Here is a 115,343-nt window from a genome sequence, read left to right as displayed (position 1 = left end):
ACCTGCTGGATCTGCACATTGGAATAACGGCCCATTACATCTTCTTCAAGCTGGCGCTGCTGTTCGTTATCCATAATCCCGAACTGCATGATAACTCTGCTTCCGGCCTGCCTGACATCCGTGATAGGATAAGAAGAATACATATTTTCAAGTACAGCAGGAGATTCGGTAGTTTCTAACGAAATCTGGGTACCGCCCTGAAATTCCATTCCCAGGATTAATGGCGACCCGCTGCTTACAAAAGAAACTAGCAGTACTACTAAAGAAAGTGCAAGTACTGCAAGGGGGAATGCCAGCAACTGGCGATTATCGTGACTTTTCACGAAATTATCTAAAAATTCGGTCAAACCTGTTGCCATAATTAAATACTCCGGATGAATGCGTCTATTTTTTCTTGAATCTATCCGAGTTTTTTTGCCGGACCTGGAGTCCAGAAAACGTTCAAATTTAGAACACGGAAGTACCATATATCAGCCGGGAACATCCGGGCTATGAGCCCGGAACGCACCTGATAACCTCGATTATAAGTCCTCTTTGAGCTTTCTTCAAAGTCAGGTTCCGAAAAGAAATAACCGCATTCTTTATAGTGTAAATAAGTTTATTTTCTTCAGTTCTATATTCTATAGATTATATTAATTATTCCTCGAAAAACAATTCTTTCCCTATATAGCGTTAATTCATTCATTTAAAATTTATTGTCAGAAGTGATACAAGTTCTAACGTTATAACTATATATACCATTTACTCTTCATTAAAAATAATGACAGAAAGACCTTCTCTTGATGAGTATTTTCTTGAAATAGCCTACGTGGTGGGAAAGAGAGCGACCTGCCTCCGGAACAATGTGGGGGCAGTAATTGTACGGGATAAACGTATTCTTTCAACCGGTTATAATGGAGCCCCAAGCGGCATGGAACACTGCCTTGATGTAGGATGTATCCGGGAACTTGAAAAAATTCCCTCAGGCACGCGGCACGAGAAATGCAGGGCAGTACATGCAGAGCAGAACGCCATTATCCAGGCTGCACTTCACGGGGTAAGTATTGCCGGAGCAACTATTTACTGTACGCATCAACCGTGTATCCTGTGTGCTAAAATGATTATAAACTCAAACATCAAAAGGGTAGTATATTCGATACCTTATCCTGACACCGATTCACTTATTTACTTCAGAAGCGCAGGCGTGGAAGTGGAATATATTCCTTTTGAGATAAATTGAATACCTGGCGAGCTATATTGTAAGTACGGAAGAGGGGTAAGAGGTGAAGCAATGCCCGAAGAACTAAAAGCCAGAACACTGAAAGTAGAAGATCTGATCAAATACCAGGAAGGGTCGGTTGTAAGCAGGGAAATTATCCGTAAAGACACGGGAACTGTGACTGTATTTGCCTTTGACAAAGGGGAAGGATTAAGCGAACATACTGCACCTTTCGATGCCATGGTTCAGGTAATAGACGGGAAGGCAGAGATCATTATTTCCGGGAATAAAAACGTTCTTGAGAGAGGGGACATGATAATAATGCCTGCCAGTGAACCCCATGCTCTCAATGCCCTTGAAAGGTTCAAAATGATTCTGACAATGATTCGCTCGTAACTGATCTATGTGCAATATATTCTCTTCTAATTTTTACTTTTAAACCTTAAATCCCGAGGTTTACCTCTAACCCGGTCATATTTTTAATCCAATATGTTTTTAACATTAATCCAATATGTTTTTAACATTAATCCAATATGTTTTTAACATTAATCCAATATGTTTTTAACATTAATCCAATAATGTTTTTAACATTTTTTCCATCTCATTTCTTATTTCTCAAGCACCGAAGACCCTGTTTAATGACATCCATGTTTTCAGGGCGGTATGACTCTTTTATAGATGTATTCCCTTCACAGTAGTAATCAAGCCCGCGGATGATTACAACCGGGATTCCACCTGCTCCTTCTCCCATTAAAAGATTGGCAGCACCTGCAAGTTCGTCAGCAATTGCCTGCTCTGTGATTTCCAGGACTTTGCCGAAAAGGTCCTTTTCCCCTATCCAGCGTTTTACAGGTTTTATATTATAAATTCCGATGGCAACTCCAGTCTGCCCGATCTTGAAAGCTCTTCCGTTTGTGTCCGTAATAATAACGCTTAACTTTTTCCCGCTAAGCTTTTCAAGTTCCTTTCCGATTTTTAAGGCACTTGCATCCGGGTTTTCAGGGGGGTACAGTAAAAACCCGTTCTCAATATTAGACTCGTCAATTCCTGCATTAACACAGGTGTGCCCTGCGAGAGTCGTCACAAGCATAAAAGGTGTCTCGACAAAGACTTCCCTGCTCTTTGAAAGGACCGCCTGTATAAAACGAGGATCTTTTCCTGTCCGGGCTGCAATTTCAAGAGCTTCTTCTCCAGGGGTGATATCTTCGAGCCTGAAAATTTCCCCTTCGGCTTTTGCAACAATGGTTGATGCAATAATTATAATGTCTCTGTACTGAAGTCCAATTTTCTCACAGATGATGGAGGGCAGGTTGTCTCCTTCATGTATGAGAGGGATTTTTTCTACGGCAATTGCTTCGAATTTCAAAGGATTCCCTCAAATAATTTAAAATGATAAAATATTGAGCGGGCTGGTTTACAGAGTTACAAAAACCCATAAATGAATAATTTAGACCAGTAAAGGCAGTAACCATAAATAAGACCACCGATATACTGGATTTTGCGGCGATGATGAAAGTTACCCCGGCTGAGCAAAAGATGATGAGAACAATTTCCTGATGCCGCACTTTTTACTTTAATTTCTTCATTTGTTTTTTTCGCATATCATGTTTTTGGAGTATCATGTTTTTGGAGTATCATGTTTTTGGAGTATCATGTTTTTGGAGTATCATGTTTTTGGAGTATCATGTTTTTGGAGTATCATGTTTTTGGAGTATCATGTTTTTGGATTATTATGTTTTTCGGTTATTGGCATCCTCCAGATAATATTCAATTTTTTTTCAATTTAATAAATTTTTATCTTCAGGAGTATAATTAAAAATTTATATCTAGCTTGCAGACCATTTTCTTAAGGGGTGTTAATCATTAGTCAGTACGAACTGAGTGAACTCATACAAAAAATCAAAGAAAAAAGCCCTTTTGAATTTAAAGAAAACCAGCGAAGCAGGCTTCGTGCCTTAAAAATTATCGTAAGCAAACTGTACTACTCTCTGGACTATAAAAATGAGCCGCAGTCAAGCCGGGAAAAGGTAACTCAAATGCTTCTTTATCACGGGCAGTTCAACAAGGAAGAGATCGACGAAACTTTCAGAATGTCTTCCAGAAGAACCACAGATTATTCCATTGAATTCCTGAAGCATCACCCGGAAATGGCAAGAATTGAGGCTCGAAAGAGTAAAGAGTTTCCTGATGAAGATGAGGAAATAAAAAACGAAGAGTTAGAAAAACCTGTAGAAACAAAATATGTTTTCCCGCGCTACACATGATTACATTTAAATTTTTAAAAATAAATAGAATATGGAAAAGATGAATCAGAGAAAACAGTTTAAAAGAAAACAGAAAAACCAGCCGAAAAATCTCTGACAAAATGATAGGAAATAAGCAGACTGAAATGCGAACCGGTAAAACAAAAAAGATGGAATGAAAAGACTGCTAAACAAAGTGCAGTCTCTCTCATTTAGCTACTTCACTTAATATTTTGTTTCATTCATTGATTGGAATCTGTTCCTTTACATTCATTGATTAGAATTTATTTCCTTCTCCGAAAAGCTCACTCAATCTCTATCTTCTTTTTCGGCTCTTCAATTTTCGCTTTCGGCAACATTATAGTCAGGACTCCATTGTCCATTTTTGCACAGGCTCCTTCTTCCCTGACACTGGAAGGCAGGCGGACAGCACGGTAAAATTGTGTATATGCTCTCTCCCTGCGCAGGTACCCTTCTCCTTCGGATTCCTTTTCCTTGCCGGATTTTGCGCTGATCTCAAGCATATCCTCTTTGAGGTTAATTTCTACGTCCTCTTTATTAATTCCCGGCAGGTCTGTAGTAACCAGAAGCTTGTCGTCTTCTTCCTTTATGTCAATGGCAGGAGTGTATACTTTTCCGCCACCCCATTCTTCCATAGGCATGAAGTCTTCAAACAGCTGGTTCAGGCGTTCCTGTGTTCTTTTAATCTCTTCAAAAGGATCCCAGCGTGCGGGTCCTGAAAATGATCTTTTAGCAGGCCATCTCATCTTTTATTCCCCCTTAAGTAAAAAAATTATGTAGATATAGTTGTGCTATTTTGAATATATTGAGAAAGGATATATAAGTTTTCTCAGGTAATTTCACAAAAATGTACTTAAAAAAGGAATCCCAAATGAATAAAATGTGCAAAATGAAAAAAATCCCGGGAAACCCGGTTAAGAGGGATTTCAGGAGAAAACTAAAAGGTTCCGGGTCTGAAACTTATATAAAGCAATATAAAGACCTGGTAAGAGAGAACCTTGCAAAGAACATAAAGATTCTGATAACAGAGAATATTATAAAAATCTGGTAACAGAAAAACTTATAAAGAGCCTGAAAAAATTTAGCTCTTTATAAGAATTTCTATGAGTTCTGAAGCTTTTACGAGCCCCATAGAGCCATTTTTAACTGATTCTTCATCAAAGGCTTCTACATTGTCCGTTTCTGGTTTATCAGTTCTGTAGATAGCAAACGGAATAGGGTCTCGTGTATGGGTCTTTACTGATATAGGGGTGGGATGGTCAGGAAGTACAAGGATTGTAAAAGGCTCATCTGAGTTTTCTGCGTATTCAAGGATAGGGGCAACTATGCGGCTGTCAAAATCCTCAACTGCCTTCAACTTTTTCTCAATGCTGCCTTCGTGCCCTGCCTCATCAGGAGCCTCGACATGCACGAAAACAAGATCTCTGGTTTTCAATGCTTCAATAGCTGCTCTGACCTTCCCCTCATAATTGGTATCCAGGTAACCGGTTGCTCCGTGGACTTCAATTACATCCAGCCCGGCATAAATCCCGATTCCCTTAAGCAAATCCACTGCGGAAATGACAGCTCCTTTTTTCCCATAAAGTTCCTTAAAAGCCGTGAACTTCGGGGCGTAGCCCTGTCCCCAGACCCAGATAGAGTTTGCAGGGTTTTTTCCCTCATCTACCCGTTTCAGGTTAACAGGATGCAGTTCCAGAACAACCTTGGATGCTTCAATAAGCTCTGAGAAAAACTCCCCGTCTTTTCCTCTGGGCAGATATTTATCTATTTTCTCTCCTGTAATATCGTGCGGAGGTGTGCATTCCGTTTCTGCCCCCAGGTTATTCCCGGCAACGATAAGGTGCCTGTAACTTATTCCCGGATAAAACCTGATGTTCTCCGTACTGAGTTCGTAATCAAGAGTATCAATCAAAATCTCTGCTTCATCGCTACTGATATGCCCTGCACTGTAGTCTTTTATCATCCCGTGCTCTGTGGTAATAAGATTGCACCTGAAAGCCACATCGTCCGCTGCAAGAGCTACTCCCATACTCGCAGCTTCCAGAGGAGCCCTTCCTGAGTAATAGGTTGCCGGGTCGTATCCCAGAATTGACATATTTGCAACGTCGCTTCCTGGAGGAAAACTATCAGGTACGGTCTTTGCAAGCCCGGCTCTCCCGCGCGCTGCAATGGAATCCATAGCAGGTGTTCGGGCTGCCTGTAGAATAGTCCTGTTACCCAGTTTCTCTATAGGGTAATCCGCCATTCCGTCTCCTATAAGTATGGCATATTTCATTGCTTCACCTTTTTCCAACTGCTTTAGCCATTTCTTCTTGCGGATAAAATATATCACTTTCTACCAGATACCTGAATAATATTTTTTTGGCACCTGCCAGCAAGCTTTTTCTGCTGATCCTAATGTTTCAATTCCTATACCCATTTTACACAAACATTATAATATAGTATCCATATCCTATACACGACACGCTCTCAGAGTAAAATATATTAAGTGGCAGGAGAGCCAGAACATAATCTTCTTTACATGCAGGATAATTTATAAAAAGCAACCTGCAGACGTAACAGTGTATATTTCAGGGCTAAAATAATGCTAGCCAGGATTTAGCCGTAAATTCTGATCACAATGGTCAGATTAATTAAGATCCAGAACACTAAGGATAACATAGTAGAAAAAATTAAAATGTAAGATACCCGACTTAATGCTAAAACGTGATCCGATCATGAAAATAGTAATGAAATTTGGAGGAACTTCCGTTGGGGACGGAAAAAAGATCCGTCATGTTGCCCATCTTCTCAAAAAATACAATGAAGAGGGCAACCAGATTGTGGTGGTAACCTCGGCACTCGGTGGAGTAACCGATAGGCTTCTGGAAAATGCTCGCCTTGCCTCAACAAAGGGCAAGGTTTCGCTTGTCAAAGAATTTAAAACAGAACTTACAAACAAACACCACGAAGCCGTGAGGGACGCCATTGAAGACCCCAATGTCGCAAAAGATGTCCTCCACATCCTTGACCTCAGGATTGACGAGCTTGAAAAAGCCCTGATCGGTATCTGCTATCTGGGTGAACTTACAAACAGGTCAATCGATTATATTTCTTCGTACGGAGAACGTCTGGCGGCTCCAATAATTTCAGGCGCTGTCCGATCCCTGGGGATCCCATCAATCGAATACACCGGGGGAGAGGCAGGGATTTTAACCACATCGGATTACGGAAACGCCCGTCCTCTTGAAAAGACATACGAGCTCGTATCAAAAAGGCTTGGGTGCAGGCTTGATTCTCATATCCTTGTGGTCACAGGCTTCATAGGGGAAAATGAAGACGGGATAATTACCACCCTTGGAAGAAGCGGGTCTGATTTCTCAGCTTCCATACTTGGAGCAGCCCTGAAAGCTGACGAGATCTGGCTCTGGAAAGAAGTTAACGGGATCATGACAACGGACCCGAGAATCGTTCCCGAAGCAAAGACCATCCCGCAGATCTCATATGCAGAAGCCATGGAACTCTCTTATTTCGGAGCAAACGTTCTGCACCCGCGTACTATTGAACCGGCAATGCGCGAACACATTCCCGTAAGGGTCAAAAACACCTTTGATCCGGAGTTCCCCGGTACACTGGTAGTATCTGAGAAGTTCCAGTGCAAGCATGTTGTAAAGGCAGTGAGCCTGATCAAAAATGTAGCCCTTATTAACATCTCAGGCGCGGAAATGGCAGGGACAATCGGGACTGTAGCAAGGCTCTTTACCGCTCTTGCAAGGGCAGGGGTAAATATTGTTATGATCAGCCAGGGGTCCTCAGAGTCCAACCTATCTTTCGTTGTCAGTGAGGCTCATGTGGAACCTGCGTTAAAAGCTCTTCATGCAGAATTCAACCGTGAAATCATAAAGGAAATTACTTCGGACAAAAATGTATGTGTGGTTGCGGTTGTTGGTGCCGGGATGGCAGGAACTCCCGGAGTGGCAAAAAGGGTATTCGGAGCACTTGGGAATTCAATGATTAATATTATTATGATTAGTCAGGGCTCTTCCCAGTATAATATCTCTTTCGTTGTCAGGGAAGATGACGCATTTGCCGCAGTCAAGACACTGCACGACGAATTCGAACTTTATAATGGAAATGGAATTGAAAAAAAGCTGTAAAGCTTGCAGGAATGGTCACAGAATGAGTGAAAAGCACTTAACATACGCGGATTCGGGCGTGGATATTAAAGAGGAAGAAAAAACTGTCAAAACCCTTATCGACAAATTAAGTTATGTTCGAAAAGGTATAGGAGCCCCACTTACAGGAATAGGGCACTATGCAGGGCTTCTCGACTTCGGAGAGTATGCCCTGGCAATGACAACTGACGGAGTCGGCTCAAAAGTACTTATTGCTAATGAGATGCAGCGCTGGAACACCGTCGGAATAGACTGCATCGCAATGAATGTTAACGACCTTCTTGCAATAGGGGCCGAACCTGTAGCCTTTGTGGACTATCTTGCCCTGGAGAAGCATGAAGAAGGCTTTGCCGAACAGATCGGAGAGGGACTGCTGAAAGGAGCCGAAATCTCCAGGATGTCCATTGTAGGCGGAGAGACCGCTACTCTTCCCGATATAATTAAAGGTTTTGACCTGGCAGGCACCTGTCTCGGATACCTTAAAAAAGAGGATATTATCGAAGGAGGAAGGGTCCGGGTAGGCGACGTAATTGTCGGCATCCCGAGTACAGGCGTCCACAGTAACGGTTACACCCTTGTGAGAAAAATCATACAGGAATCCGGGTACTACTATCACGACCCCTGCCCCTATGACAGTTCAAAAACCATAGGAGATGACCTTCTTGAGCCCACGAGGATCTATATTGAAGTCCTTGATGTCCTTAAAGCGTGTGAAGTCCACGGGCTTGCTCACATAACCGGAAGCGGGCTTTTGAAACTGAGAAGGGTTACAAAACTCGGTTTTGATTTCTACGATCCTCTGGAACCCCAGGAGATTTTCAAATTCCTGCAGAAAGAAGGCGGAGTCGATGACCTTGAGATGTACAGGACCTTCAATATGGGAATGGGCTTTTTGATCATCCTGCCGGAAAAAGATGCCGCAAAAGCTGCAGAAATAACAGGTGGAAAAATCGTAGGCAAAATCGTGGAAAGCGGGATCAGGGTTAAAGACCTGGTAATAGAGTAAAAATGTAAAACTTAATCCTGTATCAACTTAGAGGGAAAGAAAAGAAAAATGCTCTTTTCCCCTACGTTGAAATCTTTTCTGCTTCTCTGCTGTGATAGCCCAATTTTTTAATCCGGAAAGGAGTGACTTCTGGACGGCTTCTTACAAGAACGGCTTCTTATTATTGCGGTTATTTTAAACTTATTTTTTCCACATATTAAGATAGCTGGCCGAGGATGCGCCTGAGCTTTCAGAAGCCTTTGGCTTCTTTATTGGACCTGTTCCCTTTTCCTTTTCTGCATCTCTGAGCCTATTAATCTCCTTTATGCTGTCGTCGTTCTCTATGCTCAGGACAAAGGATCCGTGACAGGGTTTAGTGTACGGAAAAATCAGGGCATTTCCCTTCGCTCCCATAGCAATGGGCGGTACTCCTATTATGTAGTAGTCCTTGAATATCTTGTAGCCCGGGGACACATAGTAGACTTCATCCGAGTTTTTCTCAATATACTCTCTTGCTTCTTTGAAGCTTATCCTGTCCAGGAGGATTGTATATTTCATCTGTTCAATACAACTCATCTGGCTATTTCCCCCATTATTTTATCCAGTTTGTTTTTAAGTCGAACAGGATTGTGAACATCCTGTGTAACTATTTTCTCACAATCGAACTCTATAGTTTGAGCTAATTCCTCAGCGTGCCTTCCAAAGACGATTGAATACATTCTGACCTGAGAAATAGCGCTTACCGTCGCTGCATAAGTCACTCCTGAATCATTATGCATGAAGGCAAAGCATATGTCAAAATCCGCTCTTTTTTCAATAATGTCTTCCAGAGTTTTATCAAGGTCTACCAGCTTTTTTGCATAATACCCGTCAGAATCAGAAATTTTCAAAAGCTTGGTTGCGGCATTTGTTCCGGCAACGGTGACATCGAATCCTGACTGGGTAAGCTTATGAGAAAGATACAGGGCAATACTGGTTTGAATCGGGACCTCTGGACATCCCATCATGAGGAGAACTTTTACGCCGGTCATAACATTTCCTCTCTGAGATATTTTGTCTGTAAGAATGGCTTATTGGTTAATCCTGAATTTCAACCTTTGCAATTGAGATTCACAGAAGCTATTGAAAAAACGGAAACATTCAGGCCAACCATTTATTTTCAGGTCTACTTTTCAAGCAACAAAATCAAGCTGTTTACTGTTCTCATGTTATCATTAATTAAATATAAAAATTGTCGGACCCGTTTTGATAGAGATCTCGAATTCTCTCCAATGTCAATAAATAAGGAATTCACAGAATTCTCTATTTTATTTTCAGAATTCTATATTCTCTATTTTCATTGTAACTATTCAGGGTATAGTTAACGGCGCTCTCTTGAGCGCCGCTATAATACCCTCCAAAACAGGTAATCCGTTCTTTCTAATTGTAGAGATGTAAGCTCTAATTCTGCAGAAAGCTTCCGCTCCTTGTATAGTTCTGAAAGTTCCTGATATTTTCTGCTGTAATTTCATCATCCTGATATCTCTTTCTGCTTGATTATTCTCAAACGGAACTTTCAAATCTGTCAGGAATCTCAGAATATTTTCTTTGTGTTCTATAAACCTATCTAGCAGATTCCTTGCTTTTGTTTTTGGATTTTTTCCACGTTTTCCTTTCTTTTCAGGATTTAGAGATTGTGGATTTTCTTCAATTCCTTTAATTATGATAGCATCGAACCTTTCTTCCAATGCTTTAATTTGCTCAAAATCCAGTTCTTTGACTTGATCCTTGCATTCGTCGGTATACTTTTTCATCTCAGTGAGCAATTCATTCATTTCTTTAGCCCACTGCTGTTTATAGTTCTCTTCAATTCCAGTAAGTTCTCTCTGTAAATGAGCATTACAGAGAGCATGATCACAGTCATAAACGTTGTAAGGTTTCCATCCGTCGTGAACTGCTACTCCCTTAAACTCCGGAAGAATACCCATAGCGTCTATTGCTTCTGCTCCTCTTTTTGAGTGAGGTAAATAACAGGTGTATTTCTCATTAGAAGCTACATGAAGCCAGTGTCGTTTTCCTTCGATCTTCATACCAGTTTCATCAAAATGGACAACATGAGAAATCATTAATTTCTCTCGAATAATGTTTTCAAAACACTCTAAATTCTGGAAACATTCTTTTTCTGCTCTAATTATCGTAGCAGGACAGATTTTTATTCCCATTATGTCCTCAAAAAATTCGGAAATTCTTTCATAGGGGATAAAATGGTGATTTTTACAGTAAATAGCTGAAGCTAAAATATTTGGACCATACTGAACTGGATATTTAACTGATTCAGGAAAAACAGCTTTATTTATTTTTCCACAGTAAGGGCAGGTCTTTATCTGACTTTTGTGTTCTGTAACAATCAGATTTACAGGAGGAATATCAAAGACCTGTCTTTTCTCATAGGCTTCAACTTCAACATTCTCAAGAGTATGGCCACATTCTTTGCAGCAACTCAAAGAATGTTCTATTACCTACTCAGGATGATCAACCATTTCAAGAGTTGTTCCTGGATGACCATCTTGACCTCCAGGTTTTTTGCCACTCTTTTTACGGAGACTCTTGGGGTTAGGTTTCTCCTTGATAAAAAAATCAGTAGAAGGAGGGCGACTGCTGTTACGACTGTTTTGGTTTAAACGAGATTCTAATACCTTTACACGTTCTTCGAGTTCAGCAATACGAATAGATTGTTCTTCTATGATAGTCTCAAGCCTCTGGATTACAGAAATTACAGCTTCAGGACCAGCGTCATAAATGATAAGAATCTCTTCACGTGTAAGCATAATAACGAAAGGAAATAGGATTCAATTTATATGCAATTTTTCCTCGAAAAGAGGAAAAATTGTAGCCTTTCAAAGGCTCTACCTGAATAGTTACTTTTCATTTTCTAAATGTTATATTCTCTATTTTCATTTTCTAAATGTTATATTCTATATATCATATCTTCGTAATTTTAATTGGTGGATTAACTGGAGGTCACCTGAGGCAGTAATATCTACCGGAATTTTCCGGATTACTTGAAAAACATAAAAGGTACAAAAATGGTGTGTTTAAGCGAATATGACTTTGACATTCTTCTAAAGAACGCCACTCTGAAAGAGTGTGAAACCCTTATTAAGGAACGTTCGGAGGAAGTATATCTCGTACCCGGTGGGTACGCAGTAAAAGGTATTATCCTTATGGGTGCAACTGTTCCTGTTGGTTTTTCAGGAAATGACATTATATTTCAATTTATAAAGCCCTGTTTCGGCCTGTTTGTTATCAGGCTGAGAAATGAAGCAGAAGTAATTAGGAGACTTAGAGACCAATATAAAAAAGATAAAAATGTAAAAAAGATAAAATAATCTCATAAACCTGCTCTTATCTATTGTTTAAATTTTAACTTTTCCGGTACATTCAGTCCTGCACTTGAAGAACCCGGCTGCAGGCAGTTCGTGAATTGTGGTCGCAACAATCATGCCTTCTCCGATTTCTTTCACAGCCATTATGGGCCTGCCTCTTTCGTCTTCAAGAACAACCCGGGCATCGGTTTCTGAAAAATAGCCATCGCATCCTGCAGGAGGAATAATGTTTTCAATAAGTTTCTGAGCTTCGTGCTCACCTACAGGACGGGGTGTACATGGGTTTTCTTCCATCACATATTTTAGAGAGAAAGGAAGCCATTCATATTCGTAATCGGGCACAAGAGGACTGAAGATTAGAAGGGTCCCACCTTTTGCCACGAACTTTTCAAGGGAGCGTTTGCCGCGTTCAAGCCCGACTCCTGTTTTTGTGTACTGTTTATTTGCAAAACCTGTAGGCAGGACAAGAATTTTACAGGCAGGCAGATAAGGAGTTCCAAGTGACGTTGAGAGTGCACGGCTGCATTCAAGCCCATACTCTATGAAGAGTTTTTCAAAAAGAAGAGGGCAGTCCCAGAGAATAATTACATCACTCATAAAAAAGGATAGTGAACTCCCACATATGAATTTATCCATGTGAACAAAGATTCAGGGAGTAAGAGAAGGTTCGGATGATATCAGCCGGGATTCGGGAATACGAATGTTATTCAGGTTTTTTCCGAACTCAAAAACTATCATGTGAGGGCTGGAAGTGACTGTGAAAGGATGCCCAATGCATTTGAAAATATTTGAATAGTAGCAAATAACACGTTCACAAACTTTACTGTCGCAATAGTCGTGAATTAATCTTACATATTCGCTGCCTTTCTCGGTGCAGACTTCGATTTCGGTTCCTATATTGTCGGTGAGGTAAAGAGCTTTGAAAATCATTATGTGCTCTGAAAGGGTGAAAGCCTCAGGGGGTTTGCCTGTAAATAACTCAAATTCTCTTGCAATATCGTCAACTGAAGGGAGATCTCCGGAAACAAAAGCTTCAAAAACTTTCTTATTCATGCTGAGCCGCTGGTAGTTTTGCTCCCTATAGATTTTGATAAGATTTTTCCAGAATTCGGGTCTTTTCCGGATTTCCTTAAAAGTGCTCTCCATCGGTCCGAAGTATTCTTCAAGCCCTTTAGGAATTTTCTCATAGTCAAGAAACTCAAATCGCCTGAGATAGACCTTGGTCACGTTTGACCTGCTAAATAAACCCTGTATATCGAGCTTCATCTGTTTTGCAAGAAAGAGAGAAAGGCTGTGGGCAATTACTCCCCTGAAACAGGGATTGCCATTTGAAAGAGTGAGGATTACAGATTCCGGTTCAGGGCTTCCGGTGCACTCTGCATCGACTTTAATTTTCCAACCCAGTCTATTATTCAGTACGTTTACATAATCAATAAAATCAGGGATCTTTTTAATAGTATACGGGTTTATTAACTCGTATACAGTTGATTCTTCAATAAGCAAACCTGAAGTTTTCCTGATAAACCATTCAAGCATTGTATGATGGATGAGCAGGAATTCTTCCTCTTCAATCATTCTGTTGCGGGATTCTGCACCCCTTGAAGCCTGGTTTGAGTCTTTAGAGTTTTGATCTCCTTTTTCCCCATTTTTTTCATCAATAAGCTGACAGGCAGTTTCTATAGAGTCCCTTATTGCTGCACTCAAATTTCCATTATTTTTGTCCAGAAAGGGCTTTAATTTATCTATATAACACTGGTCAATTGAGATATTTTTTCGGACTATCAAAAGGACATCCTCTTTTCCCTTTTTGGAGTTGAAGGAGATTCGAATTTTCCTCGCTCGCCTCACTATTTGATATTTATGAATCAGTACTAGATAGTAGTTATTACTTATTAATTTTTTTGTTGGAGCATTGAACGGAATATTTATATTTAGTAATTTGAGACAAAAATAAATGAAAACTAAAAACAGATTCATGAAAAACGAATATAAAAAAAGAGACAAACTGTAAAGAGCCGCATTTACATCAATAATTTATTTTTATATTTATTATGTTTGAAAAAATAGAGAAAATAAAGTACCGGTAATAACAGTTGTGGGAAGATAAATTAGCAGGTATCAATAATAACAGCCGCGGGAAAATGAATTAACAGGCAACGACAATAACATTTTATATAAGATAAATTAAGAGGAATCTGCAAACTCAATAATAATCAGATTTGATATTGACCTGATCTCAAATGTGCAGCCTGCCATTTTGAATAATTTAGAGAAAAACTCTGTAAGTTTTTCAATAGCAGTTTCTTCGGAAAATTGATGCCTGATTTTTATACTTATTTTTCCCCTCTCAACTGTCCGCTCAAGATCATTTGCCAGCTGGGTGACGGTAATTAATCTTTTGCAAATTGCAAGTAATTCATAAAGTGGAATTTCCCTGATGGGTTTGCCTGCAGATGCCTCAATAAAATTTGTCACATCCGGGATGCCTCCAGAGAGGAATGTCTCAAAGACGTCCTTGTTAAGGTTTACACGCTGATACCTCTGCAACCTGTATCTTTCCACCAAAGAATTCCAGAAATCTGGCTTGCTCCTGATTTCTTTAAAAGTATAGTCAAGAGTCCCGAAATTTTTTCTAATACCCGGGGGGACATCCGTGTAAGACCTGTGTTCCTTGAGGAAAATGCGAATTGAATTGGATTTCCTGTGGACAAAAGGAACATCAAGGTTCAAATGGCGGCCGATAAATATGGAAATTGCCTCAGCAAGGTATGCTCTCAAACTGGGATCCCCGTTCTCAATTACTATGACCTCGGTGTTGTCTTCCCAGATACTGGAGTAAGCTTCAACCTCCCACCCCATATTCTGACTGCGTATATTAAGATACTCAAGAAGGTCCGGGACATTCTTGATCTGATAAGGATTGAAAATCTCACTTACCAGCTCGTCATCTACAAGTATCCCATCGGTATTTTCGATAAGCCACCTGAATGAGAGCTGACTGACGAGTATGCATTCCCCGCTCTCGATCAGATTATTGCGAATTTCAGGATACTTTGTGGAGTTCTGTGTAAAATATTCCAGGGCATCTTCTACAGACTCATGGCCCTGAAGAGCAGCATCCGCGAACTCTATTACATCCCTGATTGCAGCACTCAGGTTCCCATTATTTTTTTCCAGGAAGGGCTGCAATTTCTGGAGATATTCGTCTTCCATAGAAACGTTTTTGCGAATCAAAGGTTATCCCTGCTTACAAAAATTTTGCTTCAACAAATCGTCTGGCGTTACAGGTACAATACAGGTACAATATAAGCTTAAACAGTATAATCAGGCTTATAAATTCGATTTATAAATATTTAAGAATTATTATTTATTCGTAAAAATCCAGACCCGGAGAAATTTTTACAACATCCTCTACTGAAATTTCAGGAAGAGAAAAATCAAAAATAATGAGTCCGGATACGTAAGTTACACTGAATCTGTGCAGACCGGCCTCGAATAAATTGGAAAACAGCTTAATAAGCTTTAGAACCACACTTTCTTCAGAGTAGTCGTGCCTGATTTTGATGCACTCTTTTCCTTTTTCAGCACATATCTCCACATCATTTACAAGCTGTGAAGCTACTACAAGATATTTAAAAAGAGGCAGAAGTTCTTGAAGTGGAATTTCACGAAGCGAACGGTCAGCCTTAACCTCAAAGTATTTTGTAATATCAGGGAGCTTCCCTGCCAACAGGGCTTCAAAGAGGCTCTTGTCCAGGTTTACCCTCTGATAGTTGAATTTAGTATAAAGTTCAGCAAGCGTCATCCAGAAAGCAGGCTTTCTCTCAATTTCCCTGAAAAGAATATCTCTGGAACCAAATAGGTTCCGAACTCCGGGAGTTGCTTCGAGCATATCGTGACGAACAAAAGGTCTGAGATATACGGTGATTGAATTTGATCTCCTGTGCAGAGCCTCGGCATCCAGACCTGCCCAGCGCGAGAGAAAAATACAGGCTACCTCAACAAGAAACTCCCTCATGTCTCTATCCCCTCCGGTGAAATCCATACTGGTACACCCGTTTTGAAGGTTTTCTCCACAGGAAGTCGAGACTTCAATCTTCCACCCAAGCTGCTTACTGATGGTGTTCAGGTACTCTATCAGTTCGGGGACTGTATTAATGAGGTAGGGATTTATAAGTTCATGGACAATATCTTCATCTATAAGCTTCCCAGCACTGTTTCTGATAAGCCACTTAATCATCTGCTGGTTTACCATAACACATTCTTCATTCCTGAGAAGCTCTTCTCCTGCTCCAGGAAAACTTTCCTTTTTTCCTGGATTTTCAGAACTTACATCTTGAGTTCCATAACTTTCAGGGCAAAGGCTAACCAGATCAATTGCTTCCCTTATTGCTGCACTTAAATTACCTCCATTCTTTTCCAGCAAGGACTGGAGCTTCTGGAGGTGAACTTCATCTAAAGAAACGTTTTTACGAATCAACAAAATCCCTGTTACTTTTTCTATATTGTGGCCGGTTCTGGGGAAATTTCCATCTGCAGGATAAATGTCTGAGGATCTTTGAAAGCTGGACTTATCTCTTTCAGGTCAGACAATAATTATTTTTCATCTACATTATTTCGAAATTTGTACTTCTGGACAGTCATTGATTAAAAGATACAAAATATAAATAACTTATTATTTCATCCGAAAAATATAAATTTACATATTTTCTGACAGCTTAACTCGAAACACCTGGACAACCGGAATGGCTTTAAGGTCTGCACATATTATCTAGCCTCATGAACTGCAATGTAGAAAGACTTTCAAGAGTCCGCATGATTGCGGATTATCAATTTGGGAAAGGTACAGGAAAAGAGCTGTTCCCAGAAGGGTCAACTTTCCAGCTTTCCCGGACAAAAAGGGTACGCCAGGTACTTCACTCAGGCAAAAGAATTGCAACTGCACGAGCAAAAGATGGTTTTTTCACTCTCAGCATCGAAGGAGCTTCCGTAATTCATAAACTTCTTTCGGGAAAAAAGCTAAGGGTAGTTGTTTCCGATGATGCTGCACCTTTTGTGGAGGCAGGCAAAACGGCTTTTGCAAAGCATGTTATTGATATTGATCCGGAACTCAGGGCTGGAGAAGAAGTCCTTATTACGGACAAAAATGACAGGCTGCTTGCAACAGGGCAGTTGCTGTTGTCTCCTGCAGAGATCCGGGATCTTGATAGTGGAGCGGCTGTGGATGTGCGGGCAGGAATTGCTTCGAAATAAGGGAAGTAGGGCAAGAAAACAGGTGAAGAAAATAAATTTTATACGAAAGGCAAAAAGTATTTTTACTTTTTATACAAATTTTCATATAGCCAGATATAATATATAAGATGCCATCTTTACTGCCCAAAAAACAAGAATGAGCAGAAAAAATGAATAAGAATATATTGTAGATAGTTATTTTTGAATGAATACTACCTTACAAAAAATGCAGTTATATTTTCAAGCGTGGTCTAAAAAACCGCACTCTGAAAACTACATCTGAACCTTTAAACCTACTAAATCTGAACCTTTAAACCTGATACCAGGAAACAGTTTTCTCGGAGAGTGAAAACATTTCAGAGCCAGAGCAAATCCTGAAATACCTTCTGGTTCCCGATAATACCAGAATAGAAACAAACATGATTACAGTAGAGGGAGACGTAATCATCGGCAACCACTCCAGCATCCAGTACTGTATATCTGGAGACACTGTCATCATGGGGGAAGGAGTTGCTGTTTCCGGAGACGTGATAGCCTGCTCTGATGCAAGAATTGACATGTGGTCAAAAATAGGTAGCGGAGTTAAGGTAGGAAGAAACGCCTATCTGGGAGAATTTGTTACTATCGACGGGAAACTGATCGTTGCAGGAGACCTGGATGTAGGAAAAGAGGTCAAAATCAAAGGCGGATTTGAGGCTAAAGGCTGGATTGTTGTCAGGAACCCTGTCCCTGTAATTATGTTTCTGCTCCTGTATATCAGGGAAATGATGCGTCTCGGCAAAGGGGAAGAAGTCGAAAAAGCACTTGAAGAGCTGTTTGATGATTCCGGGGAAGAAGAAGAGTTCGATGGAAAAGAACCCGGGGAAAAAGTACTGATCATACCTGCAGATGCAAAAATCTCCCCTGAAGCCATTGAAGTCAGCGGAGAAGCAATTATCGGGAGCAACTGCTATCTGATAGGAAATCTCAGGGTTCAGACCATAGAAGCCGGGGAAGCCCTTACCCTTAAGGGAAGCATAAATTCGGAAGGAAACATAATAATTGGAGAAAACAGCACCGTCTATGGAAGCCTTGTTTCAAAAGGGCAGGTAAATATCGGCAGGAACAGCAGAGTCTTCGGAGGTATAAGGGCCGATTCCGTAATCCTGCATGAAAAAGCAATAGTGGACGGTACTATAAAAGCACCTGCCGGTGTATCTTTTTTAAGAGAAGCAGCCGGAGAAAAGCCTCCTCTTGCAGATGTCAACGCTTTAGGGAAAGTGCTTATGGTCGGGCTAGAAAAGCAGCCAGAGAGTAAGACTGAAGAAGAGCTCGTAAAAGCTGTGGAGCCCGCAGATATAGATTCTCTGATCAAGACCGGCCCGAAAGTCAAAAACGGATTTGTGCCCGGTATGGAGAAAAAATCTGCCCGAACCAGATCCCTTGCAAGAACCCGACATTTTTCGGGGTCCAGAACTAGAAAAAGACAGGGAACCGGAGAACACCAGAGCTAACCCGAATTCTTAAAAACGGGCTCTGAAAATGTGGGGTTCTTCTGCCCGAGTTTTTTAAAGGATACTCTGGAATACAGAATTTCCTGTGGATCCTGATTTCTTTGAGCACTGATTTTGCTCTACAGCAGAAAAACTTCTTTTTCCAGAGAGCAGGTAACCTGTGACATTTAAGTGAATTCGAGAGGATTAACGGTTTTCCTGTTTCCCGGGAATAGGAAAAATTTAAACTGAGAAAAATTAGTTAATCAGGAAGTTATTAATTCAGGACATCTCTGTAGAAACCATCAGTTAGTTTAGAGAAGAAGTTCTTAGTTTAAGAAAAGAAGTCCTTAATTTAGGAGAAGAAATTCTTAATTTAAGAAAAGAAGTTTTTAGTTTAAGAGAAGAAGTTTTTAGTTTAAGAGAAGAAGTTCTATCAAGATACTCATTTGAGATATGAACTTATGAAGCAACCATGAAAATCATCATGAAAATCCATGAAGTTGACATATAAACTCACGAATTTCCGATGCTTAGGTGAAAACCGAAAAACCGCTTGAGTTTCAGTATGAACTTTCACTATTAGTCACTGATAAATTAGTCACTGATAAATTAGCCACTGATAAATTTACAATCACAAATTTAAAGGAAGGGAATTCACTTGACAGATAAAATTATTAATTCCGGTAACCTTGAAGCAGGGTACGATTCCGTTATAGATAAAGATTCAAAGTATGTGATGCAGACTTACGGGCGCCAGCCCCTCGTTCTCTCAAAAGGCAAAGGAGCAGTTGTCCAGGATATTTACGGTAAGGAGTACATCGACTGTGTCGCAGGCATTGCAGTAAACAATGTTGGGCACTGCCACCCCACGGTTGTTAAAGCAATACAGGCACAGGCTGAGAAGCTGATCCACGTTTCCAACCTGTATTATACTGAAATCCAGGCAGAATTTGCAGAAACTCTTGCCTCGATTACAGGCATGGAATGTGTCTTTTTCTGTAACTCGGGGGCCGAAGCCGTAGAGGCTGCGATGAAACTGGCCCGTGTGGCTACAGGAAAAAGTGCTTTTGTAGCAGCCGAACATTCCTTCCACGGAAGGACCATAGGAGCTCTCAGCGTAACTCACAAGAGCATGTACAGGGACCCTTTTATGCCGCCTGTAAGTTCAAAAACAAGTTTTGTCCCCTATTCTGACGCCGATGCTATCAGGAAAGCGATTTCCGAAGATACCGCAGCAGTGGTTCTTGAACCGATCCAGGGAGAAGGCGGAGTTAATGTCCCGGATCCCGGATATTTAAAAGAGGTAAGGGAAATCTGTGACGAAACCGGAACCCTCCTCATCTTTGACGAGGTACAGACAGGCTTTGGAAGGACAGGCACCTGGTTCTGTAAAGAACAATTTGGAGTTGAACCTGACATTATGAGCATGGCAAAAGCCATAGGAGGAGGGTTCCCCATGGGCGCCATTGCAGCTCGCAGCGGCCTCAGTTTTGGGCGCGGGCAGCATGCTTCTACCTTCGGCGGCGGGCCTCTTGCCTGTGCAGCAGCTCTTGCTTCGATCCAGGCGATAAAAGAGGAAAAGCTTCTGGAACGCTCAAAGGAAATGGGAGCTTATTTCACGAAAAAACTTTCAGGCATGGCTAGGGATGATATTGTGGAGGTCCGCGGGAAAGGGCTTATGATAGGAGTTGAGATTAAATATCCCTGCGGAAAGTTTGTAGATTTTGCAAGGGAACATGGTGTGCTTGTAAACTGCACCTCGGACTCGGTGCTCCGCCTTGTCCCTCCACTTGTGATTACGAAAGAACAGATAGACTCGGTTGTTGATGTCCTTGAGCAGGCGTGAACTGATAAAAAAAGAAATCTTTGACATTGAAGAATACGTTCCCGGAAGATCCATAGAAGAGATAGCTTCAACCTACGGGCTTAAGCCAGAATCAATTATTAAACTGGGATCAAATGAAAACCCTCTGGGACCCTCACCGAAAGCCGTAAAGGCTCTCATAGAGGCAGCTCCCGGAGCAAATATATACCCATCAGCGGATGCACATGAATTAAGAGAAGCCCTCTCGAAATACACAGGTTTTCCGGTATCAAATATTGTCGCCTCAGGGCCAGGAATGGACGGGCTTCTTGACGGGCTTTGCAGGATAATTATTGAAAAGGGAGACGAGGTTATAGTGCCCATCCCTACCTTTTCCTATTATGAGCTTCCTGCCAGAGCCTGCGGCGCAGAACCTGTCTTTATCAGGCGGAACCAGGATTTCTCCCTGAACCCCGAAAAGATTCTTGAAGCCGTGTCTCCCAGAACCAAAATCATTTTCCTGTGTTCTCCAAATAACCCTTCAGGCAATCTCCTTCCGGAAGCTGACCTGAGGAAAATTATTGAAAATACCGATGCCCTTGTGTTTGTGGACGAAGCATACGTTGAATTTGCGGACAGGAACCTTGCAGCACTGGTAAATGAATATGACAATGTTGCGGTTGGAAGGACTTTTTCCAAAGTATTCGGGCTTGCAGGTCTACGCCTGGGATATGGCATAATGCCTGAGTGGCTTACAAAAGAATATTTAAGAGCAGCCACCCCGTTCTCGGTAAGTCTTCCGGCATTGCGGGCAGGACTGGCTGCGCTTTCGGATACTGAATACCTGAATAAAAGCATAAATCTTGCAAGGGAAGGCAGAGAATACCTGAAAGAAAAAATTCCTTTTAAGGTTTATCCTTCTCAGGCAAATTTTGTGCTTGTGGATGTTTCTCCCCTGAAAGCAAAAAAGGTCACGGAAAGCCTTCTGAAGAAAGGAATAATAGTTCGCCCCTGTGATTCTTTCAGGGAGGCAGGAGATTCTTTTATCAGGGTAACAGTCGGCACTCCTGAGCAGAATGAAAAGGTTGTCAGGGCTTTTGAGATTTCAAAGAGCGAGGTATAAACCCTGCTCTTAAAACCCTGCCCCTTTACTTGAATTTAATTTTTAATTCTCAAATTCTAAGTTTTAGATGTCTTTAATTCTCAAATTCTAAGTTTTAGATATTTTTAATTTATTCAACCTTTGGGTTTATTCTATCTCCACAATCTTCATCAACGGATAATTCAGTTCAGGGTCGTATTCCATTGCAACCTTCACCCGTGAAGATCCGTACTTTACAGTGATTTTAACCTCAAGCATGGGACCCTGAAGCTCTGTGTATCCGAACTCGCTGTTTAATTTACTTTTTAAAAGGTCACGGTCGATTTTCACAGAAATATTTTCCACAAAGGGCTGGACTGAAATGCTTTCCTGAATAGCTTGCTCAAGGCTGGAAGCTGTTTTCAGGTTTACAGGAGAGCCCGTAAACTGGTGATAAAGTGCTCCCAGCTTTATTCCTGCTTCGAAAAGTGCGTTATCTCTATCTGTGATTTTGTTTTCAGACAAATAATCCTCTCCCTGCCTTTCTGGATATCAGTATGCTGAACTGGATAATTTTTTAAGTGATTTACTGTTTTTCTTTTCTTCCTTCAGCCTTTGCCCCTTTCCTGTTGCCGTAATCTTTACTGGTAGCAATGCTGATCACAGGGATTTTCAAGAAGGGTGAAAACAGGTAACTCAGCATAAGGATAAAAGGCAGGAAAGAAAAGACCCTCATATACTGCACATCAATGAAATAAAGCAGCATGGTTATCCCGAATACGGCAGCTACGAAAGCCAGGATCTTAATGTTCCTGATCTTCGGGTAATTTACTGTGCTCACCATAAGGATAGAGAGGGCAAGAGTCAGAGCAAGCAGAACATCTACAATTACAAAGCTTTCACCGAGCAAAAGGTATGTAACAAGCATTATGCAGCCTGCGGTAATAGGTAACCCTTCAAAACCTGCCTTCGGGACAGATATTGAGGAATTGAAACGGGCGAGCCTGAGCACGCCGCAGACAGCATACAAGCCTGCAAATATCCCGACGATAGGCTCCTCTACCCCGAATTCAAGGAATATGAGAAGAGCGGGAGCAACTCCAAAGGAAACTGCATCTGCCAGAGAGTCAAGCTGCTCCCCAAGCTCTCCCCCTTTGAATCTGCGGGCAATATATCCGTCTGCCCCGTCCGCAACCGCCGCAAGCAAAAGCAGGATCAGAGCAAATCCAAAAGAATCACTCTGAGCGGCTACTGCAATGGAGCCAATCCCGCAGATCAGGTTCAAAAGAGATACCAGGTCCGGGAGTCTTAACATCTGGAATACGTTCATATTCAAAAGTCCCTGTCATTTTTTATTGTTGCTATAATTGTTTTGCCTGCAAGCACACGCTCCCCTTTTTCAACTGTAATGTCAAAATCGTGAGGAATTGTTACATCAACTCTTGATCCAAAACGGATCATACCAATACGCTGTCCCTGTTCTACAGTATCATTTACATTCGAATATGTGACAATCCTGCGGGCAATAATGCCTGCAATCTGTGTTACTCTTACATCCCCATATTTGCTATGGATGATAAATTCGTTTCTTTCATTCCTTTCAGAATCCTTGCAAAAAGCAGGAAGATAACCACCTTTTTTGTAGATAATTTCACTGATCTTCCCGGATATTGGAGCCCTGTTAACATGCACGTTTTGAAGGAACATAAAAATACAAATTTTTCTGTCCCTGATATCGATAACTGTACCGTCGGCAGGGGAGATCATGTAAGTGTCAGATGTTTCTACCTTTCTCTCGGGATCCCTGAAAAAGATAACCATTACGAAAGTTAACGCCATTCCCACGTTAGCAATGTAATTAAGGAATGGTAAGCCGTCTGTTGCCCTGGAAAGAATTGCAAACAGGGCGGTTACAGATGCAGCTGTGAAAAGCCAGGGTTCAGAGCCTTTTGCGATCATTGATCTCAATCCCTAGCAAATCTATGCAGAAGATATTTCAATTCTTCGGAGAGTATGACCCAGAGGCCGTCAATCATTGCAAGTAACTCAGGCAAAATCTTGAGTACAGCATATGAAATTAAGAAGAGAGCTATTCCTGACCCTGCTTTCGCGATATAGTTATGGGCAATGACGAAACTGTCATTACCAAACCACTGTTCTCCATAAGCTACAACCACAAAGATGTCCCTGATAAGGTTAAGCACATAAATAACAGGCACGGATACGACAAAAGCCGGAACCAGGCGGGTAAGGGGTGCTCTGACTGAACCTATCAGCCCCATAAAAAGAGCAATGCTTTCAATTGCGGTACATGCAAGGATAATCTCTACCGTGTACCCGTTAAGGGTTATCATATTCCAGGCTTTCATATATGCCGGAAACCCAAAGTACTGGAGAACCCAGGTAACCTGCGAGGTAACGTTTCCTATGATCCAGGTGTTCAGGAAGGAAAAGTTTGCAAACGGGAAGTAAACAAGGGCTCCAAGAGCACTTGCACTGGTAAGCATTGAAGTTATGTCCAGGGGATCTCCTTCAGTCTGAGACGAGACTGGTAAGTGCATTACTTCTCTATTGTTTTTTAGAACAAGAGGACCTTTTCTGTACTCCCGAAGCATTATGTAGGCTACAAGTAAGCAGAAAAGGGCGAACAGAAATGTAAGGGCTACATTGGCATAATCCTGAACCTCGATGTAATGGAGAGGCTGGTAACCCCAATGGATGGAAAATACACCCCATCCTGTTCCCCCTATAAGTTTACGAACTCTTGAAGTTCTGGGAATAGCGGATGACGCAATCATTAACCCGACTGCGACCCAGAGTACATTTTCTATCATTTTTCACGCACCTTTTGCCCGGGATAAAGATTTTCAGCAATTTTCATTTTTATCATGGTACTGAAAAAATTTCGAGCAAGTTCTGAAATATCGGGAAAGTAGAACATGAAATTTCCTAAAATAATTAATAGGTTTCCGTAGAGGTTCCACAATGGACTTAAAGTTTTCATATTCATAAATATTAAGGGGCTCAAAGGTTATGGATTTTACTTTATGATATAGCGAGTTTGAAGTGTCATAATACATCAGGGCAGTTTCAGGATACTGGCAGATGCATACCTGAAATACAGCGCCAGAAAGGGCGTTTCCGGTGATAATATGAATAACATCGAACCAGGCAATTGCAGGATATTATGGATTACAACATTGACCTTAATCTGAATATATAAATACCTGCTATGGTCCTTAAGTCAGGGTTTGTTAATGTTAAGAGCCCTGTAAATAAATAACAAATTTCTATTATAGAAAAATAACGGATTATAAGACATTTATATTTTAGAAGAAAAATTAGAAGTATTCGACGGTTCCAAAATAAATAGATAAAGAATCTTTTGGTTATCCATAAAAGAGAAACCTTTAATAAACACTACTGCGTAAGGGGCTTTTTTGCTTGAGAAAGACTCGACTCATATCACAGTGAACCTGAAGCAACTTAAAACAGAATTAAAAAGAATAAAAAAGTTGATAAGAATAATTGAAATATGATGACGAGTTTTTACAATATGCACAATACTAATATATTATTCTGCCTGGCAAAATGTCAGAAAAAGCTAATCAGGAAGGAGATTTGTAGAGAAAAAAGATCTCACGGAAAGTGAGCTACGAAGGCGTTTATGAAACATACTACCCCCAGCCTGACCGTTGATACTGTAATTCTCTTTAAAAACAAGCTTGTTCTGGTGAAGAGAAAAAACCCTCCATATCAGGGAAAATTTGCCCTTCCTGGCGGCTTCGTCGAAATTGGGGAAAGTACAGAAACAGCAGCTGCCAGGGAAGCTTTTGAAGAAACAGGCCTTTCTGTGGAGATTCTCAAACTTATCGGTGTCTATTCCGACCCTGAACGTGACCCAAGAAGACACACGGTATCAGTGTGTTACCTTGCGAAAGGATACGGAGACTTAAAATCAGGCTCTGATGCTGCTGCTGTAGAACTTTTTGAGCTTGATTCTATTCCTGAGCTGGCTTTTGACCATAATAAAATGATAAATGAAGCAAAAAGTGATATTAATGCAGTTCTGTACTAAATGCAAAAGTATGATGTTTCCGAAAGATGGTAACTACCACTGCAGAAAATGTGGAAGCACAATACCGATTGAAAGCGACGCAAAGAATTTCGTCTCCAAAGCCAAAATTGATGATCACGAAGTAGTTGTACTCGAAGGAGAACAGACCTCAGGCCTGCCGACAACAAATGCAAAATGTCCGGAGTGCGGGAACAACACTGCAGCCTGGTGGCTAAGACAGCTCAGGTCTGCTGACGAATCCGAAACCCGTTTCTTCAAATGTACAAAATGCGGGTATACATGGAGAGAATACGACTGAATTTCATAAACACTTCTTACGGGCCTTTCTTAAAAACGTACTTCTGAAAAAATATAATACCGAAATATAGACTTCTGGATGACCATTTCGAGGTCAGAACTTCTTTTATGTTTCAGGCTGAGCCTGAAGCTTCCTTATTTTCTGACCAAGATTTATATAGTTGTCCGGCTTTGAACCTAATAATTTGCCCGGTTTCATGTATCAGTTATTCCAGTAAGGGAAGATTACCTTCAAGGGATAGAAAAATCCCAAATTGTAAGGAAATTTATATATCCAGTGATAGATAAGGAGTTTAAGGCTTAATTTATTTGATGGAGAAGAATCATGTTCAAGGCAGCAATTAATGCAGAGCTTCTGAAAGACGCAATTGCCTCACTGGCTGTAATTGTAGACGAGGTCAGATTCAAAATTAAACCCGAAGGTATTTCGGTAAAGGCGGTTGATCCCGCCAACGTTGCAATGGGGATTTTTGAGCTTGGGTCATCAGCTTTTGAGGAATATAGTGCTGATGAGTGTGAAATAGGGATCGATCTGAATAAGATTACCGACCTCCTGGGAATTGCGGACAGGAATGATACAGTACGTATGGAGCTTGATGAAGGTAGCAATAAGCTCCTGATTGATGTTGGAGGATTATCATATACTCTTTCTCTTCTGGACCCTTCAACAATCCGTGCAGAGCCCAGAGTTCCTCAGCTCGAACTTCCTGCCAAAGTTGTCCTGAACGGTGCAGACCTCAGGCGTGCCGTAAAAGCCGCAGAAAAAATAAGCGACCATATGCTTATGGGAGTCTCTGGCGATACTTTTTATATGGAAGCAAAGGGCGATACAGACCAGGTCCGCCTGGAAATGGGCAGAGACCAGTTAATCGACCTTAAAGCAGGTGAAGCCTGTTCCCTCTTCTCCCTGGACTACCTTACAGATATAGTAAAACCCACAAACAAGGTAAATGAGGTTACTCTCTCCCTTGGAAGGGATTTCCCAATCCTGATCGATTTCGAGATTGCAAACGGTGCGGGCAGAATCTCTTACCTGCTGGCTCCGAGAATCGAATCGGACTAAGGATGACATGCAGGCAGAAAAACTTGCATATTACCCATTCACTTCAGAAGCGTCTGCCTACGTTGGAAATCTGGGAATTTCCTTAGAAAGCCTGCTCAATTCGCGGGCTTACAGGGCTGCAAGAGCCCGTGGAATAGAAAGGGTAAAAGAAGCTCTTGAAGGAGAAATTAAAAAATCTCCTGTTTCGGGGGAAGCCCAGGTACTTTCAGAACTCCTTTCCTATCCATTTGCCAGGATGCTGGTCGCCTGCGTGGATGACCAGCTCTTTACCCGACGTTATTCTCTGGCAGAAGCAAAGGCTGCTTATACTTTTTTGAGAAACGAAAATCCGGATTTTCTGCTGGAATTCGGAGATGATTTTGGAATTTCAGCAGATTCTCAGGATTCTTATTTCAGCATGCATTTTACGGACTATATCCGCTTTTCAAATTCCCTTAAAGACCCTTCATGGAAACTGACAAACCGCCAGTTGAGAGCAGGAAAAATAAAAATAACAAAAGAAGAGTTTTCAAGGCTTCTTGAAGAAGCGGTCAGGGAAAGGATTGAACAGTCCTTCCCTGTCCCGGAAATCCCGCCCGAGGTTTCCAGTTTCTGTTCACCTTACGCTGCCGAGATAAAGGACAAGTTCGAAGTCCAGAAAAAGAAATTCGGATCTACGGATTTCGGAGCTGTCAAACCGGAACTATTCCCCCCCTGCATTGCCTATGCGCTTGCTAACGTTCAGGGAGGAGTGAATCTTGCTCACTCGATGCGTTTTGCAATGACATCCTTCCTTCTCAATGTGGGAATGTCAGTAGATGAAATCCTGAACCTTTTCAATATCTCACCGGATTTTAATGCAGAAAAAACTCTCTACCAGATAGAGCATATCGCAGGTGCTACAGGAAATACTTACAAACCACCTGCCTGCGACACCATGAGGACGTATGGGAACTGCGTAGGAAAAGACAGGCTCTGCGAGAAAATAAGCCATCCTCTTGGATATTACGAGAAAAAAGTATTCATAAAAAATAAAGAAAGAGAAAAGGCAGAGGGAAAAGAACAGGGAAAGGAGAAGGATGATGGGAAGGAAAAGGAAAACGGGAAGGAAAGTGAAGTAGAAAGAGAAGTGAAAAAGAAGTAACAGCAAATGAGTAATGTAAAACTAAATTGAAAGTCGGGACTGCCAGCCATCAATTGTTCATAAAAACTGCCTGACAAACTCCTCTGGCATTAAAGTACGTTTTGAGGTTTCTTCAACCGATAACCCTTCACTCAAAAGTCTTTTTACCACACTTTCCATTGGTTCGCCAACTTCAATAATGTGCATATCAGGATCGTAAAATCTGATTACACGCTGTCCCCAGGGCTGTTCTTTTAATTCATGTACATATTCAATGGAATTCATTTCTTTCAGCTTTTTAAGAAAACTATCTAAATCCTCTTCTTCAAAATACAATTCGGAATTATTTGATTTTTGAATAATATCATTCCTGTTTATGCGTGTTAATTCTGAAAAGTGTGGTTTTAGATGAATTGCAAAACCACTCTCAAACGATACATTTTCGCCAAAATCGTACTGTACTTTCTGGTTGAGAACTTTTTCGTAAAAGTTTCTGGAAATTTCCATATTGTTGACAACAAAAAGTGGGCATATAAATTTCATATTATTACCTCTTTTTATAAATGAATATAATCGGATGTAATCTATCTTTTTCCAGGTATATTTAGATTAAATAGTAGTAAATAAATTCAATAGTAATCAAAATACCCTCTCCAATATATTCATTATATTCAAAAAATAATATCTGTATTTATTACAACTGTATTTATTACAACTGTATTTATTACTTTCAGCCTTGCTAACTGAAAGTGTTTTCTATAGAAATTGCTTTAAAGTTTAAGTAAGAAAGCTCTAAAAAAACAAAATAAAAGGTATTTAAAGAAAAAGATTTTTTGGCAGTGTCGCGAATTTGCTGTAAATTTGAAGTCAAGTTTTTGTGTATTATCGGGAAATTGATCTTCTGATGTGGAATTTTCTACTCAATAACTTCTTGAGATTTGTGATTTTACAGAACTTATGCTACACTGTCAAAAGATTTGAAGAGGAGATTTAAAAAAGGTTTTTTTACTTTTTTCCCTTCATTTTACCTTTTTTCCTTCATTTTACCTTTTTCTGTATTCCCTGCATTTTTGCACGAATTTATCTACAGGGAAGCTAGCAGGATGAGAATGCATATACCCCGCAAGGGTATTGTGCTCTATAAGACCGTCAAAGCCGTCCTGTACACCTTTCCCGCGGATCATTTCGTATGCAAATTTTGCATCCCTGTCGCACTCCGTGATGGAGTAATGGAACTCATGGCCCCTGATATTGCGCGAAGAGAAATTTTTGTCAAGAGGTCGGGCTTCGGTATATCCGAGAGCTTTCAGCCGGTTTGTCATGCGAGTATTTGCGGGCACGACATCAGCCAGTTTATAAACGCGGTCATCGACCTCGTAGGTCCCGCAGAGATAGAGCAAGCCACCGCATTCTGCATAGATAGGCAAACCATCAGCTGCAAGCCCTTTTAATTTCTGTGTAGTCTCCGAGTTCTCGAGAGTTTCTGCGTAAAGCTCTGGATAGCCTCCCCCGAGATAAATTCCATCAACATCCGGGACTTCCCCTGTCATAGGGCTAAAAAATACAACTTCTCCGCCGTTATCCCTAAATGCATCAAACATATCACGGTAGTAGAAACAGAAAGCAGGGTCCCAGGCAACTCCGATCTTTAAATCCGTATCCAGACTCTGGACTACTTCGGCTTCAGAAACAGAACAGGGTTCAGCAAGTTCAAGAACTGCATCCAGGTCAACGTTTTCTTCAATAAATGCTGCCATTTCTGCGGTATTGTAGTCCTTTTCGTGTGCCATATAAAGCCCAAGGTGCCTTGAAGGGACTTCAATATCCTTTCTTCTGGGAATTGTTCCGATAATCGGAATGTTGCCGGGAAGCGAATTTTTTACAAGTTCGGCATGGCGGGGGCTTCCTACCTGGTTAAGGATGACACCTGCAACCCGGACTTCTGGATCGAACTCGGAATAACCTTTTAGAAGGGCTGCGGCACTTCTGGACATACCGTGGACATTGATTACCAGTATGACAGGGATGTCCAGAGTCTTTGCTACGTGAGCTGAGCTCGCAACTTCCGTAGAATCAATTCCGTCAAAAAGACCCATAACCCCTTCAACGACAGCAATATCAGCGTCTGCAGATGTGCGGGCAACTGTCTGCCTGACACCTTCCGTGCCCATCAGGTAAGTATCCAGGTTTCGGGAGGGGCGCCCGCAAATGGCAGTGTGATGGGAAGGGTCAATGTAATCAGGGCCTACTTTATAGGGCTGGACTTTTAACTGCCTGTGCTTGAGGGCAGCCATAATACCCATTGAGACTGTTGTTTTTCCAACACCGCTATGGGTTCCTGCAATAAGTATTCCTTTTGTCATTTGGTTACTATTGTACAGATTAATATATATCAATTCGGCTGTTAAGGAGAACAGCAACCGTTTACCGAAAAGACAAATATTAAGGAGTAAACCTGGAAAAGCAAACTTAAAAAACAGAGAGAATAAAACCAGAATTCACAATTTTTAGTTTCAATGTTTTTTATTTCAATGTTTTTTAGTTTCAATGTTTTTTAGTTTCAATGTTTTTTAGTTTCAATGTTTTTTAGTTTCAATGCTTTTTAGTTTCAATGCTTTTTAGTTTCAATGCTTTTTATTTCAATGTTTTTTAGTTTCAATGTTTTTTGATTCAACATTTTTTCTGCGAATTTCGAAATAACATGCGTTATTGATTTATATTAGCTGTAATCAGGTATTATAGTAAGTGGAACATATCGCTACCAGATATTCTTTTAGTTACAGAGCTTTTAATTACTCCGGTTAAACGGACCATAACTCTACCAGAAAATATTATTATCTCCATAATATAAATACGTCAGGGAAATATGAAGGACAACAATTCAGGAAAAAATTCCCTGTTTCGGGAAGAAAACGAAGAAGAAGTCCTGGTTGACCCTTACGGGCGCAAAGTAACCGGGCTCAGGATATCGATTACTGACAGGTGTAACCTTTCCTGTATGTACTGCCATAACGAAGGAGCAGAATGCTGTACCTGCGGTCCTGTAGGGAATGAAATGAGTCCGGAACTGATTTGCAGCATTATCAGAGAAGCAGCAAAATTTGGAGTCCGTAAAGTAAAATTTTCAGGAGGAGAACCTCTTTTCAGAAAGGATTTTGAAGATATCCTTGCCTGCCTGCCTCCTCTGAAAGAGGTTTCGGCAACCACTAACGGTATCCTGCTTGAAAAACGTGCAAAAACCCTGAAAGCTGCCGGACTCGACAGGATAAACGTAAGCCTGGACTCTCTTGACCCCGAAAAATACAGGAAGATTACCGGAGCCCCTCCGGGAACCCTTGAGAAGGTCATCAGAGGTATCAACAGCGCAGTTGAAGCAGGACTGACTCCGGTAAAACTGAATATGGTGCTCCTGAAGGGCATAAACGAGAACGAAATCGATGAAATGATGGATTTCATCCGCCCTTATAAAGGAAAAGTCATCCTGCAGCTTATTGAGCTCATGAATATAGACCCTGAGCTTTCAAAGTACACTATCGACTCAAAAACCCTTGAAAAAAGCCTCGATGAAAGAGCAAGCGAAGTCAGGGTCCGACACCTGCATCACAGAAAAAAGTACATGATCGATGGAGTTGAGGTGGAATTCGTGCGCCCGATGGATAATTCTGAGTTCTGCGCCCACTGCAGCAGGCTCAGAGTCACAGCCGATGGGAAACTCAGGCCCTGCCTGCTTGTGCACGATAATCTTGTTGATATAGGAGGAGCAAATAGCCCTGAAGAGATAGAAAAACTGCTCAGGCTTGCAGTAAGCCGGAGAAAGCCTTATTATACTCCAATCATGAAAATTGAGAAATTAAAGAAAAAGAAAGAATAAATAAAAGGATCAAAGAAAAAAAGAATTAAAGAAAGAAGAAAAGAGAAAAAATATTCAAGGAGAGAGAAAATGAAAATCGAACTTCTGGCAGACGGCAGAAAAATCCCGATGAATGAATTTGTCCAGACAATAGTGGGCAACGTTATAAAAGCAATGATAGAGACTCTTCACACAATCGACGGCAATTGGAAGGAAATTTCAATACACATAGAGCAGGATGAAGCAAAATAAGAAAAAAGAAAAGTTATTTAAAAGTATTTTTGAAGTAAAAAGAAAAACATTACTTGTTCAGTACAATTCTGTTCTCTTTTTTATCTGATGTATATTTTGCCTGAATTATCGAGCTCCAAATATATGTTTTGTCTGAATTATGGGGCAGTTCCACATGTATATTCTGTTATATCCTGTCTGAATTATGGAGCAGTTAACTGCTGTCAGAGATATTTTTCGATCTCAGAAAAATCAATCCTTGCCGTCGAGTCCAGGGAGATAGGAGTTATTGAGACATGCCCTTTCTGCATGATGGCATGCACATCGGTCCCTTCCTCTTCTTCCCGTATAAGGTCTCCTGCTATCCAGTAATAGGGTCTTCCCCTTGGGTCACGCCTCTCTTCGACATCGGTTTTAAAGATCTTCCTCGCAAGGCGGGTAATCTCTATAGGAGTATCTTCTTCCGCATGGAAGGGAATATTGATATTCAGCAGATCAACATTTTCCGGCATTCCCCTCTTCAGCACATTGCGGGCAATCCTGTTAACGACCTTTATCCCGGCTTCGAAGCGTTCCCTCTGATAGTCCCTGGGATCATCGAATTTCTGCCCTTCATCAAGAACCTGCATTGAGGCAGCAATTGCAGGAACGCCATAGCTTGCAGCTTCAAGGGCTCCTCCAATTGTTCCCGAAGTGGTGATAGTATCCGTGCTTATATTTTCTCCAATATTGAAACCCGATAATACCAGGTCAGGCATTGCCTTCAGGATAGTAAAAACGCCGAGAATAACAGAGTCCGTAGGAGTGCCTCCCACAGCATAGGCAGGTATGCCTCCGACGTCTGTTTTTGTGATCCTGAGAGGCTCAAAGATAGAAATAGAGCGTCCTACTCCGCTCTGCTGGACGGCAGGAGCCGAAATTGTAACTTCCCCGAGGTCAGAAACGCTGTCAAAAGCGGCTTTCAGGCCTGTCGAATAAACACCATCATCATTTGTAACAAGAATTTTTGGGACCATCAGCTTTCCCATAAGTTGCAGGATAATTTAAAATTTATGGAAACGCTGTGATGATTTTATTTCTATGGTACAGACAGATGATTTCCAGATTAGATTTACATTCAGGGAGAATTATAGAAATAAAAATAATATATTATGGCCAATATATATTATAGAAAAATGTCTGTCGAGGGTGAGAATAAATCCTGAAATCTCGAAACAGGAGGCTATGTGGAAACTGACCAGTTAGATTTCATTTTCCAAATTATAGACTAAGAGCAAGCCCGTTTCCATCAAAGGCAAAGAAATAGAGAGAAAGAGGAAAGGATTTCAATAAACTGTTAAAATCAGAAGAAATTTAGGGAGTGGTATTGATGGCAGAAGCACAGGAAGTAGTAACACATGTAAATATAAAAGACAAGACTGCAAACCCCACACCATTAGGATTTACTGGTCTGGGTCTTGCTGCAGTTCTCTTAAGCCTGAGTTATATAGGGCTTTACCCTGTGGATTCGATGATCGTATCCATGGCAATATTCCTGGGAGGCTTTGCACAGGTCTTCGCAGGTATTATGGCATGGAAAAAAGGGAGTGTTTTTGGTGGCACGGCATTCTGTGCATTCGGGCTTTTCTGGTTTTCCTTTGCAGGACTTCTACTTATGCCTGCACTTGGCTGGATTGAGGGCCCTGAACCACTGGCACTTGCAGCGTATCTCTTCCTCTGGGGAGTATATACATTCGTTATGCTGATAGCAACTTTGAAGCTGGGTAGTAAAGCTATAATATTTATATTTGTGACCCTTTTCCTGCTGTTCATGCTGCTGGCTATCATAAACGGTACAGGAAACACAGGCCTGCTTGTCATAGCCGGTTATGTAGGGCTTATTATGGGTCTTGCAGCCCTGTACACTGGCCTTGGGGAAGTGCTTAATGACGCATATGGCAGAACAATTGTCCCAATTTGAAGATAGAAAAAATGAAAGCGTCAAAGAAATTATCAAATAAAAAGCAGTACCAAATAACACATAAAGCGAAAACAAAAAATTTAACGGCAAAAATGCCGAAGCAAAGATAAAATACAGGGCTGTTTGTTTTAAATATATTGAGCCCTGGTTTTTTTGATTTGAAAATGTCTTCTATTCCGATGTTATTACCGGTTGTTTCGACACCGGTTCTCATTTTTAACATGAGATTTTTTAAGCAGGTGGGGCATTAAAGAGGGTGGCTTGGCCGCCCTGCAATATCCGATCAGCAGGCGCCCTGCTTTAGCTGCCCGCTGACCAGTGTTCTTTTTTATCGGGATTCCCCTGGTTTATCCCTGAACTTTTCTGTTTTAACAGGAGGCATTTTTGGTTCAAATACGGAAAGAGACGGAACTTCAAAGTCACATTAGCCGTATTTTAAAGTTAAACTTTAAAGAAGTTAAGTATTAAAGTGTACTTTTGATTTTAAAAAACATTTTTAGAACACGTTTTTAACTGTATATTCATACAGGTGATAAACACTTAAAGAGAACATTATCACCTTCATCGTCAGAAACTCCAGACTATGAAGCCATTCCCCTATCTCCATAATCGTTTCCGGTTGTACACTTCTCTGTTCTATTACGGTTTTTACGATTTCCTATAAATTTTTTCCTAACATTTTATCTTAACCCCACTGATAATGTATTCTATTAGACGTTACCTCAAAGCATTTCCTGTTTGAAAATGCCCTGTACGAGATATTCTTTTATCCAACATTGTCTCAAAAGAAGTCTTCTGTTTGAAGACTTCCTGCATAGCATACACTATCCGACGTAGTCTTGAAGAGGCATCTCCATGTCGAAAATGCCATACTTTACCCCACCGACTCTAGCTTTAGAAGCTCGTCATATTAAAACTTGTTGAGCTTGTATAAGAGAATTTTATATGAAGACCTTAATAATTTACAGGCTCTTCACTGAACTTTTTAATCATGAAATTGGAAAAAGAGGATGGGTATTGATAGCAAAAGAAGCAAAGAAAACAGAAAAGACCATAGAAGTCCTGGATTGAAAAAAAAGCAATTAACAAGCGTTTATTCCGACCCTAATATATTATGTGAAATGAGACCTGAGCGCAAATCTCTCAGGCATACATAACTTTCTTCATAATAATATCCTTCAGATTTGTCTCGAAAAGTAAACAGGGGATAAAACCCAAAGAAATTAAAAGAATGATCGAAACGCAAATATCTAAAAATGAATACCCTTAAAGATGATATCAACTGGCGCAGAGATAAGTTTTAAAAAAGTATATATCACAATTTAAATTATTATTTTCATGAAAAACGAAGACCCTGATCGTTCATTTTCACTGAAAGTTTATTTGCTAATCATCATTGTGCTTTCATGGCCTTTTCAGATCGCCTACCCATTTTTAGGGGAAGCTTTTAAGCCGCTTCTTTTATTATCAATGATTATGGTCGCTGTCGGCACTTATATTGCCGGCAAGTTTGTGTTCAGGGACGGGTTTGAAAACGCTGGCTGGCAATGGGGCAAACCCAGGCATTATGCATACGCTTTTGGACTTGCATTGTTTTTGTGGGCTTTCCCGAGAGTTGTTGAACAGTTAATGGGAATTTATGAAGCCCCTCAGGATATAAGCGCCAGGACAATTCTAATTGAGTTTTTACTTAGCTTCACAATCACACTCATTCCAGCTTTTAGCGAAGAGTTCGGTTGGCGTGGATATTTGCTGCCCCGCTTATTCGCCCGATATACAGCCCGCAACGCACTGCTTCTGCACGGCTTTGTCACCTGGGTCTGGCACCTGCCAGTTGTGGTTGTAATGGGAATGCAGATGACTGGCAACCCTCTTATTTCAGTGCCGCTTGTTATGCTTGTCAGTTTAGTACCGACGATTATGCACGCAGTTGTATTTGCTTACATCTGGTCAAGCACGCAAAGTTTAGCCGTATCGACCGTTTACCATGCCGCGTTTGATGAGGTTCGTGATTCCATTGAAGGGACGGTTGGTTTAGGTCCGCTTTCACAAAACTGGCAGATGCTAATTCTTACTATTTTGGGAATTGTACTATTATGGAAAGCAAAATGGAGAAAAACAGCTAACGAAAACCTTTTTTGCGGATTCCATCCTAATCTTTAGTTTTTCCGTATGACACATCTCTAAGAGCCTTATCTCTAAAACCTTTCAAAACTCTGGAAAGATCTACAACATCAACAGTGTAGGGTATATTAAGATCATTTATTTTTTCTTTTAATAAAGTCCATTATTGACTTTGAGTCAGGCTTTAAGGAGTTTTAAGAAGATTTCTACGCTGTGCTTAAGTCTGAAGAATGTCACTATGGAAAACTTGATCGATGAAGCTAAACCTTTACCATCAAATATCGTTTTCTATCTCCTCACCCATCCAAGAGCAGTGCAAATTTAATATAATGATTCCCTTTATCCATCTATTATTTCTAACAAATCAAAAATTCACGATTATCCAGTATCCCCCAATCAATATTACGAGGACTTATAAAATGGACAAATACGAAAAAGTATTCGAGCTGGCAAAACGCCGCGGCTTTTTATGGAATTCATTTGAGCTGTATGGCGGAAGCCGCGGGTTTTATGATTACGGGCCTTTAGGGAGCACGCTGAAAAGGCGCATAGAGCAGATCTGGAGAGAGTTTTACGTAATTCAGGAAGGGCATATGGAAATCGAGTGCCCGACCATAGGTATCGAGGATGTTTTTGTCGCATCAGGGCACGTTGGAGGCTTTTCTGACCCCTTGTGCGAATGCAAAAAGTGCGGAGAAGCTTTCCGGGCAGACCATCTGGTGGAAAACGTCATGGATGCGGCAGGGACCCTGAGCGCAGAACAGCTCACAGAAATCATAAAGGAGAAGGGGATCACCTGTCCCGAGTGTGGCGGAGAGCTCAACGACGCTTATGAATTTAACCTGATGTTCAAGACCACAATCGGGCCCGGGACAGGAAGGCAGGGGTACCTCAGGCCGGAAACAGCGCAGGGGATGTTTGTTGACTTCCAGAGGCTTTCCCGCTTCTATAGAGACAAGCTGCCTTTTGGGGCTGTGCAGATAGGCAAGTCTTACAGGAACGAAATTGCACCAAGGCAGGGTGTTATAAGGCTCAGAGAATTCACTCAGGCTGAATGTGAACTCTTTGTTGACCCGAGGAACAAGAAGCACTCCAATTTCGAGCGCTTCGCGGAAAAAGAACTTGTTCTTTACTCACAGGCAGCCCAGCAAACAGGTGAACCGATCAGGATGACAGTTCGCGAAGCTGTAGAAACCGGCGTTATCGCCCACGAAGTCCTAGGTTACAACATCGCTCTTACAAACGAGTTTCTGACAAAAGTAGGGATCGAACCTGCAAAGCTCAGGTTCAGGCAGCACCTGAAAGACGAGATGGCACACTACGCAATCGACTGCTGGGATGCCGAAATCGAAACAGACCGCTTCGGCTGGGTTGAAATTGTGGGCATTGCAGACAGGACTGATTATGACCTTAAAGCCCACGCAAGGGTCAGCAAGACAGATCTTTACGTTTACGTAGAGTATGACGAGCCCAAAATGGTGACCCGTTTTGTTGTGAAACCGAATATGGGCAAACTCGGCCCCCTCTTCAAGGGCAAAGCAAAAGCCGTTGCAGACGCCTTAAAACAGCTTTCGGAAGAAGAGCTCTCAAAGGACCAGATCACAGTTACAGTAGACGGAGAAGAACTGTCTGTAAGTTCGGATGTAGTGGATTTTGCCGAAGAGACCGTAAAGGTCAGCGGAGAAAACGTCATTCCTCACGTCATTGAGCCTTCTTATGGTATAGACAGGATCTTCTACGGTACCATGGAACACGCCTTTGACGAAGAAAATGTTGCTAAGAAAGCAGCAGAATCCGGTCTCAAAGGTGCAGAAGAAGCAGAAGGTGCAGAGAAAACAGAAGGTGCAGAGAAAGCAGAAAAGGCAGAAAAAGGACCGGAAGCAACAAAGGATGAAACTGAGGGAGAAGGTGAAGAAGAAACCCGCCTTGTGATGCACTTCTCAAGTTCAGTAGCCCCTGTTCAGGTAGCGGTCCTCCCGCTTCTTACCAGGAAAGAGCTTGCAGACCCTGCAAAAGAGATCGTTGCAAAACTCAGGGAAAAGAACCTGCTCGTCAATTACGACGACTCCGGGACCATCGGGCGCCGCTACAGGAGAAATGATGAAATCGGGACTCCATACTCGGTTACTGTTGATTATGATACCCTTCAGGACGGGACCGTCACAATCAGGGACAGAGACTCCATGCGCCAGATAAGGGCTCCAATCAGTGGAATCGAAAACGTGCTCTACGAACTGATCTACAGGGGCAGAAATTTCGAATCTGCAGGTAAACCCTTTAATTTCTAAATTAGAATTAATTGAAGAATGAATTAAGGGAATAATTATAACCTGTAAATTCCTGAGCTGCGGGCTGAGAAGCCTACAGCAAAATATTTAATTTTTTATTACTTTTTTATAATTGAAATAAAGCCCTGAAATAAATAAACCTGAAAAAATAAGCGATCCTGAATCAAAATGAAAGAAAGTCTTTTTCCTGAGAAACCGGAATGCATGAAGCATCCATTGATAAAGCCCGACACAGTGGAGCAGAGGCTTTACCAGCTCAACCTTGCAGGAGAAGCCCTTAAGGGTTCAAGCCTTGTTGTACTTCCTACGGGACTTGGAAAAACCATAATAGCTCTTTTTGTAATTGCCTCCAGACTCCAGCGTTTCGGAGGAAAAGCCCTTATTCTCTCTCCTACGAAACCCCTTGTTGAGCAGCACGCAGCTTTTTTCAAAAAGGTGATGGCTCTTCCCGAAGAAGAGGTTCTGGCTTTTACTGGCAGCATTCCCCCCGCAGAGAGAGAAAGGCTATGGGAACAGGGAAAACTGATAGTATCAACCCCGCAGGTAATTGAAAACGACATCCTTACAAGGCGGATCAGCCTTGAGAACGTTAGCCATATCACTTTTGACGAAGCCCACAGGGCAGTCGGAAACTATGCCTATACCTTTATTGCGGAGAAGTATTTTGAGAGTGCGAAAAATCCGCATGTGCTCGGAATTACAGCAAGCCCGGGAAGTTCGGATGAGAAGATATCAGAGGTCTGTGAAGCCCTGCATGTCCAGAATGTAGCCGTGAAAACGGAAAAAGATAGGGATGTCCGCCCATATGTGCAGGAAAAAGAAATCGAATGGCTTCAGGTTAATCTTCCCGCAGAGATGGCAGAAATCCGGAGCTATCTTGAGAAAATTTTCGACGACAGGCTTGCAATTATCAGGAACCTGGGCTTTTCTGCAGGCAGCGGGAAATATGTCTCCAAAAAAGACCTGCTGCTCCTCCAGAAAAAGCTTCAGGGAGAAATCAGGGTAGGAGGAGACCCTGCAGTCTTTTCTGCCATGTCCGTGGTCGCAGAGATGATGAAGGTGAACCATGCAGTGGAAATGGTGGAAACCCAGGGGATAGAAGCCCTCAGAAAATATCTGGAAAAACTCGACGCTGAAGCTTCTTCGAGCAAAGCGAGCAAGGCTGCAAAAAGGTTAATGGACGATCTCTATATGCGGAAGACCCTTTACCGGGCAAAAGAATGCGAGGTTGAACATCCAAAACTGGAGCTTGCGCGGAGAATCGTATGCGAGCAACTAGAAGGTAACCCGGACTCGCGAGTAATTGTTTTTACAAACTACAGAGACAGCGCTGAAATGGTGGTTAACGCTCTTTCCAGAGTTTCCGGAGTTAATCCTGTCCGTTTTGTGGGGCAGGGCTCTCGCCATAAGGATAAAGGGCTCACGCAAAAACAGCAGGTTGAAATCCTTGAAAGGTTCAGGGCCGGGGAATATAATGCCCTGGTAGCCACGTCGGTTGCTGAAGAAGGTCTTGACATTCCCGCCACAGACCTTGTTCTGTTTTACGAGCCTGTCCCTTCTGAGATAAGGAGCATCCAGCGCAAAGGCAGGACAGGCAGGCAGCACAAAGGCAGAGTGACCGTTCTCGTGACAAAAGGCACAAGAGACGAGGCTTATTACTGGAGCAGCAAAAACAAGGAAAAAAGAATGCTGAACAGTATGCACGGACTTGAAGCTGTCCTGGGCCCGAAAAATGTCAAAAAAAGCTCTGAGCTTTCCGATTTTGACAGTGTGTCTTTTATTTCAGACTCAAAACCGGAATCAAAACAAAACACAAAACTGGACTCTTACCCAGAATTTCAAGGAATTGAAAGCGAAAGTATGGATAAAATCGAAAGTGGGAGCCTGGAAAATACTGAAGACTTCCCTATAACTGATTTTGGGGATCCCGGAAAAACTGAGGGAAAAAACGGAAAAGATAGCGAGATAATTTCACACACGAAGGACATAAAACTGCAAAAAAATTCAGATGAGATTGGAAAGAAAGAAGAAAACGAGAAAGATTATGCAAACATAAAAGAAAAGCAAAAAACCCTTGTTGATTTCGGAACCGCATCAGGAGAAAGCTCAGACAGCCTCCTTAAAATTATAATCGACCACAGAGAAACAAAAAGCGGGGTTGCGAAAACTCTGGACAGACTCGGCATGGAACTCAGATTTATGGCTCTTGAAATCGGAGACTATATCGTGAGCGACCGCCTTGCAGTGGAAAGGAAACGTACAGATGACTTTGCATGTTCCCTGATTGACGGAAAACGCAACCTTTTTGCCCAGCTCTCTGACCTGGCAAGAGTTTATGAAAAACCTGTTCTGATAATTGAAGGGGAAGACCTTTTCACTTCAAGGCAGATTAACCCGAATGCTATTTATGGTTCCCTTGCATCCATTGCAATAGATTTTGGGGTATCCATCCTCTATTCCCGCGACGAAGAGGAAACCGCATCTATTTTGAAAATACTTGCAAAGAGGGAGCAGACAGAAAATAAACGTGAAATCAACCCTCACGGGAAAAAGTCTGCCAGCACTCTTGCAGAACAGCAGGAATACCTCATCTCTTCAATCTCGAACATCGGGCCTAAAGCAGCCAGAAACCTTCTCTCGTATTTCGGCTCGGTAGAGGCTGTTATGAGGGCTGATATCGAGGAGCTGAAGAAAGTAAAGCAAATAGGCCCAAAAACGGCGGCCAGAATCCGGGAAGTTCTTGAAAGCCCATATAAAGGATAAGCTGCAGGTTTCTTTTCTCTTTTCCAGCAGCAATTTTATTTTCAGTGACAGGGCTTTTGCGGCCAAGTCTTTATAGGCATTTAACAGGTCTTTTATATCTTTCTTAGCCTCTCTACCAGCCCGATGCTTTTATCTATCAGTTCCAGATGTTCGGCAATGCTGCGCGGGTTCTTTTCATTTTGCAGGGAAGCTGCAATGTTTACCATCTTTTTAAAGAGAAGGTTTTCCAGTGCCTTACAGTCTCCATCAGTTGCAGAAATGCCGGACGATTCAGTACTTCTTGCCCGGACTTCAGGTTTAGCCTGAATTTCAGGGACTATACTTTCCGTTTCTTCGGTTTCATAAAGGGTCTCAGTGAATTCTTCTTCCTCAGACGGGAGAGTTTTCTCTTCTTCCTCTTCAATTTCCGATGCCCTTTGTCCGAACCGGGTTTTCTGTCTGCGTACCTGCACTTTCTTTCTGGGCTCAAAAGAGGACCTTTCCCTTTCACTGGAAGGTCTGGCTTCTGGAGCCTGGACTTCTGCCGCAGGTTCGGGAGCCGCAGTTTCTCCCCCTTCTTCCCGAACATCACATATAGGGCAGATTACTGTTCCCTGATAACGAAACTTGGGGGCTCCGCATATTTTGCAATGTTCAGCGAGCATCGTGCCGCCAAGTTCCAGAAAACGGGCTATTCTTTTTACTTTCATGTCTTTATCAGAATCCATACGCCTTACCTTCCTTTTTACATAGTTTTCAGATCATTTTGTAAGGTTTTTCCTGTAACTCCCTCTATATGAAGTTACCTTTATAAAACATAAAGAAGAAAAGACCTGTACATAAAATCGTAAGGCTGAGACCCTGAAGCTATCAGGCTCGTGGGTCACCGATAATATTTTATATAACAAGCCTGTCTTACACTAATTTATTAGCTCTAATTTTTATATCATAACTGACTGCGAAGGTGATTCAAATGTCATCAAATGATTCATCAGAAGTTATCAGACAATGTCTTCAAGTCCTAGAAAGTATAACCAGCGACTCTTCAGTTCCACGAAATATCAGGCGTTCTGTGAATGAAATTATGGATATCCTGAACAACGAATCCGAACCTCTCTTCCTTAGAGCAGCATCGAGCATTTCCATTCTAGAAGATATAAGCAATGACCCGAACCTTCCTCTGCACACGAGGACTTTGATCTGGAACCTTTCAAGCCAGCTCGAAACCATTCCGGTAGATGAGTAAAGCCAGAGAAAAACAGAAGAATTTTTCTATTCCGTAAAAAATTCTCCAGAGAGCATTTTAAAAGAAAATCCTCTCCGGAAAGAAAAAGCTCAGATTCGTTTCTTGAGACGATTCTGTAAAAAAATCCTGAACTTAACCTTATTCTAAAAAAAGAAATATAAAGGAAGTGACCTGGCAAGTTTGATAGTCACGTCCATCTGATTTTGGAATTAAACCAGAGGTAAAGGATACCGATAAGATAAAAGCCAGAAATAAACCTCTTTTCTATCTTTTTTCTCTTTTTTTATTTGGCATGAAAGTGCTTTCTAGTACTTTCATTTTTTGGGCATGTTATTCGAAGAATATCATGTGCGTTTTTTTAGATATTCTTCCCTTTTCCTGTATTTTATCTTCTATCTTTAGTCTCTATTTTATTCTCTATTTTTAATCTCCATTTTAATCCCTATTTTTATCCGTTTTACTGAATCGGACTTTAAATTCAAATTAAATTTTGCTGCCGACAGAATAATTAATATAGATAAGTTGATACATAAAAAAGAACATAAAAAGAGAATTAGAGAAATAAAAGATCTCAAAATGGGATTTTACAATATCAAAAAATTGAGAATATTGGCGAGGCGATAAAGAGAGGGAAATAAAAATAGCACATTGCAATGCTGAACCAGCGTAAAGACATGAATTAAGGTCAAAACACATTCTGAAATTTTTGAAATAAAACTATAAAAACCTGAAAAAAATAAAAAATTGAATCGGGGGGAAGAAATCAATGCTGGAAGAAATTTCTAGCCATATAAGGGAAAATCTTGAGGTTAAAGACAGGATCAGGGAAGATGGACTGAAAATTTCAAGGGAAATTGTAAGAGAGTGCAGGACAGCAAGTTTTGCCCTGCATGGGAAAGACTTTGAGAAAGCGGGTAAAAGTATAGAAGCAGCCGGAAACTCTTTAAAAAAGCTTGTAGCCCGGTTTGAAGGGCATGCTGACATTTACCACGCAGGATTTGTAGAACATGCACAGCAGGAGTATTCGGAAGTTGCAGTCCTCTACAGCCTGCTTAAAGACGAAGGAAAAACACAGGACTTTCCTTCTCCTGATGAACTGGGGGTTGAATATGCTGCATACCTTAATGGGCTTGGGGATGTGGTGGGAGAGCTCAGAAGGCATATTCTTGACCTTATAAGGGCGGAAGCCTTTGAAAAAGCCGAAGTGTTTTTAGGTATCATGGAAAATATCCATGCAACCCTTATGGAATTTGACTATCCCGATGCAATCACAGGGGGGCTCAGACGAAAGACTGATGTGTCCCGCTCCCTGATAGAAAAAACACGCGGCGATGTCGTAAACTCAATTCAACAGAAAAAACTTGAAGTTGCTATGAAAAGCCTAGAGACCAGGCTGTAAAAAGATGAAAAAGAAGAGATAACCTGGATGCAAAACCTGAGTTAAAATAATCAAATAAAAATAAGGTTTAAAAATAATTCTCTCCTTCAGTGCCTTACAGAACTGCAGGCTATAAGTAGAATCAGGCTGAGAGGAAGAGCAGGATAATCTTCACAATAACTCCAGAGCCATTTGTTATTTCTGGAGTTACATATAATTTTATTGTTTAGTGAAGTTACATTACAATTCGACACCCCGTTACCTGAAACCCCTTATCCGGCTTACCGTACCGGCATTCAAACAGCTCAACATATACATATAAATGATAAAACCCTAAGGGTCTGATAGATCCGAATTCCAGTAATCAGTTACAAGAGGATATATATGAAATTTGATCCAGAAAAAATAAAAAAAGATGCAAAGGAAAATTTTGACCATGCCTGGAACGAAGGCAAAAAAATGGTCAAAATGCCTACACTTAACGAGCGCTACCCGAGGACAACCCTGAGATACGGGAAGGCTCACCCTGTTTACGATACAATCCAGAAACTGAGAGAAGCCTATATGCGTATGGGTTTTGAAGAGATGATGAACCCTCTTATAGTTGATGAAAAAGAGGTCCACAAGCAGTTCGGAAGCGAGGCACTCGCAGTACTTGACCGCTGTTTTTATCTTGCAGGTCTGCCCCGCCCCAATGTGGGGATTTCTGACGAACGCATCGCACAGATAACCGAAATCCTGGGTGATATAGGAGAAGAAGGCATAGACAAAATCAGGAAAGAACTTCACGCTTATAAGAAAGGAAAGATTGAAGGAGACGACCTGGTTCCCGAAATCTCTGCAGCCCTCGAAGTTTCGGATGCCCTTGTAGCTGACATGATTGACAGGGTTTTCCCTGAGTTTAAAGAACTTATCCCCCAGGCAAGCACAAAAACCCTGCGCAGTCATATGACAAGCGGCTGGTTCATTTCCCTGGGAGCCCTGCTTGAGAGGGAAGAGCCTCCTTTCCACTTCTTCTCAATAGACCGCTGTTTCAGGCGCGAACAGCAGGAAGACGCTTCAAGGCTTATGACCTATTATTCCGCTTCCTGTGTGATAATGGATGAAGATGTGACTGTAGACCATGGTAAAGCAGTGTCAGAAGGGCTTCTCTCACAGTTCGGTTTCGAAAAGTTCCTTTTCAGGCCGGACGAGAAGCGCAGCAAATATTATGTCCCTGACACCCAGACCGAGGTCTTCGCTTTCCATCCGAAACTGGTAGGTTCTAACTCAAAATACTCTGATGGCTGGATCGAAGTCGCAACTTTCGGCATATATTCTCCTACAGCCCTTGCTGAATACGATATTCCGTATCCCGTAATGAACCTCGGGCTCGGAGTGGAAAGGCTTGCCATGATCCTGCACGATGCGCCCGATGTCCGCTCTTTGACCTACCCTCAGATCCCGCTGTACAGTGAGTGGGAAATGCCTGACAGCGGACTTGCAAAGCAAGTTTTTGTAGATAGAATGCCTGAAACCCCTGAAGGGCAGGAAATTGCATCTGCAGTGGTTGCCCAGTGTGAACTGCACGGAGAAGAGCCAAGCCCCTGTGAGTTCCCTGCCTGGGAAGGCGAGGTTTGCGGAAGAAAGGTTAAGGTTTCCGTAATCGAGCCTGAAGAAAATACAAAGCTCTGCGGGCCTGCCGCGTTCAATGAAGTAGTTGCCTATCAGGGAGACATTCTGGGAATTCCAAACAACAAGAAATGGCAGAAAGCTTTTGAAAACCACTCTGCAAGGGCAGGCATACGCTTTATAGAGGCTTTTGCAGCCCAGGCTGCCAGAGAAATCGAAGAGGCTGCAATGTCCGGAGCAGATGAGCATATTGTCAGGATTCGGATTGTCAAGGTCCCCTCGGAAGTCAACCTGAAGATGGGAACTACTGCCCAGAGATATATCACAGGCAAAAATAAAAAGATAGATATCAGAGGCCCGGTCTTCACCTCGGTAAAAGCGGAATTCGAGTAAAATAAGCCGGCAAACAGAAATAATAATGCAGAACGGAAGGGCTGTATGCAAAATGAAGGTGTCCCGTCACCAGGATATTCAGAAATCAGGAGACTGATGGAAACTGGAGAGCCTGTGTGCATAACCTTTGAAACAGAGGAAGGGGATGTGAAAAAAAGGCTTCATGGAACAATGCCCTTCCAGAAATCAGTTCCTGAAGAAAAAACATCCGGAGAAGAAAGGAATGAACTCCCCGAGAAATCCGGCTTCCTTTTTTGTGAACTTGTGCAAAAAACCCGCATGGGAGAAAAGTTCAGAATTTCAGGACAGAGCTGTTCTCCCGGAGATTATGTCCTTGGGCTTTCCGAAAAGAGCCCTGCTGAATATTATCTCAGGTCCGGCAGGTACAGTAATAAACAGGATGCAGAAAAAGCAGCTCTATCCCTTCCGAGATTAAAGAGAAAATTTCATTCCATTGTGATAGAACCCTTATCAGTTAATAGAGGTATTTTTGATGTGCTTATTCTCTTTCTTAAACCTGAGAGAGCCATGAGAGTTGTCCAGGCAAATGCCTATTCCGGAGGGAAAAGGACAGTAATGGATACAATGGGTGCAGCCTCAATCTGTGGAGACTGTACCGTATTTGCTCTTGAACAGGGCATAAGTTTATCTTTCGGGTGTAAAGGGTCAAGAAAACACACTGGATATAAAGATTTTGAAGTTCCCCTGGGAATTGCTTTTGAAAAAATAAAGGAAATTGAAGAAGGGCTTTCAAAGATCCCCGAAACAACAGAGTAAAGATGCTGAACAGTAATGTAGTAGCGCAGGGTGAATTACATCTCTTGGCTTTTTAGAATAATTTATCGAAGAAGTTCACCACGCTTTCCAGCCCGATAGCCTCCAGTTGTCCCGGAGAAACAACTGCAACGGTTGCCAGAAGACAGATCATAACGAGTGCGAAGACAAAGGTCTTCAATAAAAAAGAACTCATTGAAGAGTGTTTTTTGCGTCTGGTACCATCAACCTCTTCCACAAGCCCTTCATACCTGACCTTAACACTTGACCAATCGGCATTGCTGCCTGACTTGCCTGAGGAGCCTTCATTTTCCGTGTCCTGGCTCTTTCCGGAATAAACATATTTGGACCAGTCAACGGTATCAGATTCGGAAGATGAGGTTGATTGACCGGCACTCAGCGGGTCGCTTCCGGATTTGAAGGATACATAGGAAATAGTGGTTGTTCTGAAAGGAGATTTAGAACCTGAGGGGAGATCGGGAATTTCTGGAACCTGCGGGTTCTGGTCAGTCCCCTGGCTATTGCTTTGGCTTTCAGGGGCAGAGGAGAGTTCAGTCACCTTCTCTTCCGGAGGCAGGGACATATCATATGCTTTTCTTTTTTGAGGGTCTTTGAGGGTTTCGTAAGCCTCTTTGATTTTTATGAATTTTTCATGGGCATCAGGAGACCTGGCTCTATCCGGATGATATTTTTTTGCAAAATAATGATACTTATCTTCGATTTCCTCAAGACATGCGCTTCTGGGAATATCGAATAATTGATAATAGTCCACTGCTTTCCTCCCCTGAACCATTCTATTATTGACCCGTTGATCCAATATTGACCCTTTGATCCAATGGTCTGTTGATATATTGATCGTTGATCTATTGAACCTTTATTTGAGACGTGAATTTGTTGAAATTCAGCGCTTCTGGATACTGGTGTATCACATTATCAGTCATTGAGACCCTGGGGCCTTTCTATAGTGACACTCCTCATAATTCCCGTCCCAAGATCTTTGGCTGTAGCATTTATTATTCCGTTAGCATCAATGTCAAAAGTAACCTCTATCCTTGGAATTCCCTTTGGAGAAGGCGGGATATTATCGAGGACAAGCGTTCCTAAAGTAACGTTTTTCGATGCAGCCCTTTCTTCTCCCTGAAGGATTTTACCCCTGACAACCCTCTGGTTATCATAATGTGTGGTAAAGGTTTTACTATTTCTTGTGGGAATTGTCGTATTCTTTGGAATTATCGGAGCCATCAGATCTCCCACGGTTTCAAACCCGAGGGTAAGAGAGGTAACATCAAGAAGCACAAGGTTGCCCGAATCAACTTCTTCCCTTGGAGATTTGAGGTAATCATTTCCAAGAATTCCAGCCTGGACGGAAGCCCCCATTGCTACCACTTCATCAGGGTTGATGTTCTGAAGAGCCTTTTTTCCCATGAACCCTTCCACAGCTTTCACCACAGCAGGTATCCTGGTGGACCCTCCAACAAAAATAACTTCATCAATTTCCGAGGGTGAAAGCCTTGCATCCTGCAGGGTTTTTTCTATAATTGAAATGGTTTTCTTAACAAGGTCTTCAGTCATTTTATTGAACTGCTCTCTTGTTATATCTATGTCCAGGTTTTTATTTTCGAAAATATACGGCAGGTTAACATTTGCGGTTTCGAGAGTTGATAGGTCGATCTTACAGCGTTCCGCAGCCTCTCTAATGCGCTGCATCGCCTGAGGTATATCTGAGAGGTTTTTCCCCTCGGCTTCCTGGAACCTGGCAAGTAAGTGTTCAACAATCCGCGTATCGAAATCGTCGCCGCCGAGCTCTGTATCCCCGCTTGTGGCAAGGACTTCAAAAATCCCGTCTTTAATTTTAAGAATGGAGACATCAAAAGTCCCGCCCCCAAAGTCATAAACCATAATTTTCCGGTTATTAATCCCGTCCCTCAGACCATAAGCGAGCGCAGCTGCAGTAGGTTCATTTATAACTCTAAGCACTTCGAGCCCTGCAAGTTCGCCTGCCTTTTTTGTTGCAAAGCGTTGAGAATCGTTAAAATAAGCGGGGACAGTTATTACCGCTTTTTCAACGGCGTCCCCCAGGTATTTCTCAGCATCATGTTTTAATTTTTGAAGGATCTTTGCGGAAATTCCGTGAGGAGTGAATTTTTCATTGTTCAGTGTCACCCTGTAATCGGGTTTCCCCATATGCCTCTTGATAGAATGAACGGTATTCTCAGGATTGGATACCATCTGCCTTTTGGCAAGGTCCCCTACAAGTAACTCGTTCTTTTTTGAAAAACCTACAACAGAAGGCGTAAGCCTCTTCCCTTCGGAATTGGTGATGACCTTGGGTTCACCAAGTTCAATTATCGCCATACAAGAATTGGTGGTTCCCAGGTCGATGCCCAGTACTTTTCCTCTGATATTTGCCGTTGGCGCACCCCCAAGATTTTTATAATGTCGTGAAGAGATATTAATTTTTCTACTATAGTTAGAGCATACAAATTTAGAATTAAAGTATAGTGATCAGACAAATAGATAGTATAATATTTACTCAGATATTAAATATTCTCCCTAGATTTTTTTAGTAATACAAAGAGATAAGATTAAAAAAACTTTTCGCCAGAAAGGATAAACGGAATCAAAACTTCAACTTATCTCAAACAAAATTAAATCTTTGCATGTCAATACTGGATTTATATACAGCATAGCAGATAATAAAAGAGTAAATAAGAGAAAAACGAAAGAACAAAACTTCAGATAAAATATTAACAATAAAAAGAGATAATATTTTACAAAATTCTAGTAAGTATATTATAGAATTTTTAAGAGATTTTTTGTTCTTATCCTTAATTTTTTTTATTTTTAACCTTGGGCTATTTTATATTTTATTATTTAATTTTTGTTTTTATTTTTGAGTTTTTTTAGATTTCGTCCTTGAGTTTTTTAGATTTTATCATTGAGTTTTTTAGATTTCGTCCTTGAGTTTTTAGATTTCATCTTTGAGTTTTTAGATTTCATCCTTGAGTTTTTTAGATTTCATCCTTGAGTTTTTTAGATTTTATCACTGAGTTTTTTGTTCTTATCTTTTGTTTTAGCACCTTATTTCCATATGTTCTGTATTGCTGAGTTATTTGCCCCTTTTATTCTGAAAGAAACCCGGAACCGAAAGTATGTATCCATATACACCCGGTTTTTAATCCTGTCTTTTCTATGAGAGAGATTCAGTATAAGAAGGGACTATATTGGGCTATTTCTTGAATAACTAAAAGGTCAGAGCACACTTATCCTGTAAAGGTTGATGGGATGAGTTTATATAGAAGTACAAACATGTAAAATGCGATTTTAATTCCAGAGCAATTCCAAACTCACACTAATAAGGAGGATTAAATAATGGCAGGACAGCCAATATTCATTTTAAAAGAAGGAAGTAAGAGAACAAGAGGCAGGGATGCCCAGAGCAACAACATTATGGCTGCAAAAGCAGTAGCAGAAGCAGTCAGGACCACCCTTGGTCCCAAAGGTATGGACAAGATGCTTGTGGACTCAATGGGCGATGTGGTCATTACAAACGATGGAGCAACCATTCTCAAAGAGATGGACATCGAGCACCCTGCAGCAAAGATGGTGGTAGAAGTATCCAAGACCCAGGACGATGAAGTAGGAGACGGAACCACCAGTGCAGCTGTTGTCGCAGGTGAACTCTTAAACAAAGCCGAGGACCTGATCGAACAGGAAATTCACCCGACAATTATTGCATCCGGATACAGACTGGCAGCCGAGAAAGCTATTGAGGTTCTTAACTCCCTGGCAATGAGTGTAGACATGGGTAACAGGGACCTTCTGCTCAGCATTGCCGAAACTGCCATGACCGGAAAAGGTGCGGAGTCCTCCAAAAAGCTTCTTGCTGAAATTGCCGTGGATGCCGTTACAAGCGTTGTCGACACAAACGGTAAGATGTCAGTTGACAAGGAAAACATCAGCGTTGTCAAGAAAGTCGGCGGCAAAACCGAAGATTCCGAGCTCATCCCAGGCATGATCATTGACAAGGAAAGAGTCCACACAAATATGCCTGAGAAAGTAAAGGATGCAAAGATCGCCCTCCTGAACACCGCAATCGAACTTAAAGACACCGAAGTGGACGCAGAAATCTCAATCACCTCTCCTGACCAGCTTCAGTCCTTCCTTGACCAGGAAGAGCAGATGCTCAAGAAGATCGTCCAGAAAGTTATCAACAGCGGCGCAAATGTAGTATTCTGCCAGAAGGGTGTCGAAGACCTCGCCCAGCACTACCTTGCAAAAGCAGGTATCTTCGCAGTCCGCAGAGTCAAGAAGAGCGATATGGAAAAACTCGCAAGAGCAACTGGCGGCAAACTCATCACCAACCTTGACGAGATCGTCCCCGAAGACCTTGGCTTTGCCAAACTCGTTGAAGAGAAGAAGGTTGGCGGCGACAGCATGACCTTTGTCACAGGCTGCGACAACCCGAAGGCTGTTACCATTCTTCTGCGCGGTGGCACAGAACATGTGGTTGACAGCATCGACAGCGCTCTTGAAGACGCCCTCCGCGTAGTAGGAGTTGCAATCGAAGACGAAAAGCTCGTTGCAGGCGGCGGCTCACCTGAAGTTGAGGTTGCCCTCAGGCTACAGGAATACGCAGCAACCCTCGAAGGCAGGGAACAGCTTGCAGTAAAAGCTTACTCCGAAGCTCTTGAAGTTATCCCCAGGACTCTTGCAGAGAACGCAGGTCTCGACCCGATAGACATGCTCATGGAGCTCCGCTCCCAGCACGAGAAAGGCATGAAGACTGCAGGTCTCAACGTTTACGAAGGCAAGGTCGTTGACATGTGGGAGAACTTCGTAGTCGAACCCCTCAGAGTCAAGACCCAGGTAATCAATGCAGCCACAGAGTCTGCAGTCATGATCCTCAGGATCGACGACATCATTGCTTCTACCCGTGCAGCAGGCCCAAGCCCTGAAGAAATGGGTGGAATGCCAGGAATGGGTGGAATGCCGGGAATGGGCGGAATGCCACCAGGAATGATGTAAATTCCTGAAAAAATGAGAAAAACCGAAAACTGATTGAATCCAGAAAAGGTGCAGTATCTTTACTGCTCCTTTTTTAAAATTCAGTCAGAAAATGCTCCAAGTCTGAAAGAAGTTTTCCGAACTCTCAACGGAAAATCCATGTGAATCTACGTTCTTTTTTCTCTTTCAGGCTTTTTTAAGGCAATTAAGGATGTCTTCAGCTTCATATTTTGTTTTTATTATCCGTGTCCTGCCTCTCTTGCCTTTGCCTGTAAAATCGGCATCAACATAGTTAAGGGTCTGAAGCCTGTTGACCATTCCGTAAAAGCGGGTGTATCCTAACTGTGTAAGCTCATGAAAGGATTTATAGAGCTCTCCAGCTTTAATTTCATCTTTCTTTGCTATCAGTTCAAGCAGCTGTTTTTCAGGATCCGAAAGGAGGCTTATTCCCCTGCAAAGGTGGAGCAGTTTGGATGCCTCATATGCTTTTTCAACGTCCTCAAATAAAATCATGCGTCTTCCTTTGCGTTCGGCATTAAAGCCCGAACGTCTGAGAAGGTCAATTCCAACCCTCAAGTCTCCTGTCTTTTCCACATAAGAGACAACAAGTTTCAGAACTTCATCAGAAATTACTTTCGGATAAAAACCGTACCTGACTCTGTCCTTCAGGATATCCAGAATCTCTCCTTCCTCATATCTTGGGAAAGATACTTCTTCAGGCAGAAAAACAGAGTTAACTCTTGAATCCAGGCAGTAAAGGTCAGATGCGTCATTTACGATCCCTATAACCCCGATCTTTGCCCCTGGATACTGCTCATGAGCCCTTAGCAAAGAATACATTACTTCATTGGCATGGCCTTCGCAGCAGAGATAATTAAGGTCGTCCAGCGCTATAATCAGGACTTTCTCCGAGGAAACCAGGAAATTTACAACGGTTTCAAAGAGCTTCCTAAAAGCAATCCCGGAATTAGGTGGAGAGATCCCGAAAAGTTGCCTGTAAATCCTTGACATCACGGCAAAACGTGTAGAATCAATCTGGCAGTTGACCTTTACAGTAACAACATTTGGAGCATGAGCTTCAACTTCTCTGAATGTTTTCATGATTGCACTTGTTTTTCCTGTACCTGGAGGCCCGACCAGCAAACAATTTAAAGGACGCATACCGCGCAGAGCCGGTTTAAGTGCAAACCTGAGCGCGTTTAACTGCGAATCCCTGTGGGGAAAGTATTCCGGGAGATAATCCGGCTCAAGTACCGAAAGGTCCTTAAATAGGGTTTCGTCCCAGAGTAGTATATCGTTACCTGTCAAGGAAACCTGCTCCTTTTTAATTGGATGTGTATTTTAATGCGGCATTTTTATCGCCCAATTTTTATCAGTGGATTTCCTGTGATTACAGGATACTGATTTTGAGTGCTGGACTGTAAAAGTATCTGATTGCTTATGCCTGACTGATAGGATCTGACCAATTCTAATAACGCAGTCTAATCAGACAGAGAATTCAGTGAAATTAAAGTTTCTAATTCCACAGTTTTTAACACAGGATTTAAGAAGTCAAATCTCTGATTTTAATATAGATGGGTTGAATTTTTGTAGATATAGCTATTTCTCTGTTTAAATTTTTCATAAATATGTTCTATTACGTTTTAGCTTTTTTGAATTATTACGAATAATGAGCTTTTGAATTATCACAAATAATGAGCTGCTTCTGAACAGGCATCCCGTAGTTCTGGTAGACTGTCAAGAAAGCTGAGAATCAGGTACATCAATAACCCGGCTCTGATAAAGAGAGAAATCTATAATTTACGCTGATAAATGTATTTAAATCTAATTTGTAAAAAGGATATTTATTAACTGAAGGAAAAAACGGATAAAAGAAGAATTAAAATAGAAACAGCTAAAAAGTAAATAGAAAGCAGTAAAGAAACAAATATTGTTAAAATTAGCCAAAAATAAACGTGAAAATATTACTGAGCCTTTATTAAAAAATAATTTCATATCCGAAAAACAGAAACATTTGAAAAACAGGACCATTAGTGCCAGGTATTCATAGAGGAGCGGGGAGTAAATATGGAAATAGAATCTAAATTTTTGGTGCCTGAAGAGAAAGATTTTAAAGAACTTGAAAATCTCTCCAGGCTTGCTTCTTATACAATTTCTGAAGTTAAGGCCCAGCTGAATGAGGACTCTTTTCTTGATACGGAAAATAAAGACATAATGGCTTCAGGGTATTACCTGAGAGTGAGAAAATCCTCAGGAGAAAAAGGGAAATGGATTACTATCAAAAGCCTGGGAGGTTTTAAAGCCGGAACCCACAGGAGGGAAGAATACGTCAGCTTTCTGCCTGAAGGGCTGTCTGTGCTCGAATGCCCCGACCTTAGAATCAGGAATATGATTTTCGAATTTACTTCAGGGCTTGACCTGTTTCCTTTAATCACCCTCAAACAGAAAAGAATGATTCGCCAGTTAAAGCTTGAAGAAAAGCCGATAGCTGACCTGTATCTGGATAAAGTGAACCTCAAAAGCGAGAGCAGGAAAAAAATATACAGCGAGTTTGAAGTCGAACTCAAAAGCGGAGGGACTGCTGAAGACCTTGAAACTATCCGGGATTTCCTGCTGAGCCATTACAACCTTGTGGAAAATCCTTTTTCGAAATTTGAAAGAGCCTATATGTTCAGGGAAAATCTCCCGGAAAAAACCCTGCTTGACCTGAGAGAAAGAGCTGTCTGTACACAGCTGGCGAACCACAAAAACATATACGGCAGACAGGCTAAAATTCTGCTTTTACTTGACAGTGGAAGTACTCAAGCAGAACTCAGCCTTTTACTCAAAATTCCGGAACCTGAAATCGAAGCCCTGATCTTGCGGTTTGAAAAAGAAAGGCTTTCTGTCTTTCCGTTTACAGGAGCCAAAAAGAAAACCCTGGAAAAAAAACTGATGTTTTATTTTCAATCCGGGAAAGGGAGTCCAGAAAACGGATGGACAGAAATTGGTTACGAAGAATGGACTCCCGAAGCCCTCTTAAAATTCTACGGAATCAGCATAGAGAAAGCAGAAAATATAACTTCAGGAGCTCTTGCCCTTTTTGATGGGTTTTCCGCCTATCACGGCCTTGGAAAAGAAGAAAGGGAGCTGCTGAGGCTTGCATCCCTTCTGCAAAATATTGGAAGTACGGCACGTAAGGAAGAAGAATCCCCTATTAGCAGGGAGATTATCCTTACTCACCCCCTTAAAGGCCTGAAGCTTCATGAGTTAAAGATACTGGCTTTGATTGTGGAACTCCAGGAACCTTCAATAAGTGAGAAAAATCCATGTCTGGCTCTTGAAGAGATAAATATCGACCTCTCTCCTGCTTTCCAGAACAAATCCCTCACCCTTGCGGCTTTTCTGCAAATAGCTAACGCTTTAGAAACCGAAAATCATATGTATTTGCCCTGCGGGTTCAGACAGCTTGAAGGGACAGTTGAAATAGAACTTATGGGAGCTAACGCTGAAAAAACTGCAAAAAGAGCGGAAAAAAGAAGCGAGCTGTGGGAATGCCTTTTCAGCACGAATTTGCGGTTTATTCAGGCAAAAGAGCCGTTTGAAGCCAAAAAATCAGAGAAAAAATCAGAAGAAACCCGGGAAAAAGCAGAAAAAAGAGCTGAAAAGAGGAAAAGAAAAGAGACACAAAAATACACGGTCAGTCCGGAAGACCCAATGGCTTTTGTTGCTCACAGGATCTTTGCATATCAGTTTTCCCAGATGCTTGCACACGAAAAAGGGACAAGAAAAGGAGAAGATATAGAAGACCTGCATGACATGCGCGTTGCGGTCCGCAGGATGAGGGCAGCAGCAATAGTTTTTGATGAATATATTGAATCTGAAAAAGTTGAACCTCACATTAAGGGTCTTAAGAGAACTCTCGGAACCCTGGGAGGAGTCCGGGACCTGGATGTTTTCCGGGAAAAGGCGGAAGATTATCTGAAAACCCTGCCTCCAGGGCGTGAACATGACCTTGACCCTCTTTTTCTTATACTTTCAGAGGAAAGGGAGAAAGCCAGAGAAGAAATGCTTGACTACCTTGACAGTGAAAAATACAGCCGTTTTAAAAAAGACTTTTCGGAGTTTCTGGACTTTCCTGAAAGCTGGGTTCTTCCGACAACTACGGAAAAACATGATTCTCTTCCGCACAGGGTAAAGGACGTTCTTCCCTCGATCCTTTACGCCCGTCTGGCGAATATAAGCGCCTATTCAGAATGGATTGAAGGTCCCTATGTTTCGGTTGAGAGGCTGCACAGGCTCAGGATTGCTGCCAAAGGATTGCGTTATACACTTGAGTTCTTTGAAAACGTACTCGGAAAAGAGGTTGAAAGCCTGATTAAGGACTTTAAAGCCCTTCAGGACCATCTTGGAGACTTTCATGATGCAGCCGTCGCAGCTGAAATGCTGGGGACTTACATAAAGACAGGCGCCTGGAAACTTACAGAAATTGAAAAGGTATCAGATAAAAAGCAGGTTCCCGAAACCTCTGAAGGAATTGAAGCTTATCTTGCATACAGGGAAGCAGAACTTTTAACTTTGCTTGACACCTTTCCGGAATCCTGGGAAAAAGTCCGGACAGGCGAATTCAGAAAAAAAATTGAGGGTGCGATCAGAAGCCTGTATGAGAGCCCATGACAGATTCCCAGTTTATTTTTGAAACAACTTTAAACCGAAAAAACCAGTTTTGAAAAGGTTCCAGTTTTGAAAAGGTTCCATTTCTGGAAGAGTCCCGTTCACGAATAAGTTTCAGTCCCTTGGCATTTCCTCAATTTCAACATTTCCTTTGAAAATTAATGGGGTTCCCGCAGTCTGTTCTATAATTGCCTTGGACTGGAGAGAATATCCGAAAATTTTCTTAAAGTACTTTTTATGTTTCTCGACTTCCCAGATTTCGAGCTGACATTCCTTCTGAGCATGCATTTCAAGCACAAGGCTCTCTGTGGAGGCTATATAGAAACGGACATGGGATACTATGCCGGTATGGGAGCGGTCAAGCCCTTCGGCAATACGGAGCAGGGCACTGAGCGCCCTTATACTTTTTACAGATTCTTTGCTCAACCCTTCAAGGTTGGGGTGTTTCTTTTTAGGAGTGTTTTTTCTGTGGAAATAGGCAAGATTTGCAATGATTTCGATTTCTTCAGGCTGGAAACCAGGCAGGTTGCTCTCTCTTATAAGGTGATAGGCATGTGCCTGATGGGTATCGTATGAGAGGAATGTTCCTATGTCGTGCAGGGTTGCACCGTATTCGAGAAGCTCTCTCTCACTCTCCTCAAACTCATAGATGCCGAGAGCCTGAATACTGTCAAAGAGTTCAAGAGCGAGCCTTGAAACTGTATGGGCATGCTCCTCATCAAAATTGCAGGCAAGGCCGAGCTGCATAATGCTGCGCTTCCTTACCGACATCTGAGTGACCAAATACGAGAACTCACTCTTTGAGATATAGTCTACGAGAAGGCCTTCCCTTAACCCGCGCTTACTGACCGTAATCTCGGAAAGTCCGAGTTCTTCCATAAAAGTCTCTATAATTGCAGCCCCTGCAAGGATTATGTCTGCTCTCTGTGAGTTTATTCCGGGGAATTTACGTCTTTCTTCAAGAGAAAGAGCACACATTGCCCTGATAATCTTCTTCAGGTCTTCATACTCAAGTTTCTCAAAGCTTTCATGAGCTGTCTTATGCAGGTAAACAAAGGCGATTTTGGCAAGGTTTTCAATAGTTCCCGAACTTCCAATTACAAAATTTACCGTATACCTGGAAAGCTCTTTAATTATGTCCGCACTCTTGCGCCGGATGTACGCCTTGATCTGTTCATAACGTTCCTCAGAGACAGGGCCGGTTTCATCCGGAAGGAACATATTTGTCAGACGAATTGACCCAAGGTTAAGGGAGTGAAGAAAATAATACTGGTTCTGGTCACCTACAGACACTTCAGTGCTTCCGCCCCCGATGTCGATAAAAATGGCTTTTGAGTTTCCGAGCCTGAGCCCGCTCGAAACCCCCAGATAAATCAGACGGGCTTCTTCCGAACCTGAAATCGTGCAGACCTCGAGGTTTGCTTCCTTTTTAATCATTTCAAGGAGCTGGACTCTATTGCTTGCATCCCGGGTAGCAGAGGTAGCCACGGCTATAATCTCTTCTACCCTGTAAGCCCTTGAAAGCTCCATAAACTTCTTACAGACAAAGGCTGCCCGCTCCATAGCTTCTGGCTGGAGGATCCTGTCTATAAACTCCTTTTCTCCAAGCCTCACCGTTTCCTTCTGTTTGGTCAGGGGCTGGTAAGACCCATTAGGATTGATCCGGACCAGAAGAAGCCGGACCGAGTTGGTCCCTATATCAATAAACGCAACAACCCTGCCTTCTGAAATTTTCTCGGGTTCCATTCACGACCACCTGAAAGCCCTGCCTTTCGTTTTTCTTGAAGGATTTGAGAGCTTCATAAGCTTCACAATATTCGTTCACATTTTTATTCTATTTGAGACTTGTTTTGGTCTTTTATTTTCCTTATTTGTATCTTTCTATATATGTAAAATTGTAAGTTCAAAAACCCTGCCCATGTGAATCTCTTGAAATTTATATAAAGGTTCTATATTGAAAAGGAAAAACAGAAAATTAGCAAAAAGAAAGCAGAAAATTAGCAAAAAGAATAGTAGAATAAAAAGGAAAAAAAGACGAATACAGGTGAAAAAAAGAAGAAAAAAGAAAAATTTAGATTTCCTCAAATTTTTTTTCAGCGTTCTGTTTTAATATCCCAGCTGCCCCTATTCTCAAGCATCCAGACCTGGGAATCCAGCTCTTCTTCTTCGGGCTGCGGATAAATCCTTTCAGTCCGTCCGTTTGGAAGCAGGAGTCGGGCTTTTACATTATCTTTCAGATGAATACCGAGAATGATGTCGCGCATGACAGGTATATAGTCCTGGGACACCGGGAAAAGGACTTCGACCCTGTTGTCAAGGTTGCGGGGCATAAGGTCGGCGCTTCCCAGGAAGATTTCCTCTTTTCCGCCATTCCTGAAATAATATATTCTTGAGTGCTCAAGAAAACGCCCGACTATCGAAGTTACTCTGATATTTTCGCTCAGCCCGTAGATGCCGGGTCTGAGGCAGCAGATACCCCTGACAATAAGGTCTATCTTTACTCCGGCCCGTGAAGCCCTGTAAAGCTCACGGATGCACTGGTAGTCCACAAGGGAATTCATCTTGAAGATCAGATGACCGTTTCCGAACTTCTCGTGCACATCAATTTCGCGCCTGATACGTTCAAGAATCTGATGTCTCATTGTCTGGGGAGCTACCAGGAGTTTAATATAATGGTCTTTCCTTGAATAGCCTGTAAGGGCATTGAAAAGGTCGGAAATATCTTTTCCTATGAAGGAATCGCTTGTCAGATAGCCGCAGTCAGTATAGATCTTTCCTGTAACAGCATTGTAGTTTCCAGTGCTCATATGCACATAATACCTGATGCCGCCTTCTTTTTCAGCCCTTACTATCAGGCACATCTTGGCATGGGTTTTGCGGCCAGGGAAACCATAGGCTACATGTACCCCTTTACGTTCAAGCTCTTTTGCCCAGCCAATATTGTTTTCTTCGTCAAAACGGGCTTTGAGCTCAACAAGGACTGCAACCTGCTTGCTACGGTCTGCAGCTTTCATGAGAGCCTGGATGATCCTGGAGTTATCGTCTACCCTGTATAGCGTCATTTTAATTGCCAGGACATCAGGGTCGTCAACGGCTTCTTCTACCAGGTCGATTACAGATTCAAAACTGTCATAAGGGTGATGGAGAAGGATATCATTCTTTTTTAAGGCTGCAAAAATATTTTCTCTATCAGCCATTCGGGGATGTTTTTTCTGCTCGAAAGGCTCGTATTTAAGCTCAGGGCGGTCAATCTGGGCAAGCTTCATAAGGCTTGAAAGCCCCAGAGGCGCAGCCGACCTGAACATAAGTGGGCGTGTAAGATCCAGATTCTTGAGGAGGATATCAGAAACCTTCTCAGGCATAGTGTAATCGGTTTCAAGCCTGACAGCGGGCCCGAAGTAATTTCTTCCTACCCTTTGCTTTACAGCAGTAAGGAGGTCTTTATCCCCGTCTTCATCAAACCCGAGATCTGCATCTCTTGTGATCCTGAAAGGGTAAGCTCCGAGGATTCGCTGGCCTGGAAAGAGAAGGTCGAGATTTGCAGCAATTAGCTGTTCAAGCCACACAAAGCGGCCTGTTTTCAGTTCTTCAAAACTGGAAGTTATTTTTTCCTGTCCTTCTTCAGGAACAACAATCAGCCTTGAGAACATGGGAGGGATCTTAACCCTGGCAAAACGTTCGCCATAATCCGGGTCATCGATAAGTACTGCAAGGTTGAGACTAAGGTTAGAAATATGCGGGAAAGGATGCCCGGAGTCGAAACCGAGAGGAGTAAGTAGCGGGAAAATATTCCTTTCAAAATAATCCCTGAGTTTTTCTCTATCCTGTCCGGAAAGTTCAAAGTAATTAAGAACTTTAATGCCTTCTTCCCTGAGGGCAGGTTCAAGAATCTCATTCCAGCAGTTATCGTTATGAGGAAGCTGCCTTAGAAGTTCTTCCCGGATAATCCGAAGCTGTTCATGGGCCAGTTCATCTATGTGGTCTTCCTTTACTGCTTCTGAAATGCGCTTCTGAACCCCTGAGACCCTGACCATAAAAAACTCGTCAAGATTGCTCCCGAAGATAGAAAGAAATTTGACTCTTTCAAGCAGAGGGTTACGTTCATCTAGAGCCTCTTCAAGAACTCTACCGTTGAACTGGAGCCAGCTGTATTCGCGGTCTGCATAAAAACATGGATCATTAAGGTCAGGCATGCCTGATACTTCAACCCGGGTTCCATCAACACTATCCGTAACCGATCTATCAAAATCTGCGCACTGAATTGGGAAGTTCCGCTCCATTCCTACCACGCGTGACCTGGGGTTTGTATCCGTTCAAGTCTGTCTTCAAAAATATAGTAAGATTTAGATATAACATTTTTGCCTGTTTTTTAATTTAATATGATTCCCATAATTTATTATTAAGTTTACAGGATCGAAAAGAAGATAGCCTTAATCCATTCAATAGCCTAAATATTCAGTTTTCCGAAAAGTTTTCTTTTTATGCATATCAATCCTTTCAATAACCATTACCTGTTGAGGTTTTCAGTTTTCTATCCGGGGCAAAGAATATCTTTTTATAAACTAATCGGAGATGCATTGACACTAAGACATATATAGACTTTTGGATTAACAGAAACGTAGAGACTCTTCGAAACCCTGGCAAACTCACTACTATTTATTAATATATAGAACTAAAGACTTATAACATTATCTCTTAGAAAATTAAAAAAATAAACAAAAGAAAAATGCTTAGGTAGGGTACTCTCTCATTAATCAGTTGATATTTTTTAAAGGTCCGTAATTCAATGATTCTGTTAAAGTCCATTTTTTCCGAGTAATTCCACATTCTTATAAGGGCATCACTTTGCATCCTAACGCTTTTCTTATCTATTTTTGTCAATCCTTCACTCTCTATGCAGAAATTAAAATCTTTTCAAATAATTATTAATTTTAAAAAGTAATTTGTAAGTTTACAAAGAGAGGCTTAAAGAAAAATTACGTGGACCATGTTTTTCTATAAAAGTTTAGGTGAGGTAACTTTGAGATAGATATTAGGTATGCTAGTTAGTTTAAAATTGTTTCTAAGTTTTGTCCCATTGGTGAGCTTAACATGAATTTCTTAAAAAATACCATTAGCCTTTATATACATTAACTAATAAGGTTTTATGCATATTTAGTTACTTCGATGCAAATTATATAGTAACGATTATTAGTTTGGAGGACTTACTAACAAATGAACAGCGGAATGTGCCCGGTGTGCGGGCTTCCAAAAGAGCTTTGCATATGCGAAGAGGTTGCAAAAGAGCAACAGAGAATAACTGTTAAGGTCAACAGAAGAAGATATGGAAAGGAAGTTACTGTTGTCGAAGGTTTCGATGCAAGTGAGATCGACCTTCACGAACTCTCCACTTACCTGAAATCAAAGTTTGCATGCGGCGGTACAGTAAAAGGAAATACTGTAGAACTTCAGGGCAACCACCTCTCCCGCATGAAAGAAGTCCTTATGGAAAAGGGATTTTCTGCTGAGCAAATTAAAAATTAAAGAGTTTAGTGCTTTACGAATTATCAGAGTTTATCCTATTTTCTCCTTTGAAATTCAATCAGGCTTAAAAACAACATTCCAACAAAGCTTAATAGATTTAAAAATCTACTATTAAGACATACTTATTCAAAAGATTATAGTGCAAGTATTTTGCACTATATTGTTTTTAAGATAAAGTAAAAGATTTTTTGATCATATCGCGCATTAAAGCGAATATATCACTGTTTTTTTCAGACTTGTGACTTTTTAAATCATGTTTTTTCTATTTTAAATACTCTCCGGTATTCAAGTACATCAATTCCATCATCATTTTTAAAAGCTACTACTGAAAAAACATCTCCTTCTTTGATATCAAGGTCTTTTACTAATTTTACAGGTATTGTAAGATCTAATGAGTTTGTTCCATGTCGAGCCCTAGCTTTTACTGTAAACATTTTCATATTGCTCTTTAGGTAATAAATAGAATTGAAACTTTATGTGTAAAATGTACATTTTATATATTACGTGCACAAAGGCATATTCTTTATAGAGATCATTGCTAAAGTATGAATATAGACTCTCCTTATTACGGAAAACCTATAGAAGAATGGAAAGAAGTTACAGAAAATTTACTCTATGATTTTCCTCTCACTGCCACGGAAATGGTAAAGATATCATTAGAAGCTTGGAATGATATATTTCATTCAGGAATAGGAAAAGAAAAATTTATAATTGGAAGAGACATTTTTCCTTCTCCACAAATAATGGGATTTTTCTTGCATGAGTTAATACCCCTTAAGCTCAAAGCAAAGTACCCATCTCAATGGACAAAGGACAAAGAAGTAAGTGAAAAAGATCTTGTGTATGTACCAGATCTTAAATATTCAATAGAAATTAAGACATCATCAAATAAGAATAAAATTTTTGGTAACAGAAGTTATGCACAACCATGTGACAATCCGAAAAAAGATAAAAGCGGGTATTACCTTACTATCAATTTTGAAGGCTTTAACGGAACCCTTAATCCTGCTATTCGGCTAATTCGATTTGGTTGGTTGGATTATACAGATTGGATAGGCCAAAAAGCAGCTACCGGCCAACAAGCTCATTTAACTAGAGAAGCCGATCAATACAAACTACTAGATATTTACAGTTATAACCTTTAAAAGTTCTAAATATCGGTTTTGTAGAAAGCTTCTGAAATACTATTCATATCCAGTTTTAGTCTCTTGAGACTGATATAGAGAAGTTTTCTACAAAACGAAATTTATCTAGTTGTTTAACTCGTTAAGAAGCAGGCTGTATATGCAAACTCTCTTGCTTTAAGCATGTAAATGAGGAAATTAAGAACTTACAAAAAATTAAGTTTGATAGAAAAACAACATAGATATTTTAAAATTGGATATAAATTAATGAGGAAGAATATCGAATACATTTTTATTATATGTTGTTTTCTCTATTTCATCATTGCAGATAATTACCTAAAGAGCTTGCATGTTCTGCAAAATAACTTTCTACTCTTGTTATTGCATACTCACAATAAGTCTTGTTGATTTCAAATCCAATAAATTTACGATTGTGTCGCAACGCAGCTTCGGCAACAGTACCAGATCCCATAAAAGGATCACATATTAAATCCCCAACGTTACTAAATCCCTTAATGGTTCTTTCTATCAAATCCATAGGAAATTGTGCTGGATGAGGTGTTCTCTCAGGCGAAGCCCTGTTGTAACCAGATGTTACTTTTGCGATTTGCCACACATCAGATGGATTTTTGCCTAAAGTATTACACCTAAGTTTTCCATTCTTTTTTTGATTAGGATATTTTACATCTTTATCACGAATATCGTCCAAGTTAAAAACGTAATTATTTTTATTTTTAACAAACCATAATATTTTTTCATTGCGTGGTGACAATTGTTTTTTACAGGCTACTCCTGCACCATAATTCCAGACTATTTCCTGTATCAAATAGAATTTAGTTTTATCCCATAATAAATAAGGTAAAGGCACCGCTTTGCCCTTTCCTTCGACTTCAACATATCCAATATTTAATAAGAGGGTACCATTTAGTTTAGTCGCATCATATATTTTATTAATCCATTTCTTGCTCCAATCTAGATAATGCTCTAATTCTAGGACTTTTTCATATTCTTTCCCAATATTGTAGGGTGGAGAGGTGACAGTCAAATCTATGATAGAGTGATTTATCTTATTTAATGCTTCGAGACAGTCCATATTATAGATTAAGATATTTTCTTTTTCGTAAAAAGGATCTCCAATTACGCTTTTTAATTCGTTGAAGTTAACGACTTCTTGGGACATGTACCTTCTTTACTATCACATAAATTATAAATTTTTGGGACGCAACATCATAATTTAGTGATTCTCATTTTTGGTACTCTCTCTTTAAACGGATGATGTTTTTAAAGGTCTTTAATTCAATAACTCTGCTAAAGTTCATTTTTTTCGAGTAATTTCGCACTTTTGTGAGGGTATCGCCTTACATCTAACGCTTTTCTCATCTATTTTATCAATCCTTTGTACTCTTTGCAGAAATTAAATGAATATAGTAAAGCTTCATTTGTTAATATAACCCCTTTAGTTTCTTTGAAAGTCCTATTGTTCTTGATACTCTGTTCTCATCCTGCCTTGAATCTAGGTTCTGTCTTCCAGCAAACTATCTTAATTTTTAAATTTATCCTTTAAGTGAGCATAAAATTCCTGCTCTTTCCCGTTAGTCTTTCTAAGTAGCCTTTCCACAATCAGTTCAGGAGTGCTTCTCGCCACACGGTTGTATACAGGGTTTCGGTTTACAATCAGTTCCAGGCTGGAGTCAAGCCCATCAGCCTCTATTCCGTCGACCCTGATATCTGTCCCTGTGTTTTCAAGGATAAGTTCCGAAAGATGGGAAACAAAAACTCCAAGACTCTCTTCACTCCGGATAAGATATTCAAGAATCCCTGCTATAATCCGGGCTGAAGCTCCGGGTTCGGTGATAGACTCCAGTTCGTCGGCAAGGACAAGTTTTCCAGAGGATTCGGAAAGCACGGAGAATTGTTTAAGGGTAGTTTCAAAAGCTCCTGCATCAAGGGTTCCTTTTGATTTTCCGAAGTAATAGAATTCTTCTACAGGCCCCAGTTCAAGTTTTCTTGCAGGAACTGGAAAGCCCATATGTCCCAGAATCACGCACTGGGCAAGCAGTTCGAGCAGGGAGGTTTTCCCTCCGGAATTTACTCCGCTCAAAAGCGCAACTCTATTTTCCAGACCTTCAGGAGATAAACTTGTTTTTCCGACGGAGTAACTTACAGGATCGATTTCCCCATATCTGGCTTTCAGAAATAGATTTTCTCCAGCTTCAAAACCAATTCCAGCTTCAGAAACAGTTACCGGCATATTCAGCCGGAATTTTGCGGCAAAGCAGGCTATGGAAAAACCCAGGTCAAAGTCAAGAACTTCCCTCACGAGCCTTTCTACAGGCTGGCGTAAAGTTGAAAGGGCTTTTGCAAGTTCCCTTTTACGGGAAAGCCTTGTTTTTTCAAGGGACATATTCAGTTTTTGCCTGAAAAGCTGCAACTGAGCCTGTTCTGCTCGAAGAGGATAGGAGATTTCATCGGGAAATAGAGAATCCAGCATCAGTTTTTCCTGTTTCTGAAAGTCGAGTTTCTCTGAGAGCTCTTCTTTTACGGCTTCGATTTCGCCCTTATAAATTTTTTGCAGCTCTTTTGCGAGCAGGTCTTTGATTTCAATTCCCCCACTCACAATCTTGATCAGTTCCTGCCCGCTAAGAGTAAGGGAACTGGATTCAAGTGTCAGGTTCATGCGCTGGTTAGCCCCATTCAGGGCTGAAGTCAGTACAGAATCTAGATTTTCCAGAGCAGCTTCAACTCTGTCAATTTCAGGGTCAAATCCCTCGACAGGTTTTCCATCCCCTCCAACTTTTAGAAGAGTAGTTTTAAGGGTTTCAAGCTCCCCGTCTGAAAGCTCTTCAAAGAAACTGAAACCGGATGTCCGCAGAGTTGATGCTATATTAAGGCAGGCAAGGATGCAGTCCATATTTTTCGCGAAGAAAGCCAGCTCTGCTTCAGGCAGGATCTGCCAGAACTCAGCTTTTAAGGGATCCTGGAAAAGTTCAGGCTCAAGCCCTTCAGGAAGGTCAAAACTGAGATATGTGTCATCAAAAACAATAACACTCGAGTACCCTCCTGCAAGGTCTACAAACTCGGAAAAGTCTTCCACAGCCTGAACAGACAGGAATGTCTGGAACCTTTCCCTGGCTGCATCCAGAGTTTTCCGGTCGCCTGAAATAATAATCCTGTCTCGCACCCTCAAATTTCCAGGTACAGGCTTGAGTTTCTTTACCTTTGAAAGGAGATTGAGAAACTCCGTATTCGCAGAGAGAATGTTTGCCAGTTCCAGATATTCCGCTACAAAAGCCCGCCTCTCTTCAATAAGGTCCATACGGGATGCAGGAAATGGATAAAAGAGGTCCATCCTGTCCCTGGCATGTGAGGTATGAGCAAAAGTTTTTATGAGCTCAAGAAGGCGGGAGTACAGGTCAAGGGCTTCTTTTGTCTTCAGAAAATCGGAAATTGCACACCCTTCAGCCCTGCCTCTGGCATCCCTGGCCAGGGAAAGAGCAAATGTATGGCTGACACCATTTACCTCGGAAAGCGAAGCTATATCACCTTCAAGGATTGCCTGGAGAGCAGCATCCTCGCTCCCGAAGTGCTCGACAAGCCTGCCGGCTACTCGCTCACCTATTCCGTTAAGTTCCCGTAGACCTGAGAGTTGCTGAAAAGCTGCCATATTCAAAACACTTTAAACGAATCAGTTGAGTTCAGGGGTAAAACCCTATTTTTATCTTTTTATTTAAGCAAAAGAGAAAGTTCTTTTTCAAGATAGGGCTGCATGGAAGCCGTATATCCGTGTGTTTCATCAGTAGTATTGTACATTGCCTTTGGCTCTTTTGCGAGGGCAAAAGTCCTGAGTGCCTGTTCATGAGATATTACGGTATCATTAAAGGAGTGGATCATAACAAGCTTTGAAGGCGGAAGCGCATTGAGGTAAGTGTCAGGGTCAATTGAACAATAGAGCCGATAAGCTTCAGAGTCGGCAATTTGTGAAGGATCGAGCTCTTCTGTGCCGTCCCCAGATGTGCTTATCCCTATAACCCCTTTAAGAGAAGGTTCAAGGGCACAGGCGATAATCGCAAACCTGCCTCCGTTACTTTCCCCGAGGACTGCAAGCCTTTCCGGGTCGATTTCAGGCTGAGCAGAAAGCACATCAGCGGCTTTGAGAACATCATAGATCATAATGTATTCGACAGGGTCAAGACCAGCTTTGAAATGTTCAAGGTCTCTTTCTATATTTATTGCGCCCTGGTTTCGCTGGTCAAGAGTAAGGGTTGCATACCCCATTTTTGAAAGTTCTGAAGCCAGCCCCTGTTCCCCTTCTTTACTTACCCCTGCACCCGGAAGCAGGATTATTCCCGGAGAAGGAGAAGAAGTGTCTGCAGGAATCCTGAGCAAAGCTTCGACTTTATCGCCTCCGCTTTCAAAAGAGACCAGTTTCAAAATATCCGGACTTTCAGGCGAATAAAAGTCTTTAATTTCCTGAAGTGTAAATACAGGTTCTCCTCTTTCTGAAAAAGATAAAATTCCTGCTTCTGAAAGCTCCCAGGGAAGATTCCCATCTGTGGAATTGGAAGGATTATAAAGTACCCCGAAGACACCCACAACTATCATGAGAAAACCCAGAAGAAAAATTGCGGGTTTAAAAGTTCTGGCGCCAGAAGACGATCTTTTCGTTTTTCCAATTACTTTTTTTCCAGAACCATTCTTGCTCAAGAGAACCCTGCCAGAAAAAAGCAATTACGGCCAGAAGCCGTTTACAGCACTTAAGAATATTACTGCTATGCCCACAAGAGCACCTGCGATCAGCACTGTTTTGGGCTGGATGTGAATTGCATTTTTGTCAGCTTCGTAGTAGCGCATGAGCCCTGCGGAAGACTGAAGTCCGGAACCTGATTTTTTAGCCATGAGTAAGACACCTGTATGAATGCAATGTAATGCTAATTAGTTAATTGTTACGTTTTAATTGGAAGATTTAGCTTACTGGAGATTTAACTCCATATATTAATTTTAATATCATATTCGCTTTATCTGGATTCTCTGTAATTTTTAAGCATCCTCACTGTAATAATTTTGAACTGCTCATTTAGATAGTAAATTTTGAACTGCTCATTTAGATAGTAAATTTTGAACTGCTTATTTAGATAGTACCAGATAGTACCAGAGAATTTATAGTTTTCATATAATTTACAGTTCTCATATATAAATCATGCAGAGCAAGATCGTGCCCGTTTCCGGGATAGTTCTGTATATTATAAAAGCAAGCCTCCAATTTCAGGATATCAAAATCAGATACCAGAAACAGAGACCTGAGGACTCTCAGACGAGAACCTCATCTAGCAGGATAGGCGGATAAAATACACCTCTTTCTGTGATCAATGCGGTCACATTTTCCATGGGAGTTGCATCAAAAGCAGGGTTATAAACAGGAACGTCTTCAGGGGCAAGCTGCTGGCAACCTGCAAACCGCAGTTCATCAGGATTTCGCATTTCAACCTCTATGCTCCCTTCCCAGCCTTCAAAATCAAAAGTAGAGACCGGAGCTGCCACATAAAAGGGGATTTCATGTTCTCTCGCAAGGATAGAATGCGTGTAAGTCCCTATCTTGTTAAACACAACATCCTGGGTTATCCGGTCAGCCCCAACAAGCACACTGTTTACAAGCCCCTGGCGCATTGCCCAGCCAGCCATGGAATCCGCAATAAGGGTTACAGGGATTTTATCCTGCATGAGCTCCCAGGTAGTGATCCTGCTTCCCTGGTTCAGAGGTCTTGTTTCACAGGCAAGGACTTTAATCTCTTTGCCTTCAGCAATAGCCGAACGTACCACTCCGAGGGCTGTGCCCCAATCAACGCAGGCAAGCCTCCCAGCATTGCAGTGTGTAAGTACGGTATCCCCGTCTTTCAGGAGTTTTGCTCCGTATTTACCTATCAGCTTATTTGTTTCGATATCTTCTTCTGCAATATACCTGGCTTCCTGAAGAGCAATATCGCGTATGCCCCGGAAATCAAATGCATCAGAAATTGCATTTAAAACTCTGTCCACACCCCATGCCAGGTTCACGGCTGTAGGGCGAGTGGATTTAAGGGCTTTTGCCGCAATCTTAAGGTCTTTTGTCATGGATTCGATATCTTTTGCCCCACTCAGGTAAGCTGCCAGGGCAATTCCGAAACCTCCTGCAGCACCCAGCGCTGGTGCGCCCCTGATCCTGAGAGACTGTATAGCCTCACATAAAGAACTCAGGGTTTTGCATTCTATTACTTTATATTCTTGCGGGAGTAAGGTCTGGTCTACCAGAACCACAGAATTGGACTCTTCATTCCAGTCAATTGTCCTCATTAAAATCACTTTCCGATGTAAACACCAGCTTCTGCCGGAGAATTTACAGACTTCCTTTTCAAGCCACCCATCAGATAAAAACTTATTCGGTATCCTTTTTCATGCCAGAGTTTTTTCCAGAAATTTATCTGCCAGCCAGTTCAGAAGCCAAAATAAAAGGTTCAAATTAAAGGACATCTGCCCCCATATAAAAAGAATAAATAATCGGTAGTTTGAACGCCTGAGATAAGATTAATATTTTTTATTTTAATTTAAGCTAGGCAAATTTTGAAGTACGATTTAGATATATATAAATAAGCATAATAATTCATTCACAAAGAGCAAAGTTAGATATAATAGATTTATAAAGTAACAGTACAAATAAGGGAAGATTTTAAATTTATAGCTGAGATACAGGAAGATTTGTAATTTCAGGAATTATATTTCATAATTTCAGAGACCTTGAATCCGTAAATCTCTGAATATACATTCTGGGAGTTTAAAATCTGTCTTTACATTCAATTTATGGTTTATGAGAGTCAGGGTATTCATCGGAGAGTAAGCGCTTATGACAAAAATAAAAATAGCAATTGCAGGAATCGGGAACTGTGCAAGCTCTTTGATACAGGGCATCGAGTACTATAAAACCGAAGATAAAGATCCCATAGGGCTAATGCATCGGGAACTCGGAGGGTACAGGCCCGGCGATATCAAAGTTGTTGCCGCCTTTGACATTGATGCCAGGAAGGTGGGAAAGGATGTATCAGAGGCGATATTTGCCCCCCCGAACTGCACAGCGGTTTTTTGTCCTGATGTCCCCCTCACAGGTGTGAAAGTAAAAATGGGCAGGGCACTTGACGGAGTCTCTGACCATATGAAGAACTACGGGGAGAATTATACATTTATTGTCAGCAAGGAACCTGAAGCCACAAAAACAGATATTGTTAAGGAACTGAAGGATTCGGGCGCAGATATGCTCCTCAATTACCTCCCTGTCGGCTCCGAAGAAGCTGTACGTTTTTATGCCGAGTGTGCACTTGAAGCAGGGGTGGCTTTTATCAATAATATGCCTGTTTTTATTGCAAGCAATCCTGAATGGGCGAAACGGTTTGAAGAAAAGAATATCCCCATTATAGGCGATGATATAAAAGCCCAGCTTGGAGCGACCATCACTCACAGGGTTCTTGCAGACCTGTTTGAAAAACGCGGTGTAAAGCTCGAAAGGACTTATCAGCTGAATACCGGAGGAAACACTGATTTCCTAAATATGCTTAACAGGAGCAGGCTTGCTTCCAAACGTGAATCAAAGACCGAAGCTGTCCAATCTGTCCTTTCACATAAACTCGAAGACGAAAATATCCATATAGGCCCAAGCGACTATGTTGCCTGGCAGAAAGATAACAAGGTTTGTTTCCTCAGGATGGAGGGCAAACTCTTCGGGGATGTGCCCATGAACCTTGAACTCAGGCTTTCAGTGGAAGATTCGCCTAACTCCGCAGGTGTAGTTATTGACGCTATCCGCTGCTGCAAGCTTGCCCTTGACCGCGGGATAGGAGGAGTACTGTACTCCCCGTCTTCCTACTTCATGAAACATCCGGCTATCCAGTACCCTGATGATGTGGCGTATCTCAGGACTGAAGAGTTTATAGCCGGCACCAGAGAACGTTAACCCGGCGGGAAAAACCCTTAAGGAGAGAAGTTACTGCAAAAACAGTGATGCCAGAATCCCGGATTTTTCCGGGAGCTTTACGTTTTTCTGTTATGAGATATTTTTTTAACGAATCCCTTCTGCTGTAATTGTAAATTCCGCACTTGAGCCTTCAGGTCGGGAGCGGTGTTTGTAAAGAACGGCACGCCTTGTACCCTCGCCCGTTTTTTCCAGCCGGATAATCGTTTTTGAGATATGCTCAAGGGAACTTCCTCCCAGCGGGCGCACTCCTCCTCCGACAACATCCGAATATACCTGATTTGTTATAAGTGCGGCAAAACCATGTTTTCGGGCAAGAGCATGTAAGAACCCTATCTGGTTAGCAAGCTCTCTCCGGCTTTTTATTCCGGTCTCGTCATCCTCCAGCTCATACCTGTAATACGAAGTTGCGGAGTCCAGGACTACAAGCCCGACATTTTCGCCTGCTATCCTTTCTACCTCTCTTACGGATGAATATTGCTCTTCGAAGCTGAGAGGCTCATAGATAATTATGTTCCTGGCTATTTCCTTTGCATTTTCTCCTGCGATCTGCTTGAAACGAACAGGAGAAAGCCCTTCAGTATCGATGAAAATGACTTTCTGTCCCTGCTTTACACATTCCACTGCAAGCTGGATACAGATATTTGTTTTTCCGGTTCCTGCGGCTCCGAAAACCTGGGTTACGATTCCTCTCTCGAAACCTCCCCCCAGGAGCTCATCAAGGGGTTTACAACCGGAAGATAATAGTTTCTCTATGACGTGACACCTCTTTTTACACTTGAGAGAGGTATGAAAGACCAATGATATAATGTTTTTTTTGTAATTTTTTGTCTTTTTCTGAAAAGAGAGCTCCAGAGTATGAAAAAAGTAAAAAGAAGCAGAAAGAAATGAAAGAGAAAAATAGAAGAGAAATACGAAATCATTTATCAATATATTATAATGTGTTCAGGGAATAAAACCAGGTATTTGTTCTCCTTACCTGCAAGCATTAAAGTGCCTTTCAGGTTAGATAAAGTCTTCTACGCGTGAAAATATTCTCATAAATTAAGCATTTTTTAAAAAACAGATTCGACTAGATTTGTTATCAGATTTGATAACAAACCTGTGTCTTTGTATACAAAGTAAGACGGTTATTGTATCCAGACTTGAGGTTAAAAACCGTTATAAGTAAGATCGGGCATTTAGAATAATTACCTGGAAATAAAGATAACCTTCACTCAATAGAGTGAAAAATGATATCTAAAGGGCACTCTTTGGGAACTGCATGCCCTGTTCCGATATTGCTGACTAGTTTGGGAGAGTTATTATATAATTAATTGGGTTGGCTAAGGAATGGTACCCGTGCAGGGTTTTGTTTTGTTGCTTTGATGCGCTCTGCGCCAGCACAATCCCCCTCTGCACACCAGAAATAAAAGTAGAATGTAAGAAGAATGCATGCCAGAGGCATGTTAAATATTAAGCAAAAATGAGAAATTGTACCATAAAACAAGTAGGGGCGCAAAGTATGGCAAAAGTAATAGTTTACACAACAGAACGTTGTCCTAAATGCAATAAATTGAAGAAATTTCTGGAAGCAAATGCAGTACCTTTCGAAGTAGCAGATATGTCTACACCCGAGGCACTGACCGAGCTGCGTTTCAACGGGGTCTTTACAGTGACAGCGCCTGTTTTACAGATTAATAATGACACTTTCCTGACTCATGATGAGCTCTTCCGCGGAGACGAAGTGGACTCGGAAAAACTCCTTGGAATTGTATAACAGGTATCTGAAAATTTAAAAACAAATAAAAACTTTGCAGATTCCATCCTATCATTAACCGATTACCGAAGATGAGAAAATGACAGGCGAGATTTTCTTAACCGATGACGAATTGTCTGACAGCCAGCCAGTGCGAAAGGCACTTACCGGGCTTTCTATCTCTTCCCTCCCTAAAAATGACCAGTTATCTGACAACCAGCCCGTGCAGAAGACACTTGATGGGCTGTCTGTCTCCCCCCTCCCCAAAGTCAGGACAACAGAAGGTTTCATTCTCAACTGGGACAGGAATATCATTGTAAGCCAGCTTCTGAAAGAAACAAAATTGAGCGAGATCTTTTACAGCAAGCCCGCAATCACAAAAGAAGAAGCCATTGACATTGCAAAAGAAGCTGAAAAAATCATCCGAAAAATGAATATCAAGTTCCTATCAGGCCCTCTTATACGGGAAATAGTAAACAATATTCTGCTTGACAGGGGGCATGTGGAATGGAGAAACATAATGACAAGAGTCGGGGCATCCGTCTACGATGCTTATGAAATCGACTCAGGATACGGCTTCGGGGCAAACGACAATGCAAACCAGCTGAACAATGCCGAGACGTCCCACAAGAGAAAAGCCGATAAAATGTCCAAAGAGCAAAACCTTCTCCTGATGCCAAAAGAGCTTTCAGACCTGCACTTAAACGGCGACTTCCATATCCATGACCTTGAATACATGGGCACAAGGCCTTTCTGCCAGGACTGGGACCTTCGATACTTCTTCTACTATGGGCTCATGCCTGATGGAGTGGGCACACAGTCAAGTGTTGCAAAACCCGCAAAGAATGCAGAGGTAGCTTTCCTTCATGCGGTTAAGGCAATGGGCTCAGCTCAGACTAACTTTGCAGGCGGGCAGGGATTTTACAATTTCCTGACTTTTATTGCACCCTATCTGGAAGGCAAATCCGGGAATGAGATCAAACAGCTTATGCAGATGTTCGTTTATGAAATGATGCAGATGATGTGTGCAAGAGGCGGACAGACTGTTTTCTCCTCAGTCCAGCTTTCCCCCGGTGTCCCGAAGCTCTGGAAAAATATCCCGGTTGTTGCCATGGGCAAGGTCTGGGACGGAAAGCAGGCACCTCTCAGGACATACGGCGAATTCGAAACAGAAGTTCGCCTCGGATTTAAGGCTCTTATGGATGTTATGCTTGAAGGAGATGCCTGGGGCAAACCTTTCAGTTTCCCCAAGCCTGAGATTTCTCTCGAACCCGACTTTATGGAAGAAGACGAAGATTTCAACAGGGATCACCCTGAACTTCCAACTTATAAAGAACTTTACAGGCTGACCTTTGAACTGGCTGCCAAATTCGGGACCCCTTACTTTGATAACCAGCTTCCCGAATACAGAGGAGCAGGAGAAGGAATTTCATGTTACCAGTGCTGTGCTTACCAGTTCTCTGCAAACCCCACCGATGATAAGGAATTTGATGACAAGCTGCACTTCAGGGATGGAAAGCACTTTTCAATGGGCTCGTGGATGGTCCTGTCTTTAAACTGCCCGAGAGCTGCATACAGGGCTGAATATGATGATGAGAAGCTGTTCACAGAACTCAAGAATCTGATGAACAGAGGTATGGAAGTCTTCAAAATCAAAAGAAAATGGATGAACAGCCTGATAAAGAAAAACAGAATTCCCTTTGCAGCTCAGTGCCCCAAAGACCCGAATAACGGGGAAAAAGGAGCAATGGCTGTGGACTTTGACAGCCTTGTATATACAATAGGGGTTGTGGGAATCAATGAGATGGTCCAGTACCATACAGGCTACCAGATACATGAGTCCCCTGTTGCGTACAAGTTTGCTATCAGGGTTATGTTCGAAATGAAGATGCATGCCCAGAAGCTTTCGAAAGAAAACGGCATGGAAATTGCCCTTGCAAGGACTCCGGCAGAAACTACAGCCCAGCGCTTTGCAGTGTCTGACCTCCTGCACAGGGAATATGCTGACAAAGCAAAGCTCACGATTAAAGGGGACCTGAAAACCGCAATGAAGGAGTTTAACGAGACCCGCGACCTGCCGATTTACTATACCAATGGTACCCATATACCGCCAGGGGCTGATGTCTCCCTGCCTGAAAGGATAAAGTATGAGCATACTTTCTTCCCGATAGTTGACGGAGGAAATATTATGCATATCTGGCTTGGAGAAGGAAAGCCCGATCCCGACGGCCTGCAGGAGCTTGCTATGCATATAGCAAAGAACACACAAACAGGTTACTTTGCCTTCACAAGGGACATGACCGTGTGCACTGATGAAGGGTATGTAGCAACCGGCCTGCTGGACAGATGCCCTAAATGCGGGTCCGGAAATGTTCAGCACCTCTCAAGAATTACTGGATATCTCCAGTCCGTAGAAGGCTGGAACAGGGGCAAGCGCCAGGAACTCAGGGACAGGAAAAGATACGGTACAAGGGAGCTCAGATGAGTTCTCCCGGCTCTTTTTTACACAAATAAGCTGGGAATATAAAAATGGGAACTGCTATGAGAGTAAATTACGCAGGTATCGTCCCTCTTTCAACCCTTGATTGGACAGGAAGGTCTGCAGTCACTATCTTTTTTCGAGGATGCCCTCTACGCTGCCCTTACTGCCAGAACCATCCGTATCTTGAGGGAACCGGACTTGTAGAACTTGAATTTGTGGAAGAAAAAATTAAAAGCTCAAAGCCTTTTGTAAGTGCAGTTGTTTTTTCGGGAGGGGAACCTCTTATGCAGGCAGGTATCGTGGACCTTGCTGAGTTTGCAAAGAATCTCGGGCTTTCCGTGGGGATTCACACAAACGGCTGCTACCCTGAAAGGGCAGCCGAACTTATCGAAAGAAAACTTGTTGACAAGTTTTTTATTGATGTAAAAGCTCCCCTCGACGATCCCGAGCTCTATGGAAAGGTTGCAGGTTATGAAAGTGGAGAAACGGACATTTCCCCTTCAAGAACGCCTGAGAAGATTACTGCAGCCGTCGCAAAAACTATTAAGACTGCAGACGCCAGCGGGCTGGAGTTTGAACTCAGAACAACCGTCTTCAGAGACTTTATAGGAGACGAGGAGGAAATTTCCCGGATTGTGACCTGGATCTCGGAAAACGTGAAAAATAAAGACGTCACCTATGTTTTGCAGCAGGGTATCCCGGAACACAGCCTTCAGGAAAATCTAAGAGATATCAGAGTTCTGGGAAGGGAAGAACTTTTTGAGCTTGGAAAAATAGCAAAGAGCCACCTGAAAAAAGTAAGAATAAGAACAAAAGAAGAAGGCGAAGAAGTTGTTTGATTTGTCGAAACCATCAAGCAGTTTTATTCAGGCTATTATCAAACAATATTCCGGGCCAAACCATTATAGTTAAAACGATAACTGGCTACTTTAGCGAAATTACGGAATGATTTGCAAAATTTACCGGAAATTGACTACTTTAGCAGAGTTTACCGGAAATTGACTACTTTAGCAGAGTTTACCGGAAATTGATTGCTTTAGCAGAATTTACTATTGAATCCTGCCGAAAAGATAACACCGGCATTTTTATTAGCATTCTGCTGGCACTTTTTAACTATTTAGTTTCTATTTTCAGGAATTTATTTAAAACTGATCAATTTTATCTTTTGTACAGTTTTATTACACTTTTTTTACAGGAAAAATTGTCCAGGAAGAAAGTCAGGAAAAACAGGTTATAGGTTCAAATTGATTTGAAGTTTACAAAAGTCTTATACATGTGGAAAATAAAAAGAAATTGATTCAACCCCTGTAAACCCCTGCTTATATCCGGGTTCCGAAGAGAGAAAGGACTGATATCCTGGAGCGTTTTCCAGAGTACATTCATTAATATTCTTGCTGTATATCCGATATATTCTTGCTGTATATTCGATAGATATCGAAAAATCCTTTACAGTTGCCACAAAATTTTTGTGTAACTTTCAGGGTTACAAAAATTAAATAAAGGAGATTGACTCAGTCAATCTTAGCCCAAAAAAGGGAAAACATCTACAAAAAAGAAATAGGAAGTAATCGCTTCTAAAAAATGACCATGAAAGAAACAAAAGTGTCTTCAATCGGAGAGCGTGCTTTAATCTCCCGCTTATCTGAGATTTTCAATGCCCCTGATGGAGAGGAAAGAAGACAGGAAGAAGTCCTTATAGGTGCCGGTTCTGATGACTGCGCTGTCCTTGACCTGAAAGGTGAAGACTACCTGGTTGTTACTACTGACATGCTGCACATGACCACAGATTTTCCTGAAGGGATGACCCCCTGGCAGATGGGCTGGATGTCTGCAGCCGTAAACCTGAGCGATATAGCTGCCATGGGTGCAGAGCCCACAGGGCTGGTAATGGCAATAGGCATGCCTTCGGATACCGAAATCGTTTTTGTCGAAGAGCTTGCAAAAGGAATACAGGCATGTGCCGCGTTCTGCGGGACTTCTGTTATAGGAGGCGACCTTGATACCCATGCCGAGCTGACAATTACAGGGACAGCCCTGGGAAGAGTTAAAAAAAGTCAGCTCCTCCTTCGAAAAGGGGCAAAACCCGGAGACCTTGTCTGTGTTACGGGATATGCAGGATCAGCCGGAGCTGCCCTTAAAGCGGTCCAGTTAAAAAAACCGGTGAGTAAAAACGTCCTGAAAGCTCTTTTTGAACCGATCCCACGTACAAGGGAAGCTAAACAGCTTGCTGAGTCGGGCGCGGTCACGTCCATGATGGACACGAGTGACGGACTTGCTATGTCTCTTTACGACCTTTCCAAGCAGAGTAAAACAGGATTTAAAATTCGGGAAAATACCCTTCCAATTCTCCCGGAAGTCAGGAAGTTTGCCTCAGGTCCAGAAGAACTTCTGGAATTTGCACTTTATACAGGCGGAGACTTCGAACTTATTTTTACAATTAATCCGGAACGCCTAAAAAAAGTACAAAATATATGTAACTTGACTATCATAGGGGAATGCACAGAGTATGAAACTGGTATCATGCTTGAATCCCCGGAATGCAGGCTGACAGCTATAAAACAGCTGGGATACCAGCAGCTAAAAGCCGAAACGGCTGATTAGCTTTCCTGAATAACTGACGTTAATCCCCCCATATATTAAAAGCCTGAAATGAAAGAAAAAATTAAGAAATAAAGACTGGAAGGCTTATACTACCATAAAAATAGACAGAACTTCAGGCTGAATTGACTGATTAATAATTATATAATTTATGCACAAGGTTCAGAAGGATAGAATATGAAAAAAGATGGTCTACAAATATTTACAGCAATTCTGGTGCTGGGACTATTATTCTGTGGGACTGCAGGCGCAGTTCCGATTGTAATAGGAGAGATTACCCCCTCACAGAATTCTACTGTTACAGGGACGGTGGGAGCAACTCAAACATTCACCATTCCTTTAAACGAAACAGCCAGCGTTATATGGACTGAAAATAGCACGTCCACAACAATACCCACTGGTGACGGCAACATCGCAACTCTCAATCATGTTATCCAGACTGGCTCGTACCAGGTGACAGCTTCCATAGACGGTGCAGGGCAAATAGCATCCTGGAATGTTGAAAGTACACCAGGAGTACCGGTTATCACTTTATCTAACCCTTCGTCGTCAAGTGTCAGCGGTAATGTAGGAGAATCAAGAACATTCACTGCGACTGTAGAGCCGGCAGCCGATATGTCATGGTACCTTAATGGAAATTTCCTTTACACAAATGCGTCTGTTGTTGAGTCTTCATATACAAACAGTTCTGCAGTAGCAGGCACATACACACTTGAAGTAAGAGCACAGAACTCTAATGGAGCTGCAGAACCAAAATCCTGGACATGGACAGTAGGTTCTTCAACAAATGGGGTTCCTGTAGAGGTCAATCCTGCAGAAGGAAAAGTTGAAGTATCTCAGGGAGAGACCAGGAATTTCTATGTTAATTCCACAAACAGCCAGAACATAAAAGTGGAATGGTTTGTCAATGATGAAACATCGTCCAGGAAAACTCAAGACGGTGTGACCTCATCGTTATATGAATTCAAGGAGAGCAATTCAGGCTCCTATACACTTAAAGCAGTGGTCACTGATCCCAGCGGCAATTATGATGCAGTGACAAAGACATGGAACGTAACAGTCCAGTCCAAATATTATTCAAGCGGGAACAGGATCTGGGATGAAGGCCTTGGGTTATCCAGAACATATACCTGGAATGCCCAGAGTTATTCGGGCTTCTATTACGACCTTGCTTCCGGAGTGTCTTCTGAAGAGATGACCATCAAGGATATAGGCAGAAATATAGATTCCGGAAACATCGAGTACATTACAAGGCCTACTGAAACCGACTTTGAGTACAAAGGCTGGGGTTCATACCAGATAATAGGGTTCATGGCAGAGAAATACTTTGCAGGCTACAATGATAACACTACAATTGAAAGTGTGGACGATGTAAGCCTGATATCAGATGGTGTACTTGCCAAGATCCTGATTGACAGCGATGACAAAGCGTCCGCATATTCAGGAGATTCCTTTGAACTTGAAGATGGATATGCACTGAACATTGTTGAAGTCGATGTTAATGGTAATAGTGTCTGGGTCCAGCTTGAAAAGGATGGAGATGTGGTAGATGACAATTTCATTTCCTCCGGTCAGGACTATGTTTATGAAACCGAAGTCGGAGAGGCAGAAGACGTACCAGTAATCATAATCCATTTCGGCACGGTTTTCGCAGGCACAGAGACCTCTGCTGTCTTCATACAGGGTATCTTCCAGGTATCTGACACTTATGTGGAGCTTGCAAGTGGAGATTCCTTCGGGGAAATGGAAGTGACCTCCCTCAGCAGCAATGAAATAAAAATGAAAAATGAGGACGATATAAGCCTTGACAAAGGTGACACAATCGACCTTATGGGCAAGATACAGATTCAGGTAGCTGACGACAGTACATTGCGCTTTGCCCCGATACTTGACACCTCTGAAGAAGGAATTTATGAACTGCGCGGGACTGTTTATGATAAGGATGTCGATGGAGACTCCCTTCCAACCTGGACCCCCCTTAACTTTGAAGGCTTTTACTACAGCATAGATGAGGGAATAGGAACCGAACAGCTGGAAATTAAAGAGTTGAAGGACAGGACTATTCCAGATGGAGCACTGGTCTACACATCCAAACCTCAGCCCGTTCAATTTGAACACAAATCCTGGGGCAATTTCACAGTTGTAGGTTTCATGGCAAAGAAATACTTTGCAGGATACCCCGAGGGTGCCGTTGGAGGAAAAATTGACGATGTGAGCCTTCTTTCGGACAGTGTCCTTTCAGAAGTCCTTACAGACAGCGATGATAAACGGTCCATGTACTCAGGAGACTCCTTTGAACTTGAAGAAGGCTATTCACTGAACATCCTGGAAGTGGACATTAATGGAAATAGCGTCTGGGTCCAGCTTGAAAAGGATGGAGATGTAGTAGATGACGATTTCATCACTTCAGGAGCTGACTACGTCTACGAAACTGAACTGGGAGAAGCAGAAGATATACCCGTAATCATTGTCCATTTCGGCACGGTTTTTGCAGGCACAGAGACCTCTGCTGTCTTCATAGAGGGAATCTTCCAGATCTCGGATGAGTACATCGAAATTAACAGTGGAGACACCTTCGATGAGATGGAGATCACCAGTGTCTCGTCAGACAGCATCACAATGAAGAATGAAGATAGCATCGGGCTTGGTGAAGACGAAACAGTCGATGTTATGGGTGATGTCAAGTTCAAGACAGCTGACGACAAAACTCTCAGGTTCTACCCCTTCGTTGAGGTTGAGACTGAAAGTAACTCCAGCAGAGAACTTAAGATCAACCTGCCTGGTGAAGTCATAATAGGCGATACCATCAATATCGAAGTAACTGCAGCTGATAATCCAATTGAAGGCATTACAGTAAAGGTCAATACAACCAGCCTGGGCAAGACAAATGCAGATGGAATTGTCGAGTACACAGCTGAAGAAGAAGGAACCTTCAAGATCACCGCAGAGAAAGATGGGTATACTACAGCAAACAAGAACATGAAAGTTATTCCTCCGAAAGAGAAAATGAGCCTCAATATCACTCCTGAAACGGTATATGTGGGAGACACAATCACAATAGAGGCCTTAAGGACAGTAGGAGGAAACCCGATTGAGAATGTAAATATCTCTATAGACGGCACTGCTGCTGGAAAGACCGGCTCTGACGGAAAGTTCACATATGCTACAGAAGAAGTCGGTAAACTCAAGATAAGTGCTACCGCAGAGGGCTTCCTTGAAAAAAGCGTTGATGTTGACGTAAAAGACTATGAAGCTATCTTCAAGTTCTCCAACCTGGTGGTCGACCCGATAGAGGTCAGAGCCGGAAAGGAAGCAAAGATCACTGTTGACGCCACAAACGAAGGTAATGCTGCAGGGGAATATAATGTGGAATTGTTTGTTAACGACACCTCGGTTGATTCCCAGCAGATTGCTCTTGATGTGGGAGAAAGCATAACATTAACCTTCGAACACAGCGAAGAAACTCCAGGCGAGTATAGCGTAAAAATAGCGGATCAGGAAACTACCTATACGGTAAAAGAAAAGTCTTCTGCTCTGCTTTACGTCCTGCTAGGTATTATCCTGCTACTGGTCGGCGGGATAGCATACATGTTTACCAAGGGAGGCTGGACTGTGGCAACTCTCCAGGCCAAGGTAGACGAACTCGTTAAATCAGCAAACCTGAAAAAATGAAACGATAAAAAGCAGAGAAAAGTCCAGATAAAAAAAAGTTTAAATTTCCCGCGTTAAATAAAAACGCGGGTTTCTTTTCTATTTTTAAAAGCAATGTTTAAAATCACTCTTTTTATTCCATTTTCTTGAGCGCGCGCTCAATAGCATCTATCAGACTGTTCTTCGGAGCTATGGTTGTAACCGGGATGTTAAGGATTTTTTCCACTGTAGGACCTACGATAGGAGCGCAGACCAGGGCTTTTGCCCCGTCCCTTTCGGCATTTACAGCAGAGATAATTGCATCTTCCATAGATGTTGCCGAGTATTCCCTGATGGTGACAAGCCTGCCACCGATCTTTTTCTTTGTTTCCACGATATTGTCAAGTACGGATCTGGCTGCAATTACAGCGATAAATTCTCCACTATCTGATTCCTTAATATCACGGATAGTTTTTACAATCTGACGAAGGGTTTTTATGTTAGGGTCCCGGTTACCCGATAGGATCTTATAGAGGGTGCTCGGGGGGATGTTCGCCTTTTTCGCAAAATCCACTGCAGTCAGGTTAAGGTCTTCCTTAATAACAGCGGAAAGTGTTTTCTGAAACACTTCGTCGGACTCAAATGCGGATTTGATGACCTTGTCTGCAACATTCATTAAATTCAACCTCTGATCCTGTAAAAGATTTTGACAAATATTGAGAATTTACGTTTTACAGGAGTTTTTATTCCTAAATGAGAAATATATCCAGAAGTATTAATACATTTGGGTTATAATAGAAAGGCATTTGAGAAAGTATATATAGCAAATTTCAGACAATATTAACACGTAAGAGGTTAATCTCTATTTTCACGGTGATTCTTCTTTCAATGAGAAAATGAAAGGATGGGAGGGGATGGCTTTTTGAATAAATGTAAAAAAAGCCAGCAAAAAGAAAGTGAAAAATCTGCAAGATTTTCCTGAAGAGAACCCTATCCCAGTAGATCTTATTTAGCAGGTAGATCTATAGTGTAAGAAGAGGCAATTATTGAGGTGAAGTTTTGAGAAAATCAAGCATACTTATACTTGCTTTACTGCTGATCGCATCTATCTTCGTATCTGGCTGTGCTGATAATGAAGATGAAATTACTGAACTGAACATCGGCTACCAGCCGAGTACGCATCAGATTGCATATATGACTGCCTATGAGAAAGGGTGGTGGCAGGAAGATCTTGCACCTTACGGGATCACAAAAATAAATGAATATCAGTTTCCTACAGGCGCTCCGGAAATGCAGGCTATGATGGCTGGAAGCCTGGATGTAGCTTATGTTGGAGCAGCCCCTGCTATTACAGCCCTCAGCCAGGGTCTTGATGCAAAGATTGTTGAACCTGTACAGATAAATGGTTCAAGCATTGTTCTCAGGCCTGAGCACGAGTATGAAAGCCCTGAAGATCTGAAAGGGCTCAGTATTGCTACCTTCCCGCCAGGAACAATCCAGGACACCCTGATCAGAGATTGGCTTAAGAATAACGGGCTCAATCCTGAGACAGATGTAAAAATTCTTGGGATGGCTCCTGGAGACGCTGTCACCGCTATTTCAGCCAAACAGGTCGATGCTGTCTTCCTGCCGCATCCCTCACCTTCTGTAATCGAAGCTGAAGGCAATGGGCGTACAATTGTACAATCTGGAGAGATGAGTCCGAACCATGCCTGCTGTGTGCTTCTTATTAGCGGAAAACTTATCAGAGACCACCCTGATGTCGTGGAACAGATTGTAAAGACCCACATTAAAGCAACCGAATATAATCTGGAAAACCAGGGTGAAGCTGCCCAGATCTACTCAAACAAAACCACAGAGAATGTAGAAGTTATAAAGAAATCTCTTGAGGAATGGGATGGAACCTGGATAACAGACCCTGAACTGATTAAAGATTCAACTGTTGAATATGCAAATATCCAGTATGAACTTAATTACACCCAGAAGCCTCTGACAGAAGAAGAAATATTTGACACAAGCTTCTACGAAAAAGCAGTAAGTGAAGAATAAAAGAAGAAATAGAACAGATGAAGTGAAAAATAAAAGGAACAATTAAATAAATTATTTGATATGTTAAGCTGCCCCAAATATAAAAGGGGCAGTTTTGAACTTTAACCATCCTGAAAACAGAAAACTGCCGGAAAGATAAAAAACTAAGAATCCTTTTAATAAGACATGAAAATTAATTTCATAAAAACAATCGAAGAAAAAGGCATTGAAGCATTATCTCTTGTAATCGCGGTTGCCATATGGCAACTTGTAGCGGATAGAATTGTACAGAACAAACTGCTTCTGCCAAGTTTTTATGATGTGGTAAACTCTTTTACCGTGATTGTTAAAAATGGACTAATTTATACGGATACCCTGACAAGTTTACTCCATTTCTCAATTGGTATTGCAGCTGCTTTTATACTTGGTATTCCTCTTGGAATAATCATGGGATGGTTTAAAACGGCAAACAGGGCAATCGACCCTATAATAGAAATCCTGCGTCCGATCCCTCCTCTTGCCTGGATCCCTTTTGCAATAGTATGGTTCGGGCTTACACATCAGGCAGCAGGTTTCGTTGTGTTTGCAGGGATGATCTTCCCAATAATTATTAATACCTACACTGGTTTTAAGAACGTTCCACGAGTCTATGTTGAGGCAGCAAAGGTTCTTGGCTGTACACGTAATATAGACCTCATCCGCTATATTGCGATCCCTTCAGCTATGCCTTCGATTGCTGCAGGGATAAGGATTGCAATGGGTGTAGGCTGGATGTGCCTTGTAGCAGCAGAGATGTTTGGAGTAAGCAATAGAGGGCTTGGTTACCAGATATGGCACAATTATTACCTGCACAGAATGGATTTCGTGCTTGTATATATGCTCCTGCTGGGGTTCATAGGTCTTTTCATAGACCGTTTCTTCAGATACTATGTAGATGAAAAACTTCTCAGATGGAAGTCAGGGACTGTGATGTAAAAATGGGTAGAGTAAGTGTAAAAAACGTTTCACGCATCTTCACCAAAAAAGAAGATGGGTCCGGAACCGAAGCTCTGCATAATATAAGTTTTGATGTGCAGGATGGAGAGTTTATCTGCCTCCTCGGGCCTTCAGGCTGCGGGAAGACAACACTGCTTAGAATAACTGCAGGCCTTGAGACCCTTACCTCAGGAGAAATCACACTCAATGGAGTTCCCATAACAGGTCCTGACCCAAAAAGAGGTATGGTTTTCCAGCAATACTCTCTGTTTCCCTGGAGAACCGTTATAGACAATATTACTTTTGGTCTGGAAATGCAGGGAATTGATAAGACCAGAGCTCGAAAGCAGGTTGAAAAATACCTGGAACTTGTAGGCCTGGAGCAATTTAAAAACAGCTATCCTCATGAGCTGTCAGGAGGTATGCAGCAGAGAGCTGCTATTGCAAGAGCCCTTGCTAACGAGCCTGAGGTGCTCCTCATGGATGAACCTTTTGGAGCTCTTGACGCTCAGACCCGGAACGTACTTCAGGACGAGCTCCTGAAGATATGGGAACAAAAACATGTAACATTCCTTTTTGTAACTCACAGCGTGGATGAAGCTGTAGTCCTCTCTGACAGAATAATAGTTATGACTTCAAGGCCGGGAAGGATAAAGGAAATCGTAAAAGTGGAAATCCCCCGCCCTAGAAGCCGAACCAGTCCGGAAGTAAACCGCCTGAGGGATCACATCCTCAAACTTCTGGAAGAAGAAAGGTTTACCAGGTAAGTTACTGGAAAAAATGAAAAACGAGTTTTGAACGAGCCGAAAATTATTTTTCGGCTCTAATAATTACTTTTGTTAACGGCTCCACTCTTTTTACAGCAACTTTTCCAACAAGCTCAAGAGTTCCTCCCGCTTTTACTGAACCAAGAGAACAGCCAGGCCTCACACGAATATCTCCTCCACAGACTGCAATATTTATCCTTGCCCTGTCAAGAAGAACAAGTTCGGATACTGTTTCTATATTACCCAGAACTTTTGCTGCTGCACAGATAATGGCACTTCCAGCTTTCACGTTGCCCTGAACAATAGAACCTTTCCCGAGTTCAAGTCTGCCTGATACGGTGAGATTTTTCCAGAACTTTACTTCCGGTCCGACAATAACGTTGCCGTCCAGTGTAAGGTCTTCTTCCAGAAAAGCCCTTTTTTCAATCACGTAAGTGTTGGACCGGGGGTGGTACTTAATAAAGCGCGTCATTGGAAATTACTCCGGGTTACTGTCCCCAGCTATCGATTGAAGAAAGCCGTAAACAATTTGCTTTTATGGCTATGTAAAAACTTTGCCAATTGGATTTCAAAGTATGATTGAACATCTATTATATAATATCATCGTATGTTCACTAACAGAAGCCTCAATAAGAAACCGGCAAAATAATAGTGTACGGACTAAGAAAAATCAAATTGAAAAAAAAGACCGGCTAGAAAAAGTGATTCCGCGATACTCAAAGCCGGAAATTAGTGTGATTTTGAAATTAAGAGTAAAAAAGACTGAAAAATTATAAGTAAATATTTTTCAGCCTGCTTTCTTTTTTAAATTGTCCTGTTTATTCAACAAGGCTGGCAAAACCGTATTTGGGGAGTACCCTTTCGATTTTGATCCTTACTTCGTCGCCTACTTTGGTGCCCGGGACAAAGATTACAAAACCCTCTATGCGGGCAATGCCGTCTCCCTGGCGAGCGAGGTCCTGAATTGTAACGTCGTAAACTTCGCCTTCTTCAACAGGAACAGAGCCACTTTCTTCTCTGAACATGAAAACCATTCCTTTAATCAGGTTAAAACTTGGTATAACCAGGTGTTTTCTCAACCCAAACTTACTCGACAACGCTTGCAAATGCAAACTTGGGAAGTACTCTTTCGACTTTAATGCGAACTTCATCGCCTACTTTAGTGCCCGGGACAAAGATTACAAACCCTTCTATGCGAGCAATGCCATCTCCCTGGCGAGCAATATCCTGAATTGTAACATCGTAGACTTCGCCCTCTTCGACAGGGACTGAGCGACTTTCTTCTCTGAACATGAAAACCATTCCTTTAATTTACTTTAGTTAAATCTTTAGTGTTAATTTAATACCCCTTATTGAGTTACTCGACAACACTTGCAAATGCAAACTTGGGAAGAACTCTTTCGACCTTAATCTGGACTTCGTCACCAACACTGGTGTTAGGGACAAAGACTACAAAACCCTCAATACGAGCAATGCCGTCTCCCTGACGGGCGATGTCCTGAATTGTAACATCGTAAACTTCACCCTCTTCGACAGGGACCGGGCGACTTTCTTCTCTGAACATGAAAACCATTCCTTTAATTTACTAACAAAATTTAAAATACTGCGTAATTATTCTCTCAACCCAAACTTACTCAACAACGCTTGCAAATGCAAATTTCGGAAGTACCCTTTCGACTTTAATCTGGACTTCGTCGCCTACACTGGTATTCGGGACAAAAACCACAAAGCCTTCGATACGGGCAATGCCGTCTCCCTGGCGAGCAATATCCTGAATAGTTACGTCGTAAGTTTCACCCTCTTCAACGGGCACAGAAATACGTTCATCTCTAAACATTAGATTCATTCCTTTGACTTCTATTAATCAGCTTATTAAAGCTCCATGGACAGAACAGAAAAGAGTAAAAACAGTACTTTACAGGCCAAACTTGAAAAACCAAATTCAGGAAGTACACATTCTACTTAATCTATTACAGTGACTAAGCCCCAATAGAGCTTCGGATAAGTCAATTAATTGGTCATACTCATATTCGCTTGTATATAACGTTTTGCTTTAATTCATCAAAAAAAGAAAAATAGAGAAGTTAGGAAACTACCCCGAATCTGATTTCCGGAGTTCAGGAATCTTACTTCAAAAACAGGATAAGTAATGAGAAATTATTAATAATTAATATAAAAAATAAAACTAATCTGAATAAAATTGTATATTACAATAAAAAATGATTCCTTAACATAAAAGTAAAATTTTCTTGAGATTCTGATGAATACAGAAAAAATTCTGATTTCGGGTTATGAAGAAATATGGAAATTGCCTGCATAGGCGCAATCTATAAATATTTGAAAATACATTCTGAGAGTCGCTCATTAAATGAGAACAATAATGCGTGGGCCCGTAGCTTAGTCAGGCAGAGCGATGGACTCTTAATCCATAGGCCGGGGGTTCAAATCCCTTCGGGCCCGCTGATCTCAAGCTTTTTCTGGCAATTTTTATCTTTATACCTCTTTTCTATGCTTTCTTTTAATGCTCGATTATTTCCACTTTCGGTGAATTTCTACTATTCGATGAATTTTCACTATTCAACGAATTCCCACTATTCGATGAATTTTCACTATTCAACGAATTCCCACTATTCAACGAATTCCCACTGCGAGGAATTCTTACTTTTCGATCACCTGAGAGATAAACCTGAACTGAAGGAAGAGTTATCAATCAGGAAAGACAAAAATTAAAAATAAAAGAAGAAAAGATGGAGTGCAACCCTGATGCCAAAAGTAAGCGTGGAGATCCCTCAGGAACTCCTTGATGACCTTAACAAGCACGTAGGAGACAACAAGAAGTTTGTAAGTCAATCGGATGCTATCCGAACCTCTATTCGTAAAATGCTTGATATGATGGACGAGATTGATAGGAGACATGGTAGGCTTAATGAGTGAATCCCTGGCATATGAAACTCTATCCGACAAAAAATCTTATTAAACTAAAAACTACAAAAATACCACCCCTTTATTTCTACTGTGTTCTGGGATCAGTAGACTAATTTTATGAGATTTACAGGGAGTAGCAGATTTTCTTCTGGAAAAAATGAGGGTTGACTATAATATAATCAGAGAAGTTTCTGATTTTTCGGCGGGTTGTTGAAAGAAAAATCTTCAGACTTAAAAAGAAAGAGGACCTAAAAAGAAAGGTTTTCAGGGTTAAAGATTTTCCCTGAAATTTTTGATACCCTGTGCGACGTTTGAAAGCAGGATAAAAGCTATTCTCTGGTTAGGCCATGAACCCAGGCCGCAGTCAGGACCCACATATTTGATCAGACTGCCAAAACGCCTGTATGCCAGCTTCAACCTTTTTTCAATCACTTCCGGAGTTTCCAGCTGCGAAACGATTTCAGGGATATATTGCTGATCTTTCCAGATGTTGGTACAGTATTTCTCATTGAGAATTCCAGCAAGGGAAAAGATATCCGTTCTTGCAATTCCAATCCTCAGGAAAGAATCGGTGTCTTCAAGCATCTTTTTGTCAATAAGCTCAAGGTAAGAAGGAGTGCCTGCAGACTCAACGCCTATTACATTGATTGTGGTGGTCTCACAGGCATAATTGTAATAAAGAGGGGAATGAAGATGGATCTCCACGTCAGCTCCCCATTTGCTTGCAGCCTTAGAAGCTTCTGTAAGGGCGGAGATAACATCGTTTTCATCGAAGGCAAGTTCAGGATTGAGCCCTATGCTTGGCTCGTCAATTGAAACCGTTGCGATCTTAAAGTGTTTTGCAGATTTCATCGAGTTCCGGACAAACCTGTTTATGCTCTTTGCAAAAAGAGTGTATATATCCGTATACCTGGTGCCTCCGAACTCTTTCAGGTAAAGTTCGGTTGGGCCGGTCACACAGATACGGACCTTTAAGGTCTCCCCGAATTTTTCTTTATAGGCTTTTGCTACCGTCTCTATAGCCTCAAGCTCTTCAATCCTTGCGCACTCCAGTTTTACCTCAAAGGGACTGTCTGTACAGTTAGAATCCCGGATAACCTTCAGGAACTGCTCGTTCATGTCCTGATACTGGGGATAGGTAGGAACTTCTACGCCTGCATCGATTTTCTGCTGAAAAGCATCATTGATTACAGTAAAAAGTTTCTCATCTTCTGTTCTCGTTTTAAAGGCATTCTGTACCCATTCCCTGCTAACTCCTTCAGGGAGTGGATAGCTTCCTATATCGTCAAAGATGATTTCTTTCATGCTCTCTAGTATACCTGTAAGAATTTATTATTATTGGAAAGACAGTAAAATTATAAAATAACAGATGAGAAGTACTATGAGAATATCTTCTCAAAAGAGAACAATTCATCTGTTTATCCGTTGATTTTTTTCGAGTTGCCCCCCTTCCGGAGTTATTCATCTACCCAGGCTGTTTATTTGCCTTAATTGTCCATTTTCCGGAGTTGTTCATTTACCCGAGCTGTTTATTTGCCTTAATTGTCCATTTTCCGGAGTTGTTCATTTACCCGAGCTGTTTATTTGCCTTAATTGTCCATTTTCCAGAGTTGTTCATCTACCCGGGTTGTTAATTTTCCGGAGCTATTAGCGGTCTTTCATCTCTGCATTAAATGCATTGATGCCTTTTGCCGTATTTTCAAGCAATCTGAAAGCAAGATCCTGGTCCGGCCAGAATGCTAGCCCGCAGTCAGGACTTGCGTATTTTATACGATCCCCGAGAATAGAGCAGGCTTTTTCAAGCCTTTTTTGTATTATATCAGGAGTTTCAAGTTCCGTGACGATTTTTTGCATATATTCTTTTTCTTTCCAGGCGTTAACTCCATAGGTCTCGTTAACCATGCCTATGAGGCTTGAAATATCAGTCCGTGAGACCCCGAGCCTTATATAAGTATTCGAATCTTCCAGAATTTTTTTGTCCATAAGATCTATATAAGAAGGAGTTGCAGCGTATTCAAACCCCATAACGTTGATAGGGGTCTCGCAAATGAGTTTGTACTTTAAAGGAGAGTGCAGGTGGATCTCCACATCAGCCCCCTGTTTCCGCGCGTAAGTGGAAGCCAGAGTAAGGGCAGAAACAATATCTAAGTCAGAAAACTGAATTTTATCGTTCATTCCAAGGCTTGGTTCATCCAGGGCGATAACCTTAATTTTGAAGTTTTTCGCAGCTTTAAACGCCTGCTTTATGAAGTTCTCAATATTCAGAGCCATGATATGGTATGCATCTGAGAAAGCCGTTGCCCCGAAAGCCTGAAGGTAAAGGTCAGTTGGACCGGCAACACAAACTCTAACCTCCAGAGTCTTGCCTGTCCTTTCTCTGTACTGTTTTGCAACCTCATCAATTATCTCCAGCTCAAGGATTTTTGCGTTCTCTTCTTTTAAGACGTAGGGCTCATAACAGTTTTTCTCATCTCTGATAATGTCAAGAAACTGTCCTATCATATCTCTAAACTGCGGATAAGTGGGAACATGAACTCCAGCGTCTATTTTTCTCTGAAAAGCGTCACTTACCAGAGAAAAGAGTTTTTGGTCCTCAGTTCGGCTCTCGGCTGCAGCTTTCACCCATTCCCTCGTAAAACCTTTAGGTGTTGGGAGACTGCCTCCATCGATAAAAATGATCTCCTGCATATTTGTATGTAAGATTGATCGAGTATTATAAGTATTGGAATTACTCCGAATAATAAACTTAAGGAACAGATAATAAAATAAAACTTTTAAAAGAATAATATACAAAAATATTTAACAGTATAAATATAAAAATAAATTTAAAGTAACAAAGAGTATAGAGTTTAAGGGAGTTTTAAGAGCTTTGCCCGGAACAGGCATATTCGAAATTTAACATTTCGGTCTCTCTCTTAAATTGTTAAAATAATTCAGGAGCTGCAGAGAAGTTTAAAATTACCACATTGTTTAAGATGTCAGGTTTTTGGGGGGTTTGAGTTATGAAAACTGAAATAAAATTACTGAATGAGTATTATCCCTGGCAAGAAATAAAACTCAAGGGAGCCAGATGCTATCTAAAAGGAAATGTATTTCTGGAGAATGAATTTCTGAGTACGGAAAGGCTTGCTGAGTTAATATCTTCATTAATCTGTAAAGAGGAACAGGAAAAGGAAACGAGAGATTTCCTTGAGAAATTAAACGGGGTATTTGCACTTGTTGCCGAAACTAAAGATATTATTTTTTGTGTTGTTGATAAAACAAGAAGCACTCCTCTGTTTTATGTAAAAACAAAAAATAGTTTTATTGTATCAGACAGTGCCTATTATTTAAAAGATAAAATTAACCCGCATCTGAATGAGGAAAATGCTGCAGAGTTTATGGTTGCAGGTTATGTAACAGGCAATGAGACCTTATTTGATGATATAAAACAGGTAAGAAATGCAGAATTTTTAATTTATCAGAAAAATGACGGGCTTCTGAAGTCCTGTTGCTACTTCAAATTTTTACACGGGAATTATTACGAACTGCCTGAAAATGCATTGCTTGAGATTCTTGACCGGACACTTGTAAATGCTTTCTCAAGGCTTGTAAAAAGCACCAGCCAACAGGGGAAAACGCTGGTTGTTCCGCTAAGCGGCGGGCTTGATTCTCGCATCATTGTTGCAATGCTGAAGAGGCTTGGAGCTAATGATGTCATATGTGTAAGTTACGGGAGAAAAGGTTGCCGGGAGTCAGAAATAAGCAAAAATGTGGCAGAAGCTCTCGAGTATGAGTGGATTTTCGTAGAATCTACAGCAAAAAAATGGCGTGAAAATTATAATTCAAAAGAAGCGGACCTGTTCCGGATTTGGGCTGCAAACCTGACATCTCTCCCGCACATGCAGGACTTTCCTACTGTAAAAGAGTTAAAGCTCCAGGGGAAAATTCCGGAAAATTCAGTATTCGTCCCCGGACATACGGGATACGGCACCTATATTCCCGATTCAGCGAGTTTCGATTTAGAAGCTTACCTGGAAGCCTCTCTGAAAAAACATTACAACCTGTGGCCATATGGACAGGAGCCCGAAAAGGTCTTCAAGCAGAGGGTAAGCAAATTAATATCAGGACTTGAAATTAAAGACAACGAAACATTTGCAAATGCACTCGAATATTTTGATTCCAATGAAAGGCAGGCAAAATTTATCCTCAATTCAGTCAGAGTTTATGAGTTTTTTGGATATGAATGGAGGATTCCATTATGCGACTCCGAATTGATTGAATTCTTTTTAAGGGTACCGATTGAATACAGGATAAACTGTAACCTCTACAAAAAATATGCCAGAAACTGCCTGTTTTCAGGAGAACTGGAGATGCTTCAAAAAATTGACTGTACCACCGATTTCCTGAACCTCAAGGCTCTGAAAAAGAGATCAATATATGAAAAAGTCCTTCATTACAGGACATTCGCTCACAGTTACTATGATCAAAAAGTGAATAACCCTGTATGGGGAAGGTACTTTGAAAATCCTCTTATTTCGAGGCTTCTAATTAAAGTTTCAAGATATGACAACGAAAATATTGATGACTACCCACTACTAAAATCAATCCTGGAATACAGAAACGAAGAAAAATATCCTCTGACAGTGAATGGGATGAGTTCCCTTGAATACCTTTCAGGCATTAAAGGAGAAACTTATGCTTCCAGGAGCAAGAAAGTTATTAAGCCAGCTGGCTCTCCGGTAAAAAGACCTCTTTAATTAGCTGATTTTTAAATAGCTGACATGAAAAGAGGAAAACTATGGCTAAAAAACTTTAAAATAGAGATTAAGAGAATTCCTGGGATCGATGAGCTCCTGCTGGAGCATAAACATTGTATTTGATAGAAAAAATGTTTCTTCTGGATAATTCGATCCCATATTCTGAAAAATTCGGTCTCTTATGTTTTCAGGAGGATTTTGCGTAATTTAATTCGAGAAGGTGAGCAGGTGCACCTCCCGGTATCGCATATTTAAAAGTTTTATTCTCCGGTTCCAGATGCAGAAAAAAAATCATATGCCTTCCTGGAATTTAAAGGCTCAAGCAAAATCTGTTCTGCCCTTATACCGTAAAGCTGAGACTTATATCCGAGTGGAGATTTATATCCGAGTGGAGACTTATATCCAATCAGAGACTTCATCACGGCAAAAAATACTATTATTCAGTAAAAAAGGAAAAAGAAAAAAATAATATAAATTGTGTAAATTCCCGGATCTGGGTACTCAATGCCTTTTCTTATACCTTGCAAGAATTTCTCTGTTTGCCTCAAAAGCTTTCTCCTCAATGTAACCCTTTTCCAGCGCCCATTCAAAAAAGGACTGGAGAACCCTTGCAGCTGTCCCGACGAATTTTTTACCTCCTCCCACTTCAATCACATAGTCGTCAAGGAAATCATGGATCCCTTCAGAACTGATTTGTTCGGGGCTACAAACATCAAAGTAATTTCTATTTTCGAGTTCAGACGGGGTAGCACAGAGAGCCTTGTCTTCTTCTGACAGATAGTCCTCAGCATTGAGCTCAAGGAATTCTTCATAAAGAAGAATCACATCCTCACAATCCAGGAAGGCGTCAGGCTTTAAAGAGGCTTCCTGTTCGCTTAAGAATTTCCGGAAAGCTTCGTTTATTGTGATCATATTTATCTCTGCAATGCAATTTGTAGAGTAATATCAGTTCGTTATACGAGATCTTATATTTTTCTAGAAGGCGCTTTATACAAAATTCTGCTACTGCTACTATATATCTGTATTCTAAGAAAAATCAAAATAGCGGATCATACAAATCAAGATAATAAATTAAAAATAAGAAATTAGGATACTAAGCCGGGATAATAAATTAGAAATAAGGAGTTAAGATACTGAACAAGGATGATAAATTGAAAACATAGAAAATGGAGATATTAAATCAGGTAACAAGTTAAAAATAAGAAATTAGAAAAAAAGAAAAAAAGAAAAAAAGAAAATAGAAAATAGAGAAAGAAGAAAAAATGTTCCTGCTTTTTCCTTTTAGATCTTTCTATTTAGATATTTCCGTTTAGATATTTAATTTTAGATATTTAATTTTAGATCTTTAATTTTAGATCTTTAATTTTAGATCTTTAATTTTAGATCTTTAATTTTAGATCTTTAATTTTAGATCTTTAATTTTAGATCTTTAATTTTATCTGCTATTCTCTCTTTCGATTCCTTTCGTTTATTTTGCTTTTTTACATTGATTCAGGGGCAATAATTCCAAGAGTATCAAGAGAATTTGCAAGGACGACCCTGGCACAGTCCACAAGAGCCAGCCTTGCAGCCCTGACATTTTCATCCTCGGCTGCAATAACCGGAACGAAACGGTAGAACTGGTTGAAGGCATCGGCAAGTTCGCGGGCATAAATAGCTAGAACGTGGGGCTTGAGTTCACGAGCTCCAAGGTCGATTACGCTGTCAAACATCGCCATCTTCTTAATAAGATCGATCTCGCTGTCTTCGACAAGGAGAGAGGGGTCAATCTCTTTATCAGGATTCCAGGCTGCTTCCTCTTTTGCTTTCTCAAGGATGCTGCAGGCACGCGCATGGGAATACTGGATGTAAGGGGCTCCCTGCTTCTCAAAATCAAGAGCTTCTTTCCAGTTGAAGACTGTGGATTTTTCGGGAGAAACCCTGACTATATCGTAGCGGACCGCACCAAGTCCTACTGCTTCTGCAACCTGCTTTTTGAATTCATATGATGTTTCAGGGCGGCGGGTTTCGACCTGTTCAAAAGCAGCTCCAGTGACCCTATCAAAAAGATCGTCCGCGCTTATAAACTGCCCGCGGCGGGTGCTCATGGAGCCTTCAGGCAGAGAGACAAACTCAAAGATTACAACCTCAGGCTCTTTGACTCCGATCGCATTCAGAGTAGCCCTGAGCTGGCCGGAAATAAGCTTGTGGTCGGCTCCGAAAACATCAATTATGCGGTCTGCCTGCCCGGCTTTCCATTCGTGGTAAGCAAGGTCGCGGGTTGTGTAGAGAGAAGTGCCGTTTGAACGCTGGATAACAAGAGTCTTTTCAAACCCGTAATCCGAAAGGTCAACAACAAGAGCTCCTTTGTCCGTTTTTGTCCTGCCTGTAGCCTTGATGCGTTCAACAATATCATGGACTGCACCGGACTTAAGGAAAGTGGACTCACTTACGAACTTATCGTGAGCCACATTTAAACGGAGCAGAGTCTCCTTGATACCTGCAACAGCCAGAGAAACTGCCTTATCAAAATGCTCGATAGTCCTGACATCTCCGGCTTCCACCTTTTCCATGAGGGCATCAATTTCCTTTATATACCCAGGGTTTTTGTCCAGCTCAACATTGGCTTTAATATATACGTCAGCAATTGCGGAATCGGACTTTCTGGAGAGGTCAAGCTCAAAGCGTTCACACGCCCATGATACTACAGCAATCTGTCTGCCCATATCATTAACATAATACTGGACCTCCACGTCGTATCCTGCGCGTCTGAGGATGCGGGCAAGAGTATCCCCTATAATTGAGTTACGGATATGCCCTACATGAAGGGGACCGTTTGGGTTTGCCGAGGTGTGTTCAAGGAGAATTCTGTCCTTTGGAGCCCCGCAGCCAAACTTCTCTTTCTCTTTAAGGACAGCATTCACCGTTCCATTAAGGTAGTGCTTTCCTGCAAAGAAGTTAATATAAGGACCTGCGGCACTCACTTTTCCTATAAATGAGCCTTCAGGAATTTCAACTGCAGAAACGATGCGTGACGCCAGATCTTTTGGGTTTTGCCTGTGAATGCCCGCAAGCCTGAATGCGGCTCTGCTTGCAAGGTCAGCATGAGGAGAGGTTTCGAATTGAAGTTCGGAATCCTCAACCTCAAACCCTGCTTTTCGAATAGCTTCTTTTAAGATTGATGTAGCCTGAGCTTTGAGTTCCAGGAACAAGATTAATCACCTGTATAAATTACCTGTAAAAAACTGAAATTACTTAATAAATCCTTGTATGATAGATTTAATCTGTCAAATTGTGATCTGATCTATTATCGATTAATATTGACCTATCGATTAATATTGACCCAGGATTTGACTGGTATAATATTTTTAATTTACAACTCCTGATCCACTGATCTAAAGGACAATTGAATTAAAAAAGTATTGGGTAAAAAATTACCGGATAGGAGGAGGGGACTTTGCCCCTGAATGAGATCAGACTCCGGTATTGTATCTCAGGATTGCAGCTATGCCTCCAAAGGCGTTCATGAGCTGAGAACCTTCATCAAAGTCTGTGGATACGAAGACCACTTTTGCATTACTTTTGTCGGCAAGCTCAGAGAATTCGTCAACAATATCAGTAACATCCGTAACCTCAAGAGAAGAGCCACACTTGGGACAGTTCCCTGCTGCAGGTGCGGGTTCTCCGGGTTTCCAGCGCCTTGTCCACTTGTTTTCATATCCGCAGACACTGCATTTTGTAGTTACTCTTTCTGCACGCAGATCTTCGGAAAGCAGGAGCACGTCCACAGAATTAATCTCAAGGTTTGCCCTTACCTGAGATTCACCGTAGGCTACCTTACCCGAATCGGCGATCAGTTCCTTGAAAAAGTCTCTGACAGCATTTTTCTGGCCCATGAGTTCAAGGTCCTGAAGCTTTTCACCTGCAGCATTAACAAGCTCGGAAAGCCCGGATTCATCGGTGTATGCCGTATCAAAGAGTCCAAGGATTTTCTTCATGAGTTCATGGTGCAAAAACTCCCCTGCATGAAACTCTTCTTTTGTCGGAGAGGGACCTCCAATAAGCACACCCTTGAGGTCTTTGTGGTCAACAGCCATGAAGACTTCACTTGCAGCATCTCCTATCCTCTTGTAAAAGTCATGGATTGCGATAAGCCTGAGCTGCTGGAAACGGTGGGCACTCTGACCTCCTTTCCTCTGCTTTCCCGGAACTGTTGATGTCAGGTTGCGGAAAGGCTGGATTCTTTTTCCCACAAGAAGACCTATGGTTGCTTCCCTGCGGTCAAGAACCAGAAGTCCGTAAGTGTTCTTATCTTTAAGCATGTCCTCAAGAGGCTCAAGATAGAAAGATGAATCACAGTGATACTTATAGACAGTGATGGGGTCAGGAGGAACGATTACCTCGCTTTCCATGCTCGTCTTATTAGCTCCTATATCAACAGCACCCGTAAAGTATACTATCCCGTTCTCAGGCACTTTGTCCAAGTATCTGAGCCTTGAAAGCAGAGACTCGATTGCCCCCTGAACATTTGTCCTCGTAAGCTTGGACTTGATATTAGCAGCCTGCCCATGCTCGTCTTTTAACTGGTTTGTGACATCGAAAATTTGCTTATCAGGAGGGATATAGAGAGATATAAGCTCAGTGCTTCTTCCTTTCTTGTCCCTGAGACCCTCAAGCTTCTTTTTAAATTCGTATTTTTCATGTGCGGATTGTTCAGTCATTTTAAGAATTCCCCGATGAATAAAGAAGTATGATTCGTGATTATTGTGACTTTGTTAGCGAATTGAAACTTTAAATTGTTTCGTTAGCCAGATTAATTTAGCTTTAGTAAATCCAGTAATTGTAAATATAGTTATTAAGTAAAATATTTGCTTAGCATATCGGTTGTATACAACGGATAACTGGAGGATTTGATAAGGATAAATCACACAGTGAGTTCCTGTCTCACCCGAAATCCGGGTATAAAAACCGCCTGAAACGCGAAGAACCTGAGAGTGGAAAATACATCTTTCAGAAGCCAGCATCCAGACAAGCTGCGAAACCATTCGCTAAAGCCTGCATTTATGCTATGCAAACCTGACAGATTTCGCACCCTTTTGATCGCACTAGATATGAGACATAATCTTACTCAGACTGTATGTAATAGTTAAAAGTTTGTTTAATTTAGATTAAATTATCCCCTGACGGGATCATACCCTAATTGAAACTTAGGTTTATATTTGTTTCTATACCCCAACTTATTTTATATATTCACGAAACTATAAAAATTTTTCTGTTTTCTGATTCCCAAAAAACCAGTTTCTTGAAAGATAGAAAGAACCAGAAAACATAAAAATGGAAAGGTAGGTAATAATAGAAAAGAGAATGAAAAAAGAAGGTCAAACAGCAAGATTTTAATCCGGACAAGAAGTCTTTTTTACTGCTTCTTTTTACTGCTTCTTTTTACTGCTTCTTTTTACTGCTTCTTTTTACTACTTCTTTTTACTACTTCTTTTTACTGCTTCTTTTTACTGCTTCTTTTTACTGCTTCTTTTTACTACTTCTTTTTACTACTTCTTTTTACTACTTCTTTTTTACAGGAGATTTTCTTCCGTCCTTTGAAAGCAAAACTACCCGGCTGATTTCGGATTCGTCTGCAATTTCATATCCCAGGTGCTTTGCGAGTTCTTTTGAAAATTCAAGCACTTCTTCATGAGACGGCATGGCAGAGCGTTCAAGGCGAAGCCGTGAGAAACCAAGGTGCATATAGGCTTTAATTTCAACAAAATCCGGTGAGGCTTTTTTAATCATTTCGGCGTAACCTTCCGGATTGAATATGTTTTCACCCTTAACAAGAGTGGTTCTGATGACTGTCCGCGAGGATTTATCCTTCATGATGTCCAGGGACTCATTTATCCTGTCCCAGAGTGCAGGAGATTTTGGCTGGCAGATCCTGAGATAGGTCTCAAGGTCAGGGGCGTCAAGGCTCATGTATAATTGGGAAGGATTAACTTTTGCGAGCATCGAGGGGACAGTTCCATTTGTTACCAGAAAGGTAGTAAATCCTCTTTTTTCGTATTCCTCAATGAGTTCCGGAAGGTAAGGGTAAAATGTTGGCTCTCCGGACAGTGAGATTGCGACATTATTGGGCTGATTGCCCTCAAGCCAGCGTTCCCGGAGTGCATTTGGAGAGCCACCGAAACCCGTAATCAATTTGCGCTGGCAGGCAATGCTTTCCTCAACTATCTTTTCAGGAAAGTCCCATTCTCCGGGCGCGGGCACAGGAACCTCAGTAGGACGCCAGCAGAAAAGACAGCGCTGGTTGCACATAAGAGTTGGAGTCATCTGAAGGCATCGGTGGGACTGAACTCCGTAAAATTTCGATTTGTAGCAGAAGCCTTCGTCGTTCATGGCTTTCCGGAGCCAGAGACAGGTCTTTACAGCCGAGTGGCGGCCTGCCAGGGCATAGCCCTGCTTTTTAAGAAGGGTAGCAAAATCAGGGATATCAAAGGGAAGAGAAGTCTGCTCTTCACCTGTGTTTTCTTCCTGGACTTCAGGAAGGTTTTCCCCGAAATTTTCCTGTTCTTTCTTTTTTTCTTCAAGCGGCATTTTTCGGATATTAATTCTTTGTGGTATATATAAGGATCGGAAAATAATTTTAGAGAACTGCAGGTAGAGCACACAGATGGCAGAGCAATTAGAATTCTCAGTCCTGTCCTGATCAAAAAGATTCGGTCAACTTAATTTAATCGAATGCCAGGATCTTTACATCAAAATCTGCAAGATCCACAACTGGAACCCGAGCCGGCACTGGAACGAGATTTACACGTTTCTGGAACTCAGTTTGTGCCTGCCATGTTCCGGAATTGACCAGAAGGACATTTTTATAGCGCTGGACTCCCAGGGTATGGACGTGCCCGGTGTGAATAATATCAGGAACTGGATCAATTATAAAATAGTCTTTTTTCTCCGGGGATATGGAAACGCGGCTTCCGTATGTTGGAGCAAGATGCCTGCGCTTAAGCATTTCAAGGACTGCACCTGCAGGCTCATGATATGAAACTCCCGGAACACTTGCCACAAGATCATCAATCGACCTTCCGTGATAGATAAGTATTCGGATTCCATCAAGGTCCACAAGAGCAGGGTTGCCTACGAATGTGACATTTTCAGGAAAGTCCGCACAGATCCTCTCAGGCAGGGCAGGCTGCGGTTCTGCCTGGCGTACAGCATCATGGTTTCCGGGACTTATAATCACACGAATGTGTCTGGGAATTTCTTTAAAGTAATCGGCCGCTTTCCTGTACTGTTCATAAACATCAAGAATATCGAGTTCCATTTCCTGGTCAGGATAGATCCCAATTCCATCCACAAGGTCTCCTGCAACAACCAGATAACGGACCTGGGACGCGATCTCCCTCATCTCTTCAGAATCAGACTCTCCTTTTAAAAAATCCAGAAAATCCAGCCAGGCGTCTTCAAGAAACTGGGAACTTCCCACATGTACATCCGAAATAAGCACAACTTTTCCGTGGCTTCCTGTCCTGTGCTGTATACTGTTCGGGACATCAGGCTGAAGAATCTTTGTAGCAAGCATAAGGTTTCCGTCATTTGTAACCGAGCCTGTTACTCCGATAACCTCATCCAGAATAAGCCGCGAAGCCAGTTCGTAGAGTTCTTTATCGCTGTTCCGGATAAGGACTGAAAAAGAGCCTGTAGAGTCCTCCAGAGAAAGAATTTTGTGCCCATTATTGGTGCTGCTGATATCCGAAACAATCCCTATAATGGATAGCTCCTCATTACCGCCGTCTGATCCGCGCCTAAAACTCCTCTTCTTCAAACTTTCTATAGGGCGTGCATTCATCCTGCCCCTGAGGATTTCAGAGAGCTTGCTGTATCTATCTCTGAAGTATTGCACGAACTGCACATACTCTCCGACACAGGTTGAATGCCCGGTGATGTCGGAAAGCACTGTAATGGGGTTAAGGCCAGAAATATGCCTGACTCCTTCAGCTCTGGAACTTGAAGAAAGAGCTCCTTCATTTGAGAAAAAGGAGTCAGCTCTGGAAGCGCTTTTAAAAGCAGAAAACGATTTAGAGCCGGCCTCTCCGAAAAAAGAAGAAACCTGTTTTTCTATCCCGCCAGAAGATGGATAAACAGTACTGGCTAGAGAACCGTGGGCAGCAATATCAGAAGCAGGCTCCTGAGAAAAAGAGATGTCGGAATCTGTTACTGGATTGTTGTGAGGGATATCAAACCCTGAAACCACTTCCGTTTCAACACTCAAAGTTGATCCCTCTTCCTCGAGAGAGTCTGAAAGAGAACCAGGAGTTTTTACCTTTTCAGAATTATTTAACCTATCAGAATTTACGGGTTCTGAGGAAGGGGAGGAAATGACATCTGAAGGTTTATTTCCTGAAGACATATTTCCTGCGGACATGTTACCTGACTGTGCTCGAGAAAGTGTTAGCGAGGGAGATTCAGAAGCGTCAAAAGCCTTTTTCGAAGCTTCAAAACCTTTCAGATCGATATGTTCAGATTCAATAACAAAAATACAGTCATCAATAGTTGAAAGGACGTATTTTAGAAGGCTTTCAGGGGAAATACTTGATTTAATTAGCTCTACTGCTGAAGGGCTTATCTGATACCCTTCTTCTGTTACTGCCCTTACAATATCAATTTCATTCATAATTTCGACCTGATTACCCGACCTGGTCTCTTGACTGTCAGAATTTAATAGACCCTTACTCCATTATATCCAACAACTTGAAGTCAAAAGAATTAAGGGAAAGACCCATTTAAAATATAAAAAATAATCACATACAAAAATAATTCGATACAACCAGAATAATATTGTATAGTCCTGGTAAATTATTTTTATTCTCAATATTATCTGAGAACTTCTGTTATTACTATAATATCGGTATATGTACATTATATGTGTAATAATGCATAGTGCATGTACATTATATGTACATTATATGTGCAATAATGATAGTATATGTACAGTAGATTGAAGTATAATTAACATATAATTGCTAACGATCTTGATATAACCATTGATAACGTCCTAAGAATTATAGTAGGTACTTTTATAATATTACATGAGGACTGTTTAAGAGTCTGCCTGCCAGTTGTCTTTTTTACATTAGAATAAATAAATGTGTGTCTTCCTTTAACTGCCTGTATTACTCTGATACTAAGTAAAATATGATACTCTCAAAGAATTATTTATACTCCAGATTCTTTATATTCCAGATTCTTTATATTCCAGATTCTTTATACTCCAGATTCTTTATACTCCAGATTCTTTATATTCCAGATTTTTTTTTGTTTTCGGATTATACTAGAAACAAATTTCTGAACAACGTATCAAATCCTATGGAATTTCAGTCTATTTATTAAAAAGAAATCCATAAAAATAACATATCCAGATGATAAATTTTAATTTAATATAGGAGAAAAACAAATCATAAAAGCGAATATACTGAAAAGTCCTGGATTAAACAAAAAGTCCAGTAAAATTAAAAGCATAATAATTAGATTAATTAGACTAAATACATAATAACCTGGTTAAAAAATCTGGATATGGATTAAATACACGATGACCAGAAAATACACGATGACCAGATAGAATCTCGACATCAGATTAAACACATGTGTCAGATTAAATATCCAACAATTGGGTTAAATAAATTATAATCAATTAAATATTTAAAAATCGGATCATATGTTAATTAGATTAAATATACGATAACCGGATTCATACTAAAATATACGATAACCAGATTCATACAAAACATTAAAAAATATTGGTGATCTGATTAATAAAGTGCTGAAAAGGTTACAGACCGAATGAGATATAAATATAATACAGCACCAGAAGAATAAGACAAAGGGAATAAAGGCTTACTATGAGTAAAAATAATACACAAAAAAATACCCAGGAAGAAGAAAGTTTCCTGGTTTCCTTTGGAAAGGATTTGCTGTCGGTTGCGGCTGTCCTGATAGCCTTTATGGTTCTTTCCAAACTGGCATTCGGACTCTGGACCCCTATGGTTGCAGTGGAATCGGGAAGCATGGAACCTCATATGCAGGTAGGGGACATTATTTTCATAAAAAATATTGACAGGGTCGATCTTGTTACCAATCAAGAAGGAAAAAATTCAGACTATATGACCTTCGGAGACTATGGAGATGTGATTCTCTACCGACCTTATGGGGAAGACAGCATAACTCCCATAATACATAGAGCAATGTACAGAGTGGAAGCCGGAGAGCCTATGTGGGAAGACGGTCCTGTTGCCCCATATGCGGGATACATTACCAAGGGAGATAACCCTGTAACTAACAGGCACTATGACCAGGAAGGACAGATAAGCTACTACGTGCCTGTAAAGGATGAATGGATAATTGGAGTTGCAAGATACAGGATTCCTTACCTTGGACATATCAGGTTGCTCTTTTCATGAGCCCTTTGAACCACACAACCGTCAGCAAACAGAAATTCCATAATTTATATTTTTTTCAGATTCAATAATTGATGTTTTTCCTTCATTTTCAATAATTTACATTTGGGATTTAATTGTGAAGTTTAATTGATCTATCTCCAGCATCTTTAACTTCACTTATTTTTAACTTAATTTTAAGAAGCTATCCTTCCCAGCGTCTATTTGACCCTTTTCAGGATTCTTACGAAATCTTTTTGAGCTTCCGCAAATCCGGGTAGACCGTGAGTATTAATCCGTAAGTATAAATGTCTCCAGAATGAAGAGAAACCTGAAATAAAAATCAAAGATAGAATATAAAAACCAGTTCAAAATCGTAAGAAACATGAAACTTAAAAAACTGAAAATTGGCAGGAAAGAGCTTTCTGGAAACCTCCTTCTCGCACCTATGGCAGATGTAACAAATCTGGCTTTCAGGCTGCTTTGCAGGAGGTATGGAGCTGACCTTACATATACCGAGATGATAAATGTAGATGCTTTGCTCAATGAAAGCAGAAAGTCTTTCATTAAAGGGCTGAGCTCTGAGGAGGACAGACCTTTTGGAGTTCAACTCGTAGGAGGCTGTCCTGATAAGTTAAAAAGAGCTGCACTCTTTATTGAAGAAGAGTACAGGCCCGAGATTATTGATGTCAACATGGGCTGCCCCGCAAGATGTATTATAGGCGCTGGCTGTGGTTCTGCCCTTCTCAACTCTCCCGAACTTGTATATTCAATAATCTCGGAGCTGACAGAGTCACTTGACACTCCGGTCAGCGCAAAAATCAGACTCCTCGGAAGAGAGGAAAAAACGCTTGAAATTGCCCGCCTGATAGAAAAGGCGGGGGCATCAGCTGTGACCGTGCACGGCAGGACGGCAGCACAGATGTATTCAGGTAACTCGAATCTTGAGGGGATAAGAGCTGTCAAAAATGAACTTTCTATCCCGGTCATCGCAAACGGGGATGTAAAAGATGAAGAATCTGCAGAAAGGACGTTAGAATTAACAGGCTGCGACGGACTCATGATAGGACGTGCAGCAATGGGCAACCCATTTATATTCAAAAAAATCAGGCACTACCTGGAAACCGGCGAAAAGCTTGGAGCAGATAAGCCTTTCAGGCAGCTTGAGGATTTTAACTCTTATATTTCACTCCTTGAAGAACACAACCTGCTTTCATCCATAAACCTGAGAATGCACGCACACTGGTTTACCAAAGGACTTCGAGGCTCGCGGCATGTCAGGGAAAAAATCAATGGTTTGGAAGATGGAAAAGCCATAACTGAACTAATAAGAAGTTTTTGCCAGGAAATATATTAAAATATCTCTTTTTTGGAGCAAAGCTTTGTTTACAGCAACAAGGAAAGAAAACGTTGTTAATCGGCAGGTTAACCTGAAAACAATAATTATAAAACACCTAAAAAATAATTTCTGATTAGAAGTATTTATAAGTAATTTTACGACTTTCACCGAAAACCTAATAATAATCTACACTATTATCCATGAACTATCAGGCACCAAACGGCGTGAAGATACAATTAAGAATATATTAAATTCAAAATATTATGATCCAATAATATGAATACTTTCAGGTTCACAATTTTGCCGCCCAGAGTTTTGATTAGCGCAAGATCACTCTGGGTGTTTATAGTGTCTGACAAAACCCGGTTAAGAATTACATAGGGGTAAGTCAACCCCCTTAAACTGACAAGTATTATATATAGAAATTAACTTCAGGTTAACTCAATTAACAATAACTCAGTTAACAGCAGTGTGCTGACAACTAAATAATAAGTATGCCAAACAGACTGCCGAGAACAGTGAAAATTTCAAACAAATGATAGAAAACCTAAATTAAACCTTAAAAACGCATTATAAAGGAGAATCCAGATGAAGGAGATCAGAATACACGGTCGAGGAGGCCAGGGTTCTGTTACTGCTGCTGAAATGCTTTCTGTTGCAGCTTTTGAAGATGGAAAGTTCAGCCAGGCCTTCCCCGCTTTTGGGGTAGAGCGAAGAGGTGCCCCTGTGCAGGCATTCACAAGAATCAGTGACAGTCCAATAAGGCTCAGAAGTCAGATTTACGCCCCGGATTATGTTATTGTCCAGGATGCCACTCTGCTTGAAACTGTTGATGTTGCAAGCGGAATAAAAGATGACGGAATCATCATAGTTAACACCACAGAAAAGCCGGAGAGCCTCAAGCTTAATACGAAAGCAAAGGTAATGACCGTGGACGCTACAAAAGTAGCAATGGACGTTATGGGTATTCCTATCGTAAACACTGTCCTTCTCGGAGCTTTTGCGGGCGCAACTGGAGAGATTAATGTAGAGTCAATCCAGAAAGCCATAAGGGCTCGTTTTTCCGGAAAAATCGGAGAAAAGAATGCAAAAGCAATTCAGAAAGCCTATCAGCTGATCAGGGGGGAAAAAGAATGAGCTCTAAAACAGAACAGGACCGCAAAATTCGTCCAGAAGTGCTAAAAACAGATCCGGAAAAAAACGGTTTAAATATTTCGCGCTGCAGAACATGCAAGCCCGGTTCAACACTTAAAAACAAAACCGGTGGCTGGAGAAACTTCCGTCCCGTATATATTTACGAAAAATGTACCAAGTGCGGAATCTGTGAGATGGTATGCCCTGACATGTCTGTAAAGCCCAGAGAAGACGGCTTTTTTGAATATGATTATGATTACTGTAAAGGTTGCGGCGTCTGTGCAAATGAGTGCCCTGCAGACGCAATTGAAATGGTTCTGGAGGAGAAATAATGATTAATCCGGCATACAAGGGAAAAATGGTTGTTGTAGAAGGCTCCTATGCTGTGGCCCATGCTACAAAAATCTGCCGCCCAAATGTGATCTCAGCCTATCCGATTACTCCTCAGACTCATATTGTTGAAAACCTGTCTCAGTTCATGGCAGACGGAGAAGTCCCCAATTGTGAGTACATTAATGTGGAATCAGAATTCTCGGCAATCTCTGCCCTGGTAGGAGCCTCCGCAGTAGGCGCAAGAACCTATTCAGCCACCACCTCACAGGGGCTTCTGCTCATGCATGAAGTGCTTTTTAATGCTTCAGGAATGAGGCTCCCGATTATAATGACAGTGGCAAACAGGGCAGTTGGTGCTCCAATTAACATCTGGAACGACCACCAGGACTCAATTGCTCAGAGAGATACAGGCTGGCTTCAGCTCTATGTAGAAGATGTTCAGGAAGCTGCTGACACCCTTCCTCAGATCTACAAGATCGCAGAAGACAGTGACATCATGCTGCCAGGTATGGTCTGCATGGACGGTTTTATCCTGTCTCACGTCTACGAGCCTGTTGTCCTGCTTGAGCAGGAACTGACAGATAATTTCCTTCCACCTTTCCATCCCGAAAACATTCTTGACCCTGAAGATCCTCAGACTTTCGGAGCCTTTGCAGCCCCGGATACTTATGAGGAGTTCAGGTTCCTGCAGGAACAGGCAATGCAGAAAGCTCTTCCGAAGATTGAATCTGTTGCTAAGGAGTTCGAAGAAATTTTCGGCAGGTTCCATGGAGGGCTTGTTGACGGGTACCATCTCGATGATGCTGAAATAATAATCATGTCTATGGGCTCTATTCTAGGGACTGTTAAGGATGTTGTTGACCAGTACAGGACACGGGGAGAAAAGGTCGGTGTCTTAAAGGTCAGGTCCTTCAGACCTTTCCCGGTAGAGCAGATCCGCGAGGCTATTAAGAACGCCCACGCAGTAGTTGTGCTCGACAAGAACATTTCAATTGGTACAAATGAAGGAGCCCTCTTTACCGAAACAAAGTCCTGTCTCTATAACAGCAAGATCCGCGTCCCTGTAGTGGGTTATACTATTGGGCATGGGGGCCGTGACATTCGTGCGGAAAGCATCGCCAAGATTATTGAAGAAACCAAGAAAGTTGCAAAATCCGGAATAACGGTCGAGAGCCAGTTCCTGGATCTCAGGGAGGAGTTGCTATGAGTAAAGCTGCACCTAAAACATATCTTGCCTCCGGGCACAGCGGCTGTGCAGGATGCTGTGACGCCTTTGCCGCAAAGTTCACACTCATGGGCGCAGGCCCAAACTGTATTGTGGTTAACCCTACAGGCTGCCTTGAAGTAATGACCACTCCTTTCCCGAATTCTGCCTGGCAGGTTCCATGGATCCACTCCCTGTTTGAAAACGCAGGTGCAGTGGCTTCAGGTGTGGAAGCTGCCCTGATAGCCCTTGGCAAAAAGAATGATACCAAGGTCATATCAATAGGTGGCGACGGCTCTACTATGGACATAGGGATCAGGTCTCTCTCAGGCGCCTTTGAGCGCGGCCATGATTTCACCTATGTGTGCATGGACAACGAAGCTTACATGAATACAGGGATTCAGCGCAGCAGCGGAACTCCTTTCGATGCCAGTACAACGACAAGCCCTCCAGGAAAATTCTCTTTCGGAAATCCACGTCCAAAAAAGGATATGGTTGCCATTATGGCAGCCCATGGCTCTCCTTATGTTGCAACAACCTCAATCGGCTACCCGAGAGACATGATTCGTAAAGTCAAAAAAGCCACAGAAATAGTTGGCCCGACTTATATCCACGCCCATGCTCCCTGTACTACAGGCTGGGGTTTTGATACGTCTAAGACCCTGGAAGTTGCCAAGCTTGCAGTGGAAACCTGTCTCTGGCCCATGTACGAAATGGAAAACGGAGAAATCACACAGGTCAGAAAGGTCAAAGACCCGAAGCCAGTCGAGGATTATCTGAGAGTTCAGAAGCGCTTCAAACACCTCTTCACAATGGAAGGCGGTGAAGAAGAAATCAAGAAAATCCAGGCTATGGCAGATTGGAACATAAAACACTACGGACTTCAGTAAAAACTGAAGTTCTACTTTTTTGATTTATTTTATTTTCTTTCTTTTTGTTTTCTTATATTTCCTTTCAGTTTTTCTCTTCGGTTTTTAATTTTTCGATCGACTTCATAGCTTCAGCACCCGAATCTTACAACCACCTGACTGGTGGCGGAGCCTACGATAATCGAACCATTAGTGTGGGTAAAAATGTCGTAGAATCATTACAGAGTGGAGACTTTTCCTGTGGAAACATCGTCACTTTTTTTGCACTTGTAACAGTAGACGACACTCCAACAGCAGACAACTATGAACCTCAGACTAAACCCGATAGAAAAGAAACACGATTACTATATATAAATCAATAATCGGAGCCGATGAAGCCGGAATTGTAATCAACAAAGCTGGAGACATAATAGAATATCAGATAATTGTAAAGAATGAAGGCAATGCGAACCTGACAGGAGTTTCGGTAAGCGACCCGATGATTACACTGGCAGGCCCGATAGGAGACGATGTTGATCCTGGAGTGTTAAATTCGGGTGAGACCTGGAAATTCCTCGGAAACTATACGGTAACCAGCGAGGATATTAATACTAATGGTGGAGGAGACGGGTTCATAGAGAATAAGGCAACCGTAACCTGTAATGAGCTTCCAGAAGAGAGCAGCAGTGTGAAGCAGATGATCAAACTCTCTTCAGACCAGGGGGGATAATGGTGGAAGCGATGAAAACAAAGGAAACGGTGGAGACAATGACAGTAAAGATGACACTAAAAAGGGTGGAAACGGTGATAGCGCCCGTGTCATCCCCAGAACTTCCACCAGACCAGACGATGTGAACGGAAACACAGAGAAAGAAACTGGCAATATAGAGCTTGAACCTGATATTAAAAGCTTTGAGCAAAAAGACGGATATGTAGAGGCAGGTATTGAAAAGGAGCCAGAAAAGAAAGAAAACACAGGTATACCTGAGTTTTTAATCTATGGCATAATCGGGCTACTTGCAATATTCCTGCTTGTAAACCTGTATAAAAGAAAATAAAAATAGCATCAGATAAAAAAATTAAAACGGGTTTGATTTAGAAAATAACTGGATGAAGGCATAATTCCTGAAAGCATAATTCCTTCATCTAATTTACTAATTTTTATTCAGGGTCTAAATTAAATTGAGGAAATGATATCTTTTCTGGATTTGGGTAAATTCGAGTGAAAGATTTAAGCATTCGAGAATTGGGTAAAGGTATTTTTCCGAAATTTATTCTGACAGGCTTTACAATGAAATTAAGAACTTTCACAAGCTTATCGAAACAAAATATTCAACTTCAGAATTACCGGAAAAAATTTCATGTTGCTGGAAAATTTTACAATTAAAAGCTAAGAAGAGAAATAACCATTGTGAGCAAAATTAAAATCGATATGTTGATTGATGGTAGGCATCTGTTTTATAATGCCGTTTTTAAATTACCGTTTTTTAAATTACCGTTTTTTAAATTACCGTTTTTAAATTACCGTTTTTTAAATTACCGTTTTTAAATTACCGTTTTTAAATTACCGTTTTTTAAATTACCGTTTTTAAATTACCGTTTTTTAAATTACCGTTTTTAAATTACCGTTTTTAAATTACCGTTTTTTAAATTACCGTTTTTTAGGCTGCCGTTTTTCACAGATGCCTTGCACGCCAATGTCTTTGTATAAATATAAAGATACGGATGTACTGAAAATCAAATATAAACTTTTAGAGGTACTGTAAATTATTGAAAGAGTAATAAATGAAACTTAAATTGTAAAGACAAAAAGTTCAATAAACTGATAGAAAAAGGATAGAAAATGAATAATGAAGAGTAGAAAAAGGATAAGAAAAGGTAGAAAAAGAGTAGAAAGGAACAAAAAGAACTAAGAGAAGTAGAAAAAGAATAAGGGAAGGCAGAAAAAAAGTGAAAAAAATAGAAAAAAAGAAAGTTGCCTGGAAATTAAAGTTGCCTGGAAATTAAAGTTGCCTGGAAATTAAAGTTGCCTGGAAATTAAATATCAACAAGAGGCAGCTGTCTTCTGAGGTCTGGCAGATAACCTTCTCTGTGCAGAGCGATCTTATAATCACTTATTGATCTGCAAATTTTTTGTGTATATTTTATACAGTCTGTACCCACTTCCCCCTTAAACAGCAGTTTTTCAATCTTTTCGATGAATTCCGGATATGTAAATATAAGTTCCTCTTTAGTATGCAGGAAAAGGGCCGCAAAGTCCCTGTGGATGCCCATACTTCTTTTAAGCAACTCAACGTTAAGGTGGTCTTCCGAGAGGTAACTGTTGAACTTCACAAACGTGTAAAAGTCTGCGATATTCTGGTTGAGGGAGTTAAGTATCGAGTACAGCACATTGTCTGTTTCCGGAAGAGGAATATCCGGAAGGTTGAGGTTTTCACCGTCAAAAATTTCGTTCTCTTCTATATTTTGATCCCGGGTTGTTTCGCGGTCCATTTTATCACCCTGGTATGGCGTTTTATAGTTTAGATTTTATAATTAGTTTTTTAGTTCAGGCAGTCACGATTTAATGCCAGACGGAACAGGTATTTACGGAACAGGTATTTACCTTTTTAAGGTGGCTTTTCCGGATACACCTACTGGACCTGTATATAGGAGGCGCAAATATATCGGTTGAAGTGTATCCAAGTGATCTGCTCTGCGCAGGTTGCCTTAACCTCTGCAAGCATATCGCTTCCCCACTTGAAGCGGCTTTGAGGGATTTCACATGGAGCGTTGGACTCCGTTTTTGGATTTCATTTTTGAATTCCATTTTTAATTCCTTTTGGGAAACCGTTTTTACATTACTTATTTACATCACTTAATTACTCCAGAGATGCCGGTTTTAAAGCTGGTCCTGAAGTCGTATAATTTAAAATTGATTTAACGATTAGGCTTCTTGCATTTTACCATATATAAAATTATGTCTTAATAAAACTGACCAAATATAATTTTATAGAAATCTGTATACGGCTCTGCCAGAAAATATGTTCAAATATATTAATACTGATATATGCTGGAATAAATATTTGAGCTTTTATATTCCAACCCGTCCTGATTGAGAACCCTAAAAAATTAATTTTAGAATTTTTCAGCTTTTAAAAGCATTTTTGTCTTTGAACATTTCCGTCCCTACAGCTACAAACCCATAAACAAAACTTAACACCAGAATAATAGTGGCTCCTGACGGAACGTCCAGAATATAGGATAGACCTATTCCTGCGACACTGATAACAGCCCCAAAAGCGGTAGATATGAGCATCATTTTCTTCAGGTTATGAGTAAACTTGCGGCTAATAGTGGCAGGAATTGTTAGAAGAGCTATTACAAGGATGATTCCCACAACTTTGATAAGAACCACAATTGTAAGGGCAATAATACAGAGCAGGAAAAGGTAAAGTTTGTCAGTGGGAACGCCCTGCACAGTTGTAAACTCCTCGTCAAAACATAAAGCAAGGAACTCCTTATAAAATAGATAGACTGCACCTACTATGATGATATCAAGAGCCAGCATAAGATACAGATCCAGGCGGGGGACTGTAAGGATGTTTCCGAAAAGGTAGGTCATCAGATCCGGAGCATATCCTGGAGTGAGATAGACAAAAATAACTCCCAGAGCCATTCCAAGAGACCAGAGTATACCTATTGCACTGTCCTCAGGGATTTTTGACTTCTTGCTTACGGTACCCATAACGAGAGCTGACAGAAGGCTGAAAGGGAGGACTCCATACATTGGATTGATACCAAGGTAATATCCAAGTCCCACTCCTCCGAATGAAGCATGGGCAATTCCCCCGCTGATAAAGACAATCTTTTTAACAACAACATATGAGCCTATTATTCCGCAGGCAACACTTGCAAGGACTGCGGCTATAAGGGCGTTCTGGATGAAAGCATATTGAAGAAGATCAAACATTTTTCATTTCTCCTTTAGAGACTGTTTTTCGAACCTGATCCTTGATCTTCAGGGACTCTCTTTATGCCTCTCAAGAACTCTATGGGGCACTCCGTGAGCAATAAGTTCGACAGGACACTGGTAAGTAGCCTCCAGGTCTTCAACCGGGATCTCTTTTGAATTATGGTAATGAAGAGTACGGTTCAGGCAGGCTATCCTGTCCACATAGACAGAAACTGCGCTGAGGTCATGTGTGACCATAATGATCGCCATTTCCTGCTTGAGCCTGTTCAGGAGCCTGTAGAGTTCGTCCTGCATATGGGGATCAAGCCCGGAATTAGGCTCGTCCAGAAGCAGGAGTTTGGGGTTTGTGGCAAGTGCACGGGCAATAAAAACCCTCTGCCGCTGCCCACCTGAGAGCTGCCCTATCTGCCTGTCCTTAAGATTAAACATCTCCACGGTTTTCAGAGCTTCTTCAGCAGCTTTTTTGTCTTCCTCACTGTACTTTTTCAGAAAACCCGTATGGCTCATCCTTCCTGTCAGGACTACTTCCCATACGCTGATAGGAAAATCAAAGTCAAAGCGTCTGTACTGAGGGACATATCCTACAAGGTCTCTGCTTTTTTCGGGAGGCTTCCCAAAGATCTTCACATTGCCTTTATAAGGCTTCAGGAGCCCGAGGAGCACTTTGAGGAGTGTGGTCTTTCCTCCTCCGTTAGGTCCAATTATCCCGAGCAGCCCATTAGGCTCTTTTAATTCCAGATTCACGGCTTCAAGGATTATCTGGTTTCCATAGCGAGCCCAGACATCCTCCAGCTCTATAACCTTCTCCATTAACCTTCCTTCAGATTATCGTTTTTATCTTATCCCGAATTATGTTCTTTTTATATTTAGATGTAGAACCTGAACAACGATTTTATCAATAATTTAAGTGAAAGCCTGTTCACGATATTACACCAGGTTTCTGGCAAAGATATCAGAGACGCTGTCCATATTCTCAATATAATTCTTTGCCAGAGGATCAACAGCTACAACTTCTCCTCCGATTTCCTGAGCTAAAACTTCCGCGCTCCTCGTGCTGAACTGAGCCTGGACAAAAATAACTTTGACATCCTTTTCTTTTGCAAGGTCCACAAGTTCAGTAAGATCCTGTGCACTCGGCTCTTTTCCTTCAATTTCGACGGAGATCATGTTAAGCCCATAATCTGCAGCAAAATAGCCCCAGGAAGGATGATAAACCATGAAATTTTTTTCTTCTTTTCCTTCAAGTTTTTCCCGGATCCTCGTATCCAGAGCATCCAGCTCTTCAAGATAAGCATCTCTATTCTGGGCATAATAAGCTTCATTTTCAGGATCGAGCTCTACAAGCCCTTCATAAATCTCTTCGACCATTATCTTTGCATTTGAAGGGGATGTCCATATATGAGGGTCCAGTTCTTCATGATTCCCCTCACTTTTGTTTTCATGCCCGGTTTCCAGCTCCTCATCATGTCCTTCTTCCCCTTCATGATGGTGATATCCTTCAAGCTTTTTCAGTTCGATTCCTTCAGAGCAGTTTATAATGAGAGTATCGCTATTCATAGACTCGAACCTGTCAATCCAGACTTCTTCAAAAGGCATCCCAACCCCTACTGTTAATAACATGCTGGCTTTGCTGATTTCCTTGACTTCCTTTGGAGAAGGTTCATAAGTATGAGGATCTGCCCCGGAAGGAACTATAACAACTGTTTTTACCCTGTCTCCTCCGACTTTTTCTACGAACTCAGCTTGAGGGACAACGCTTACGGCAACTATTATGGGTTCTTCGTTTCCTGAAATTTCAGCTCCCTGTCCTGTACTCCTATTATTCCCTGAATCTCCGGCATCCGTACATCCACTTACGAAAATACTCAGACCAACAATCAGAATTACCAGCAGAGGTATGATTTTTAATTTCATTGTTAAACTCCTTTATAATTTCAATTTTGTTCTTTGGCGCAGTTAATTTTTTTTGAAGATCAGATGGAACTGACATATAAAAGATAAATTTGATAGCACCCAAAAATTTGATTTATTCGAGGCATATTTTGGCATAACACCAAACTTATATCAGGACCGGGTAAAAGTCGTCATCCAGATCTGATCCAGACTGGGAATCATTAATGGTGATGCTCCTCAGGAAAACATTTCTCGTGGCTTATTTCTCCGCAGACGCCAACCATCGGATGGCCCATTGAACTGCAAATTTTGTTTACCGAATTCCTGGAAACAAAAGCTTCAAAACGAGAAACTTCAGCACATGCTTCCTCTGTAGAAAGACCGTAATGAGTAAAGAGAAGGCTCAAAATCCTGTGCCTCCGAACAAGAAATTCTGCATATGCCTTTCCCATGTCAGTCAGGTCCACACCCCTGTATGGAACATGGTTCAGATAGCCAGCAGTTGCAAGTTCATTTAAAGTTTTGCTTGTTGTTGAAGGGTCGACCTGCAGGCAGGAGGAAATTTCTGTAGTCTTTACAGTGCCTCTTTTTTCAAAAATAAATTTGAGGTAATCTACCTTCCTTGGAGAGAGCTCAAGGCCTGTAAACTCTGGATAATTCTGCTCATTCATATAGAGAAATATAAAAAACTGGTATTTATTGTTTATCATACACCAAATTAAAAGCTAAAACTTTTACTATATCAAAATTTGAGAGAATCCACGGACTCCGGGCTAAAACAAAATACAGAATATAAATACAGAATACAAAATATAAAATATAAATACTAAATATAAATGAAAACAGGATGAAAAATATAAAAAACTACAGAATAAATGAAAATATAATGTAAAAGAAAACACATAGCATAAAAATTAATTATTAAAAAATATCTAATACTACAAATAAGATATAAAATTCTTTAAAAAATATCAGTAAAAGAAAAAATATATTCCGGAGACGATCAGAAAGCTTACTACTCCCATAAGGGCGTTTCCAAGTGTATTTGACCTGAAAACCTCAGAGGGTGTCAGTTCTGCGAGTTCTCCGAAAATCCAGAAAAACGGGTCATTAACGTGTGAAATCATAAAAGTGCCTGAAGCCATTGAAAGGATCAAAATTTCCGGAGGGAGTCCAAGCTCAGGGACAAGGGGGAGTAAAAGGGACGGAGCGACGAGCATCGTTACAACTCTTGAGCCCTGCACTGTTTGGAGGGCTGCTGCAACAAGAAAAGGCACAAGAATATGAGGCAGGTTGAACTGCAGGAAAAACTTTCCAAGGGCTTCCCCTGCTCCTGTCATGGCAAGAGTTGCAC

The 115,343-nt window shown here is 41.4% G+C and carries 99 protein-coding genes, 1 tRNA gene and 1 pseudogene (2 of these 101 only partly in view); 51 read left to right on the top strand and 50 right to left on the bottom strand.

Features of this window, described 5'->3' with window-relative positions; translation table 11 throughout:
* On the bottom strand, positions 1-359 hold the start of the coding sequence (locus M886_RS04545) for a protein translocase subunit SecF (RefSeq protein WP_048050729.1). It extends 547 nt beyond the left edge of the window; only the first 359 of its 906 coding nucleotides appear in the window; its start codon is at positions 357-359; the stop codon falls past the left edge of the window.
* A 401-nt stretch (positions 360-760) separates the two neighbouring features.
* Between M886_RS04545 and M886_RS04540 the strand changes: the two genes are divergently transcribed.
* The gene (locus tag M886_RS04540) at positions 761-1,219 is read left to right on the top strand and encodes a deoxycytidylate deaminase (RefSeq protein ID WP_015411816.1); all 459 of its coding nucleotides are present in this window, start codon (positions 761-763) and stop codon (positions 1,217-1,219) included.
* Between the two features lie 51 nt (positions 1,220-1,270).
* Complete coding sequence (locus M886_RS04535; RefSeq protein ID WP_015411815.1) at positions 1,271-1,594, top strand: cupin domain-containing protein; 324 nt, start codon at positions 1,271-1,273, stop codon at positions 1,592-1,594.
* 205 nt (positions 1,595-1,799) lie between these two features.
* On the opposite strand, the gene M886_RS04530 is transcribed toward M886_RS04535, so the two are convergent.
* Positions 1,800-2,564, bottom strand: a complete 765-nt coding sequence (locus M886_RS04530; protein ID WP_015411814.1) for a coenzyme F420-0:L-glutamate ligase — start codon at positions 2,562-2,564, stop codon at positions 1,800-1,802.
* Positions 2,565-3,051: 487 nt separating this feature from the next.
* Between M886_RS04530 and M886_RS18570 the strand changes: the two genes are divergently transcribed.
* Complete coding sequence (locus tag M886_RS18570; RefSeq protein ID WP_048050728.1) at positions 3,052-3,462, top strand: hypothetical protein; 411 nt, start codon at positions 3,052-3,054, stop codon at positions 3,460-3,462.
* Between the two features lie 284 nt (positions 3,463-3,746).
* On the opposite strand, the gene M886_RS04520 is transcribed toward M886_RS18570, so the two are convergent.
* Positions 3,747-4,208, bottom strand: a complete 462-nt coding sequence (locus tag M886_RS04520; RefSeq protein WP_048050727.1) for an Hsp20/alpha crystallin family protein — start codon at positions 4,206-4,208, stop codon at positions 3,747-3,749.
* A gap of 125 nt (positions 4,209-4,333) precedes the next feature.
* Between M886_RS04520 and M886_RS04515 the strand changes: the two genes are divergently transcribed.
* A complete protein-coding gene (locus M886_RS04515; RefSeq protein ID WP_015411812.1) occupies positions 4,334-4,513 on the top strand; it encodes a hypothetical protein in 180 nt (59 codons plus the stop codon).
* A gap of 30 nt (positions 4,514-4,543) precedes the next feature.
* On the opposite strand, the gene M886_RS04510 is transcribed toward M886_RS04515, so the two are convergent.
* Positions 4,544-5,737, bottom strand: coding sequence for a cofactor-independent phosphoglycerate mutase (locus tag M886_RS04510; protein WP_048037458.1), 1,194 nt, complete (start codon positions 5,735-5,737; stop codon positions 4,544-4,546).
* 442 nt (positions 5,738-6,179) lie between these two features.
* Here M886_RS04510 and M886_RS04505 point away from each other — a divergent pair, with 442 nt between their 5' ends.
* Both M886_RS04505 and purM read left to right on the top strand, forming a co-directional pair.
* Positions 6,180-7,598, top strand: coding sequence for an aspartate kinase (locus M886_RS04505; RefSeq protein ID WP_015411810.1), 1,419 nt, complete (start codon positions 6,180-6,182; stop codon positions 7,596-7,598).
* Positions 7,599-7,620: 22 nt separating this feature from the next.
* Positions 7,621-8,622, top strand: a complete 1,002-nt coding sequence (gene purM / locus M886_RS04500; protein WP_015411809.1) for a phosphoribosylformylglycinamidine cyclo-ligase — start codon at positions 7,621-7,623, stop codon at positions 8,620-8,622.
* 180 nt (positions 8,623-8,802) lie between these two features.
* Here the strand turns inward: purM and M886_RS04495 are convergent, their stop codons facing one another.
* The 3 genes and pseudogenes from M886_RS04495 to M886_RS04485 form a co-directional block, all read right to left on the bottom strand.
* Positions 8,803-9,177 carry a DUF1894 domain-containing protein gene (locus M886_RS04495; RefSeq protein WP_048050726.1) on the bottom strand — a complete coding sequence of 125 codons (375 nt, stop codon included), beginning with the start codon at positions 9,175-9,177 and terminating at the stop codon, positions 8,803-8,805.
* Positions 9,174-9,632, bottom strand: a complete 459-nt coding sequence (locus tag M886_RS04490; RefSeq protein ID WP_011033360.1) for a DUF1890 domain-containing protein — start codon at positions 9,630-9,632, stop codon at positions 9,174-9,176. Before M886_RS04490 ends, M886_RS04495 begins: the two co-directional genes overlap by 4 nt.
* 318 nt (positions 9,633-9,950) lie before the next feature.
* Positions 9,951-11,408: pseudogene (locus M886_RS04485) on the bottom strand (IS66-like element ISMma15 family transposase).
* 258 nt (positions 11,409-11,666) lie between these two features.
* Here M886_RS04485 and M886_RS04475 point away from each other — a divergent pair.
* On the top strand, positions 11,667-11,969 hold the full coding sequence (locus M886_RS04475; protein WP_011033359.1) for a DUF1894 domain-containing protein: 303 nt from the start codon (positions 11,667-11,669) through the stop codon (positions 11,967-11,969).
* Positions 11,970-11,996: 27 nt separating this feature from the next.
* Here M886_RS04475 and M886_RS04470 read toward each other — a convergent pair whose 3' ends face one another.
* The 4 genes from M886_RS04470 to M886_RS04455 form a co-directional block, all read right to left on the bottom strand.
* Positions 11,997-12,563: a hypothetical protein gene (locus tag M886_RS04470; RefSeq protein ID WP_011033358.1), complete on the bottom strand. Its 567-nt coding sequence runs from the start codon at positions 12,561-12,563 to the stop codon at positions 11,997-11,999.
* A 51-nt stretch (positions 12,564-12,614) separates the two neighbouring features.
* Positions 12,615-13,751, bottom strand: a complete 1,137-nt coding sequence (locus M886_RS04465; RefSeq protein WP_011033357.1) for a hypothetical protein — start codon at positions 13,749-13,751, stop codon at positions 12,615-12,617.
* A 399-nt stretch (positions 13,752-14,150) separates the two neighbouring features.
* Positions 14,151-15,200, bottom strand: a complete 1,050-nt coding sequence (locus M886_RS04460) for a hypothetical protein (protein ID WP_011033356.1) — start codon at positions 15,198-15,200, stop codon at positions 14,151-14,153.
* Between the two features lie 133 nt (positions 15,201-15,333).
* Positions 15,334-16,446, bottom strand: coding sequence for a hypothetical protein (locus M886_RS04455; protein WP_152557989.1), 1,113 nt, complete (start codon positions 16,444-16,446; stop codon positions 15,334-15,336).
* Positions 16,447-16,745: 299 nt separating this feature from the next.
* Here M886_RS04455 and M886_RS04450 point away from each other — a divergent pair, with 299 nt between their 5' ends.
* From M886_RS04450 to hisC, 4 genes are all read left to right on the top strand, one after another.
* Positions 16,746-17,219, top strand: coding sequence for a PUA domain-containing protein (locus tag M886_RS04450; RefSeq protein ID WP_011033354.1), 474 nt, complete (start codon positions 16,746-16,748; stop codon positions 17,217-17,219).
* 398 nt (positions 17,220-17,617) lie between these two features.
* Positions 17,618-18,691 carry a hypothetical protein gene (locus M886_RS04445; RefSeq protein WP_011033353.1) on the top strand — a complete coding sequence of 358 codons (1,074 nt, stop codon included), beginning with the start codon at positions 17,618-17,620 and terminating at the stop codon, positions 18,689-18,691.
* Between the two features lie 640 nt (positions 18,692-19,331).
* Entirely contained in the window at positions 19,332-20,519 is a 1,188-nt protein-coding gene (locus tag M886_RS04440) for an acetylornithine transaminase (RefSeq protein ID WP_011033352.1), read from the top strand.
* Positions 20,500-21,600, top strand: coding sequence for a histidinol-phosphate transaminase (gene hisC, locus M886_RS04435; protein WP_048045873.1), 1,101 nt, complete (start codon positions 20,500-20,502; stop codon positions 21,598-21,600). The genes M886_RS04440 and hisC overlap by 20 nt, the downstream gene beginning before the upstream one ends.
* 126 nt (positions 21,601-21,726) lie before the next feature.
* Here the strand turns inward: hisC and M886_RS04430 are convergent, their stop codons facing one another.
* The 4 genes from M886_RS04430 to artA form a co-directional block, all read right to left on the bottom strand.
* Complete coding sequence (locus tag M886_RS04430) at positions 21,727-22,083, bottom strand: dihydroneopterin aldolase family protein (protein WP_011033350.1); 357 nt, start codon at positions 22,081-22,083, stop codon at positions 21,727-21,729.
* 61 nt (positions 22,084-22,144) lie between these two features.
* Positions 22,145-22,888, bottom strand: a complete 744-nt coding sequence (locus M886_RS04425) for an archaetidylserine synthase (protein WP_011033349.1) — start codon at positions 22,886-22,888, stop codon at positions 22,145-22,147.
* 2 nt (positions 22,889-22,890) lie between these two features.
* Entirely contained in the window at positions 22,891-23,517 is a 627-nt protein-coding gene (locus M886_RS04420; RefSeq protein WP_011033348.1) for a phosphatidylserine decarboxylase, read from the bottom strand.
* A gap of 5 nt (positions 23,518-23,522) precedes the next feature.
* On the bottom strand, positions 23,523-24,392 hold the full coding sequence (gene artA / locus M886_RS04415; protein ID WP_048050725.1) for an archaeosortase A: 870 nt from the start codon (positions 24,390-24,392) through the stop codon (positions 23,523-23,525).
* A gap of 833 nt (positions 24,393-25,225) precedes the next feature.
* On the opposite strand from artA, the gene M886_RS04410 reads away from it, so the two are divergent.
* The 4 genes from M886_RS04410 (at position 25,226) to priL (ending at position 28,119) form a co-directional block, all read left to right on the top strand.
* A complete protein-coding gene (locus M886_RS04410) occupies positions 25,226-25,636 on the top strand; it encodes an NUDIX domain-containing protein (RefSeq protein ID WP_048037441.1) in 411 nt (136 codons plus the stop codon).
* Positions 25,620-25,934 (top strand): transcription factor S, encoded by a 315-nt coding sequence (locus M886_RS04405; protein ID WP_048037443.1) that lies wholly within the window; start codon positions 25,620-25,622, stop codon positions 25,932-25,934. Before M886_RS04410 ends, M886_RS04405 begins: the two co-directional genes overlap by 17 nt.
* 324 nt (positions 25,935-26,258) lie before the next feature.
* Positions 26,259-26,996: a DNA polymerase sliding clamp gene (locus M886_RS04400; RefSeq protein WP_011033343.1), complete on the top strand. Its 738-nt coding sequence runs from the start codon at positions 26,259-26,261 to the stop codon at positions 26,994-26,996.
* 7 nt (positions 26,997-27,003) lie between these two features.
* Positions 27,004-28,119, top strand: a complete 1,116-nt coding sequence (gene priL / locus M886_RS04395) for a DNA primase regulatory subunit PriL (RefSeq protein ID WP_048050724.1) — start codon at positions 27,004-27,006, stop codon at positions 28,117-28,119.
* Between the two features lie 57 nt (positions 28,120-28,176).
* Here the strand turns inward: priL and M886_RS04390 are convergent, their stop codons facing one another.
* A complete protein-coding gene (locus M886_RS04390; RefSeq protein WP_048050723.1) occupies positions 28,177-28,641 on the bottom strand; it encodes a glyoxalase/bleomycin resistance/dioxygenase family protein in 465 nt (154 codons plus the stop codon).
* Positions 28,642-29,141: 500 nt separating this feature from the next.
* Positions 29,142-30,461, bottom strand: a complete 1,320-nt coding sequence (locus M886_RS04385) for a cobyrinate a,c-diamide synthase (protein WP_015411795.1) — start codon at positions 30,459-30,461, stop codon at positions 29,142-29,144.
* A gap of 503 nt (positions 30,462-30,964) precedes the next feature.
* Here M886_RS04385 and moaA point away from each other — a divergent pair.
* On the top strand, positions 30,965-31,969 hold the full coding sequence (moaA, locus tag M886_RS04380) for a GTP 3',8-cyclase MoaA (protein ID WP_048044938.1): 1,005 nt from the start codon (positions 30,965-30,967) through the stop codon (positions 31,967-31,969).
* 69 nt (positions 31,970-32,038) lie between these two features.
* Positions 32,039-32,200: a hypothetical protein gene (locus M886_RS18830; RefSeq protein WP_167333147.1), complete on the top strand. Its 162-nt coding sequence runs from the start codon at positions 32,039-32,041 to the stop codon at positions 32,198-32,200.
* Positions 32,201-32,403: 203 nt separating this feature from the next.
* Here M886_RS18830 and surE read toward each other — a convergent pair whose 3' ends face one another.
* Complete coding sequence (surE, locus tag M886_RS04375) at positions 32,404-33,207, bottom strand: 5'/3'-nucleotidase SurE (protein WP_048039002.1); 804 nt, start codon at positions 33,205-33,207, stop codon at positions 32,404-32,406.
* Positions 33,208-33,548: 341 nt separating this feature from the next.
* Here surE and M886_RS04370 point away from each other — a divergent pair, with 341 nt between their 5' ends.
* From M886_RS04370 to M886_RS04355, 5 genes are all read left to right on the top strand, one after another.
* On the top strand, positions 33,549-34,139 hold the full coding sequence (locus M886_RS04370) for an acetate uptake transporter (RefSeq protein WP_011033336.1): 591 nt from the start codon (positions 33,549-33,551) through the stop codon (positions 34,137-34,139).
* A gap of 945 nt (positions 34,140-35,084) precedes the next feature.
* Positions 35,085-35,210, top strand: a complete 126-nt coding sequence (locus M886_RS19300) for a hypothetical protein (RefSeq protein ID WP_268745849.1) — start codon at positions 35,085-35,087, stop codon at positions 35,208-35,210.
* 267 nt (positions 35,211-35,477) lie between these two features.
* The gene (locus tag M886_RS04365) at positions 35,478-36,302 is read left to right on the top strand and encodes a CPBP family intramembrane glutamic endopeptidase (RefSeq protein ID WP_048050722.1); all 825 of its coding nucleotides are present in this window, start codon (positions 35,478-35,480) and stop codon (positions 36,300-36,302) included.
* 380 nt (positions 36,303-36,682) lie between these two features.
* Positions 36,683-38,551 carry a glycine--tRNA ligase gene (gene glyS, locus M886_RS04360; RefSeq protein ID WP_048050721.1) on the top strand — a complete coding sequence of 623 codons (1,869 nt, stop codon included), beginning with the start codon at positions 36,683-36,685 and terminating at the stop codon, positions 38,549-38,551.
* 168 nt (positions 38,552-38,719) lie between these two features.
* The gene (locus M886_RS04355; protein ID WP_048050720.1) at positions 38,720-41,314 is read left to right on the top strand and encodes a DEAD/DEAH box helicase; all 2,595 of its coding nucleotides are present in this window, start codon (positions 38,720-38,722) and stop codon (positions 41,312-41,314) included.
* A 92-nt stretch (positions 41,315-41,406) separates the two neighbouring features.
* Here the strand turns inward: M886_RS04355 and M886_RS04350 are convergent, their stop codons facing one another.
* A complete protein-coding gene (locus M886_RS04350; RefSeq protein WP_048050719.1) occupies positions 41,407-42,021 on the bottom strand; it encodes an Sjogren's syndrome/scleroderma autoantigen 1 family protein in 615 nt (204 codons plus the stop codon).
* A gap of 245 nt (positions 42,022-42,266) precedes the next feature.
* On the opposite strand from M886_RS04350, the gene M886_RS04345 reads away from it, so the two are divergent.
* The 4 genes from M886_RS04345 (at position 42,267) to M886_RS04330 (ending at position 46,698) form a co-directional block, all read left to right on the top strand.
* On the top strand, positions 42,267-42,539 hold the full coding sequence (locus tag M886_RS04345; protein WP_048037451.1) for a UPF0147 family protein: 273 nt from the start codon (positions 42,267-42,269) through the stop codon (positions 42,537-42,539).
* A 766-nt stretch (positions 42,540-43,305) separates the two neighbouring features.
* A complete protein-coding gene (locus M886_RS04340; RefSeq protein WP_048037453.1) occupies positions 43,306-43,938 on the top strand; it encodes a haloacid dehalogenase in 633 nt (210 codons plus the stop codon).
* Positions 43,939-44,301: 363 nt separating this feature from the next.
* Positions 44,302-45,921 (top strand): O-phosphoserine--tRNA ligase, encoded by a 1,620-nt coding sequence (gene sepS, locus M886_RS04335; RefSeq protein ID WP_048046866.1) that lies wholly within the window; start codon positions 44,302-44,304, stop codon positions 45,919-45,921.
* 45 nt (positions 45,922-45,966) lie between these two features.
* The gene (locus M886_RS04330) at positions 45,967-46,698 is read left to right on the top strand and encodes a DUF169 domain-containing protein (RefSeq protein WP_048050718.1); all 732 of its coding nucleotides are present in this window, start codon (positions 45,967-45,969) and stop codon (positions 46,696-46,698) included.
* 52 nt (positions 46,699-46,750) lie between these two features.
* On the opposite strand, the gene M886_RS04325 is transcribed toward M886_RS04330, so the two are convergent.
* Together M886_RS04325 and dnaK are read right to left on the bottom strand one after the other, a co-directional pair.
* The gene (locus tag M886_RS04325) at positions 46,751-47,467 is read right to left on the bottom strand and encodes a J domain-containing protein (RefSeq protein ID WP_230633313.1); all 717 of its coding nucleotides are present in this window, start codon (positions 47,465-47,467) and stop codon (positions 46,751-46,753) included.
* Positions 47,468-47,628: 161 nt separating this feature from the next.
* Positions 47,629-49,083: a molecular chaperone DnaK gene (dnaK, locus tag M886_RS04320; RefSeq protein WP_268745873.1), complete on the bottom strand. Its 1,455-nt coding sequence runs from the start codon at positions 49,081-49,083 to the stop codon at positions 47,629-47,631.
* Between the two features lie 984 nt (positions 49,084-50,067).
* On the opposite strand from dnaK, the gene thsB reads away from it, so the two are divergent.
* The gene (thsB, locus tag M886_RS04315; RefSeq protein ID WP_011033325.1) at positions 50,068-51,723 is read left to right on the top strand and encodes a thermosome subunit beta; all 1,656 of its coding nucleotides are present in this window, start codon (positions 50,068-50,070) and stop codon (positions 51,721-51,723) included.
* A gap of 165 nt (positions 51,724-51,888) precedes the next feature.
* On the opposite strand, the gene M886_RS04310 is transcribed toward thsB, so the two are convergent.
* Entirely contained in the window at positions 51,889-53,010 is a 1,122-nt protein-coding gene (locus M886_RS04310) for an ORC1-type DNA replication protein (protein ID WP_048046874.1), read from the bottom strand.
* 759 nt (positions 53,011-53,769) lie between these two features.
* Between M886_RS04310 and M886_RS04305 the strand changes: the two genes are divergently transcribed.
* Positions 53,770-56,358: a CYTH and CHAD domain-containing protein gene (locus M886_RS04305; RefSeq protein WP_048050717.1), complete on the top strand. Its 2,589-nt coding sequence runs from the start codon at positions 53,770-53,772 to the stop codon at positions 56,356-56,358.
* 111 nt (positions 56,359-56,469) lie between these two features.
* Here the strand turns inward: M886_RS04305 and M886_RS04300 are convergent, their stop codons facing one another.
* Together M886_RS04300 and ppk1 are read right to left on the bottom strand one after the other, a co-directional pair.
* A complete protein-coding gene (locus M886_RS04300) occupies positions 56,470-58,101 on the bottom strand; it encodes a Ppx/GppA phosphatase family protein (RefSeq protein WP_048050716.1) in 1,632 nt (543 codons plus the stop codon).
* Positions 58,102-58,448: 347 nt separating this feature from the next.
* Positions 58,449-60,635, bottom strand: a complete 2,187-nt coding sequence (ppk1, locus tag M886_RS04295; protein WP_053228868.1) for a polyphosphate kinase 1 — start codon at positions 60,633-60,635, stop codon at positions 58,449-58,451.
* A 934-nt stretch (positions 60,636-61,569) separates the two neighbouring features.
* Between ppk1 and yciH the strand changes: the two genes are divergently transcribed.
* Positions 61,570-61,878, top strand: a complete 309-nt coding sequence (gene yciH, locus M886_RS04290) for a stress response translation initiation inhibitor YciH (RefSeq protein WP_048050714.1) — start codon at positions 61,570-61,572, stop codon at positions 61,876-61,878.
* A 251-nt stretch (positions 61,879-62,129) separates the two neighbouring features.
* Here yciH and M886_RS04285 read toward each other — a convergent pair whose 3' ends face one another.
* Entirely contained in the window at positions 62,130-62,318 is a 189-nt protein-coding gene (locus M886_RS04285) for a hypothetical protein (protein WP_048050713.1), read from the bottom strand.
* A gap of 105 nt (positions 62,319-62,423) precedes the next feature.
* On the opposite strand from M886_RS04285, the gene M886_RS04280 reads away from it, so the two are divergent.
* Positions 62,424-63,023, top strand: a complete 600-nt coding sequence (locus M886_RS04280; RefSeq protein ID WP_152557987.1) for a ScaI family restriction endonuclease — start codon at positions 62,424-62,426, stop codon at positions 63,021-63,023.
* Positions 63,024-63,321: 298 nt separating this feature from the next.
* Here M886_RS04280 and M886_RS04275 read toward each other — a convergent pair whose 3' ends face one another.
* The 5 genes from M886_RS04275 to M886_RS04255 all read right to left on the bottom strand — a co-directional run bounded on the left by M886_RS04275 (position 63,322) and on the right by M886_RS04255 (position 69,329).
* Positions 63,322-64,182: a DNA-methyltransferase gene (locus tag M886_RS04275; protein WP_048050712.1), complete on the bottom strand. Its 861-nt coding sequence runs from the start codon at positions 64,180-64,182 to the stop codon at positions 63,322-63,324.
* A 360-nt stretch (positions 64,183-64,542) separates the two neighbouring features.
* A complete protein-coding gene (locus M886_RS04270; RefSeq protein ID WP_048050711.1) occupies positions 64,543-66,666 on the bottom strand; it encodes an endonuclease MutS2 in 2,124 nt (707 codons plus the stop codon).
* A gap of 59 nt (positions 66,667-66,725) precedes the next feature.
* Positions 66,726-67,706 (bottom strand): alpha/beta hydrolase, encoded by a 981-nt coding sequence (locus M886_RS04265; RefSeq protein WP_235203867.1) that lies wholly within the window; start codon positions 67,704-67,706, stop codon positions 66,726-66,728.
* Between the two features lie 24 nt (positions 67,707-67,730).
* On the bottom strand, positions 67,731-67,898 hold the full coding sequence (locus tag M886_RS04260; RefSeq protein WP_011033318.1) for a preprotein translocase subunit Sec61beta: 168 nt from the start codon (positions 67,896-67,898) through the stop codon (positions 67,731-67,733).
* Between the two features lie 411 nt (positions 67,899-68,309).
* Complete coding sequence (locus tag M886_RS04255) at positions 68,310-69,329, bottom strand: S-methyl-5-thioribose-1-phosphate isomerase (protein WP_048050709.1); 1,020 nt, start codon at positions 69,327-69,329, stop codon at positions 68,310-68,312.
* Positions 69,330-69,876: 547 nt separating this feature from the next.
* Here M886_RS04255 and M886_RS04250 point away from each other — a divergent pair.
* Positions 69,877-70,977 carry an inositol-3-phosphate synthase gene (locus tag M886_RS04250; protein WP_011033316.1) on the top strand — a complete coding sequence of 367 codons (1,101 nt, stop codon included), beginning with the start codon at positions 69,877-69,879 and terminating at the stop codon, positions 70,975-70,977.
* A gap of 105 nt (positions 70,978-71,082) precedes the next feature.
* Here M886_RS04250 and radB read toward each other — a convergent pair whose 3' ends face one another.
* Positions 71,083-71,796: a DNA repair and recombination protein RadB gene (radB, locus tag M886_RS04245; RefSeq protein ID WP_048037707.1), complete on the bottom strand. Its 714-nt coding sequence runs from the start codon at positions 71,794-71,796 to the stop codon at positions 71,083-71,085.
* Positions 71,797-72,499: 703 nt separating this feature from the next.
* Here radB and M886_RS04240 point away from each other — a divergent pair.
* The 5 genes from M886_RS04240 (at position 72,500) to M886_RS04215 (ending at position 81,485) form a co-directional block, all read left to right on the top strand.
* Entirely contained in the window at positions 72,500-72,754 is a 255-nt protein-coding gene (locus M886_RS04240; RefSeq protein WP_011033314.1) for a glutaredoxin family protein, read from the top strand.
* Between the two features lie 79 nt (positions 72,755-72,833).
* Positions 72,834-75,218, top strand: coding sequence for an anaerobic ribonucleoside-triphosphate reductase (gene nrdD, locus M886_RS04235; protein ID WP_048050708.1), 2,385 nt, complete (start codon positions 72,834-72,836; stop codon positions 75,216-75,218).
* A gap of 44 nt (positions 75,219-75,262) precedes the next feature.
* Positions 75,263-76,054, top strand: a complete 792-nt coding sequence (locus tag M886_RS04230) for an anaerobic ribonucleoside-triphosphate reductase activating protein (RefSeq protein WP_048044558.1) — start codon at positions 75,263-75,265, stop codon at positions 76,052-76,054.
* Between the two features lie 748 nt (positions 76,055-76,802).
* Positions 76,803-77,816 (top strand): thiamine-phosphate kinase, encoded by a 1,014-nt coding sequence (thiL, locus tag M886_RS04220; RefSeq protein WP_048051636.1) that lies wholly within the window; start codon positions 76,803-76,805, stop codon positions 77,814-77,816.
* Positions 77,817-77,990: 174 nt separating this feature from the next.
* On the top strand, positions 77,991-81,485 hold the full coding sequence (locus M886_RS04215) for an S-layer protein domain-containing protein (RefSeq protein ID WP_048050706.1): 3,495 nt from the start codon (positions 77,991-77,993) through the stop codon (positions 81,483-81,485).
* A gap of 112 nt (positions 81,486-81,597) precedes the next feature.
* On the opposite strand, the gene M886_RS04210 is transcribed toward M886_RS04215, so the two are convergent.
* Positions 81,598-82,119: a helix-turn-helix domain-containing protein gene (locus tag M886_RS04210; RefSeq protein ID WP_048037712.1), complete on the bottom strand. Its 522-nt coding sequence runs from the start codon at positions 82,117-82,119 to the stop codon at positions 81,598-81,600.
* Positions 82,120-82,502: 383 nt separating this feature from the next.
* Here M886_RS04210 and M886_RS04205 point away from each other — a divergent pair, with 383 nt between their 5' ends.
* The 3 genes from M886_RS04205 to M886_RS04195 all read left to right on the top strand — a co-directional run bounded on the left by M886_RS04205 (position 82,503) and on the right by M886_RS04195 (position 85,213).
* Positions 82,503-83,492, top strand: coding sequence for an ABC transporter substrate-binding protein (locus tag M886_RS04205; RefSeq protein WP_048037714.1), 990 nt, complete (start codon positions 82,503-82,505; stop codon positions 83,490-83,492).
* A gap of 165 nt (positions 83,493-83,657) precedes the next feature.
* Complete coding sequence (locus tag M886_RS04200) at positions 83,658-84,446, top strand: ABC transporter permease (RefSeq protein WP_011033307.1); 789 nt, start codon at positions 83,658-83,660, stop codon at positions 84,444-84,446.
* Between the two features lie 2 nt (positions 84,447-84,448).
* Positions 84,449-85,213 (top strand): ABC transporter ATP-binding protein, encoded by a 765-nt coding sequence (locus tag M886_RS04195; protein WP_048037750.1) that lies wholly within the window; start codon positions 84,449-84,451, stop codon positions 85,211-85,213.
* A 43-nt stretch (positions 85,214-85,256) separates the two neighbouring features.
* Here the strand turns inward: M886_RS04195 and M886_RS04190 are convergent, their stop codons facing one another.
* The 5 genes from M886_RS04190 to M886_RS04170 form a co-directional block, all read right to left on the bottom strand.
* The gene (locus M886_RS04190) at positions 85,257-85,685 is read right to left on the bottom strand and encodes a bactofilin family protein (RefSeq protein WP_011033305.1); all 429 of its coding nucleotides are present in this window, start codon (positions 85,683-85,685) and stop codon (positions 85,257-85,259) included.
* A 346-nt stretch (positions 85,686-86,031) separates the two neighbouring features.
* On the bottom strand, positions 86,032-86,238 hold the full coding sequence (locus M886_RS04185; RefSeq protein ID WP_011033304.1) for a TRAM domain-containing protein: 207 nt from the start codon (positions 86,236-86,238) through the stop codon (positions 86,032-86,034).
* A gap of 61 nt (positions 86,239-86,299) precedes the next feature.
* On the bottom strand, positions 86,300-86,506 hold the full coding sequence (locus tag M886_RS04180) for a TRAM domain-containing protein (RefSeq protein WP_011033303.1): 207 nt from the start codon (positions 86,504-86,506) through the stop codon (positions 86,300-86,302).
* Between the two features lie 64 nt (positions 86,507-86,570).
* The gene (locus M886_RS04175; RefSeq protein WP_011033302.1) at positions 86,571-86,777 is read right to left on the bottom strand and encodes a TRAM domain-containing protein; all 207 of its coding nucleotides are present in this window, start codon (positions 86,775-86,777) and stop codon (positions 86,571-86,573) included.
* A gap of 66 nt (positions 86,778-86,843) precedes the next feature.
* A complete protein-coding gene (locus M886_RS04170) occupies positions 86,844-87,050 on the bottom strand; it encodes a TRAM domain-containing protein (RefSeq protein WP_011033301.1) in 207 nt (68 codons plus the stop codon).
* 549 nt (positions 87,051-87,599) lie between these two features.
* Between M886_RS04170 and M886_RS04165 the strand changes: the two genes are divergently transcribed.
* Positions 87,600-87,673 (top strand) — tRNA-Lys (locus M886_RS04165).
* Positions 87,674-87,976: 303 nt separating this feature from the next.
* Positions 87,977-88,147 (top strand): ribbon-helix-helix domain-containing protein, encoded by a 171-nt coding sequence (locus tag M886_RS04160; protein WP_011033300.1) that lies wholly within the window; start codon positions 87,977-87,979, stop codon positions 88,145-88,147.
* A 261-nt stretch (positions 88,148-88,408) separates the two neighbouring features.
* On the opposite strand, the gene M886_RS04155 is transcribed toward M886_RS04160, so the two are convergent.
* Positions 88,409-89,443 carry a methionine synthase gene (locus tag M886_RS04155; RefSeq protein ID WP_048038636.1) on the bottom strand — a complete coding sequence of 345 codons (1,035 nt, stop codon included), beginning with the start codon at positions 89,441-89,443 and terminating at the stop codon, positions 88,409-88,411.
* Positions 89,444-89,785: 342 nt separating this feature from the next.
* Positions 89,786-90,826 (bottom strand): methionine synthase, encoded by a 1,041-nt coding sequence (locus M886_RS04150; RefSeq protein WP_015411757.1) that lies wholly within the window; start codon positions 90,824-90,826, stop codon positions 89,786-89,788.
* 314 nt (positions 90,827-91,140) lie between these two features.
* Between M886_RS04150 and M886_RS04145 the strand changes: the two genes are divergently transcribed.
* Positions 91,141-92,877: an asparagine synthase-related protein gene (locus M886_RS04145; protein WP_015411756.1), complete on the top strand. Its 1,737-nt coding sequence runs from the start codon at positions 91,141-91,143 to the stop codon at positions 92,875-92,877.
* Between the two features lie 501 nt (positions 92,878-93,378).
* Here the strand turns inward: M886_RS04145 and M886_RS04135 are convergent.
* From M886_RS04135 to M886_RS04115, 5 genes are all read right to left on the bottom strand, one after another.
* A complete protein-coding gene (locus M886_RS04135; RefSeq protein WP_011033295.1) occupies positions 93,379-93,789 on the bottom strand; it encodes a hypothetical protein in 411 nt (136 codons plus the stop codon).
* Between the two features lie 569 nt (positions 93,790-94,358).
* On the bottom strand, positions 94,359-96,068 hold the full coding sequence (gene argS, locus M886_RS04130; RefSeq protein ID WP_011033294.1) for an arginine--tRNA ligase: 1,710 nt from the start codon (positions 96,066-96,068) through the stop codon (positions 94,359-94,361).
* A 261-nt stretch (positions 96,069-96,329) separates the two neighbouring features.
* Positions 96,330-97,577: a peptide chain release factor aRF-1 gene (gene prf1, locus M886_RS04125; RefSeq protein ID WP_011033293.1), complete on the bottom strand. Its 1,248-nt coding sequence runs from the start codon at positions 97,575-97,577 to the stop codon at positions 96,330-96,332.
* Positions 97,578-98,418: 841 nt separating this feature from the next.
* A complete protein-coding gene (twy1, locus tag M886_RS04120) occupies positions 98,419-99,444 on the bottom strand; it encodes a 4-demethylwyosine synthase TYW1 (protein ID WP_048041259.1) in 1,026 nt (341 codons plus the stop codon).
* A 136-nt stretch (positions 99,445-99,580) separates the two neighbouring features.
* Positions 99,581-101,524, bottom strand: coding sequence for a DNA-directed DNA polymerase II small subunit (locus tag M886_RS04115; RefSeq protein ID WP_011033291.1), 1,944 nt, complete (start codon positions 101,522-101,524; stop codon positions 99,581-99,583).
* A gap of 1,225 nt (positions 101,525-102,749) precedes the next feature.
* Between M886_RS04115 and M886_RS04110 the strand changes: the two genes are divergently transcribed.
* The 9 genes from M886_RS04110 (at position 102,750) to M886_RS19040 (ending at position 109,199) form a co-directional block, all read left to right on the top strand.
* Positions 102,750-103,307: a S26 family signal peptidase gene (locus tag M886_RS04110; protein ID WP_011033290.1), complete on the top strand. Its 558-nt coding sequence runs from the start codon at positions 102,750-102,752 to the stop codon at positions 103,305-103,307.
* Between the two features lie 361 nt (positions 103,308-103,668).
* Entirely contained in the window at positions 103,669-104,640 is a 972-nt protein-coding gene (gene dusB, locus M886_RS04105; RefSeq protein ID WP_048037532.1) for a tRNA dihydrouridine synthase DusB, read from the top strand.
* Positions 104,641-105,210: 570 nt separating this feature from the next.
* Positions 105,211-105,759, top strand: coding sequence for a pyruvate ferredoxin oxidoreductase subunit gamma (locus M886_RS04100; protein WP_015411749.1), 549 nt, complete (start codon positions 105,211-105,213; stop codon positions 105,757-105,759).
* On the top strand, positions 105,756-106,088 hold the full coding sequence (gene porD, locus M886_RS04095) for a pyruvate synthase subunit PorD (RefSeq protein ID WP_015411748.1): 333 nt from the start codon (positions 105,756-105,758) through the stop codon (positions 106,086-106,088). Before M886_RS04100 ends, porD begins: the two co-directional genes overlap by 4 nt.
* Entirely contained in the window at positions 106,088-107,296 is a 1,209-nt protein-coding gene (gene porA / locus M886_RS04090; RefSeq protein ID WP_048050705.1) for a pyruvate synthase subunit PorA, read from the top strand. The genes porD and porA overlap by 1 nt, the downstream gene beginning before the upstream one ends.
* Positions 107,293-108,183 carry a pyruvate synthase subunit PorB gene (gene porB / locus M886_RS04085; protein ID WP_011033285.1) on the top strand — a complete coding sequence of 297 codons (891 nt, stop codon included), beginning with the start codon at positions 107,293-107,295 and terminating at the stop codon, positions 108,181-108,183. Before porA ends, porB begins: the two co-directional genes overlap by 4 nt.
* Before the next feature lie 319 nt (positions 108,184-108,502).
* Positions 108,503-108,871: a DUF7507 domain-containing protein gene (locus M886_RS19570; protein ID WP_449288743.1), complete on the top strand. Its 369-nt coding sequence runs from the start codon at positions 108,503-108,505 to the stop codon at positions 108,869-108,871.
* A 2-nt stretch (positions 108,872-108,873) separates the two neighbouring features.
* Positions 108,874-108,996, top strand: a complete 123-nt coding sequence (locus tag M886_RS19295) for a hypothetical protein (RefSeq protein WP_268745848.1) — start codon at positions 108,874-108,876, stop codon at positions 108,994-108,996.
* A complete protein-coding gene (locus M886_RS19040) occupies positions 108,993-109,199 on the top strand; it encodes a hypothetical protein (RefSeq protein WP_048050703.1) in 207 nt (68 codons plus the stop codon). The genes M886_RS19295 and M886_RS19040 overlap by 4 nt, the downstream gene beginning before the upstream one ends.
* A gap of 979 nt (positions 109,200-110,178) precedes the next feature.
* Here M886_RS19040 and M886_RS04070 read toward each other — a convergent pair.
* The 6 genes from M886_RS04070 to M886_RS04040 form a co-directional block, all read right to left on the bottom strand.
* Entirely contained in the window at positions 110,179-110,634 is a 456-nt protein-coding gene (locus M886_RS04070) for a hypothetical protein (protein ID WP_011033282.1), read from the bottom strand.
* 634 nt (positions 110,635-111,268) lie between these two features.
* Positions 111,269-112,093: a metal ABC transporter permease gene (locus M886_RS04060; protein ID WP_048050702.1), complete on the bottom strand. Its 825-nt coding sequence runs from the start codon at positions 112,091-112,093 to the stop codon at positions 111,269-111,271.
* A 48-nt stretch (positions 112,094-112,141) separates the two neighbouring features.
* Positions 112,142-112,906: a metal ABC transporter ATP-binding protein gene (locus M886_RS04055; protein WP_048050701.1), complete on the bottom strand. Its 765-nt coding sequence runs from the start codon at positions 112,904-112,906 to the stop codon at positions 112,142-112,144.
* Positions 112,907-113,023: 117 nt separating this feature from the next.
* On the bottom strand, positions 113,024-114,010 hold the full coding sequence (locus tag M886_RS04050; RefSeq protein ID WP_011033279.1) for a metal ABC transporter solute-binding protein, Zn/Mn family: 987 nt from the start codon (positions 114,008-114,010) through the stop codon (positions 113,024-113,026).
* 200 nt (positions 114,011-114,210) lie between these two features.
* Positions 114,211-114,660 carry a metal-dependent transcriptional regulator gene (locus M886_RS04045; protein ID WP_011033278.1) on the bottom strand — a complete coding sequence of 150 codons (450 nt, stop codon included), beginning with the start codon at positions 114,658-114,660 and terminating at the stop codon, positions 114,211-114,213.
* A gap of 300 nt (positions 114,661-114,960) precedes the next feature.
* A protein-coding gene (locus M886_RS04040) for a GntP family permease (RefSeq protein ID WP_048050700.1) crosses the window boundary here: on the bottom strand, positions 114,961-115,343 show its 3' portion. It continues 955 nt past the right edge of the window; only the last 383 of its 1,338 coding nucleotides appear in the window; its start codon lies off the right edge, out of view — the gene reads right to left on this strand; it ends in the stop codon at positions 114,961-114,963.

This window comes from Methanosarcina soligelidi (assembly GCF_000744315.1).
GTDB lineage: Archaea > Halobacteriota > Methanosarcinia > Methanosarcinales > Methanosarcinaceae > Methanosarcina > Methanosarcina mazei.
This window is presented reverse-complemented; position numbering and strand designations above follow the sequence as displayed.

What these genes read in the sequence shown, in the direction of transcription:
- M886_RS04300 (WP_048050716.1), bottom strand. Translation starts at nt 58,101, where the DNA reads ATGGAACCCGAGAAAATTTCAGAAGGCAGGGTTGTTGCGTTTATTGAT.
- M886_RS04260 (WP_011033318.1), bottom strand. Translation starts at nt 67,898, where the DNA reads ATGGCTAAAAAATCAGGTTCCGGACTTCAGTCTTCCGCAGGGCTCATG.
- M886_RS04385 (WP_015411795.1), bottom strand. Translation starts at nt 30,461, where the DNA reads ATGACAAAAGGAATACTTATTGCAGGAACCCATAGCGGTGTTGGAAAA.
- thsB (WP_011033325.1), top strand. Translation starts at nt 50,068, where the DNA reads ATGGCAGGACAGCCAATATTCATTTTAAAAGAAGGAAGTAAGAGAACA.
- porD (WP_015411748.1), top strand. Translation starts at nt 105,756, where the DNA reads ATGAGCTCTAAAACAGAACAGGACCGCAAAATTCGTCCAGAAGTGCTA.
- M886_RS04285 (WP_048050713.1), bottom strand. Translation starts at nt 62,318, where the DNA reads ATGAAAATGTTTACAGTAAAAGCTAGGGCTCGACATGGAACAAACTCA.
- dusB (WP_048037532.1), top strand. Translation starts at nt 103,669, where the DNA reads ATGAAACTTAAAAAACTGAAAATTGGCAGGAAAGAGCTTTCTGGAAAC.
- M886_RS04420 (WP_011033348.1), bottom strand. Translation starts at nt 23,517, where the DNA reads ATGATCGCAAAAGGCTCTGAACCCTGGCTTTTCACAGCTGCATCTGTA.
- twy1 (WP_048041259.1), bottom strand. Translation starts at nt 99,444, where the DNA reads ATGCCGCTTGAAGAAAAAAAGAAAGAACAGGAAAATTTCGGGGAAAAC.
- M886_RS04305 (WP_048050717.1), top strand. Translation starts at nt 53,770, where the DNA reads ATGGAAATAGAATCTAAATTTTTGGTGCCTGAAGAGAAAGATTTTAAA.
- M886_RS04180 (WP_011033303.1), bottom strand. Translation starts at nt 86,506, where the DNA reads ATGTTCAGAGAAGAAAGTCGCTCAGTCCCTGTCGAAGAGGGCGAAGTC.
- M886_RS04355 (WP_048050720.1), top strand. Translation starts at nt 38,720, where the DNA reads ATGAAAGAAAGTCTTTTTCCTGAGAAACCGGAATGCATGAAGCATCCA.
- purM (WP_015411809.1), top strand. Translation starts at nt 7,621, where the DNA reads ATGAGTGAAAAGCACTTAACATACGCGGATTCGGGCGTGGATATTAAA.
- M886_RS04100 (WP_015411749.1), top strand. Translation starts at nt 105,211, where the DNA reads ATGAAGGAGATCAGAATACACGGTCGAGGAGGCCAGGGTTCTGTTACT.
- M886_RS04230 (WP_048044558.1), top strand. Translation starts at nt 75,263, where the DNA reads ATGGGAACTGCTATGAGAGTAAATTACGCAGGTATCGTCCCTCTTTCA.
- M886_RS04450 (WP_011033354.1), top strand. Translation starts at nt 16,746, where the DNA reads ATGAACTGCAATGTAGAAAGACTTTCAAGAGTCCGCATGATTGCGGAT.
- M886_RS04390 (WP_048050723.1), bottom strand. Translation starts at nt 28,641, where the DNA reads ATGAAATTTATATGCCCACTTTTTGTTGTCAACAATATGGAAATTTCC.
- M886_RS04275 (WP_048050712.1), bottom strand. Translation starts at nt 64,182, where the DNA reads ATGTCCCAAGAAGTCGTTAACTTCAACGAATTAAAAAGCGTAATTGGA.
- M886_RS04270 (WP_048050711.1), bottom strand. Translation starts at nt 66,666, where the DNA reads ATGGCAGCTTTTCAGCAACTCTCAGGTCTACGGGAACTTAACGGAATA.
- M886_RS04145 (WP_015411756.1), top strand. Translation starts at nt 91,141, where the DNA reads ATGAAAACTGAAATAAAATTACTGAATGAGTATTATCCCTGGCAAGAA.
- M886_RS04115 (WP_011033291.1), bottom strand. Translation starts at nt 101,524, where the DNA reads ATGAATGAAATTGATATTGTAAGGGCAGTAACAGAAGAAGGGTATCAG.
- M886_RS04240 (WP_011033314.1), top strand. Translation starts at nt 72,500, where the DNA reads ATGGCAAAAGTAATAGTTTACACAACAGAACGTTGTCCTAAATGCAAT.
- M886_RS04490 (WP_011033360.1), bottom strand. Translation starts at nt 9,632, where the DNA reads ATGACCGGCGTAAAAGTTCTCCTCATGATGGGATGTCCAGAGGTCCCG.
- M886_RS04410 (WP_048037441.1), top strand. Translation starts at nt 25,226, where the DNA reads ATGAAACATACTACCCCCAGCCTGACCGTTGATACTGTAATTCTCTTT.
- M886_RS04520 (WP_048050727.1), bottom strand. Translation starts at nt 4,208, where the DNA reads ATGAGATGGCCTGCTAAAAGATCATTTTCAGGACCCGCACGCTGGGAT.
- M886_RS04445 (WP_011033353.1), top strand. Translation starts at nt 17,618, where the DNA reads ATGATTACAGTAGAGGGAGACGTAATCATCGGCAACCACTCCAGCATC.
- hisC (WP_048045873.1), top strand. Translation starts at nt 20,500, where the DNA reads ATGTCCTTGAGCAGGCGTGAACTGATAAAAAAAGAAATCTTTGACATT.
- M886_RS04540 (WP_015411816.1), top strand. Translation starts at nt 761, where the DNA reads ATGACAGAAAGACCTTCTCTTGATGAGTATTTTCTTGAAATAGCCTAC.
- M886_RS04510 (WP_048037458.1), bottom strand. Translation starts at nt 5,737, where the DNA reads ATGAAATATGCCATACTTATAGGAGACGGAATGGCGGATTACCCTATA.
- M886_RS04495 (WP_048050726.1), bottom strand. Translation starts at nt 9,177, where the DNA reads ATGAGTTGTATTGAACAGATGAAATATACAATCCTCCTGGACAGGATA.
- M886_RS04070 (WP_011033282.1), bottom strand. Translation starts at nt 110,634, where the DNA reads ATGGACCGCGAAACAACCCGGGATCAAAATATAGAAGAGAACGAAATT.
- M886_RS04370 (WP_011033336.1), top strand. Translation starts at nt 33,549, where the DNA reads ATGGCAGAAGCACAGGAAGTAGTAACACATGTAAATATAAAAGACAAG.
- porA (WP_048050705.1), top strand. Translation starts at nt 106,088, where the DNA reads ATGATTAATCCGGCATACAAGGGAAAAATGGTTGTTGTAGAAGGCTCC.
- surE (WP_048039002.1), bottom strand. Translation starts at nt 33,207, where the DNA reads ATGGGAAAGCTGATGGTCCCAAAAATTCTTGTTACAAATGATGATGGT.
- artA (WP_048050725.1), bottom strand. Translation starts at nt 24,392, where the DNA reads ATGATAGAAAATGTACTCTGGGTCGCAGTCGGGTTAATGATTGCGTCA.
- priL (WP_048050724.1), top strand. Translation starts at nt 27,004, where the DNA reads ATGCAGGCAGAAAAACTTGCATATTACCCATTCACTTCAGAAGCGTCT.
- M886_RS04170 (WP_011033301.1), bottom strand. Translation starts at nt 87,050, where the DNA reads ATGTTTAGAGATGAACGTATTTCTGTGCCCGTTGAAGAGGGTGAAACT.
- M886_RS04365 (WP_048050722.1), top strand. Translation starts at nt 35,478, where the DNA reads ATGAAAAACGAAGACCCTGATCGTTCATTTTCACTGAAAGTTTATTTG.
- M886_RS04110 (WP_011033290.1), top strand. Translation starts at nt 102,750, where the DNA reads ATGAGTAAAAATAATACACAAAAAAATACCCAGGAAGAAGAAAGTTTC.
- M886_RS04055 (WP_048050701.1), bottom strand. Translation starts at nt 112,906, where the DNA reads ATGGAGAAGGTTATAGAGCTGGAGGATGTCTGGGCTCGCTATGGAAAC.
- yciH (WP_048050714.1), top strand. Translation starts at nt 61,570, where the DNA reads ATGAACAGCGGAATGTGCCCGGTGTGCGGGCTTCCAAAAGAGCTTTGC.
- M886_RS04425 (WP_011033349.1), bottom strand. Translation starts at nt 22,888, where the DNA reads ATGAACGTATTCCAGATGTTAAGACTCCCGGACCTGGTATCTCTTTTG.
- M886_RS18830 (WP_167333147.1), top strand. Translation starts at nt 32,039, where the DNA reads ATGAAAATCGAACTTCTGGCAGACGGCAGAAAAATCCCGATGAATGAA.
- M886_RS04535 (WP_015411815.1), top strand. Translation starts at nt 1,271, where the DNA reads ATGCCCGAAGAACTAAAAGCCAGAACACTGAAAGTAGAAGATCTGATC.
- M886_RS04215 (WP_048050706.1), top strand. Translation starts at nt 77,991, where the DNA reads ATGAAAAAAGATGGTCTACAAATATTTACAGCAATTCTGGTGCTGGGA.
- M886_RS04060 (WP_048050702.1), bottom strand. Translation starts at nt 112,093, where the DNA reads ATGTTTGATCTTCTTCAATATGCTTTCATCCAGAACGCCCTTATAGCC.
- M886_RS04475 (WP_011033359.1), top strand. Translation starts at nt 11,667, where the DNA reads ATGGTGTGTTTAAGCGAATATGACTTTGACATTCTTCTAAAGAACGCC.
- M886_RS04505 (WP_015411810.1), top strand. Translation starts at nt 6,180, where the DNA reads ATGAAAATAGTAATGAAATTTGGAGGAACTTCCGTTGGGGACGGAAAA.
- M886_RS04200 (WP_011033307.1), top strand. Translation starts at nt 83,658, where the DNA reads ATGAAAATTAATTTCATAAAAACAATCGAAGAAAAAGGCATTGAAGCA.
- M886_RS04405 (WP_048037443.1), top strand. Translation starts at nt 25,620, where the DNA reads ATGCAGTTCTGTACTAAATGCAAAAGTATGATGTTTCCGAAAGATGGT.
- M886_RS04195 (WP_048037750.1), top strand. Translation starts at nt 84,449, where the DNA reads ATGGGTAGAGTAAGTGTAAAAAACGTTTCACGCATCTTCACCAAAAAA.
- M886_RS04210 (WP_048037712.1), bottom strand. Translation starts at nt 82,119, where the DNA reads ATGAATGTTGCAGACAAGGTCATCAAATCCGCATTTGAGTCCGACGAA.
- M886_RS04340 (WP_048037453.1), top strand. Translation starts at nt 43,306, where the DNA reads ATGCTGGAAGAAATTTCTAGCCATATAAGGGAAAATCTTGAGGTTAAA.
- moaA (WP_048044938.1), top strand. Translation starts at nt 30,965, where the DNA reads ATGAAGGACAACAATTCAGGAAAAAATTCCCTGTTTCGGGAAGAAAAC.
- M886_RS04150 (WP_015411757.1), bottom strand. Translation starts at nt 90,826, where the DNA reads ATGCAGGAGATCATTTTTATCGATGGAGGCAGTCTCCCAACACCTAAA.
- M886_RS04350 (WP_048050719.1), bottom strand. Translation starts at nt 42,021, where the DNA reads ATGGATTCTGATAAAGACATGAAAGTAAAAAGAATAGCCCGTTTTCTG.
- M886_RS04050 (WP_011033279.1), bottom strand. Translation starts at nt 114,010, where the DNA reads ATGAAATTAAAAATCATACCTCTGCTGGTAATTCTGATTGTTGGTCTG.
- thiL (WP_048051636.1), top strand. Translation starts at nt 76,803, where the DNA reads ATGAAAGAAACAAAAGTGTCTTCAATCGGAGAGCGTGCTTTAATCTCC.
- M886_RS04345 (WP_048037451.1), top strand. Translation starts at nt 42,267, where the DNA reads ATGTCATCAAATGATTCATCAGAAGTTATCAGACAATGTCTTCAAGTC.
- porB (WP_011033285.1), top strand. Translation starts at nt 107,293, where the DNA reads ATGAGTAAAGCTGCACCTAAAACATATCTTGCCTCCGGGCACAGCGGC.
- M886_RS04045 (WP_011033278.1), bottom strand. Translation starts at nt 114,660, where the DNA reads ATGAATGAGCAGAATTATCCAGAGTTTACAGGCCTTGAGCTCTCTCCA.
- M886_RS04190 (WP_011033305.1), bottom strand. Translation starts at nt 85,685, where the DNA reads ATGACGCGCTTTATTAAGTACCACCCCCGGTCCAACACTTACGTGATT.
- prf1 (WP_011033293.1), bottom strand. Translation starts at nt 97,577, where the DNA reads ATGACTGAACAATCCGCACATGAAAAATACGAATTTAAAAAGAAGCTT.
- M886_RS04155 (WP_048038636.1), bottom strand. Translation starts at nt 89,443, where the DNA reads ATGAAAGAAATCATCTTTGACGATATAGGAAGCTATCCACTCCCTGAA.
- ppk1 (WP_053228868.1), bottom strand. Translation starts at nt 60,635, where the DNA reads ATGGAGCGGAACTTCCCAATTCAGTGCGCAGATTTTGATAGATCGGTT.
- M886_RS04470 (WP_011033358.1), bottom strand. Translation starts at nt 12,563, where the DNA reads ATGAGTGATGTAATTATTCTCTGGGACTGCCCTCTTCTTTTTGAAAAA.
- M886_RS04330 (WP_048050718.1), top strand. Translation starts at nt 45,967, where the DNA reads ATGCAAAATGAAGGTGTCCCGTCACCAGGATATTCAGAAATCAGGAGA.
- M886_RS04255 (WP_048050709.1), bottom strand. Translation starts at nt 69,329, where the DNA reads ATGAGGACAATTGACTGGAATGAAGAGTCCAATTCTGTGGTTCTGGTA.
- M886_RS04515 (WP_015411812.1), top strand. Translation starts at nt 4,334, where the DNA reads ATGAATAAAATGTGCAAAATGAAAAAAATCCCGGGAAACCCGGTTAAG.
- glyS (WP_048050721.1), top strand. Translation starts at nt 36,683, where the DNA reads ATGGACAAATACGAAAAAGTATTCGAGCTGGCAAAACGCCGCGGCTTT.
- M886_RS04175 (WP_011033302.1), bottom strand. Translation starts at nt 86,777, where the DNA reads ATGTTCAGAGAAGAAAGTCGCCCGGTCCCTGTCGAAGAGGGTGAAGTT.
- M886_RS04250 (WP_011033316.1), top strand. Translation starts at nt 69,877, where the DNA reads ATGACAAAAATAAAAATAGCAATTGCAGGAATCGGGAACTGTGCAAGC.
- M886_RS19300 (WP_268745849.1), top strand. Translation starts at nt 35,085, where the DNA reads ATGAAGACCTTAATAATTTACAGGCTCTTCACTGAACTTTTTAATCAT.
- sepS (WP_048046866.1), top strand. Translation starts at nt 44,302, where the DNA reads ATGAAATTTGATCCAGAAAAAATAAAAAAAGATGCAAAGGAAAATTTT.
- M886_RS04400 (WP_011033343.1), top strand. Translation starts at nt 26,259, where the DNA reads ATGTTCAAGGCAGCAATTAATGCAGAGCTTCTGAAAGACGCAATTGCC.
- M886_RS04160 (WP_011033300.1), top strand. Translation starts at nt 87,977, where the DNA reads ATGCCAAAAGTAAGCGTGGAGATCCCTCAGGAACTCCTTGATGACCTT.
- nrdD (WP_048050708.1), top strand. Translation starts at nt 72,834, where the DNA reads ATGACAGGCGAGATTTTCTTAACCGATGACGAATTGTCTGACAGCCAG.
- M886_RS04185 (WP_011033304.1), bottom strand. Translation starts at nt 86,238, where the DNA reads ATGTTCAGAGAAGAAAGTGGCTCTGTTCCTGTTGAAGAAGGCGAAGTT.
- M886_RS04280 (WP_152557987.1), top strand. Translation starts at nt 62,424, where the DNA reads ATGAATATAGACTCTCCTTATTACGGAAAACCTATAGAAGAATGGAAA.
- M886_RS04135 (WP_011033295.1), bottom strand. Translation starts at nt 93,789, where the DNA reads ATGATCACAATAAACGAAGCTTTCCGGAAATTCTTAAGCGAACAGGAA.